Source organism: Glaesserella australis, assembly GCF_003260095.1.
In the GTDB taxonomy this organism is placed as follows: domain Bacteria; phylum Pseudomonadota; class Gammaproteobacteria; order Enterobacterales; family Pasteurellaceae; genus Glaesserella; species Glaesserella australis.
Window position 1 is genome coordinate 1 of the sequence record NZ_PTPX01000002.1, and the last position, 115,343, is coordinate 115,343.

The 115,343-nt window shown below is 40.2% G+C and carries 98 protein-coding genes, 3 tRNA genes and 1 other RNA gene (1 of these 102 running past the window's edge); 68 read left to right on the forward strand and 34 right to left on the reverse strand.

Annotated features, from left to right (window positions below; genetic code table 11):
* Positions 1 to 181: 181 nt before the first annotated feature.
* Positions 182 to 1,927, reverse strand: coding sequence for a 30S ribosomal protein S12 methylthiotransferase accessory factor YcaO (gene ycaO / locus C5N92_RS00845; protein ID WP_111748996.1), 1,746 nt, complete (start codon positions 1,925 to 1,927; stop codon positions 182 to 184).
* 145 nt (positions 1,928 to 2,072) lie between these two features.
* Between ycaO and rng the strand changes: the two genes are divergently transcribed.
* From rng to lptD, 13 genes are all read left to right on the forward strand, one after another.
* On the forward strand, positions 2,073 to 3,548 hold the full coding sequence (gene rng, locus C5N92_RS00850) for a ribonuclease G (RefSeq protein WP_111748997.1): 1,476 nt from the start codon (positions 2,073 to 2,075) through the stop codon (positions 3,546 to 3,548).
* 162 nt (positions 3,549 to 3,710) lie between these two features.
* Positions 3,711 to 4,796, forward strand: coding sequence for an extracellular solute-binding protein (locus tag C5N92_RS00855; protein WP_111748998.1), 1,086 nt, complete (start codon positions 3,711 to 3,713; stop codon positions 4,794 to 4,796).
* 140 nt (positions 4,797 to 4,936) lie between these two features.
* A complete protein-coding gene (gene lptC / locus C5N92_RS00860; protein ID WP_111748999.1) occupies positions 4,937 to 5,533 on the forward strand; it encodes an LPS export ABC transporter periplasmic protein LptC in 597 nt (198 codons plus the stop codon).
* Between the two features lie 14 nt (positions 5,534 to 5,547).
* Positions 5,548 to 6,051: a lipopolysaccharide transport periplasmic protein LptA gene (lptA, locus tag C5N92_RS00865; protein WP_111749000.1), complete on the forward strand. Its 504-nt coding sequence runs from the start codon at positions 5,548 to 5,550 to the stop codon at positions 6,049 to 6,051.
* Positions 6,052 to 6,059: 8 nt separating this feature from the next.
* A complete protein-coding gene (lptB, locus tag C5N92_RS00870; protein ID WP_111749001.1) occupies positions 6,060 to 6,785 on the forward strand; it encodes an LPS export ABC transporter ATP-binding protein in 726 nt (241 codons plus the stop codon).
* A gap of 60 nt (positions 6,786 to 6,845) precedes the next feature.
* Positions 6,846 to 7,352: a PTS sugar transporter subunit IIA gene (locus C5N92_RS00875; protein ID WP_181015863.1), complete on the forward strand. Its 507-nt coding sequence runs from the start codon at positions 6,846 to 6,848 to the stop codon at positions 7,350 to 7,352.
* A gap of 33 nt (positions 7,353 to 7,385) precedes the next feature.
* Positions 7,386 to 8,249: an RNase adapter RapZ gene (gene rapZ, locus C5N92_RS00880; RefSeq protein WP_111749003.1), complete on the forward strand. Its 864-nt coding sequence runs from the start codon at positions 7,386 to 7,388 to the stop codon at positions 8,247 to 8,249.
* Positions 8,250 to 8,251: 2 nt separating this feature from the next.
* Positions 8,252 to 9,433, forward strand: coding sequence for an FAD-dependent monooxygenase (locus C5N92_RS00885; RefSeq protein ID WP_111749004.1), 1,182 nt, complete (start codon positions 8,252 to 8,254; stop codon positions 9,431 to 9,433).
* Between the two features lie 152 nt (positions 9,434 to 9,585).
* A complete protein-coding gene (locus C5N92_RS00890; RefSeq protein ID WP_111749005.1) occupies positions 9,586 to 10,146 on the forward strand; it encodes a lipoprotein HlpB in 561 nt (186 codons plus the stop codon).
* Positions 10,147 to 10,313: 167 nt separating this feature from the next.
* The gene (gene yihI, locus C5N92_RS00895) at positions 10,314 to 10,889 is read left to right on the forward strand and encodes a Der GTPase-activating protein YihI (RefSeq protein ID WP_111749006.1); all 576 of its coding nucleotides are present in this window, start codon (positions 10,314 to 10,316) and stop codon (positions 10,887 to 10,889) included.
* A gap of 5 nt (positions 10,890 to 10,894) precedes the next feature.
* On the forward strand, positions 10,895 to 11,344 hold the full coding sequence (locus tag C5N92_RS00900; protein WP_111749007.1) for a DUF2489 domain-containing protein: 450 nt from the start codon (positions 10,895 to 10,897) through the stop codon (positions 11,342 to 11,344).
* Positions 11,345 to 11,353: 9 nt separating this feature from the next.
* The gene (gene hemN / locus C5N92_RS00905; protein WP_111749008.1) at positions 11,354 to 12,721 is read left to right on the forward strand and encodes an oxygen-independent coproporphyrinogen III oxidase; all 1,368 of its coding nucleotides are present in this window, start codon (positions 11,354 to 11,356) and stop codon (positions 12,719 to 12,721) included.
* Between the two features lie 106 nt (positions 12,722 to 12,827).
* A complete protein-coding gene (lptD, locus tag C5N92_RS00910; RefSeq protein ID WP_111749009.1) occupies positions 12,828 to 15,161 on the forward strand; it encodes an LPS assembly protein LptD in 2,334 nt (777 codons plus the stop codon).
* A 29-nt stretch (positions 15,162 to 15,190) separates the two neighbouring features.
* Here lptD and thrB read toward each other — a convergent pair whose 3' ends face one another.
* Complete coding sequence (gene thrB / locus C5N92_RS00915; RefSeq protein ID WP_111749010.1) at positions 15,191 to 16,138, reverse strand: homoserine kinase; 948 nt, start codon at positions 16,136 to 16,138, stop codon at positions 15,191 to 15,193.
* Between the two features lie 158 nt (positions 16,139 to 16,296).
* Positions 16,297 to 18,741 carry a bifunctional aspartate kinase/homoserine dehydrogenase I gene (thrA, locus tag C5N92_RS00920; RefSeq protein ID WP_111749011.1) on the reverse strand — a complete coding sequence of 815 codons (2,445 nt, stop codon included), beginning with the start codon at positions 18,739 to 18,741 and terminating at the stop codon, positions 16,297 to 16,299.
* 445 nt (positions 18,742 to 19,186) lie between these two features.
* On the opposite strand from thrA, the gene sodA reads away from it, so the two are divergent.
* The gene (gene sodA, locus C5N92_RS00925; RefSeq protein WP_111749012.1) at positions 19,187 to 19,828 is read left to right on the forward strand and encodes a superoxide dismutase [Mn]; all 642 of its coding nucleotides are present in this window, start codon (positions 19,187 to 19,189) and stop codon (positions 19,826 to 19,828) included.
* Positions 19,829 to 19,887: 59 nt separating this feature from the next.
* Here the strand turns inward: sodA and ispC are convergent, their stop codons facing one another.
* From ispC to relA, 4 genes are read right to left on the reverse strand one after another with little or no spacing between them, the layout of a single operon-like run.
* Entirely contained in the window at positions 19,888 to 21,078 is a 1,191-nt protein-coding gene (ispC, locus tag C5N92_RS00930; RefSeq protein ID WP_111749013.1) for a 1-deoxy-D-xylulose-5-phosphate reductoisomerase, read from the reverse strand.
* A 22-nt stretch (positions 21,079 to 21,100) separates the two neighbouring features.
* Positions 21,101 to 21,691, reverse strand: coding sequence for a Fic/DOC family protein (locus C5N92_RS00935; protein WP_111749014.1), 591 nt, complete (start codon positions 21,689 to 21,691; stop codon positions 21,101 to 21,103).
* Positions 21,672 to 21,860: an antitoxin VbhA family protein gene (locus tag C5N92_RS00940; protein WP_111749015.1), complete on the reverse strand. Its 189-nt coding sequence runs from the start codon at positions 21,858 to 21,860 to the stop codon at positions 21,672 to 21,674. Before C5N92_RS00940 ends, C5N92_RS00935 begins: the two co-directional genes overlap by 20 nt.
* A 25-nt stretch (positions 21,861 to 21,885) precedes the next feature.
* On the reverse strand, positions 21,886 to 24,093 hold the full coding sequence (gene relA / locus C5N92_RS00945) for a GTP diphosphokinase (protein WP_111749016.1): 2,208 nt from the start codon (positions 24,091 to 24,093) through the stop codon (positions 21,886 to 21,888).
* Between the two features lie 282 nt (positions 24,094 to 24,375).
* On the opposite strand from relA, the gene hemA reads away from it, so the two are divergent.
* A complete protein-coding gene (gene hemA, locus C5N92_RS00950) occupies positions 24,376 to 25,683 on the forward strand; it encodes a glutamyl-tRNA reductase (RefSeq protein WP_111749017.1) in 1,308 nt (435 codons plus the stop codon).
* Positions 25,684 to 25,751: 68 nt separating this feature from the next.
* Here hemA and prfB read toward each other — a convergent pair.
* Positions 25,752 to 26,850 (reverse strand): peptide chain release factor 2 gene (gene prfB / locus C5N92_RS00955; protein WP_111749018.1). Its coding sequence is split into 2 segments (ribosomal slippage): positions 25,752 to 26,774 and positions 26,776 to 26,850, totalling 1,098 coding nucleotides; the frame shifts between segments, so codons are not numbered across the junction.
* A gap of 113 nt (positions 26,851 to 26,963) precedes the next feature.
* On the opposite strand from prfB, the gene rnpB reads away from it, so the two are divergent.
* The 9 genes from rnpB (at position 26,964) to C5N92_RS01000 (ending at position 36,571) form a co-directional block, all read left to right on the forward strand.
* Positions 26,964 to 27,342: RNase P RNA component class A (gene rnpB / locus C5N92_RS00960), an RNA gene on the forward strand.
* 278 nt (positions 27,343 to 27,620) lie between these two features.
* Entirely contained in the window at positions 27,621 to 28,262 is a 642-nt protein-coding gene (locus tag C5N92_RS00965) for a DUF1007 family protein (RefSeq protein ID WP_111749019.1), read from the forward strand.
* Entirely contained in the window at positions 28,253 to 29,239 is a 987-nt protein-coding gene (locus C5N92_RS00970) for a nickel/cobalt transporter (protein WP_111749020.1), read from the forward strand. The genes C5N92_RS00965 and C5N92_RS00970 overlap by 10 nt, the downstream gene beginning before the upstream one ends.
* Before the next feature lie 99 nt (positions 29,240 to 29,338).
* Positions 29,339 to 30,787, forward strand: a complete 1,449-nt coding sequence (locus C5N92_RS00975) for an alanine/glycine:cation symporter family protein (RefSeq protein WP_111749021.1) — start codon at positions 29,339 to 29,341, stop codon at positions 30,785 to 30,787.
* A gap of 229 nt (positions 30,788 to 31,016) precedes the next feature.
* On the forward strand, positions 31,017 to 32,951 hold the full coding sequence (locus tag C5N92_RS00980) for a TonB-dependent receptor plug domain-containing protein (RefSeq protein ID WP_111749022.1): 1,935 nt from the start codon (positions 31,017 to 31,019) through the stop codon (positions 32,949 to 32,951).
* 152 nt (positions 32,952 to 33,103) lie between these two features.
* Positions 33,104 to 33,895 carry a substrate-binding domain-containing protein gene (locus tag C5N92_RS00985; protein ID WP_111749201.1) on the forward strand — a complete coding sequence of 264 codons (792 nt, stop codon included), beginning with the start codon at positions 33,104 to 33,106 and terminating at the stop codon, positions 33,893 to 33,895.
* A 133-nt stretch (positions 33,896 to 34,028) separates the two neighbouring features.
* Complete coding sequence (locus C5N92_RS00990; RefSeq protein ID WP_111749023.1) at positions 34,029 to 34,895, forward strand: KilA-N domain-containing protein; 867 nt, start codon at positions 34,029 to 34,031, stop codon at positions 34,893 to 34,895.
* Entirely contained in the window at positions 34,876 to 35,853 is a 978-nt protein-coding gene (locus tag C5N92_RS00995) for a FecCD family ABC transporter permease (protein ID WP_111749024.1), read from the forward strand. Before C5N92_RS00990 ends, C5N92_RS00995 begins: the two co-directional genes overlap by 20 nt.
* Complete coding sequence (locus C5N92_RS01000; RefSeq protein ID WP_111749025.1) at positions 35,846 to 36,571, forward strand: ABC transporter ATP-binding protein; 726 nt, start codon at positions 35,846 to 35,848, stop codon at positions 36,569 to 36,571. The genes C5N92_RS00995 and C5N92_RS01000 overlap by 8 nt, the downstream gene beginning before the upstream one ends.
* 5 nt (positions 36,572 to 36,576) lie before the next feature.
* Here the strand turns inward: C5N92_RS01000 and C5N92_RS01005 are convergent, their stop codons facing one another.
* From C5N92_RS01005 to selD, 3 genes are all read right to left on the reverse strand, one after another.
* A complete protein-coding gene (locus C5N92_RS01005) occupies positions 36,577 to 37,983 on the reverse strand; it encodes a YcjX family GTP-binding protein (RefSeq protein ID WP_111749026.1) in 1,407 nt (468 codons plus the stop codon).
* A gap of 16 nt (positions 37,984 to 37,999) precedes the next feature.
* Positions 38,000 to 39,199, reverse strand: coding sequence for a 2-octaprenyl-6-methoxyphenyl hydroxylase (gene ubiH, locus C5N92_RS01010; RefSeq protein ID WP_111749027.1), 1,200 nt, complete (start codon positions 39,197 to 39,199; stop codon positions 38,000 to 38,002).
* Between the two features lie 98 nt (positions 39,200 to 39,297).
* A complete protein-coding gene (selD, locus tag C5N92_RS01015; protein WP_111749028.1) occupies positions 39,298 to 40,341 on the reverse strand; it encodes a selenide, water dikinase SelD in 1,044 nt (347 codons plus the stop codon).
* 135 nt (positions 40,342 to 40,476) lie between these two features.
* On the opposite strand from selD, the gene C5N92_RS01020 reads away from it, so the two are divergent.
* From C5N92_RS01020 to rsmA, 6 genes are all read left to right on the forward strand, one after another.
* The gene (locus C5N92_RS01020; protein WP_111749029.1) at positions 40,477 to 40,911 is read left to right on the forward strand and encodes a type II toxin-antitoxin system RatA family toxin; all 435 of its coding nucleotides are present in this window, start codon (positions 40,477 to 40,479) and stop codon (positions 40,909 to 40,911) included.
* On the forward strand, positions 40,901 to 41,197 hold the full coding sequence (locus C5N92_RS01025) for an RnfH family protein (protein ID WP_111749030.1): 297 nt from the start codon (positions 40,901 to 40,903) through the stop codon (positions 41,195 to 41,197). The genes C5N92_RS01020 and C5N92_RS01025 overlap by 11 nt, the downstream gene beginning before the upstream one ends.
* A gap of 153 nt (positions 41,198 to 41,350) precedes the next feature.
* Positions 41,351 to 42,865, forward strand: coding sequence for a ribosome biogenesis GTPase Der (gene der, locus C5N92_RS01030; protein WP_111749031.1), 1,515 nt, complete (start codon positions 41,351 to 41,353; stop codon positions 42,863 to 42,865).
* Between the two features lie 14 nt (positions 42,866 to 42,879).
* Positions 42,880 to 44,307, forward strand: coding sequence for a bifunctional D-glycero-beta-D-manno-heptose-7-phosphate kinase/D-glycero-beta-D-manno-heptose 1-phosphate adenylyltransferase HldE (gene hldE / locus C5N92_RS01035; RefSeq protein ID WP_111749032.1), 1,428 nt, complete (start codon positions 42,880 to 42,882; stop codon positions 44,305 to 44,307).
* A gap of 62 nt (positions 44,308 to 44,369) precedes the next feature.
* A complete protein-coding gene (locus C5N92_RS01040; RefSeq protein WP_111749033.1) occupies positions 44,370 to 45,308 on the forward strand; it encodes a peptidylprolyl isomerase in 939 nt (312 codons plus the stop codon).
* Between the two features lie 96 nt (positions 45,309 to 45,404).
* Positions 45,405 to 46,271 (forward strand): 16S rRNA (adenine(1518)-N(6)/adenine(1519)-N(6))-dimethyltransferase RsmA, encoded by an 867-nt coding sequence (gene rsmA / locus C5N92_RS01045; RefSeq protein ID WP_111749034.1) that lies wholly within the window; start codon positions 45,405 to 45,407, stop codon positions 46,269 to 46,271.
* A 165-nt stretch (positions 46,272 to 46,436) separates the two neighbouring features.
* Here rsmA and C5N92_RS01050 read toward each other — a convergent pair.
* The 4 genes from C5N92_RS01050 to C5N92_RS01065 all read right to left on the reverse strand — a co-directional run bounded on the left by C5N92_RS01050 (position 46,437) and on the right by C5N92_RS01065 (position 49,332).
* Positions 46,437 to 46,512: transfer RNA gene (locus C5N92_RS01050), tRNA-Asn, on the reverse strand.
* 86 nt (positions 46,513 to 46,598) lie between these two features.
* Entirely contained in the window at positions 46,599 to 47,354 is a 756-nt protein-coding gene (gene moeB, locus C5N92_RS01055) for a molybdopterin-synthase adenylyltransferase MoeB (protein WP_111749035.1), read from the reverse strand.
* 1 nt (position 47,355) lies between these two features.
* A complete protein-coding gene (gene moeA / locus C5N92_RS01060; protein WP_111749036.1) occupies positions 47,356 to 48,588 on the reverse strand; it encodes a molybdopterin molybdotransferase MoeA in 1,233 nt (410 codons plus the stop codon).
* A gap of 120 nt (positions 48,589 to 48,708) precedes the next feature.
* On the reverse strand, positions 48,709 to 49,332 hold the full coding sequence (locus C5N92_RS01065; RefSeq protein ID WP_111749037.1) for a MarC family protein: 624 nt from the start codon (positions 49,330 to 49,332) through the stop codon (positions 48,709 to 48,711).
* Positions 49,333 to 49,412: 80 nt separating this feature from the next.
* Between C5N92_RS01065 and C5N92_RS01070 the strand changes: the two genes are divergently transcribed.
* Positions 49,413 to 51,326, forward strand: coding sequence for an ABC transporter ATP-binding protein (locus C5N92_RS01070; protein ID WP_111749038.1), 1,914 nt, complete (start codon positions 49,413 to 49,415; stop codon positions 51,324 to 51,326).
* A 119-nt stretch (positions 51,327 to 51,445) separates the two neighbouring features.
* On the forward strand, positions 51,446 to 52,420 hold the full coding sequence (gene menC / locus C5N92_RS01075; RefSeq protein ID WP_111749039.1) for an o-succinylbenzoate synthase: 975 nt from the start codon (positions 51,446 to 51,448) through the stop codon (positions 52,418 to 52,420).
* Between the two features lie 29 nt (positions 52,421 to 52,449).
* Here the strand turns inward: menC and pgeF are convergent, their stop codons facing one another.
* Together pgeF and C5N92_RS01085 are read right to left on the reverse strand one after the other, a co-directional pair.
* Positions 52,450 to 53,187, reverse strand: a complete 738-nt coding sequence (gene pgeF / locus C5N92_RS01080) for a peptidoglycan editing factor PgeF (protein ID WP_111749040.1) — start codon at positions 53,185 to 53,187, stop codon at positions 52,450 to 52,452.
* Between the two features lie 3 nt (positions 53,188 to 53,190).
* On the reverse strand, positions 53,191 to 53,580 hold the full coding sequence (locus tag C5N92_RS01085) for a RidA family protein (RefSeq protein WP_111749041.1): 390 nt from the start codon (positions 53,578 to 53,580) through the stop codon (positions 53,191 to 53,193).
* A 246-nt stretch (positions 53,581 to 53,826) separates the two neighbouring features.
* On the opposite strand from C5N92_RS01085, the gene yejK reads away from it, so the two are divergent.
* The 4 genes from yejK (at position 53,827) to wecC (ending at position 57,732) form a co-directional block, all read left to right on the forward strand.
* On the forward strand, positions 53,827 to 54,828 hold the full coding sequence (gene yejK / locus C5N92_RS01090) for a nucleoid-associated protein YejK (RefSeq protein ID WP_111749042.1): 1,002 nt from the start codon (positions 53,827 to 53,829) through the stop codon (positions 54,826 to 54,828).
* 61 nt (positions 54,829 to 54,889) lie between these two features.
* Positions 54,890 to 55,237, forward strand: a complete 348-nt coding sequence (bamE, locus tag C5N92_RS01095; RefSeq protein ID WP_111749043.1) for an outer membrane protein assembly factor BamE — start codon at positions 54,890 to 54,892, stop codon at positions 55,235 to 55,237.
* 93 nt (positions 55,238 to 55,330) lie between these two features.
* Entirely contained in the window at positions 55,331 to 56,461 is a 1,131-nt protein-coding gene (gene wecB, locus C5N92_RS01100; protein WP_111749044.1) for a non-hydrolyzing UDP-N-acetylglucosamine 2-epimerase, read from the forward strand.
* The gene (wecC, locus tag C5N92_RS01105) at positions 56,458 to 57,732 is read left to right on the forward strand and encodes a UDP-N-acetyl-D-mannosamine dehydrogenase (protein WP_111749045.1); all 1,275 of its coding nucleotides are present in this window, start codon (positions 56,458 to 56,460) and stop codon (positions 57,730 to 57,732) included. The genes wecB and wecC overlap by 4 nt, the downstream gene beginning before the upstream one ends.
* A 44-nt stretch (positions 57,733 to 57,776) precedes the next feature.
* Here the strand turns inward: wecC and rplY are convergent, their stop codons facing one another.
* Positions 57,777 to 58,064 carry a 50S ribosomal protein L25 gene (rplY, locus tag C5N92_RS01110; RefSeq protein ID WP_111749046.1) on the reverse strand — a complete coding sequence of 96 codons (288 nt, stop codon included), beginning with the start codon at positions 58,062 to 58,064 and terminating at the stop codon, positions 57,777 to 57,779.
* Between the two features lie 285 nt (positions 58,065 to 58,349).
* Here rplY and C5N92_RS01115 point away from each other — a divergent pair, with 285 nt between their 5' ends.
* On the forward strand, positions 58,350 to 60,863 hold the full coding sequence (locus C5N92_RS01115) for a glycogen/starch/alpha-glucan phosphorylase (RefSeq protein ID WP_111749047.1): 2,514 nt from the start codon (positions 58,350 to 58,352) through the stop codon (positions 60,861 to 60,863).
* Positions 60,864 to 60,970: 107 nt separating this feature from the next.
* Here C5N92_RS01115 and C5N92_RS01120 read toward each other — a convergent pair whose 3' ends face one another.
* From C5N92_RS01120 to C5N92_RS01135, 4 genes are all read right to left on the reverse strand, one after another.
* Positions 60,971 to 63,064: a transglycosylase SLT domain-containing protein gene (locus C5N92_RS01120; RefSeq protein ID WP_181015859.1), complete on the reverse strand. Its 2,094-nt coding sequence runs from the start codon at positions 63,062 to 63,064 to the stop codon at positions 60,971 to 60,973.
* 93 nt (positions 63,065 to 63,157) lie between these two features.
* Entirely contained in the window at positions 63,158 to 63,697 is a 540-nt protein-coding gene (gene hpt / locus C5N92_RS01125; RefSeq protein WP_111749049.1) for a hypoxanthine phosphoribosyltransferase, read from the reverse strand.
* Between the two features lie 17 nt (positions 63,698 to 63,714).
* A tRNA-Arg gene (locus tag C5N92_RS01130) sits at positions 63,715 to 63,791 on the reverse strand.
* 38 nt (positions 63,792 to 63,829) lie between these two features.
* Positions 63,830 to 63,906: transfer RNA gene (locus tag C5N92_RS01135), tRNA-Pro, on the reverse strand.
* A gap of 170 nt (positions 63,907 to 64,076) precedes the next feature.
* On the opposite strand from C5N92_RS01135, the gene folD reads away from it, so the two are divergent.
* The gene (folD, locus tag C5N92_RS01140) at positions 64,077 to 64,931 is read left to right on the forward strand and encodes a bifunctional methylenetetrahydrofolate dehydrogenase/methenyltetrahydrofolate cyclohydrolase FolD (RefSeq protein WP_111749050.1); all 855 of its coding nucleotides are present in this window, start codon (positions 64,077 to 64,079) and stop codon (positions 64,929 to 64,931) included.
* Between the two features lie 38 nt (positions 64,932 to 64,969).
* Here the strand turns inward: folD and gltS are convergent, their stop codons facing one another.
* Entirely contained in the window at positions 64,970 to 66,190 is a 1,221-nt protein-coding gene (gene gltS / locus C5N92_RS01145; RefSeq protein ID WP_111749051.1) for a sodium/glutamate symporter, read from the reverse strand.
* Between the two features lie 205 nt (positions 66,191 to 66,395).
* Between gltS and C5N92_RS01150 the strand changes: the two genes are divergently transcribed.
* Positions 66,396 to 68,054, forward strand: coding sequence for a putative transporter (locus C5N92_RS01150; protein ID WP_111749052.1), 1,659 nt, complete (start codon positions 66,396 to 66,398; stop codon positions 68,052 to 68,054).
* A gap of 64 nt (positions 68,055 to 68,118) precedes the next feature.
* Here the strand turns inward: C5N92_RS01150 and argE are convergent, their stop codons facing one another.
* Genes argE through C5N92_RS01165 form a run of 3 tightly spaced genes read right to left on the reverse strand, consistent with a single transcriptional unit; the run spans position 68,119 to position 71,454 of the window.
* Positions 68,119 to 69,264 (reverse strand): acetylornithine deacetylase, encoded by a 1,146-nt coding sequence (argE, locus tag C5N92_RS01155; protein ID WP_111749053.1) that lies wholly within the window; start codon positions 69,262 to 69,264, stop codon positions 68,119 to 68,121.
* Entirely contained in the window at positions 69,265 to 70,038 is a 774-nt protein-coding gene (locus C5N92_RS01160; RefSeq protein WP_111749054.1) for a hypothetical protein, read from the reverse strand.
* 3 nt (positions 70,039 to 70,041) lie between these two features.
* Complete coding sequence (locus C5N92_RS01165; RefSeq protein ID WP_111749055.1) at positions 70,042 to 71,454, reverse strand: basic amino acid/polyamine antiporter; 1,413 nt, start codon at positions 71,452 to 71,454, stop codon at positions 70,042 to 70,044.
* A gap of 303 nt (positions 71,455 to 71,757) precedes the next feature.
* Between C5N92_RS01165 and metK the strand changes: the two genes are divergently transcribed.
* The gene (gene metK, locus C5N92_RS01170) at positions 71,758 to 72,912 is read left to right on the forward strand and encodes a methionine adenosyltransferase (protein WP_111749056.1); all 1,155 of its coding nucleotides are present in this window, start codon (positions 71,758 to 71,760) and stop codon (positions 72,910 to 72,912) included.
* Between the two features lie 205 nt (positions 72,913 to 73,117).
* Here metK and gapA read toward each other — a convergent pair whose 3' ends face one another.
* Positions 73,118 to 74,122, reverse strand: coding sequence for a glyceraldehyde-3-phosphate dehydrogenase (gene gapA / locus C5N92_RS01175; protein ID WP_111749057.1), 1,005 nt, complete (start codon positions 74,120 to 74,122; stop codon positions 73,118 to 73,120).
* A 229-nt stretch (positions 74,123 to 74,351) separates the two neighbouring features.
* Between gapA and msrB the strand changes: the two genes are divergently transcribed.
* The gene (gene msrB / locus C5N92_RS01180) at positions 74,352 to 74,747 is read left to right on the forward strand and encodes a peptide-methionine (R)-S-oxide reductase MsrB (protein WP_111749058.1); all 396 of its coding nucleotides are present in this window, start codon (positions 74,352 to 74,354) and stop codon (positions 74,745 to 74,747) included.
* 36 nt (positions 74,748 to 74,783) lie between these two features.
* Here the strand turns inward: msrB and C5N92_RS01185 are convergent, their stop codons facing one another.
* The 4 genes from C5N92_RS01185 to yfbV form a co-directional block, all read right to left on the reverse strand.
* Complete coding sequence (locus C5N92_RS01185) at positions 74,784 to 75,080, reverse strand: hypothetical protein (RefSeq protein ID WP_111749059.1); 297 nt, start codon at positions 75,078 to 75,080, stop codon at positions 74,784 to 74,786.
* Between the two features lie 84 nt (positions 75,081 to 75,164).
* Entirely contained in the window at positions 75,165 to 76,496 is a 1,332-nt protein-coding gene (gene argG / locus C5N92_RS01190) for an argininosuccinate synthase (protein WP_111749060.1), read from the reverse strand.
* A gap of 213 nt (positions 76,497 to 76,709) precedes the next feature.
* Positions 76,710 to 77,393, reverse strand: a complete 684-nt coding sequence (locus tag C5N92_RS01195) for a 2,3-diphosphoglycerate-dependent phosphoglycerate mutase (RefSeq protein ID WP_005713360.1) — start codon at positions 77,391 to 77,393, stop codon at positions 76,710 to 76,712.
* A 114-nt stretch (positions 77,394 to 77,507) separates the two neighbouring features.
* Entirely contained in the window at positions 77,508 to 77,942 is a 435-nt protein-coding gene (yfbV, locus tag C5N92_RS01200) for a terminus macrodomain insulation protein YfbV (RefSeq protein ID WP_111749061.1), read from the reverse strand.
* A 127-nt stretch (positions 77,943 to 78,069) separates the two neighbouring features.
* Between yfbV and C5N92_RS01205 the strand changes: the two genes are divergently transcribed.
* The 15 genes from C5N92_RS01205 (at position 78,070) to cydC (ending at position 98,004) form a co-directional block, all read left to right on the forward strand.
* A complete protein-coding gene (locus C5N92_RS01205; protein WP_111749062.1) occupies positions 78,070 to 78,795 on the forward strand; it encodes a hypothetical protein in 726 nt (241 codons plus the stop codon).
* Between the two features lie 9 nt (positions 78,796 to 78,804).
* A complete protein-coding gene (locus C5N92_RS01210) occupies positions 78,805 to 79,371 on the forward strand; it encodes a septation protein A (RefSeq protein ID WP_111749063.1) in 567 nt (188 codons plus the stop codon).
* Positions 79,352 to 79,801, forward strand: coding sequence for an acyl-CoA thioester hydrolase YciA (gene yciA, locus C5N92_RS01215; RefSeq protein WP_111749064.1), 450 nt, complete (start codon positions 79,352 to 79,354; stop codon positions 79,799 to 79,801). Before C5N92_RS01210 ends, yciA begins: the two co-directional genes overlap by 20 nt.
* Before the next feature lie 8 nt (positions 79,802 to 79,809).
* Positions 79,810 to 80,106 (forward strand): YciI family protein, encoded by a 297-nt coding sequence (locus tag C5N92_RS01220; protein ID WP_111749065.1) that lies wholly within the window; start codon positions 79,810 to 79,812, stop codon positions 80,104 to 80,106.
* Between the two features lie 89 nt (positions 80,107 to 80,195).
* Entirely contained in the window at positions 80,196 to 83,048 is a 2,853-nt protein-coding gene (gene glnE, locus C5N92_RS01225) for a bifunctional [glutamate--ammonia ligase]-adenylyl-L-tyrosine phosphorylase/[glutamate--ammonia-ligase] adenylyltransferase (protein ID WP_111749066.1), read from the forward strand.
* Between the two features lie 28 nt (positions 83,049 to 83,076).
* Positions 83,077 to 83,463 (forward strand): hypothetical protein, encoded by a 387-nt coding sequence (locus C5N92_RS01230; protein ID WP_111749067.1) that lies wholly within the window; start codon positions 83,077 to 83,079, stop codon positions 83,461 to 83,463.
* A 78-nt stretch (positions 83,464 to 83,541) separates the two neighbouring features.
* Positions 83,542 to 84,504, forward strand: a complete 963-nt coding sequence (locus tag C5N92_RS01235) for a MucB/RseB C-terminal domain-containing protein (protein WP_111749068.1) — start codon at positions 83,542 to 83,544, stop codon at positions 84,502 to 84,504.
* Positions 84,501 to 84,929 carry a SoxR reducing system RseC family protein gene (locus C5N92_RS01240; RefSeq protein WP_111749069.1) on the forward strand — a complete coding sequence of 143 codons (429 nt, stop codon included), beginning with the start codon at positions 84,501 to 84,503 and terminating at the stop codon, positions 84,927 to 84,929. Before C5N92_RS01235 ends, C5N92_RS01240 begins: the two co-directional genes overlap by 4 nt.
* Before the next feature lie 11 nt (positions 84,930 to 84,940).
* Complete coding sequence (gene fadD / locus C5N92_RS01245) at positions 84,941 to 86,653, forward strand: long-chain-fatty-acid--CoA ligase FadD (RefSeq protein ID WP_111749070.1); 1,713 nt, start codon at positions 84,941 to 84,943, stop codon at positions 86,651 to 86,653.
* A gap of 161 nt (positions 86,654 to 86,814) precedes the next feature.
* Positions 86,815 to 87,981, forward strand: coding sequence for a murein hydrolase activator EnvC (gene envC / locus C5N92_RS01250; RefSeq protein ID WP_238138456.1), 1,167 nt, complete (start codon positions 86,815 to 86,817; stop codon positions 87,979 to 87,981).
* Positions 87,981 to 88,829, forward strand: a complete 849-nt coding sequence (locus tag C5N92_RS01255) for a divergent polysaccharide deacetylase family protein (RefSeq protein WP_111749203.1) — start codon at positions 87,981 to 87,983, stop codon at positions 88,827 to 88,829. Before envC ends, C5N92_RS01255 begins: the two co-directional genes overlap by 1 nt.
* Positions 88,830 to 88,898: 69 nt before the next feature.
* Positions 88,899 to 90,632 (forward strand): autotransporter assembly complex protein TamA, encoded by a 1,734-nt coding sequence (gene tamA / locus C5N92_RS01260; protein ID WP_111749071.1) that lies wholly within the window; start codon positions 88,899 to 88,901, stop codon positions 90,630 to 90,632.
* Positions 90,633 to 90,640: 8 nt separating this feature from the next.
* Positions 90,641 to 94,576, forward strand: coding sequence for an autotransporter assembly complex protein TamB (gene tamB / locus C5N92_RS01265; protein WP_111749072.1), 3,936 nt, complete (start codon positions 90,641 to 90,643; stop codon positions 94,574 to 94,576).
* Between the two features lie 13 nt (positions 94,577 to 94,589).
* Complete coding sequence (gene cydD, locus C5N92_RS01270) at positions 94,590 to 96,332, forward strand: heme ABC transporter permease/ATP-binding protein CydD (RefSeq protein WP_111749204.1); 1,743 nt, start codon at positions 94,590 to 94,592, stop codon at positions 96,330 to 96,332.
* A gap of 4 nt (positions 96,333 to 96,336) precedes the next feature.
* Positions 96,337 to 98,004 (forward strand): heme ABC transporter ATP-binding protein/permease CydC, encoded by a 1,668-nt coding sequence (gene cydC / locus C5N92_RS01275; RefSeq protein WP_111749205.1) that lies wholly within the window; start codon positions 96,337 to 96,339, stop codon positions 98,002 to 98,004.
* 34 nt (positions 98,005 to 98,038) lie between these two features.
* On the opposite strand, the gene leuB is transcribed toward cydC, so the two are convergent.
* Positions 98,039 to 99,115, reverse strand: coding sequence for a 3-isopropylmalate dehydrogenase (gene leuB, locus C5N92_RS01280; RefSeq protein ID WP_111749073.1), 1,077 nt, complete (start codon positions 99,113 to 99,115; stop codon positions 98,039 to 98,041).
* Positions 99,116 to 99,402: 287 nt separating this feature from the next.
* Here leuB and C5N92_RS01285 point away from each other — a divergent pair, with 287 nt between their 5' ends.
* Positions 99,403 to 99,633: a YceK/YidQ family lipoprotein gene (locus tag C5N92_RS01285; RefSeq protein ID WP_111749074.1), complete on the forward strand. Its 231-nt coding sequence runs from the start codon at positions 99,403 to 99,405 to the stop codon at positions 99,631 to 99,633.
* A gap of 37 nt (positions 99,634 to 99,670) precedes the next feature.
* On the opposite strand, the gene ubiG is transcribed toward C5N92_RS01285, so the two are convergent.
* Complete coding sequence (ubiG, locus tag C5N92_RS01290) at positions 99,671 to 100,384, reverse strand: bifunctional 2-polyprenyl-6-hydroxyphenol methylase/3-demethylubiquinol 3-O-methyltransferase UbiG (protein WP_111749075.1); 714 nt, start codon at positions 100,382 to 100,384, stop codon at positions 99,671 to 99,673.
* 244 nt (positions 100,385 to 100,628) lie between these two features.
* On the opposite strand from ubiG, the gene gdhA reads away from it, so the two are divergent.
* Complete coding sequence (gene gdhA / locus C5N92_RS01295) at positions 100,629 to 101,969, forward strand: NADP-specific glutamate dehydrogenase (RefSeq protein ID WP_111749076.1); 1,341 nt, start codon at positions 100,629 to 100,631, stop codon at positions 101,967 to 101,969.
* A 95-nt stretch (positions 101,970 to 102,064) separates the two neighbouring features.
* Here gdhA and C5N92_RS01300 read toward each other — a convergent pair whose 3' ends face one another.
* Positions 102,065 to 102,574: a peptidylprolyl isomerase gene (locus C5N92_RS01300; protein WP_111749077.1), complete on the reverse strand. Its 510-nt coding sequence runs from the start codon at positions 102,572 to 102,574 to the stop codon at positions 102,065 to 102,067.
* Between the two features lie 205 nt (positions 102,575 to 102,779).
* Between C5N92_RS01300 and cysS the strand changes: the two genes are divergently transcribed.
* From cysS to C5N92_RS11195, 10 genes are all read left to right on the forward strand, one after another.
* Positions 102,780 to 104,159: a cysteine--tRNA ligase gene (cysS, locus tag C5N92_RS01305; protein ID WP_111749078.1), complete on the forward strand. Its 1,380-nt coding sequence runs from the start codon at positions 102,780 to 102,782 to the stop codon at positions 104,157 to 104,159.
* A 265-nt stretch (positions 104,160 to 104,424) separates the two neighbouring features.
* Positions 104,425 to 105,675, forward strand: a complete 1,251-nt coding sequence (locus tag C5N92_RS01310; protein WP_369828939.1) for a serine/threonine transporter — start codon at positions 104,425 to 104,427, stop codon at positions 105,673 to 105,675.
* Between the two features lie 77 nt (positions 105,676 to 105,752).
* A complete protein-coding gene (locus C5N92_RS01315; RefSeq protein WP_111749080.1) occupies positions 105,753 to 107,132 on the forward strand; it encodes an L-serine ammonia-lyase in 1,380 nt (459 codons plus the stop codon).
* A gap of 131 nt (positions 107,133 to 107,263) precedes the next feature.
* A complete protein-coding gene (locus tag C5N92_RS01320) occupies positions 107,264 to 107,473 on the forward strand; it encodes a hypothetical protein (RefSeq protein WP_111749081.1) in 210 nt (69 codons plus the stop codon).
* Positions 107,451 to 107,795: a hypothetical protein gene (locus C5N92_RS01325; protein ID WP_111749082.1), complete on the forward strand. Its 345-nt coding sequence runs from the start codon at positions 107,451 to 107,453 to the stop codon at positions 107,793 to 107,795. Before C5N92_RS01320 ends, C5N92_RS01325 begins: the two co-directional genes overlap by 23 nt.
* Positions 107,796 to 107,808: 13 nt before the next feature.
* Complete coding sequence (gene hemW / locus C5N92_RS01330) at positions 107,809 to 108,969, forward strand: radical SAM family heme chaperone HemW (RefSeq protein ID WP_111749083.1); 1,161 nt, start codon at positions 107,809 to 107,811, stop codon at positions 108,967 to 108,969.
* A 251-nt stretch (positions 108,970 to 109,220) separates the two neighbouring features.
* Entirely contained in the window at positions 109,221 to 109,685 is a 465-nt protein-coding gene (gene bcp, locus C5N92_RS01335; RefSeq protein WP_111749084.1) for a thioredoxin-dependent thiol peroxidase, read from the forward strand.
* Positions 109,686 to 109,689: 4 nt separating this feature from the next.
* On the forward strand, positions 109,690 to 110,238 hold the full coding sequence (gmhB, locus tag C5N92_RS01340) for a D-glycero-beta-D-manno-heptose 1,7-bisphosphate 7-phosphatase (protein WP_111749085.1): 549 nt from the start codon (positions 109,690 to 109,692) through the stop codon (positions 110,236 to 110,238).
* A gap of 477 nt (positions 110,239 to 110,715) precedes the next feature.
* Positions 110,716 to 113,307: an ESPR-type extended signal peptide-containing protein gene (locus tag C5N92_RS01345; RefSeq protein WP_111749086.1), complete on the forward strand. Its 2,592-nt coding sequence runs from the start codon at positions 110,716 to 110,718 to the stop codon at positions 113,305 to 113,307.
* A 185-nt stretch (positions 113,308 to 113,492) separates the two neighbouring features.
* Positions 113,493 to 115,343, forward strand: part of the annotated coding region (locus C5N92_RS11195; protein WP_425454605.1) for a beta strand repeat-containing protein (this coding region is incomplete at its 3' end). 705 nt of the annotated region lie beyond the right edge of the window; 1,851 of its 2,556 annotated nt are in view.

Here is a 115,343-nt window from a genome sequence, read left to right on the forward strand (position 1 = left end):
ATTTCAAAAAGTAGGCTTAAAGCCTTGTACTATAAGGCTTTAAGCTACTTTTTAGCAACAATTTTGTCTATTATGCCAAAAACGATCTTAAAGCTTTATAGTACAAGGCTTTAACCCAATTTTTACCAACCTTTTTGTCTACTATGCCCAATTGTTCTAGGCTAAATTATATGAATAGAGTTTATTTTACTTTCTGCAACTTACGATACGCCGCTAACAATTTCTGATGACCTTGCATATTAGATAAGGTTTCATCAGAGCCTGTTAAGTCGTGGAATGGGTTTCCGCCTTGAATTATAGACCACGCAAAATCGACCGCTTCTTTGCCGTACATTTTGTTGAACACCATTCGATATTGCTCTGGTTCACGGTTTTCATCTAAGAATAGCTCAATAGACTGAATTAAACAGCGGTAGTAGTTGTTGCGTTCAGCAGAGAAGACTGACCCATTCATATTTGCTGTCCAGTTCGCCCAATCTAGTGCTTCTTCCAAATTGCCTAAGGCTAAGTGCAACATTGATTTTAACTCGCCGATACGCAAAGTTTGCAACGCAGAACCTTTTTCTGCCACTACACCGATAAACTCACGCACACGAGTCATATCGTCAATGCTTTGCTCGTCTAATTCGTCCAATAACTCTTGATAAGTTTCTTGATCGTGATGGAAATATGGCAGATCAAGCAAGATCTCACGCCATTCCATACCCATATTGTTGTTGGCATAAATCAAGTCGTCTGATGGATAAATGTTCGACATTCCCGGCGCTAAAATACGGCAAGCGTACACGCCCAAATGTTCGTAATCCATAATATAGACTTCTTGCTCGTACTTGTTGAAGATTGCCATTAGGTTGGCAAACTCTTGTTCTGTCGTGCCGGAGAAATCCCAGTGAACGAAATCGTAATCAGCCTCTGATTTGAAAAGATCCCACGAAATCAGACCGCTTGAATCGATAAAATGGGTTTCAAGGTTAGCGTGGTCGGCAACATCATCGTTGTTAAATGATGGCGGTGCGAATACGTCTAAATCTTTTAAGCTACGACCTTGCAAGAGTTCGGTTACGGTACGTTCAAACGCTACTTGGAAATTCGGGTGAGCGCCGAAAGAAGCAAAGCAAGTGCCGTTGTTTGGATTGAGCAAGATCACACAAATCACAGGGAATTCGCCGCCGAGTGAAGCATCGTAGCAAAGGATTGGGAAGCCTTCTTGCTCTAATTTTTCGATAGATGCTTTGATAGTCGGATAGCCGTCAATTACGCTTTGCGGAATTTCAGGTAAGCTGATCGCTTCAGTGATAATGCGGTTTTTGACAAAACGCTCGAACACTTCCGACAAGCCTTGTACACGGGCTTCGTTTTTGGTGTTACCTGCTGACATTCCGTTTGAAACGAATAAGTTTGCAATAATGCTTTGCGGAATGTAAACGGTTTGGTTGTCCGATTGGCGAGTATAAGGCAATGCCACGATACCACGCTCGTAGTTACCCGATTGTAAATCGACCAATAAATCAGGGGTTAAATCGCCATTTGGATCGAAATAATCTAATAAGAATGGATCTAAAATCCCTTCTGGCAAGGTTTCTTCATCTTCAATCTCAAACCATTTTTCGCTTGGATAATGGACAAATTCGCCTTCTGCTAGCTCTTTGCCTAAGTAAAAATCAGACCAAAAATAGTTGGTCGATAAACGCTCAAAGTATTCACCTAACGCCGAAGCTAACGCCGCTTTTTTGCTTGCCCCTTTGCCGTTGGTAAAACATTGCGGGCAATCTACATCACGAATATGAACCGACCACACATTCGGCACAGGGTTGAGCCAGCTTGCTTCTTCAATATTAAAGCCTAAATTTTTCAGTTTGGTTTGGAATTTTTCGATACTCTCTTCAAGGGCGGCATCTTTACCCGTAATAAAGGTTTTTTCAGTCATGGGGTTTCTCTCTTAACAAAATGGCGTGCAGACTATCAAATTCTTGCCGTAAATCAAACAATAGTTCCACTTTCGCAAAAAAATTTCACAATCTGACCGCTTGTTTAGGTAAAATTCGCCAATTTTATTATTGATAGAGATTCAGATGAACTGTGCAGAATTATTAGTGAATGTCACGCCAAGTGAGACGAGGGTTGCCTTGGTAGAAAATGGCATTTTAAAAGAAGTCCATATTGAGCGAGAAGCTAAGCGTGGCATTGTGGGCAATATTTATAAAGGGCGAGTGACCCGTGTGTTGCCAGGCATGCAATCTGCCTTTGTGGATATTGGGCTAGAAAAAGCAGCATTTTTACATGCGTCAGATATTGTTTCTCATACAGAGTGTGTTGATGAAAATGAGAAAAAGCAATTTGTGGTGAAAAATATTAGCGAGCTTGTACGTGAAGGGCAGGACATTGTTGTACAAGTAGTGAAAGATCCGCTCGGTACAAAAGGCGCAAGATTAACCACGGATATAACCTTGCCTTCTCGCTATTTGGTGTTTATGCCTGAAAATAGCCATGTGGGCGTGTCGCAACGGATTGAAAGTGAATCTGAACGGAATCGCCTGAAAACGCTTGTGGAGCCTTATTGCGATGAGCTTGGTGGTTTTATCGTGAGAACGGCGGCAGACAGTGTGAGTGAAGAAAGTCTAGAGCAAGATGCAGCATTTTTGAAACGGTTGTGGCGGAAAGTATTGGAACGCAAAGGAAAATACCCCGCAAAATCATTGCTTTATGGTGAGTTGGCTTTGGCGCAACGGGTATTGCGAGACTTCGTTGGTACTCATATTAATTCGGTGCAAGTTGACTCTAAAATGACCTATGAACAGGTTAAAGAGTTCTTGAGTGAATTTATGCCAGAATTAGCAGAAAATGTGAGCTTATATAGTGGGTCACAGCCGTTATTTGATGTTTATCGTATAGAAGATGGGATTCAAAAAGCCTTAGATAAGCGTGTGGATTTAAAATCAGGTGGCTATCTTATTATTGAGCAAACGGAAGCCATGACAACGATTGATATTAATACAGGTGCATTTGTTGGACATCGTAATTTAGCGCATACCATTTTTAATACCAACATTGAAGCGACACAAGCGATTGCTCATCAATTACAGTTACGTAATTTGGGCGGTATTATCATTATTGACTTTATTGATATGCAAGAAGAAGAGCATCGCCAGCGTGTGTTGGAATCGTTGCAATCTGCGCTTAAAGGCGATCGGGTTAAAACCAATGTCAATGGTTTTACGCAATTAGGATTAGTTGAAATGACTCGGAAACGCACGCGTGAAAGCCTTGAACGTGTACTTTGCTGTGATTGTGCTTCTTGTAAAGGCAGAGGGACAATTAAGTCTGTAGAAACAGTGTGCTATGAAATCATGCGAGAAATTGTAAGAGTTCATCATTTATATTCTTCAGAACGATATGTTGTTTATGCTTCTCGTAGTGTGGCTGAGTATTTAATTAATGAAGAATCTCATGCTTTATTGGCTGAGTTAGAAGTGTTTATTGGTAAGAAAGTCGAAATTAAAATAGAGCCTTACTATCATCAAGATCAGTTTGATGTTGTGGTAATGTAAAGTTAGCTTAAATTTGACTGATAATTTGGAAAAATACGTTAAAAAAACTTGAAAATTATAGGGGGGGCTTTAGAATGCGGGCTTGTTCTTTTGGGACAAAAATGTAAAGCCTTGAAGCATTTATCGCTTCTCTTTTTTATTCATCTCTTGGAGAGTTCTTAAATGAAAAAATTCGTTGGGTTATTTGCAGCTGGTTTAGCAACAGTAGCATTGACAGCTTGTAATGAAGAAAATAAAACTGCAGATGCAGCAAAAGCGCCTCAAGCAGCAGACCAAGGTTCGGTTCACCTTTATACATGGACTGAATATGTACCAGAAGGTTTGTTAGAAGAGTTTACAAAACAAACTGGCATTAAAGTTGTTGTATCGAGCCTTGAATCAAATGAAACAATGTATGCAAAATTAAAAATTCAAGGTAAAGACGGTGGCTATGATGTGATTGCACCAAGTAACTACTTCGTGTCAAAAATGGGCCGTGAAGGGATGTTAATGGAGCTTGATCACAGCAAATTACCTGTGATTGCAGATTTAAACAAAGATTGGTTAAACAAACCTTACGACCAAGGTAACAAATACTCTTTACCACAATTATTAGGTGCGCCAGGTATTGCATTTAATACCAATGACTACCAAGGTGATAAATTTACATCTTGGGGAGATCTATGGAACCCTGAATATAAAGGTAAAGTTCAATTATTAGATGATGCACGTGAAGTATTCAACATTGCATTATTAAAATTAGGTCAAGATCCAAACACGAAAGATCCTGCGGTAATTAAAGCAGCTTACGAAGAGTTATTAAAATTACGTCCAAACGTATTATCATTTAGCTCAGATAACCCAGCTAACTCATTCATTTCAGGTGAAGTGAGTGTGGGTCAATTATGGAACGGTTCTGTGCGTATTGCGAAAAAAGAGCAAGCACCTGTAAATATGGTATTCCCGAAAGAAGGTCCAGTGCTTTGGGTTGATACCCTTGCGATTCCATCTAATGCGAAAAACCCAGATGGTGCACATAAGTTAATTAACTACTTATTAAGCGCACCTGTCGCAGAAAAATTAACGTTAGAGATTGGTTACCCAACATCAAACGTGAAAGCATTAGAAAAATTACCAAAAGAGATTACAGAAGATCCTGCAATTTACCCAACATCTGAAGTGCTACAAAAAAGCCAATGGCAAGATGATGTTGGTGAAGCGATTGAACTCTATGAAAAATATTATCAAGAGTTAAAAGCGGCTAAATAATCAGCGGATATTCAGAAGCCTCAGGGAAAACCTTGGGGCTTTTTTGTTTTTAGAACGAACTTTTATCATCATTTTCGTTCTATATTGCTACTGAAATTTATGCTATGATTTACAGCTAATTTAATTGAGCTAGAGAATTTATGAATATTCGTTTGAATGTGATTTTGCTCTGTATTGTTGCGGTTCTAGGTGGTTGGTATTACAGCCAACAAACGAACGATAATTCAGGGTTAGATCAATTAATTAAAAAAGAAGGGGAGCCTGAATATACGGGAAGCAAAATGAGTACGACCGTTTATGATTTAGAAGGTAAACCACAATATTTTGCAGAGTCTCAAGAAATTAAACGATTTGAAAGCACGGAACGTACAGAATTTTTGAAGCCTTTATTGAATCTTTTCGATAAAGAAACGTCGCTAAAGCAGTGGAAAGTGACGGCAGATTATGCGGAAGTAACAAAAGAAAAAATGCTTAATTTGCGAGGGAATGTCCGCATTGAAAGTTTAGAGCCAACATCACGACTACAAAAAATTGAGACAGATGAGCTTTCTGTAGATCTCAATACACAAGATATTTCAACACAGTCTGTTGTGAAATCTCAAGGTTTAGGATTTACGACAACGGGTACAGGTTTAACAGGGAATTTGAAAAAACAAATTGCCACATTAACAAAAGATGTCAAAACTTATATTGAGCCAACGGTGATTAATCAAACTGGATCATCAACATCTCAATAAGGTAAGGGTAAAGAATGAAATTAATAAAATCGATCTTAGCGACGACCTTATTAAGTGTCGCGTTTTCAGCAAATGCATTAAAAGGTGATACTGATCAACCAATTAATATTGATTCAGGTAGCCAGTCGCTTGATATGGAAAATAATGTTGTCGTGTTTACTGATAATGTTGTGATTACTCAAGGTTCTATTAAGATTAATGCAACTAAAGTCACCATTACTCGTCAAGAAGGTAAAAAAGAGACGATTGATGCATCAGGCTCTCCAGTGACTTTTCAGCAAACTTTAGATAATGGCAAGCCTGTTAATGGAAAAGGAAACAGCGTGCACTATGATTTAGGTTCTGAATTTTTAACATTAATTGGTAATGCTGAACTCAAACAATTAGATAGTTTTATTAAAGCGAATAAAATTACCTATGATGTCAAGAAACAGCAACTTAAAGCAACGAGTGGTGGAAAATCTCGTGTAAAAACAGTATTGATTCCATCACAGTTACAAGATAATAAGAAAAAATAGGATTTTCGATGCCAACGTTATATGCTGAACATCTTGCGAAAAGTTATAAAAATCGACAAGTGGTAAAAGATGTTAGCCTAAATGTCAAAGCGGGTGAAATTGTCGGTTTATTAGGACCTAATGGTGCGGGCAAAACAACGACATTCTACATGGTTGTTGGGCTTGTTCGCCATGATCAAGGTCGAATTTTGATAGATGACCAAGATATTAGTGTTTTACCGATGCATGATCGTGCAAAACAAGGTATCGGCTATCTTCCTCAAGAAGCATCCATTTTCCGTCGTCTAAGCGTCTATGATAATTTAATGGCAGTATTGCAAATCCGTAAGGATTTAAGCGATGCTGAACGTAAAGCTCGGGCAGACGAGCTTATCGCAGAGTTTCATATTGAACATATTCGAGATAGTTTAGGGCAATCTTTATCTGGCGGTGAGCGTCGTCGTGTTGAAATTGCTCGAGCGCTTGCAGCAAACCCCAAATTTATTTTATTAGATGAACCTTTTGCTGGGGTTGATCCTATCTCGGTTATTGATATTAAAAAGATTATCGTCAATCTAAAAGAGCGTGGTTTAGGGGTATTGATTACCGATCATAATGTACGTGAAACCTTAGATGTGTGTGAACGAGCTTATATTGTGGGGAGTGGTCAAATGATTGCAAGTGGTACACCCGAAGATGTATTGAATAACCCAGATGTAAAACGGGTTTATCTTGGCGACCAATTTAAACTTTAATATAACAAGCGGTCAGAACTGTAAAATTTTTTACAAATCTTACCGCTTGAATTTCTTATGATGAAACTAACAACTTTTTTATCCCCTGAAAATATTCATTGTGGGGTAGAACTTTCAAGTAAAAAACGAGCTTTAGAATTTATTGGAAAGCAAGTCGCAGAGAATTTGAATCGTCAATTTCAATGCGATAAAGCACAGGAATTTTGTCCTATTGATTGCTTTGCAACCCTATTTAAACGTGAAAAATTAGGCAGTACAGCCATCAATAATGGGGTTGCGTTGCCTCATGCAAAGTTACCTAAGAATGAGTATATTCAGCTAGATGAACCTATCGCTATTTTTTTACAGTTAGATACGCCGATTGATTATGAAGCACAAGATCATAAAGACGTGGATCTGATTTATGCGATATTATTTCCAGAACAAAATTGTGAGCAATATAAAGGTTGCTTACAGAATATCGCACAACAATTAAGTGATAAAAATGTCTTAAAACATTTGCGTGCAGCTACTTCATCAGAAGAAGTTTGGCAAGTTTTAACCTATGCAGATCAACATACAGATTAATGGTATTGTTGAAAGTAAAGTGAGGATACCAATATGGAATTAGTGATCATTAGCGGTCGTTCTGGCGCAGGAAAATCGGTTGCGTTAAGAGCATTAGAAGATGTGGGATATTACTGTGTTGATAATATGCCACTGCCATTAATTCCACAGCTTGCAGAATATTTAGCAAAAACAGATCGTTCAGCAGTTGTTAGTCTTGATATTCGTAATCTTCCAGATAATCCTGAAACGCTTGAACAAGTTCTGTTAGCGTTGCCTACAGAAATCCCGACTAAATTGGTGTTTCTAGATTGTGGTAGAAAAACATTAATTCGTCGTTATAGTGATTCACGTCGTTTACACCCTCTTTCAACACAAGATTTATCATTAGAAGGGGCGATCGATTTAGAAAATCGCTTACTTGAGCCACTATTTCAGCAAGCAAATTATATTATTGATACGACATATTTATCCTCTCACGAACTTGCAGAGAAGCTGAGAGAATTATTACGTGGCTCCTCCGAAAAAGAGCTCAATATTGTCGTGGAGTCTTTCGGTTTTAAATATGGGGTTCCTGCCGATGCGGATTATGTGTTTGATGTGCGCTTTTTACCGAATCCCCATTGGAATCCAGAGCTTCGCCCAATGACGGGCTTAGAACAGCCTGTGATTGAATTTTTAGAAAAACAATCAGAAGTACATCATTTTATTTACCATACTCGTAACTATCTCGATATGTGGTTACCTGCATTAGAGCAAAACAACCGTAGCTATTTAACAATTGCGATTGGCTGTACGGGCGGTAAACATCGTTCCGTCTATATTGCAGAACAGCTTGCGCAATATTTCAGCGGGAGAGGTAAAAAAGTGCAGGTTCGCCACCGTAGTTTAGAAAAACATCACAATAAGAAAGCCTAAATATGAAAACAGCAGATCTGATCATTGTTGGCGGAGGTATGGTTGGCTTAGCATTAGCAGGATTATTAGCCAATTCGCCTTGCCAAATCAAAATTATTGAAAAACAAGCGCCTGTATTGCCAGAGCAAATCAGTAATCGAGTGAGTGCGATTAATCTTCTGAGCCAGCGAATGTTGGAAAAAATAGGCGCTTGGCAGATGATTCCTGAACACGCACTTTCACCTTATGATCAAATGTATGTTTGGGAAAAGGATAGTTTTGCCAAAATTCATTTTGATAATCAAGATTATGCGATTAAACAGCTAGGTTTGGCGCAGTTAGGCTTTATCATTGAAAATCAGCATATCCAATATGCGTTATGGCAGAAAGTCAGCCAGCAATCAAATGTAGAAATTATCTTAGGTACACCTAAATCATTAGGTGTGAGTGAAAATGGCGCATTTTTAACCTTAGATACTGGCGAGATGCTTTCGGCTAAATTGGTTGTTGGGGCAGATGGCGCAAATTCTTGGGTAAGACAGAAAACAAAAATTCCATTAATTAGCCGAGATTATCAGCATACAGCCTTAGTTTGTAATGTCAAAACCGTCGAACCACATCAAAAAGTCGCAAGACAAATTTTTTCACCTGACAGTATTTTGGCTTTTCTTCCTTTAAGCGATCCTAGATTGTGTTCTATTGTTTGGTCATTACCGCCTGAACAAGCAAAACAGTTTGTGGAGTGTGATGAAAAACAGTTTAATCAGCTGCTGACAATGGCTTTTGATAACCAGCTTGGCTTATGTGAATTGCAAAGTATTCGTCATATCTACCCGCTTACAGCAAGATATGCCCGTGACTTTGCTCAGCTACGTATTGCTTTGGTTGGCGATGCGGCACACACGATTCATCCTTTGGCTGGACTTGGGGTTAATTTAGGTTTTGCCGATGTGATTACATTAGCATCAGAAATTGAAAAATTAGCCATGGTAGGAAAAGATATTGGTGAATATCGTCATTTACGTCAGTTTGAACGCCTACGCAAGTTAGAAGCCGTAAAACTATTGGCGGCAATGGAAGGGCTGAAACAGCTATTTTCTGGAGATAATCCATTGAAAAAATTAGTCCGAGGCGTTGGCTTAAGCTTAACGAATCAAAATGGCTTATTGAAGAAATTTATTATTGAACAGGCAATAGGTGTTTAGGTTGTTTGTTTTTTGTTCGTTTAGTTGTTTTTTATTTGACTTTATGGAACCAATTGATCCAGCTTAAGTCGAATGGCAGTACAATAGCGAATCTTACAGTACGGCATTGTAAGATTTATTTTCTTAGTTTTTAGTATATTGAGGATTGTTCAATGAACAAATTTACCAAAATTAGCGCAGCTGCATTATTAACCCTTTTCTTAGCAGCATGTGATAAACCGGCACCAGCAAAACCAGCGGATGCACCAAAACCAGAAGCAGCTCCGGCAGCACCTGCACCAACAGCAGAAGCACCAAAAGCAGATGTTGTACAAGTTCAAGGTATTGAAGATTTCAAAAAATTAGTAGATTGGAACCAATCTCAAGAGAAAGCGTTAGCGGGTTTCCAAGCTGAATTACAACAAACGTTAGCAACTCAAGATAAAGCAAAAATTGAAGAAGCATTAAAAGCATTTACTCTAAAAGTAGGAGATGTTTTAAAAAGCTTAGATTCTCTTGATATTAAAAATGCAGATGTAGCAGCATTTAAAGCAAAAACGAAAGAAACATTAGAATTATCTAATGATCTTATTTCTGAATCTGTAAAAGTAATGGCAAATCCAACGGAAGATGCTCAAAAATTAATTCAAGAAAAATCTCAGAAGTTAATGCAATCAGGTGCTGATTTACAAAAACTTCAACTAGAGTTACAGCAAAAATTTGGTGGAAAATAATTTTTTCACTCAATGTTTTGGTAAAGCCAGCGATATTTGCTGGCTTTTTCTTTTGCAAAATAAAGAAAAGATCTTACCGCTTATTGTATTTTATCATTCCTGATTTTCTATTCATCCTAGTTAGTGATACAATCCACCATTAATTTTTTATTTATCAAAAACAGATTATGAGTCGTCAAAAGAAAACACGTCGAATTACCGATATTATGCCTGCGAGAAAAGTGGATAAACCCTTTGAGCAACCGAAAGCAAGACCATCTAAAAATCGTAAACCTACTCGTTATGAGCTAGATTTAGCTGCACGTGAAGAAAAGAAAAAGCGCAAGCACAAAGGCTTGCCTTCAGGTTCTCGCTTGAATGAAGGCAATGAACAGAAGAAAATCCAGGAAAAAGAGTTTAAAGATCCACGTATTGGTAGCCGTAAGAAAGTGCCATTAATGGTCGAGTTTGTAAATCAGCCAGAAAAAGGCAGAGTTATTAAACCTGTACCTGTGGAAGTAGAAAAACCAAAACTTTCTCCAGAGATGGAATTAGAACAGTTAGAGAATAACGAATGTTTGAATCAGTTATTAGATGATTTAGAAGCAGGTAAAACATTATCTGCCGAAGATCAGAAATTTGTGGATGAATGTTTAGATCGTGTTCACGAATTAATGACTGAATTAGGTATCGAAGATGAAGAAGATGATGCGGAAGCATTGTTACGTCAGTTTGAAACAATGGATATCAATAAATTCCGTTAAACGCTATGTTACGATTTTTCTTACTTATTTTAGCGATTCTTGTCTTGCTTTCTATGGCTGGCTATGCTTTTTCACTTTATTGGAAATTGCATCAACAAAAAAAGCAGATGAAACAAGCTCAGGTAGCACGTTATCAATCTATTATTGAAAGTATTGAAATTATTGCAAAAGCAATGCTTTCAGAACAATGCGATCTTTCAGAAGGCGTGCTACGTTTAAAACCCTTGTTAGATGTGTTAGGAAAGAAATTAAGTACCTTTCCTGCAATGTGGGCGCTCTATCAAGTGGTAGAAAATATGCCGATTTTGGATGCACGTAAAAATTTAAAACGTAATGAACGTATGAAATTAGATTTAGAACGTGAATTAAAAGAAGCGGAATTAACGGAACAAATCAAGGTGGAACTTCAGCAGTTATTGGATGAAGTTAAACAATTTAAGCAAGAGTTGAAGTAGGTTTTCTTAATGTCAGAAATTATTTGGGATATCAATCTTATCCAAAAATATAACCAATCAGGGCCACGCTATACATCTTATCCAACGGCGTTGGAATTTAATGAATCATATAATGATGATGATTTTAAGGCTGCCGCAGCACGTTATCCAAATAAACCGTTATCATTGTATGTGCATATCCCATTTTGCCATAAATTATGTTATTTCTGTGCGTGTAATAAAATTATTACACGCCATCAGCATAAGGTTGATATTTACTTAGATTATTTAGAAAAAGAAATTAAATATCGAGCGGCTCTTTTCAAAGATCGTACTGTAACCCAAATTCACTGGGGTGGTGGTACACCAACCTATTTAGATGAAGATCAATCATTACGCCTAATGGCAATGCTGAGAAAGCACTTTAATGTCAGTGAAGAAGCAGAAATCAGCATTGAGATGGATCCCCGTGAGATCGAGCTTCAAATGCTTGATCACTTACGTGCGATTGGCTTTAACCGTATCAGTATGGGGATCCAAGATTTCAATAAGGAAGTGCAGAAGTTAGTGAATCGTGAGCAAGATGAAGAATTTATCTTTGCATTGATGAAAAGGGCAAGAGAATTAGGCTTTACATCAACCAATATCGATTTAATCTATGGTTTGCCAAAACAGACGGTAGAAAGCTTTATGTTTACCTTAGAGCGTGTGATTGAATTAAATCCAGATCGTATGAGTGTCTTTAATTATGCTCATTTACCGAGCCGTTTTGCAGCTCAAATTAAGATCAAAGATGAGATGTTACCTGCACCCGAAACCAAGTTACAAATTCTACAAAAAACGATCGAAACATTAAGCAATGCAGGTTACAAATTTATCGGTATGGATCACTTTGCAAAACCAAATGATGAACTGGCTATTGCTCAAGAAAAAGGTGAACTACATCGTAATTTCCAAGGTTATACGACACAAGAAGATGCGGATCTATTAGGATTAGGGGTCTCTGCAATTAGCCTTTTAGGCGATAGTTATGCACAAAACCATAAAGAATTAAAACAATATTATGCAGAAGTGGAAACACGCGGTATCGCATTACATAAAGGTTTGAGCATGACAAAAGATGATTGCTTGCGTCGAGATGTGATTAAAGCATTAATTTGTAATTTCAAATTAGCTTATCAGGTATTTGAGCAAGCATATCATATTGATTTTAAAACCTATTTTGCAGAAGATTTAGAATTATTAGCTCCACTAGCAAAAGATGGATTACTTGAAATTGGAGAAGAAGGTATTTCCGTTTCGCCAAGAGGGCGTTTATTAATACGCAACATTTGTATGTGTTTTGATGTCTATTCAAGACAGCAAGCGAGAAGACAACAATTCTCCCGTATTATTTAATTGGTAAAAATAATGAAGAACTGACCGCTTGTATTTTAATAGGATATGAGTAATCGAGAGTTCATTAACTGGCGCAATTTAACGCCATTTGTAAATGGAAAAGAGTATGAAACAACATCATTATAGTCTTATTTCCCTTGCCGTGATGAGTGCTTGTTACAGCCAATACGCCATTGCTGATTTAAAATCACAATGTCTATTAGGTGTACCACAGTTTCACGGTGAAGTTGTTCAAGGCGATCAAACACAATTACCTGTTTATATTGAAGCAGATAATGCATTAATTAATCAGCCAACAGATGCAACTTATACAGGTGATGTCAGTATCAAACAAGGTAATCGCTCGCTTTTGGCGGATGAAGTCTATGTTGAACAACAAAATGATCAGGCAAAAAATGCATATCTGAGAGGTAAATTTGATTACCGTGATAATCTGATTAACGCGACAGGTCGTGATGCAAAAGTCAATCTAACGAATAACGACGCACAATTAACTAATGCGGATTATCAGCTAGTTGGAAGACAAGGTAGAGGAACGGCAGAAGATGTATCTGTGACAAATGACACTCGTGTGATGAAAAATGCGAGCTTCACAGCTTGTTTACCAAACGATGAGTCATGGTCAATTGAAGCCAATGAAATGGTTCAGCATGTGAAAGAAGAATATGCGGAATTATGGCACGCACGTTTTAAAGTGTTAGGTGTACCTGTTTTTTATTCACCTTACCTACAGTTCCCTATTGGTGATCGCCGTCGTTCAGGGCTATTAATGCCAAGTGCGGGTCATTCAAGTCGTGATGGTTATACCTATTCTCAGCCTTTTTATTGGAATATTGCACCCAATATGGATGCAACGATTACGCCTACTTATTATTCCAAACGTGGTTGGCAAATTAGCCCTGAGTTCCGTTATTTAACCGTACTAGGAGAAGGAAAGGTTGCGGGAGAATATATTGGTAAAGATCGTCTATCAGATTGGACTGAAAGAAGTAAATCTAGACATCTTTTCTTCTGGCAACATAATATGAGCTTTTTAAGCGATTGGCGTTTGTCCGTAGACTATACCCGTGTGAGTGATAAACGTTATTTCTCTGATTTTGACTCTGAATATGGAAATAGTACCGATGGCTATGCAACTCAACAATTTAAGTTAGGTTATTATCAGCCAAACTATAATATTTCTATTTCAGGAAAGAAATTCCAAACGTTTGATGATGCGGATATTGGACCTTATCGTGTACTGCCAAAAATTGACTTTAATTACTATAAAGATCACTTAGTAAAAAATGGTGATTTTAAATTCTTTGCTCAGGTGGCGCATTTTGATAATGATAGCAAACTCATGCCAACGGCATGGCGTTTCCATGCCGAGCCAAGCTTGAATTTCCCATTAGCAAATCGCTTTGGTAGCTTAAATTTAGAAACAAAACTTTATGCAACCCACTATTTACAGAAAAAGGGTAGCGGAGATAATGCGGAAGATATTCAACGTAATGTCACCCGTGTATTACCGCAGATTAAGCTTGATTTTAAAACAGTATTAGAAGCGGATAAGCAAATTTTTAGTGGTTTTACTCAAACCTTAGAGCCACGAATGCAATATCTTTATCGTCCTTATAAAAATCAGGCGAATATCGGTTCTCAGCGACAGTCTAGCCTTGGTTTAGGGTATGATTCCGCGTTGTTACAGCAAGATTATTATTCTCTATTTAATGATCGCCGTTACAGTGGCTTAGACCGAATTGCATCAGCTAACCAAATTACTGTTGGTGGTACAACACGTTTCTTTAATGACAATACGGGGGATGAAGTCTTCAACTTTAGTGCAGGGCAGATTTATTATCTTTCACCGTCTAAAATTGATGATAATTCATTAAACAGTACAGCAAAACGCTCATCTTCATGGTCATTAGAGTCAAACTGGAAATTCCATCCCAAATGGAATTGGCATGGAAGCTATCAATATGATACGCGCTTGAATGAAACGTCATTGGCAAATATGTCATTGCAATTTAAGCCTAAAGAAAATCATGTGGTTCAGCTTAACTATCGTTATGCAAGTAAAAACTATATTGACCAAAACTTAAGTACTAACCGTTATGGCCAAGATATTAAGCAAATTGGTGGTGTTGTTGGCTGGGAATTGACAGATAATGTTTCTATGATGGTAAGCCACTATCATGATATGGCATTGAAAAAGCCAGTAGAAAGTCAGCTTGGTATTACTTATAACACTTGTTGTTGGAGTGCTAATGTTTATACGGCTCGTCGTTTAACTGCAACACCAACAGGTCAAAGTGATACGATTAATGACTTCTATTATGAAAATAAATTCGGTGTAAACTTTGAACTTCGTTTTGGTACAAACTACAGCAGTGGCGTATCAAGAATGTTGAAAAAAGGGAATATTCCGTATACAGAAGCATTCAATATCAACTAATAAAAAAACGGGCATTGCCCGTTTTTTTATTATCTAAGTTCTCTTGCCCCTTGATTATCTACTTTACAAATATGAATAAAGCCTTCGTTGTTTTGTAGATAGTCTTTCTCTAAATAAGCCACCAGTTTGTGGGCGTGTTCTAAATCAGGTGCAATGGCGAACATTGTCGGACCTGAACCTGAAATACCAACAGCTAATGCGCCCAAATCTTTACAGCCTTGGCGTACTTCAGCGAAGTTTGGCAAAAGTTGTTCACGATAAGGTTCTGCAATCAAATCTTTCATCATAATTGCCGCCAATACATCTTGACGAGTATGGCAAGCGTGGATGAATGAGCCTAAGTAGCGAGCCTGTGCAATCATATCTTGACGAGTATAGCTTTTGGGCAAAATAGCACGGGCTTCTGCAGTGGAAACTTCAATGCCTGGGTATGCCAACACCCAATACCATTCGTCAAAAAACGGAATTGGTTGGCAAATGTTCCCTAAAGATTGGGTCATTAGTTGTAAACCGCCCAAATAGCACGGTGCAACGTTATCGTAGTGGATTGAACCTGAAATTCTGCCTTCCAATTCGCCCATCATTTCAAGTAATTCCATTTTTGAGAAAGGCTCATCGTGGAATTTGTTAAGGGCAACTAATGCCGCCACGATTGAGCAAGCACTTGAGCCTAAGCCTGAGCCAATAGGCATATTTTTCTCAAGGGTCAAGCGTAGGTTTTTCACAACGCAGCCACGCAATTTTAGGCGTTCGCTAAATAATACATAGGCTTGATAAACAATGTTTTTTTGCGGTTCTTTCGGCAGTTTACGCACAAAATAACCGACACTTTCTAGCTCAAAAGGTGTATCGCACTCTTCAATTTGAACCACATCACCGAGTAATGAGCCATCAATCGGCGAAATCGCTGTACCAAGCGAGTCAAAGCCTACGCTTAAATTCGCACTAGAGGCTGGGGCATAAATTCGTAATGTCATAGTAAGAATCCTTTTTTCGATTTATGTAAAAGTTATACAAAACTTAACATTGATCGTAGGGGCAGGGTTTATCCCTGTCCATAAATATATTGATATGGTTTCGGGCGGGGATAAACCCCGCCCCTACCATAGCTTATGCAGATGTGACCTAATGTCACTTAGTTTAATGTGCGTAAAATATCAGCAAAAATACCCGCAGCTGTTACATCATTACCTGCCCCGTAACCACGCAATAAGAGCGGAATTGGGCTGTAATAACGGGTGTAGAACGCCAATGCGTTTTCGCCATTTTTCACTTTATAGAGCGGGTCATCGCCATTTACTTCTTTGATGGCGACACGGCATTTTCCGTTTTCAATCGCTCCCACATAGCGTAACACATTGCCACAAGCGGTCGCTTTCTCGATACGTTTTGCAAATTCAGCATCAAGTTCAGGGAGCATCGCTAGAAATTCATCAGCAGTTTTTCCTTCAGAGAAACCTTTTGGTAACACACCTTCGACTTCAATATCGTCAAGTTCTAACGCATAACCACACTCACGAGCCAAAATTAACAGCTTACGAGCTACGTCTTGACCTGATAAATCATCACGCGGATCAGGTTCAGTAAAGCCTTTCTCTTTGGCGATTAAAGTCGCTTGTGAAAGGGTTAATCCTTCTTCTAGTTTTCCGAAAATAAAGGAAAGTGAGCCGGATAAAATCCCTTCAAATTTTTCTACTTCGTCCCCTGCTGCGAGTAAGTTTTGTAAGTTCTCAATCACTGGCAAACCTGCACCTACATTGGTTTCATACAGGAATTTATGCTGACTTTGCCGGGCATTGTCACGCATCTCTTGATAGTAAGCGTAGCTCGAAGTATTTGCTTTTTTGTTTGGCGTAATCACGTGGAAACCTTCTTTTAACGCTCGAGCATAAAGATTTGCTACCGATTGAGCGGTTGTGCAATCGACAAACACAGGGTTTACTACGTGGTGTAATTTGATGAATGAAAGTAACACATCAAAATCAGAAGGCTGAGTTGCGGACTCTAAATCAGTACGCCAGTTTTCCAAACTTAATCCGTTTTGATCTAACAGCATCTTATTTGAGTTTGCTAATGCACAAACTCGGATTTCAATGTCCTTTTTTGCGAGATACTCCTTTTGGCTTTTGATTTGCTCGATTAACTCACCACCAACACCACCAACGCCGACTAAAAAGACATCAACCACTTTTTTATTATTAAACAACGCTTTATGTGTTGCTTTTACCGCTTCAATCGCTTTGTTTAACGGCACAACCGCTGAAATAGAACGCTCCGAAGAACCTTGAGCAATCGCCACAATACTGATATTCGCTTGAGCTAATGCCGAGAAGAAACGAGCTGCAATCCCTTTGGCAGTACGCATTCCATCGCCCACCACCGACACGATAGAGAGATCTTTAATCACTTCAACAGGATCGAGCGAACCTTCTTTTAACTCTTGTGCAAAGGTATTGTTTAACGCACAAAGGGCTTTCTCTACCGCTTTGACTGGCACACAGAAACTAATGCTATATTCAGATGATGATTGTGTAATTAAATTGACGGAAATACCCGCTTGCGACATTGCGGTAAACACTCGAGCCGCCATACCGACCATACCTTGCATACCCGAACCCGATACGTTAAACATCGCCACGTTATCAAGGTTAGTGATTCCTTTCACTTTGAGATTGTCATTGACTACATTGCCATCAATGATCGTGCCTTTTGCGTCAGGATTGTGCGTATTTTTAATTAAACACGGAATATTTAACGGCACTAACGGACCGATAGTACGAGGGTGGATCACTTTCGCACCAAAGTAAGAAAGCTCCATCGCTTCTTGGTAACTCATTGATTCTAAACAAATTGCATCTGGTACTAAACGAGGGTCGCAAGTATAAACGCCGTCCACATCCGTCCAAATTTCACACACATCTGCTTTTAAGCACGCTGCCAAACACGCAGCGGAATAGTCTGAACCGTTACGACCGAGTAACACTAATTCGCCTTGTTCATTCCCTGCGGTAAAACCTGCCATTAACACCACATTTTTCTTCGGAATAGAAAGAGCTTCTACACGTTTGGTTGATTCCGCAATATCCACAGAAGATTCTAAATAGCTACCATGCGCTAATAATTTTTCCACAGGATCGATGCGAGTTACTTCATAACCTTTGGCTTCAAACCAGGCTTTCATCATTGCAATTGAGAGCTTTTCGCCACGGCTATGCACCGTTGCGCCCACATTATCAGGGCAGAATTTGTTTTGAGCCGCTTCAGCTGCAATGCGACAAATATCGTCTAATTCTGCTTTGATAAAGGCACTTAACCCTTCACGGTCGAAGTTCTGATTGACGGCATAAAGTCCGTTGATGATGTTGTTGAAAATATCGGTGGCTTCGGTGAGATGAGATTCGTAAGATTCGCCGGCTTGGGCTTTATCGACAATGGCGACGAGATGGTTAGTGATTTTGGCTGGGGCGGATAATACGCCAGCGGCTTGATCTGCCAAATGTGCCTTTTCGATGATGTCGGCCGCCTGTAAAAAACGCTCTGGATTGGCTAAAGAAGTACCGCCAAATTTTAGAACTCGCATAGGTTTCTCCTGAAGAAAGTTAAATGTTTGCAAATTTGATATTGAAAATTTTCATACAAAAAAACCCGCTTGTATAAGCGGGTTTCTGTGAATCTTGTTCTTTCCGTTTTCTAGCCACGAATACCCGCACTATGTTTGCACATAATGGTCATAATCGTAGTAATGGTTGTCATAGAAAAACGGTTCATAGTTAATCTCTAAAATTAGTGTGAAAAACAGGTGGAAGAATCGTCTAAAACGATAGATTTGTCAAATAGTTTTTGTTGAAAAATTGGATTTATTTATATTAAAAAGAAAGGTGATTTTAAAAAAAGAAAAAATTTTTTTGATAAAGAGATAATTTTTGCGTTAGATCAAAAAAATCTATATTCCGAATAGAGTTTTTGATACTATAAGCGGTGAGTTTATACTCAAATTTTACCAATTATTTTTTGAGGAACAGAAAATGGCATACACATTACCAGAATTAGGCTACGCTTATGATGCGTTAGAGCCGCATTTCGATGCAAAAACAATGGAAATCCACCACTCTAAACACCACCAAGCGTATATCAATAATGCAAATGCTGCATTAGAAGCATATCCTGAATTACTTGAACAATGCCCAGGTAAATTAATTGCAAACCTTGAGCAAGTTCCAGCAGAAAAACGTGTTGCAGTACGTAACAACGTCGGCGGTCACGTAAACCATACATTATTCTGGAAAGGTTTAAAAACAGGTACAACGTTACAAGGCGCATTAAAAGATGCGATCGTTCGTGACTTTGGCTCTGTTGAAGCATTCCAAGCACAATTTGAACAAGCGGCAGCAACCCGTTTTGGCTCTGGTTGGGCATGGTTAGTGTTAGAAGACGGCAAATTAGCGGTTGTTTCAACGGCTAACCAAGATTCTCCATTAATGGGCAAAGATGTAGCGGGTGTTTCTGGCTATCCAATTTTAGGTTTAGATGTGTGGGAACATGCTTACTACTTAAACTATCAAAATCGCCGTCCAGACTATATTAAAACATTCTGGAATGTAGTGAACTGGGACGAAGCTGCTCGTCGTTTTGAAGACAAAGTAAATACTTGCGGCTGTGCAAAATAATTTGTATCCAAACTAATTCAAAAATCCCCGTTATATGATGAATATAATGGGGATTTTTGTTATAGCGTAATAATATGTTGTGTGGCTATCTCTCTGGCAAGTTTGTCGATATGCAATACATCAGCAATTTCTTTTACTTGAATTGGTGCTATATTTTCTACTACGGCACGATTGACTTCTACAATATCAGTAAAGCGAATTTGCTCATTTAAAAAGGCTTCTACTGCCACTTCATTTGCCGCATTCATCGCTGTTGTGGCGTATTGCCCTTCGGCAAAAGCGTCAATCGCTAATTTTAAGTTAGGATAGCGAGCAAAGTCAGGTTCAATAAAGGTAAGTTCTTTAAGTTTGAAGAAATCCAACGGGGCAACACCAGCGTTAATCCGTTCAGGATACGCCATTGTGTGAGCAATCGGTGTTCGCATATCAGGATTCCCCATTTGAGCGATCACACTGCCGTCAATATAACGCACCATGGAGTGAATAATTGATTGCGGGTGAATGATAATCTCCATTTCGTCCGCTGATGCGTTAAATAGCCAACGAGCTTCGATATATTCCAAGCCTTTATTCATCATTGTGGCGGAATCAACGGAAATCTTTTTACCCATTGACCAGTTCGGGTGAGCCACCGCTTGAGCAGGGGTAATCGCACTAAATTCGTCTAACGGCTTAGTGCGGAAAGGGCCGCCCGAACCTGTTAGAATAATTTTGCTCACCCCAAGCTCTGCAAGCGGGCAGAAACCGACTTTTTGTTGCGCTTCAGGTGGCAACGACTGAAAAATTGCATTATGTTCGCTATCGACAGGCAACAGTTTCGCCCCTGATTTACGGGCTTCATCAATAAAAATCTGTCCGCAAGTCACAAGGGATTCTTTATTTGCTAGCAACACTTTTTTGCCCGCTTGCACCGCCGAAAGTGTTGGCAATAAACCAGCCGCCCCAACAATCGCCGCCATGACCATATCCACTTCAGAGTGTGAAGCCAATTCACAAATCGCTTTTTGCCCTGAAAGGACTTCAATATTTAACTGACAAGCGGTGAGATTTGCCCTTAATTTTGTAGCTGCTTGTTCATCGTCTAACGCAACAAAACGGGGGTGGTATTGTTGGCATTGTTCTGTCATTAATTCGACATTTTTTCCGCCGACTAGAGCGAATACTTGATATTTTTCAGGGTTATGATCGACCACAGAAAGCGTGCTTTTGCCGATAGAACCTGTAGAGCCTAAAATCACTAATTTTTGCATTGAAGTAGGTTGTCCTTATTTTTTAATTTATAGGGGTGATTGAACGTGAAATAATATCTTCTAATTGTGTGTAATTCATTTTTGTTAAAACAAGAATGGATGCTGAAATCATCTCATCTTGAGAAACAAACGAAAAATCTAATTTATATCCAGCCTTTTGAGCAAGTTCAGCAATAAATAAACGCTGAACTCGTCCGTTTCCCTCTCGAAATGGGTGATGTACATTGATTTCACCTAAATAAAATGCAAGGCGTTTAATTATATTTTCTTTATCTAAACCAATAAGATAATTTTCATTTTTAAGCTGATTAAATAACTTATTTAATTCTGGCTCAATCCGATGTGGAAAGGTGAATACAGAATTGCCTTTTGATAGAGAACCATCTCGTATTTCACCCGCCCATTCATAAATGGGGGAAAATATATATTTATGAATTGCTTGTAAATGTGCTAAATCAAAATGAGCATTTATCGGATACCGTTGCAAATAAGCAATGCGAAAAGCGGTAAGATCTTTTTCAATATTCTCAAGTTCGTCTGCTGTTTTCGCTCCGAGCTTGTTTTTAAGCACACCATTTTCATCAAGATAATGATCATTTCCGCCATAACGCATATATTTCTTTCTCAGCTTGCTCTAATGTAATTTCCCCGTCAATCCAACGAGAAAAGAGAGATTTAGCTTGTTCACTGACGATTAAACCCTCAAGGGCATTATTATTTATCGCAAAGTGCATTGCATCTTGGCGAAGCTGTTTTTCTTGTGAAGAAAGAGAAGAAAGCATTTTTATTCCTATTCATTTGTAAAGGTTAATTCGACAATCTTTTCGCATCAATTACATCATCAATTTGTGCTATGCGATTGAGTAATTTGTCTAACATTTCCACGTTATTTAACTCAATTTGAATATCGATTGTTGCGATTGAGCGTTTGGTATCAGTACGGCTTGAAACGCCAAGTACATTCACTTTTTCATTTGCCATAATACCGCTTACATCTCGTAATAAGCCATTACGGTCATTGGCGATTACCCGGATCGTTAGGTTAAATTTACCCATCGCATAATTATTGCCCCATTCTGCTTCTACCACACGTTCAGGGCTACTGCTTTGTAGATCAAAGAGTTGTTCGCAATCGGCTCGGTGAATGGAAATGCCTCGCCCTTGCGTAATATAGCCGACAATTTCATCGCCCGGTATCGGTTGGCAACAACGGGCGATATGGTGCATCAGATTTCCAACCCCCTCGACCACCACAAAACCGCTACGGCTTTTTTGTGGCTGTTGGACTTTATTCGCCACGTGTTTAAGAATCGCTTCATCGGCTTGCTCCGCCGTTGTTTTAATCAGCTTACTTTGCAAATAATGCATTAATTGATGTAATCGGATATCACCGCCACCAATCCCAGCATAAAGATCATCTACTTGTTTTAAGTTATAACGTGGTAAGGCAAGCTCTTCAATTTGCTTCTGCGTAAAATTGAATTTCGCCATCTCCGCTTCTAGCATCTCTTTACCGAGAGGGATGTTTTTTTCACGGTCGAGCTTTTTAAACCAGGCAATAATTTTCGATCTTGCTCTTGGTGTATTCACAAAGCCTTGACTTGGTATGAGCCAATCTCGGCTTGGATTAGGATTTTTTTGTGTAATAATCTCAACCTGATCACCCATTTGTAAAATATAGGTGAACGGCACAATTCTCCCTGCAACTTTCGCACCAATACAACGATGCCCCACTTCACTATGAATCGAGTAGGCAAAATCAAGCGGTGTGGCGTTTTTAGGGAGATCTACCACTTCTCCTTTAGGCGTAAAGACATAAACACGATCATCAAAAATTTGACTACGCATCTCTTCAACCACATCACCAGAATCCGCAATATCTTTTTGCCAATCAAGAAGTTTACGTAGCCACACGATTTTTTCTTCATAGCCAGAACGCCCTGCTGCAGCATCTTCTTTATATTTCCAGTGTGCTGCTACACCAAGCTCGGCATCATCATGCATTTTTTGTGTACGAATCTGTACTTCAATGGTTTTATCGCCTTCTCCTAATACCACAGTATGAATGGACTGATACCCATTTGGTTTCGGGTTAGCAATATAGTCATCAAAATGTTCTGGGAGATGTTTGTAGTTTGTATGCACAATACCAAGAGCGGTATAGCAATCTTGTAAATTCTGAACAATCACTCGTACAGCACGTACATCAAAGAGTTGATTAAAACGCAGTTTTTTCTTCTGCATTTTTTTCCAGATGCTATAGATGTGTTTTGGTCGTCCATACACCTGAACATCTTCGACTTCTTCTTGAATACAAGCGGTAAGATCTTCAACAAAATTTGTAATATATTTTTCACGATCTAAACGGCGTTCTGCGAGATCGTATTTGGCAATTTGACGATATTCTTGTGGGTGTAAGGCTCTGAAGCAGTAATCTTCAAGCTCCCATTTTAACTGACCAATACCTAAACGATTGGCAAGAGGAGCATAAATATGCGAGCACTCTTTTGCTGCCAAGACAAGATCTTCTTCGCTTAAACGCTCGGTATCTCTTAGATAAACAATGCGTTCAGCCAATTTAATTACAACGCAACGGAAATCATCGACCATTGCCAACAGCATACGGCGGATATTGTCGATCTGTAAATCAGAAGCATGGCTGGCATTGAGCTGGCGAACGTTATCCATTTCCCAAACGCCTTTGACGAGATTTTTTACATCGTTGCCAAAATGTTCTTTAACTTGCACTAAATCGATAATATTTTGTTTGACAAGCGGGAAGAGCAGTGCAGCCACAAGGCTATCATCATCCATATTCAAACCATGTAAAATCTCGACCATTTCAATGCCAAACCAGAGTAGGTGAGTTTGTTCAAGTTCGAGTTTTTCTTGTGAATAGCGCCAAGCGATTAATAGTTGCTCAAAGGTTATGGGCGACATTTGTAACCCTGCACTCCAACTGGCGAGCTCGAAATTATTTAGATCGAGTTGGTGTGAATGACGAATCGCAACCATAAGTCCTCCATAACGCTTAATATAGAAAGGATTCTTGACAGATTTTGACAATCTTAAATGAATGTAAAGCATTATAGCTTAATTCATTCCAAAATATTGCTTATTTTATGAATTTGCAAAAATTTACAGAAATCTCACCGCTTGTTATCACAATAATTTGTTACGGTTTTGTTATAAATCAAACCTATCAAGACAATTATTTGCACGAGCTAAGCCGATTTATTAGAATAGCCCCCGTTTTTTAAGTGACGGATTTCACTTCATTTTATTTTGTGGGTAGCAATGACAATTCTAGCATTAGGTATTAATCATAAAACAGCATCAGTTGGTTTGAGAGAAAAGGTGGCGTTTGTAGAAGAAAAACGTCAACGAGCCCTTGAAGAAGTTCGTGATCAGAACATTGCTGAAAGTGTTGTTATCCTATCTACCTGTAACCGTACTGAACTCTATTTTCATCAGCCTGATGTGCCGCCACAAGAAGATCACCCTGATAACATTGCTTGGCGTGAGCAATGTTTCAATTGGTTTGCGGATATTCACCAGTTAGATAAAGATGAATTAAGCAAAGCTTATTACTTTAAGCAAAACCTAGAAGCAGCGAATCATTTAATGAGTGTCGCCAGTGGTTTGGATTCATTAATTTTGGGTGAGCCGCAAATTTTAGGGCAGGTTAAACAAGCCTATCAGGACAGTGAAACCTTTTACCATGCACATGGCGGTGCAGTTTCAACTAATCTTTCTCGTTTATTCCAAAAAACCTTTGCCACAGCAAAACGGGTACGTTCTGAAACGGAAATTGGTAGTAGTGCTGTGTCTGTTGCCTATGCTGCTTGTGGATTGGCTCGCCAAATTTTTGATGATTTCAAAAAACTTCGCTTTTTACTTGTAGGCGCAGGCGAAACCATTGAATTGGTTGCTCGTTATTTGATCCAAAATGGCGCTCAAAATATCATGATTGCTAACCGTACTCATATTCGTGCGGAAATGTTAGCTGAAAAACTTGATATGCCAATGCAGATTTTATCGCTTAGTGCATTGCAAGTTGGCTTAAACCAAGCGGATGTTGTGATTAGCTCGACAGGTAGCCCTGATATGTTAATCAGCAAAGAGATGGTTGAAATAGCGCAGAAACAGCGTCGTTTTGACCCGATGTTGTTGATTGATATTGCTGTCCCGCGTGATATTGATGAAAAAGCAGGGGAGCTTGATAGTGTTTATGCTTATAGCGTTGATGATTTACAAAATATCATTCAGCAAAATTTAGCACAACGTGAACAAGCCGCTGAGCAAGCCAAAGAAATTGTTGCAGAAGAAGCAAAAGATTTCTTTGCTTGGTTGAAGCAACAACAATCTACCAATTTGATTAAACATTATCGCCAAAATGCAGAGCAAATTCGTGTAGACTTGCTAGAAAAAGCACTTCATGCCTTAGCACAGGGGCAAGAAAGTGAAAAAGTGTTGAATGAATTGAGCTATAAACTCACCAACCAATTACTCCACGTACCAACACAAGCATTACAGGTGATGGCAAAGACAGGTAATGTGAAAGGCTTACAGAGCTTCTCATCAGCGTTGAAGATTGAAGAGTAGTGGATAACTTCTACTAAAAACCGATGCTGATAATCAGCATCGGTATGGTTTGATATAAAGGAAAGAAATTACAATCCTGCCTTCAAACTCGCTTCAATAAACTTATCTAAATCGCCGTCTAACACCGCTTGGGTATTGCGGTTTTCAACGCCTGTGCGTAAGTCTTTGATACGAGAATCGTCTAATACATAAGAACGGATTTGACTGCCCCAGCCAATGTCGGATTTGCTCTCTTCCAACGCCTGTTTTTCAGCATTCTTTTTCATCAATTCCATTTCATACAATTTGGCTTTGAGTTGTTTCATCGCCTGATCTTTGTTTTGATGTTGCGAACGTCCGTTTTGACATTGCACCACAATCCCCGACGGTATATGGGTAATTCGCACCGCTGATTCGGTTTTATTGACGTGCTGACCGCCCGCTCCTGACGCACGATAAACGTCAATACGCAGATCCGCAGGGTTGATTTCAATATCGAAATCATCATCGACTTCAGGGTAAACGAATGCTGCCGCAAAAGAGGTATGGCGGCGGTTATTTGAGTCAAACGGGCTTTTACGTACTAAACGGTGAATACCTGTTTCGGTTCTTAACCAACCAAACGCATATTCGCCTGAAACTCGAATAGTCGCTGATTTTAAGCCTGCCACATCGCCGTCCGAAACTTCGATAAGCTCGGTTTTGAACCCTTTGCTTTCCGCCCAACGTAAATACATACGTAGCAACATTTCCGTCCAGTCTTGAGCTTCTGTGCCACCCGAACCTGCCTGTAAATCCACATAACAATCTGCCGCATCGTGCGGGCCGCTAAACATTCGGCGAAACTCTAACAATGCCAGTTTTTCTTCTAATTGATTGGCTTCTTGTTGGGCTTCGTTAAAGGTTTCTTCGTCTTCGGCTTCGACCGCCAGTTCAATCAAGCCTTCAACATCTTCAATGCCTTGATCTAACTCTTTAATCGTATTGACGATTGCTTCTAAGGTAACACGCTCTTTGCCTAAAGCTTGGGCTTTTTCAGCGTTATTCCACACATCAGGTTGTTCTAATTCGGCATTGACTTCTTCTAAACGCTCGACTTTCAGATCAAAGTCAAAGATACCCCCGAAGTGTATTTGTGCGTTCAGCAAGATCGGTAAGTTGGTTTTTTATAGGGTTGAGTTCAAACATGGTTATTCCTTTTGATATTAAAAAATTGGTGCATTATAGCTGAATATAGTATTAAGATAAAACAAGCGGTCACTTCTTGGCAAAAGTTTGTAAATCCGCTATACTCGCCGCCCTGAGTTGGTTAGACAATCGCTGGTTTATTGAAGCCCTTAACCGTTGCAAAACGACCTAGTGGGACAAGTAAACGAGAGGAAAGTCCGAGCTACAAAGGGCAGAGTGCCAGATAACGTCTGGGAGGCGTGAGCCTACGACTAGTGCAACAGAGAGCAGACCGCCAGTTTCGGCTGGTAAGGGTGAAAGGGTGCGGTAAGAGCGCACCGCGTGAGTGGTAACATTTCACGGCACGGTAAACTCCACTCGTAGCAAGACCAAATAGGAATCCAACGAGTTGCCCGCTTGGGATTCGGGTAGGTTGCTTGAGCGTATGTGTGAATGTACGCCTAGAGGAATGATTGTCCACGACAGAACTCGGCTTATCGACCGACTCAGCCTTATTTTATAGCGAACAGATTTTTGTCTGTTCGCTTTTTTGTAGGAACAAAACGGCAGGTTTTTTGTCGATATATAGTGTTTCTCTTTTTTAAAGATAAGTTATTAGGTTTAATTTCTTCTTTTTTCCAATGCAAGGGTAGGGACACACTGCGTGTGTCCGTTTATGCGTTCGTCCGATTTTATTTGTTGATTATTGATTGCAGACACACGCAGTGTGTCCCTACAATAGGAAATTCTACCCCTTCAAAGGGGGAAACTATTTTCAATAAGGATCCCAAATGCTCCACCGTTTTTTTACTGTTCTCTTTTCAATATTGTTATCTACATCGATCTTTGCTCACCCCCATTCCTTTCTCGATATGAAAAATAAGGTCTTAATTAACCAAGACAAATTAGACGGCTTTGAGCTAAGCTGGATGCTTGATGAAATTACATCCGCCGAACTAATTTATGAAATCAACAGTAGCCAAGATAAAAAGCAAGCAACGGCAAAAATTCTTAAAGAGTTGGACGACAGTGCGGTGGGGACACACTATTTCAGTGAGCTATATAATCAGCAAAATCAAGCGGTTAAATTTAAGGGCAGACCGCACAAATCTTCCGTTGAGATTAAACACAATCGTATTATTTACCATTTCACGTTGCTACTTGCTGAACCACAAGCAGTGAAAGGGCAGTCTTTCCGCTTTTTTACCTTTGAACCGAGTTACTATTTGGCGATGAATTATGAAAAAGCCAGCGATGTGAGCAGTACTGAACAGTCGCTTTGCAAGGTGGAAATGATTGAGCCGACCGTCAATCAATCCTTGCGTTTATATGCTTCTAAGTTGGATAAAAATGAAACGCCAGATATGCCTGATAATAAAGGGCTGTCGCTGGGGGCTCAATTTGCTCAAAAAGTGAGTATTGTATGTCAATAAAGCGAACATATTTGCTTTGGCTAGCGGTTGGATTGGTAGCGATTTTTGCAATCTATCAGGCGTACCCTTTGATTTTGTTTAAGGTAAGCGAATGGCAACGTGAATTTAATGTAGCTCTGTCAGGGTCGCTTAATCAATTGAAAGAAAATCAACAGCAAGCAGGGCTAACCTTAATGGCGGTGAGCTTTATTTATGGGGTGTTTCACGCAGTTGGTCCGGGACATGGAAAATTTATTCTAAGCAGTTATCTCTCTTTTGAGCAAACCAAGCTGCCACAAGCGGTTAAAATCACCTTACTTTCTGCATTGGTTCAAGGTTTTGTGGCGATTGCGTTAGTCACCGTGATTGTGGTGATTTTTACCCTATCTCGTAGCTATTTTAACCTTACGCTAAAATGGGTTGAACGGGGCAGTTTTGTTGTTATGGCTCTATTTGGGCTTTATTTTTGTTATCAAGCCTTGAGCGGTTTACGGACAAAATCCCAAGTGAAAGGTTTTAAAATCAAGCAGTTGCAACAGACTTCTCAAAAGTTACCGCTTGTTACCTTGCCACATCATCAACATTCGGCACATTGTGGCTGTGGGCATAAGCACTTACCGAGTTCAACAGAAATAGAGAAGGCAACGGACTGGAAAAGTACTACAATGTTGATTTTCAGTATCGGGTTACGCCCTTGTTCTGGGGCGATTTTGGTGCTGTTTTTAGCCTATACCCTTGATCTTTATTGGTGGGGTGTTTTTTCCGCCTTGTTAATGGCAGTCGGCACAGGCTTAATGCTTTCAGCTTTCGCTTGGATTGTTTTATTTGCCCGAGACAAAGCGGTAAAAGCGGGTCGATGGTATCTCTCTTTTGCAACGCATAAACAATTTGCTCGCTATGGAAAGTTACTGGTCGGAGTAGTCCTGATTATCTTTGGTATTACTTTATTTCATAGCAGTTTGCTTGATACAAGTAGTAATTTATTATTTAAACGTTAATGAATCATTAACTTTTTTTATTAAATAAATTAAAAAATCTTTTCAAAAAACAAAAAATCATTAAAATGCAGACTTTATTTTTAAAATGAGGTCTGAATAATGGAAAGCATCGTTTCATTGTTTGAAGGTATGCTAAAGTGGATCGTTAACACAGTTGATGGTCCACTTTGGGATATTACGGTTCTAACCCTTTTAGGTGTCGGTCTATTTTTTACTATTACCACTGGTTTAGTTCAATTACGTTTATTACCACGTAGTATTCGTGAAATGTGGTTTGGTCGTGCTGCAGATGGTGATTCTCTAACGCCATTCCAAGCATTCGCTACGGGATTAGCAAGTCGTGTAGGCGTAGGTAACGTTGGCGGTGTGGCAACCGCAATCGCTCTTGGCGGTCCTGGGGCTGTGTTCTGGATGTGGATTACGGCATTAGTAGGTATGAGTAGTGCTTTCGCTGAATCCTCTTTAGCTCAAGCTTTCAAAGTTCGTGATCCGAACGGTATGTTTCGTGGCGGTCCGGCATACTATATTGCAAAAGGCCTAAAAGCGCCTTGGCTTGCTATTGCCTTTGCAATCACACTTATCTTTACTTTTGGTTTTGCCTTTAATGCTGTTCAAGCAAACTCTATTGTAGAAGCAACTCGCAATGCATGGGAGTGGGATCCGCATTATGTTGGTGTTATTCTTGTTGTGATCACTGCAGCGATTATTTTTGGTGGAGTAAAACGCATTGGTCAAGTCTCTTCAAAAATCGTTCCTATGATGGCATTGTTCTATTTAATTATGGCAGTGATTATTTTAGGTATGAACATTGAACGTGTACCTGAAGTGTTAAGCAATATTATTACCAGTGCTTTTGATTTCTCTGCAATGGCAGGCGGTATGTTTGGTGCATTGTTCTCACAAGCGATGTTACAAGGGATTAAACGTGGTTTATTCTCAAATGAAGCAGGTATGGGTTCTGCACCAAATACAGCTGCAACCTCTGATGCGAAACACCCTGCAAGCCAAGGTTTAATCCAAATGCTAGGTGTATTTGTCGATACCATCGTGGTTTGTACTTGTACAGCGATTATCATCTTAATGTCTAACGATTACGGCAATGAATCTTTACGTGGCGTGTCGTTAACCCAAAAAGCGTTGGAATTCCATGTAGGCGAATTTGGATTACACTTCTTAGCATTCACATTATTGTTGTTCTGCTATACCTCAATTATCGGTAACTATGCTTATGCAGAAAATAATATTCGCTATATTCGTAACAAACCAAGCGTTGTTTTGGCATTCCGTTTAATCGTCCTATTCTTTGTTTACTTTGGTGCAGTGCGTGATGGCGGTATCGTTTGGGCATTTGCTGATACGGTTATGGCATCTATGGCAATGATTAACTTGGTTTCTATCGTATTACTTGCACCGATTGTTTGGGTGATTTTAAAAGATTACCAAAAACAAGTGAAAGCAGGTATTGAGCAACCTATCTTCAAAATTGAAGATCACCCAGAGCTTATTCGCCGTGGTGTAGATCCACTTATTTGGAAATCAAAAGAGTAATTTCTTCTTGCTAAGATAAGCGGTCAGATTCAGGCAAATTTTTACAAATTTTTCTCCTGAACTGACCGCTTGTTTTTTCGTCTTTTCATATTCTAAATATGAATATGTTTCATGTTGAATAACAAAAATATTCAGCGTAATTTATGCCATCTTTTATGGAGTAATGAGCTTTATAAATGAACTTTTGTGTATAATATTTACGTTTAAGGTCTTTATTTAGGAATCCAATATGAAAAAAAATCTTATCACAACATCAATTCTATTCTCACTATCTACATTAGCCTTCGCTCAAGTGGAATTAGAAACAGTAAATGTCTATTCCGCTTATGCAACGCCAGTCAATCAAGATAAAACTGCATCAGCCGTCACGGTATTAACCGAAAAAGATTTTGCTGAACGCAACGCCACTTATGTGAGCGATGTGTTGAAAACTGTGCCAGGTGTGGCGATTGGGGCAAATGGTGGACGTGGTGCTGTGACGAGCTTATTCTTACGAGGTGCCGAATCAAATCACGTAGCGGTTGTTATTGATGGGGTTAAAATGAATCCTGTAAGTGATGCGTTTGATTTTGGTGGATTAAGTTTAAGCAATATTGAGCGTATTGAAATATTGCGTGGAGAACAATCGGCTCTTTGGGGAAGCGATGCGATTGGTGGTGTAATTTACATCACAACGAAGAGCGGACTGTATAAAGATAAACCATTTAATGTTGATTTTGACTTCGGCACTGGCTCACACGGTACTTATGATGCTTCTGCAACGGTATCAGGACATCATAATAATTTCTATTATGCCCTACACGGCGATAGTCATCGTACGCGTGGCATTTCAGTGATGAGTAAAGATAAATTTAACTACACTGCTCAAGATGGCACATCAATTACAACGGGCGGAGCAGTGGAACGAGATAAATTTCACCGTGATAATACATCATTACGCTTAGGTTTTGATGATAGTCATAAAGGTGTTGAAGTATTTGCTTCTCATCGTTCTCAAACTACACAAAATGATACGTCTTTATATTCAGAAGCAACCGATAAAGATTATTTCCGTGAGAGAGAAACGACTTTTAAATTAAGTGGTTATGTGGGTAATGATCAAGATTTGCTGAAACATAAAGCGAATGTTAGCCACATCAAAAATGATTATAACTATTTTAGTGCTTATCCTTATTCAAAAGATTGGAAAAAACTGGCTACTCAATATCAATTAGATATTAACTTTGATCGTGATGGTGCGGTGACACAGGGTGTGAGTCTTTTAGGTGAATATCAAAAATCACATTATGAATCAGCTTCTGTATATTCGACATTCAAAGAGCAAAAACTGACTGAAAAAAGCCTAGCAGCAGAATATCGCTTATTTACAGAGACAGATCATAGTCTTTCATTAAGCGGGCGTGTTACCGATAGCTCAAAATTTAACAGCAGTATTACAGGACGTTTGGCGGGAGCTTATCGTTTGTCTGACAACTTAAAAGCTCACGCAAGTGTTGGGACCGCAGTACATAATCCAACATTTACCGAGTACTACGGTTATTCGGCAACTTACTTAGGCAACCCAGATTTGAAACCTGAGAAAAGTCGTGGTGGTGAAATCGGTTTATTACTTGAAACAACAAATAAATGGCATAGTTTAGATACCACCTATTTTTCACGCATTGTAGATAATTTTATTACCAGTGAAGCGGTATCCCCCAATGTAAGTCGTGCAATCAATGCAGATGGCAAAACTAAGGTGAAAGGGGTGGAAGTTGTTTATAAAGGGAAATTAACAGAAACATTGACCGCCTATGCTAATTACACTTACACACAAAGTAAAAATGGCAATCATAAGAAAGGGGTTGTGGGTACAGAGTTAGATCGCCGCCCTAAACATACTGCAAATGCAGGTATCGTTTATCAAGTCACGGATAAACTTGGTGCGAGTGCAAATATAGCGTATGTTGGAAAACGCCTTGATACTTATTGGGGAAGTTATCCATCAAAACGTGTTAAATTGCCATCTTACACATTAGTAAATTTAGGTGTTAATTATCAAGTAATGCCACATATTCAAGTATATGCAAATGTTAATAACCTATTTAATAAAAAGTATGAAAATGCAGTTGAATACGGTCAAGACGGTCGCAACCTTTATGTCGGCTTAAAAGGCAGTTTCTAATTTAAACGCTATATAAATAAGGGGCAAATGAACGTTTGCCCTTTTTTATCGAAGGAATGAGATAAATGAAATTGTGCGAAAAACCGTATCACTGAAATGTAATCGATAACAGTATAAAATCAATGCAACGCAAAAATAAGCTCACTCCATTCATGCTGACAAGCGGTCTGTTTTTTTCCATTATTTACCCACAAAACGCTCAAAGCCAGCAATTTGTCTCGCTAACCCTGTGTAGCGACCGCTTGCTAATGGAACTGGCTCGCCCTGAGCAAGTTGCGGCGATGTCGCCTTATTCCAAAAATCCGTTGATGATGTTGGATAAAGTCAATCTGAACAAACCAACCCTTGAACCGCAATTAAGCCAGCTTTTACCTTATTTGGATAAAACAATGCTGATTAATGAGCAGTTTTATCCGCAGCTTGTTGCAGACTTAAAACAACTGGGTGTAAACATTTTACCTATAAACGACAATCCCCAAACGCCAGAGCAACTGTTTGATTTAATTAGTGATTTAGGTAAAGCAATACAAAATGAAGCTAAAGCGGAACAGCTTATCACGCAATTAAAATTGCAAAATTTCCACCTAAACCGACCGCTTACTGATACGTTGATATTGTCAGATACTGGTGTGGTAGATACTCAACAGCCGAACTACAAAACCTTGCTGACTTTGCTCGGCTTAACGCCTTTAAAAACCACGCTTACGCCGCAAAATTTTTCCCTTGAAAAAGTGGTGTTAAGCCAGCCTAATGTGTTGATTTCTTTAACGGATAAACAAAGCTACAATGAACAAGCAGAATTGCTTTCTCATCCGTTATTGCAGAATTTCTTTAAAAATCAACCGCTTGTTTCTATACCACTGAAATATACTTACTGCTTTGATCACGGTATTTGGCAAGGGGCAGAGAAGATTTATCGACAGTTTGAAAACAACAAGCGGTAAGACATTGGTAATTTTTTGCAAGTGATAAATTTTAATTTTTCGATCAAGATCGCAAAATTCGTTATTGACGCTTTTCTATTTCAATGTGCTGTATATAATTTCAAGTGTGTTTTTATATAGAAAGGAAACTTTGATGAACGCTAAACTTGTTAAAGAAACCATCTCCGCACAGGGTATTGACATCAATATCTACACATCTGATTTTGTGAATGATTACATCAGTTTGACGGATATTGCAAAATACAAAAATGCAGACGATCCTAGATTTGTCATTCAAAACTGGTTACGCAACCGCAATACTATTGAATTTGTTGGACTATGGGAAATTTTAAATAATCCCTATTTTAACCGTGTGCAATTCGACACCTTTAGAAGTGATTCGGGCTTAAATCGGTTTACAATGACACCACAAAAGTGGATTGAAAATACTAATGCTATAGGCATTGTGTCAAAGTCGGGGAGATATGGCGGTACTTTTGCTCATAGCGAAATTGCTCTTGAATTTGCATCTTGGATTTCACCTGAGTTTAAGTTGTATATTATTCAGGATTATAAACGGTTGAAAAACAATGAAAATTCGAGTTTCTCAAGAAAATGGAACTTACACCGTGAAATCGCCAAAATGAATTACAAACTTCATACCGATGCAATAAAAAACTATCTCTTAGCAGATTTAACCGCCGATCAACTTAGTTATCAATATGCCAGTGAAGCAGATTTGTTGAATGTGGCTTTATTTAACAAAAGGGCGAAGCAGTGGCGAGATGAAAATCCGAATTTAACGGGCAATATCCGTGATTATGCAAATTTGACGGAATTATTAGTGCTTGCAAATATGGAGAGCTATAATGCGATTTTAATTAGCAAAGGCGTTGAGCAAAAAGCACGAATGATTGAGCTGCGTAACCTTGCCCGTTCGCAACTGACCGCTTTAGCACAGTTAGAGCAAATGCCGTTACAAAAATTAGAATATCAAGAGAATGAATATAATCCGACTTAATTTGATCCTGTTTATCCTGCTGGTTAGCTTGGTGAGCCTTGCTAGCTGGTACGATCTTGGCAGTTTTTCCGCACTTAAAAACGCTGAGGGAATCATCACCGATATGCGTCCGTTGGTACTATGGGATATTCGTCTGCCACGAATTTTATTGGCGGTTCTAACTGGGGCAAGTTTAGCGGTAGCAGGCAATGCAATGCAGGGGATTTTTCAAAATCCGTTGGCAAGTCCAGGTTTGTTGGGCAGTGCGAACGGAGCAACTACGGCGAGCGTGTTTATGCTCTACTATTTTTCTGTACCGTTTACGCTGTTATTGATTGGCGGCGTGTTGGGAGCGTTGGCGAGCTTTCTGTTGGTTTACCTAATCGCTAAAAATCACGGCTCCACGATGATGATTTTAAGTGGCGTAGCGGTCAATATGTTGCTCGGTTCGGCAATCGCGTTATTGCTTTCTAACGCCGAAAGCCCTTGGGCATTGGCGGAGTTATATCGCTGGTTGCAAGGTTCACTGGTTTGGGCGAAATTGGATACCTTGTTGATTTCCTTACCGATTGTACTACTCGGGTTATTCTGCCTTTATCAACAACGCCGTTATCTCGATTTGTTGACTTTTGGCGAAGAAACCGCCAGCACAATGGGCGTTGATCCGAAGCGTAGCTTTTTTATCACCACACTGGGCGTAGCGTTATTAGTCGGGGCAACCATTCCACAAACTGGCACGATTGGCTTTATCGGCTTAATCGCACCACATTTGGCTCGAGTTATGCTGAAAAAACGTCCGTCTCAACTTTATCTCACCAGCGGTCTGATCGGGGCATTGATTTTACTGATTGCCGATCTCTGTATTTTGTATATCCCGTTTTTCTCACAAATCTATATCGGCACGCTGACCGCCATTATCGGCGCTCCGTTTTTGATTTGGATTTTGCTCACCCAACAACGGAGAATTGCCCATGATTAGACTTGAAAATGTATCCCTTGCCTACGGCTTATCCCATATCAACGGCAAAATTCCGCAGGGGAAACTGGTCGGTATTATGGGGGCGAATGGGGCTGGAAAGTCCACATTATTGAAAAGTATTGCAGGGATCTTACCGCTTACAAGCGGTGAAATTTGGCTAGGAAATTGCAAATTGTCCACAATGACGGCAAAGCAGAAAAGCGAGCAACTTGCTTATCTTGCACAAAATACGCAAATTTATTGGGATCTCTCGGTTTATGATGTGATCGCTCTCGGCTTGCCGACACCGACCAAAGATGAACAAGAAAAAGTGAGATCGGTTTCCGCTCAATTTTCCATTGAAACCTTGCTAGATAAACCCTTCCGCCAACTTTCAGGGGGCGAAAAGGCACGAGTTCAACTGGCTCGTTGTTGTATTAAAGATACACCCTTATTGCTTGCTGATGAACCCATCGCACCGCTCGATCCTTATTATCAGCTTGATATTATGGAACAGTTTAAATCACTCACACCACAAAAAACCTGCGTGGTGGCTATTCATCATTTGGATTTAGCTTATCGTTTTTGCGATGAAATTATTCTACTGAATAAAGGGAAATTGCTGGCAAGTGGGGCTGTTCGTGCTGTATTGAACCAAGAAAATTTAATGACCGCCTTTGGTATTCAAGCGGTCATTGATGAGCAAAATGGAGAGATTCGTCAAATCCAAAAAGCGTAGTGTCGTTAATCAAACCGATCCGTTAAGATAAACTGCAACACAGCATCCATTCGCAAATGGGGGATCGGTTGACTGAAGTCGATCCTTTTCGGCTCAAATTGATCGAACTCGAAGCGGTTGTTTTGCCAATAATTTGCGTCAGGCAAGCGACTTGGCACACTGCCCGGGTAAAGTGTCACGACTTTGTGATCGCTTGAACGCACGCCTCGAATCGCTTTAAAGCTCTGTCCGTTTTGGGTGGCGATCACAGGTTCGGTGGCTCGAATGGCGGAAATGGCTTGATAGCCCGTTTCAATTCCCTCAAATTCGGCGTGTCGTCCGCCCTCTTGTACCAGCTGTCGCATTAGGCTCTCCAAATTCGGCAGTTGCTCGCTAGTGATATGATCCGCTTTGGTGGCGATAAACAGTAGTTTGTCGATATTGGACGAAAACAGGCGACTAAACAGCGAACGGTTGCCGTAATGGAAATGTTTAAACAGCTGTTGCAAGCCTGTTTTCATCTCGATAAAGGCTTGGTGGCTATGGTTGAGCGGTGTCAGGCAGTCCGCTAAAATCACTTGGCGGTCAAACTGTGAGAAGTAATCTTCATAAAACGGCTTGACGATTTTCTGCTGATAGTGGCGATAACGTTTTTTCAAGGTGTGAAAAATGCTCTGTTCAGGGCTTTTTTCAAGCTGTTCCCAGTCGTGTTCGCTGAGATCAAGCAAAGGGAAAAACTGATAGACTGGCGCACCACGCTCTGCATTAGGCAACACAAACCGCCCTGGCTGAATATATTGCATTCCGACTTCTTTACATTTGAGCAAGTAAGAGGTGTAATCTTCACTTAATTTTGCTAACAAATTTTCATCGGTTTTTGCCGTAAGATCCAACTGTTTCACCTGTTCAAGCCAGCCTTGAGCCAATTCTGCTCGTTCGCCTTTATGTACAAGTTGTTGATTTTGCGACCATTCTTTGAAATCTTGCGAGAGTAACGGTAGGTCTAACAGCCATTCGCCCGGATAGTCAAAAATATCAAGGTAGAGCGTGTTAGTCTCTTTGATGTGGCGAAGTAAGCTATCACGGCGTTGATAGCGGATCGCAAGGCGGATTTCACTAATACCCGTTGTGGACGGCGACCAACTAGGCGGATCCTTTTCAAAACATTGGCGATTTTTATCGTACTCAAAACGGGGAATGGTGAGATCGTGCTGCTCCACCCGTTTGACCGAGATAATTTGCCCGTTACGAGCAGGGGCAAACAGGTTCAAATGGGCATTATCGCCCGTGCCGATATGCAAAAGTTGATCGACAAGACTGGTGATAAACGCCGTTTTTCCACTACGGCTCAAGCCTGTTACCGCAAGGCGTAGATGATTATCCAACCCACGTTGGACGAATTTGTGTAGTTGATGTTGGAGTTGTGTAAACATATTTAAAAATGAAAAATTACCACCCCAAAGCCCGATGAGCCACCGCATTGCGAGCCAGTGAGCAGTGAGATAAGCCTAAAAGGGCTAGATTGCGAGCGACTTGCATTGGTAAAAATTCGCAACTAAAGAGCGAAATCAGTCCGCTTGTGCTTTGCATAATACGAGTTTGGTCGGCTTGGCGTTGTTGTGCAAAGGCTTGCAAGATGTCGTGATCGCCTAAATCTTTTCCTTGTGCAAAGACTTTGCCAAGTTGTGTAGCTAACTCAAACAGATCTCGCATACCTAGATTAAACCCTTGCCCTGCCACAGGGTGCAACAGTTGTGATGCATTGCCGACAATAGCTAGGCGGTGATGCATATGGCTTTCGCTTTTTTGCGAAGAAAGGGGATAAACAAACCGCTTGCTAACCTGTAAAAACTTGCCGAGTTTCCAGCCAAATTGTTGCTGTAAAGCGTGTAAAAATTCGCTGTCGGACATTGCCATTGGCTCTGTCGGATCGGCAACGCACCAAACCAGCGACATCATTTTTTCGTTTAATGGCAACAGGGCAAAAGGACCTTGATGAGTAAAGCGTTCAAAAGCGTGGTTGCGGTGCGGTTCGGCTAACATAACATTGGCAATAATCGCCGATTGTTGATAATCCTTGATGAATTGGGTGTTTACGCCACATTGTTGTGCCACTTGAGATTGAATTCCGTCACACGCCACCAGTAGTTGAGCGGTCAAGGCTTTGCCACTGTGCAAGGTGATTTCGCACTGCTCTGTTGTACGTTCGATATTCGCCACAGTATCAGGGCAAAAGAGTTCAATGTTCGGCTGTTGGGAAATCAAGTTAGAGAGCTTTTCCCCCAGTTTTGCCAGCTCCACCACTACGCCCAATTCAGATAAGCGTAGTTCATCAGCTTTTAAGGTAGTTTTGCCAAAATGCCCTTGATCTGATACTTGAATTTGCTTGATCGGCGTGGCCATCGCATAAACCAACTGAGCCAAATCACCGTTTAATGCAAGCGGTCGAATTTGGGCTAATTTTTGCAAACTACCATACGCCAAAGCGATAGAACGAGCATCAAAACCGCCTTGTTCGGCGTAGTTCGGCACATTTTTTTCGACAATCGCAATCTGCATTTGGTGTTGGCAGACAGAACTTAATGCTAACGCCAACACAGAGCCAGTAATGGCTCCGCCGATAATTACCACATCAAGATTTTGTTTCATCACAAGTACCAATTTGTAGGGGCGGACCGATGTGTCCGCCCATTTATATCTCAGGTGTTTCGGGCGGACACATCGGTCCGCCCCTACCATTTGGACATCTATTTCACTTCAATCAACGCTTTTTCACTATCCGCTTCAAGCAATCTGCCCACAGGATAAAGTGCAACATTTGCTGCTTTTGCAATTTCTTTAACAGTTTCGACCGCTTGTGGTTTCACCGCAATCAGTAAACCGCCTGACGTTTGTGGATCGCACAAGATCGCTTTTTGTTCATCGCTTAATGGCGAAATTAAATGTCCGTAGCTGTCGAAATTGCGATTTGTGCCGCCCGGTACAGCCCCTTGTACGATATAGGCTTTTACGCCGTCAAGGGTTTGGATTTGGTCGAAATAGACTTCCGCTCGCAAGTTTGAGCCTTGACAGATTTCCGCCAAATGCCCGAGTAAGCCAAAGCCTGTCACATCGGTCATCGCCGTGATTTCTTCCACTTTGGCAAATTCCGCCCCGATTAAGTTCATTTGACACATCACATCACGAGCTAAATTTTTATGTTCAGGCTGTAATTTGCCCTGTTTTTCTGCGGTGGTCAGCACGCCGATACCTAAAGGTTTGGTGAGATACAGCTCACAATCTGCCTGTGCGGACGCATTTTTCTTCACCTGTTCCGTTGAAATAATGCCCGTGACCGCCAAACCAAAAATCGGCTCAGGTGAATCGATAGAGTGTCCGCCCGCTAAAGCAATGCCCGCCTGTTGGCAAGCAAAACGACCGCCTTCGACAATTTGTTGAGCAACTTCGGCAGGTAACTTATTGATTGGAAAGCCTAAAATCGCTATCGCCATAATCGGCTTGCCGCCCATTGCAAAAATATCGCTAATCGCATTGGTGGCGGCAATTCGCCCAAAGTCGAAAGGATCATCGACAATCGGCATAAAGAAATCGGTGGTACTGACGATTCCAACACCATTGCCAATATCGTACACCGCCGCATCATCTTTGGTTTCGTTACCGACTAATAAATTCGGATCGATAAATTTGGCTTGTTCTGTATGCAGAATTTGCTCAAGCACTTTTGGGGAAATTTTACAACCGCAGCCAGCACCGTGACTATATTGGGTTAAGCGAATAGGTTCATTTTGCATTGTTACCTCTTTGTGTCTCTTATTTAACCTAAATAAAGAATGACGAGATTGTACTCTCATTTGCAAAAAATTGACAGTAACCGACCGCTTGTAATGTGGTAAACTATCGCCATTTTTTAGCAAACTCAATTCATTATGCCAACAGTCAATCAATCCGCCCTTGTGCCGTATAGTGCCGAACAGATGTATCGGCTCGTCAATGATTATGAAAAATACCCACAGTTTTTATCAGGCTGTGTTGGTGCAACAACGTTAAGTTTGGGTGATAACGAACTAAACGCCGAATTGGTGATCCAAAAACTCGGCATCAGCCAGCGTTTTAGTACCCATAACACCATGATTCCAAACGAAAAAATCACAATGAAACTGATAAATGGTCCATTTCGCTATTTACACGGAGCTTGGACATTTCAACCTTTTGATGAACAGAGTTGTAAAATCAGCTTGCAGTTGGAATTTGAATTTTCAAGTCCAATGATTAGTATGGTATTTGGTAAAATTTTTAATGAATTAACGCTCAAAATGGTCAATGCCTTTAAACAGCGTGCAAAAGAGGTGTATGGTGTCTGAAAACGGAAAAATCGTGGTGGAAGTAGTTTATGCTCACCCAAATAAATACTTTTTGAAGAAATTAGAATTAGATAGCCCGCTCTCTATTCAAAATGTAATTTTGCAATCGGGCGTGCTACAAAAATATACCGAAATTGATTTGCGTGAAAATAAAGTCGGGATTTTTAGTCGTCCTGCGAAATTGACGGATTTGGTCGAAAATGGCGATCGCATTGAAATCTACCGCCCTTTAATTGCTGATCCGAAAGAGATTCGACGCAAAAGGGCAGAAGAGCAAAAAAAATAGATGTTGTTGCAAATTTGCAAAATTTTCATGAAATCTCACCGCTTGTGGTGGGATTTTTCATTTTCTCTTTCCCGCTATTTTAGAATTTACGCTATAATAGTGCCATTTTGCGTCCATTTAACTTAACGCAAACTAATTTTTAATGAGGTTTATATGACTCCTGTTGTTGCCCTTGTGGGCAGACCAAACGTAGGAAAATCTACGTTATTTAACCGCTTGACCCGTACCCGTGATGCGTTGGTGGCGGATTTTCCCGGCTTAACCCGTGACCGAAAATATGGTCACGCAAACATTGCTGGACACGACTTTATTGTGATTGACACGGGCGGTATTGACGGCACTGAAGAGGGCGTAGAAGAAAAAATGGCAGAGCAGTCGCTGCTTGCTATTGAAGAAGCGGATGTGGTGCTGTTTTTGGTGGACGCTCGTGCTGGCTTGTTGCCTGCGGATGTGGGGATTGCACAATATCTTCGCCAACGTGATAAAACCACAGTGGTGGTGGCGAACAAAACCGATGGGATTGATGCCGACTCGCATATTGCGGAATTTTATCAATTAGGCTTAGGCGAAGTTGAGCCGATTGCGGCGGCACAAGGGCGTGGCGTTACACAGCTTATCGAGCAAGTGTTGGCTCCCCTTGCAGAAAAATTAGAAGAACAAGCGGTTGATTCTGACGAAAATATTGCAAATGATGAGCAAGATGAATGGGATAGCGACTTTGATTTTGATAACGAAGAAGATACGGCGTTATTAGATGAAGCGTTGGAAGAAGATCAGGAAGAAGCAGACGATAAAAACATCAAAATCGCCATTGTTGGTCGCCCAAATGTAGGTAAATCAACCCTTACCAACCGTATTTTAGGCGAAGAGCGTGTGGTGGTTTTCGATATGCCTGGTACAACCCGTGACTCGATTTATATTCCGATGGAACGTGATGGTCAGCAATATACTATCATTGATACCGCTGGGGTGCGTAAGCGTGGTAAGGTGCATTTAGCCGTTGAAAAATTCTCAGTTATTAAAACCTTGCAAGCTATTCAAGATGCGAATGTGGTGTTGCTCACCATTGACGCTCGTGATGGCGTGTCCGATCAAGATTTATCGCTCTTGGGCTTTATTCTCAATGCTGGGAAATCCCTTGTGATTGTGGTGAATAAATGGGACGGCTTGTCGCAAGATGTGAAAGATAATGTGAAATCAGAGCTAGATCGCCGTTTAGATTTTATTGATTTTGCTCGAGTGCATTTTATTTCAGCCTTGCACGGCAGTGGCGTGGGTAACTTGTTTAGCTCAATTCAAGAAGCCTATCAATGTGCCACCAAGAAGATGACCACTTCGATGCTCACTCGTATTTTACAATTAGCTACAGACGATCACCAACCGCCGTTGGTAAACGGTCGCCGTGTGAAATTAAAATATGCTCACCCAGGAGGCTATAATCCGCCGATCATTGTGATTCACGGTAATCAGATCGAAAAATTGCCTGATTCTTATAAGCGTTATTTGTCGAACTATTTCCGTAAGAGCTTGAAAATTATCGGTTCGCCGATTCGTGTCTTGTTCCAAGAAGGAAATAACCCATTTGCGGGCAAGAAAAATAAATTAACCCCAAGCCAGTTACGTAAACGTAAGCGTTTGATGAAATTTATTAAGAAAAGCAAAAAATAATTGAGATTAACATTATGATGATGCAATATTCTCCACAATTTAACCATGCCAAAGTGCTTGTACTCGGTGATGTGATGTTAGACCGTTACTGGTTTGGTTCGACCAATCGAATTTCGCCCGAAGCTCCAGTGCCTGTGGTCAAAGTGCAAGAGAATGAAGATAGAGCAGGTGGTGCGGCAAACGTGGCAATGAACATTGCAAGCCTGAATGTGCCTGTCACTTTACACGGTTTAATTGGACAAGATGACGCTGGGCGTGCGTTGGATAAGCTACTTAGCGAACATCACATTCAAAATCAATGTGTAGCGGTCAGTTCACACCCAACCATTACCAAATTGCGTATTCTCTCTCGTCACCAACAGTTGCTCCGTTTGGATTTTGAAGAAGGTTTTCACAATTTAGATTGCCAAGAACTTCTTGCAAAATTATCGGCGGAAGTAACCGCTTACGGTGCTTTAGTGCTGTCAGATTATGGCAAAGGGACGTTAGATGCGGTGCAACAGATGATCCAAATTGCTCGCCAAGCGAATGTCCCTGTGCTTATCGATCCGAAAGGTACGGATTTTGAGCGTTATCGTGGGGCGACTTTATTAACGCCAAATATGGCTGAATTTGAAGCGGTGGCAGGGCATTGTAAAGATGAAGATGAGATTGTGGCGAAAGGCTTAAAAATGATTGCTGATTTCGATCTTACAGCGTTGTTAATCACCCGTTCAGAAAAGGGAATGACGCTACTTCGTCCAAATCAAGAGCCGTTCCATTTACCAACCCAAGCGAAAGAAGTTTATGATGTCACAGGGGCAGGTGATACGGTGATCAGCGTGTTGGCGACAGCAATTGCAGATGGTCGTCCTTTAGAAGAAGCTTGCTATCTAGCCAATGCTGCTGCTGGTGTTGTGGTTGGCAAATTAGGTACATCAACCGTCAGCCCAAGCGAATTAGAACAAGCCATTCACCAACGTGCAGAAACAGGTTTTGGCGTGGTCTCAGAATCGGAATTAAAAGCCATTGTGCAACAATCAAAAGCCCGTGGTGAGAAAATTGTGATGACCAACGGCTGTTTCGATATTCTTCACCCAGGACACGTTTCTTACCTTGAAAATGCTCGTAAATTAGGCGACCGATTAATTGTAGCGGTAAATACTGATGCGTCGGTAAAACGCTTAAAAGGCGAAACTCGCCCGATCAACGAGTTAGATGCTCGTATGGCGGTATTGGCAGGTCTAGCGTCAGTGGACTGGGTTGTGCCTTTTGGTGAAGATACCCCACAGCGTTTAATCGGCGAAATTTTGCCAGATTTATTGGTAAAAGGCGGAGATTACAAGCCTGAAGAGATTGCAGGTAGCGAAGAAGTTTGGGCAAATGGTGGCGAAGTACGAGTGTTGAACTTTGAAAATGGTTGTTCGACCAGTAATGTTATTAAGAAGATTCAATCTTTGTGAACCTTTTAGTAAAATAGGCTTCTAAATAAGAGTTATTAGTTTAATCACCTAAGGAAATAGACATGAAGTTTTCTCAAGTAAGATCGTTATTTATTGCAGGTTTTGCTTTATTAGCGTTTTCAACCGTGAGTGCAGAAGAAAGGGTTGTTGCAACAGTGGATGGTTATCCTATTATGCAAAGCCAAGTAAAACAGGCACTAGGTAAGAAAGCGAATACGGATGCGAATCGTAAGGCTGCACTAGAGAGCGTTATTGATGATTTTGTTGTTCAACGTGCTATTCAAGAATCTGGTATTAAAATAAATTATGCGTATGTTGATCAGGTTATTGAAAATATTGCTATCCAAAATGGGATTACTTATGGTCAGTTACTTGACTATTTGGATTCTCAACGTATTACATTAAATCAATATCGCCAACAAATTGCTCACCAAATGCTAATGGAACAAGTTCGTCAGCAGAGTATTGGTAAAACAATACAAGTAGAGCCACAACAAGTTCAATCCCTAGCTAAAGAGTTGTTAGAAAAGGCAAAATCTTCTGGTAAGTTACAGACAGTAACAGGAACGGAACATCGTGTAAGTCATATTTTGATTAAGACCACACCAGTTTTAAATGATGCTCAAGCAAAAGCAAAATTAGTTTCTCTTGTTGCAGATATTAAAGCAGGTAAAACAACTTTTGAAGATGCAGCAAAAGCAAACTCTGTAGATTATGCTTCTGGAGCAGATGGTGGAGATTTAGGCTTTAATTTCTTAGATGTTTATGATCCTGCCTTTGCTAAAGTTGCACAAAAAAGTAAAATAGGGGTGATTTCTGCTCCATTTAAATCACAATTTGGTTGGCATGTTTTAAAAGTCACAGATACTCGTCAGGGTGACCGTACAGAAGATGCTTATTTACAGAAAGCTTATGAGCAACTTGTAGATAAGCAAGCTCAAGCGGCATCAAAAGATTGGGTTAAAGTATTAAAAAGTAAATCTGAAATTAAATATTTCTAAATTGAATTTATTTGATGAACCTCGCACTTGCGGGGTTCTTTATTTTATTAAATGTGTAAAAAATAGCGGGAAAGTCACCGCTTATTAGGATATTCAATGAGTTCAAATTCAAAAAAACATCTTGGGCATACTGCTCGTAAACGTTTTGGTCAAAACTTTTTACATGATCAGAATGTAATTCATAATATTGTGGCGGCAATTAATCCGCAAAAAGATCAGTTTTTACTGGAAATCGGCCCTGGTTTAGGAGCTTTGACGGAACCTGTGGCGGATTTGGTTGATCATTTAACAGTAGTTGAACTTGACCGTGATCTTGCAGAACGTTTACGTCATCACCCATTTTTACATCAAAAATTAACGGTAATTGAGCAAGATGCGTTGCGTTTTAATTTCCGTGACTATTTTGACAGCCTTGCTTTAAATGGTAAGCCGGTTAAAGTATTTGGTAACTTACCTTACAACATCTCAACGCCATTGATGTTCCATTTGTTTAAGTTTCATGACTTAATTCAAGATATGCATTTTATGCTGCAAAAAGAGGTCGTTAAGCGGTTATGTGCCGGGCCAAACAGCAAGGCATACGGGCGTTTAACCATTATGGCACAATATTATTGTCAAGTGATGCCTGTGTTAGAAGTACCTCCGTCAGCCTTTAAGCCAGCCCCGAAAGTAGATTCTGCTGTGGTGCGCTTAGTACCTTACAAAACTTTACCGCACCCCGTGAAAGATATTTACTGGCTAAATCGCGTGACGACACAGGCTTTCAACCAACGTCGTAAAACTTTACGTAATGCCCTTTCAACACTATTTAGTGTAGAACAGTTAGATGCATTAGGGATAGATCTCAATTCTAGAGCTGAAAATCTTTCTCTTGCCGATTATGCCCGTTTAGCAAATTGGTTATGTGATAATGCTTTAGAACAACCAGAGAAGGATATAGATTTTACAGATTTAGATGAGTAGAAGAAAAGGCATATAAAACAAGTTTTATATGCCTTTTTTCAAAAAAAAAGCACTCAAACTGAGTGCTAATTCTTTTGATCTAATTCGAGAATGTGTGAATTACTGTTTTATAAAAGGAGACAAATAAAACAAGACCAAAAGCAAAAACTAAAGGAGGAAATCGTTTGGCTCCTCCTGCTGGACTTGAACCAGCGACATACGGATTAACAGTCCGCCGTTCTACCGACTGAACTAAGGAGGAACATAACGATGTGAATAGTAGGGAAATTCAGCCATCTCGTCAAATGGCTAGACTCAACTTTTCAATTCTTGAATAATGGGTGAATTTTAATCTTGTTCTTTACTACAAACCACACAATTTGACTGTTTCGGCAGTTTCATTTCACGTATAGAAAAATGTAATCCATCGATCATCAATAATTTTCCTGATAAGGTTTTGCCGATATTTAAAAGCACTTTGATTGTCTCTAAGGCTTGCAAACTACCGACCACCCCAACAATCGGAGCAATCACACCTGCTTCCACACAGCTCAATACATTTTGCCCGAAAAGCTGGCTTAAACATTGGTAGCAAGGCTCATCTTGGTGATAACTGAATACACTCACTTGCCCTTCAAACCGAATGGCAGAGCCTGACACAAGCGGTCGCTTTGCCTGAAAACAGAGCAAATTAAGCGTATTACGAATATCGACATTGTCGGTACAATCTAACACCACATCAAAAGTCGGAATAAGCTCCACCCATTCACTTTCGGTGAGATGAGCATTAATGGTTTCAATCTCAATATGTGGATTAAGTGCCGACAAACGTTGCTTCGCTGAAAGTACTTTTGGCATATTAAGGGTTGCATCAGTATGCAAAATTTGGCGTTGTAGGTTGGAAAGAGAAACTGTATCAAAATCCACCAACGTCAAATGCCCTACGCCGCCACTGGCAAGATATTGACTTGCCGCACAGCCCAAACCGCCCAAACCAACAATCAACACTCGACTGGCTTTGAGCTTTTCCTGACCGTCAAAATCCACGCTTTTGAGCATAATTTGACGGTTGTAACGTAACATTTCGTGATCGGTGAGTTCCATATTATCTCAATAAATAATTAAACGGCTGAATAACCACTTGCTCGCCCACAGCCACATTGCCACGCTCTTGTTCAAGCACGATAAAACAGTTGCTTTCATTAAAGGCACTGAAAATGTGTGAGCCTTGTGTGCCAACACTTTTCACGTCAAGTTGCCCTTGTTCGTTGGCATAGAAAAAGCCCCGTTGGAAGTCTTGGCGACCGACCGCTTTTTTCAACGGAACAGCGGCACAAGCGGTCAGTTTCGGCGAGAAATTTGCAATTTTTTCATCGGAACTGCCCGCTAGCTTTAACAACGCAGGTTGCACCAGTTGGTAGAAGGTTGCTAATGCAGACACAGGATTACCTGGCAAACCGAAGAACCACGCTTTTTCCAATTTACCAAAGGCAAACGGCTTGCCTGGTTTCATCGCAATTTTCCAAAAGCCGATCTGCCCCAGTTTTTCTAGTACGTCTTTGGTGAAATCCGCTTCGCCCACCGAAACACCGCCGCTGGTAATCAGCACATCGGCTGCTTGTTGAGCTTCTGTAAAGGCTTTTTCAAACAGCACAGGATCGTCAGGCAAAATGCCGTAGTCGAGAATGTCGCAATTCATCTTCTCAAGTAGCAGACGTAACGTAAAGCGATTGGTGTCGTAAATTTGCCCGTCTTGCAATGGGTTGCCGACCGAAACGAGTTCATCGCCTGTAGAAAGAATCGCCACTTTCAAGCGTGGGTAAACCGCCACTTTGTCAATCCCCAACGAAGCCAACAACGGCAGACTTGCCACATTCAGCAAACTGCCTTTTGCCAACACTAAATCCCCTTGTTTCACATCTTCACCAACACAACGCACGTTGTCGCCCTGTTTTTTCGGCGAACGGTTGAAAGTCACAGTGCCGTCAGCATTTAAGGTGGTATCTTCTTGCATTACCACCGTATCCGCTTCGGCTGGCACTTTCGCCCCCGTCATAATCCGCACACAACAACCCTGTGGCATTTCGGCTAAAAATGGGCTACCTGCAAAGGCTTTACCAACAACTTTAAACGTTTGGTATTGTTCAAGATCCGCCATTCGCACCGCATAGCCGTCCATTGCAGAATTATCAAAATTCGGCACGTTAATCGGTGAGAAAATATCTTCCGCACAAAGGCGATTAACCGCTTGATTTAACGGCAGAATTTCTTGAGACGCAGGGCGTGGAAGTTGGTTGAGCATTGTGTCTAATGCTTGAGAAAGAGGGAGTAGAGACATTTTGTGTACCTATAAATGATTTGTAGGGGCGGGGTTTATCCCCGCCCATTAAATGTAAATTCGGGCAGGGATAAACCCCGCCCCTACAAAATATGTAACCTATTCCATTTAGGAAATGGATTACCCCATCTGTGCCTGTGTAATAAAATCTTTCAGCCCAAGCAAGATGTTGTTAATTGCGACCGCAGAGAGAATTAACCCCATTACACGACTGATAATCGCCGCCCCTGCGTGTCCGATAAAGTGTTGGATACGGTTTGCAATTAAAAATAACAGATAGGTGATCAACAAGACGGATAACATAATCCCTGTAGTGACAACCTGATCACCAAAACTATAACGATGGTTATCGGTCAGCAACACCACCGCCATCATCGCGCCAGGTGATGCAATGGACGGCACTGCAAGGGGATAAACGGCTAATTCATGCAAGTTACTTTTCATTTTGATTTCTTGATCGGGCTTGCTTTCCCCAAAAATCATCGTTAAGGCAAACAGCAACAAGACTAAGCCCCCTGCAATTTGGAATGCCGAGAGCGGAATTTGCATTGCGTCAAGTAACCACTGTCCTAAAACTAAGAAAAAGAGTAAAATCCCCGCCGCAATTAAAATCGCATTACGGGCAATCTTACGGCGATCATCGGGAGATAAACCGACGGTTTTGGCTAAGTAAACGGGAATTGAGCCTATCGGGTCAATTACCGCCCAAAGTACAACAAACTGGACAACTAACGAGTCAAACATTTACTTTCCTTGATTAAAAAAACGATGTCGTTATTGTGCAACAAATTCCCCCTAAAACCAAATAACTTATTCAAATTTCAATGATTTTTTTTACAGATTTAACCTTAAAACGTGGTCAAACGATCTTACTTGAACAAGCAAACGCCGTTATTCACACAGGGCAAAAAGTCGGCTTAATCGGCAAAAATGGTTGTGGCAAATCATCTTTGTTTGCCTTGCTAAAAAATGAGCTGTCTGCCGAAGGTGGTGAAGCCAGTTATCCGAAAAATTGGTCAATGGCGTGGGTGAACCAAGAAACGCCCGCCCTTGATATACCTGCGATTGACTATGTGATTCAAGGCGACCGAGAATATACCCAACTCACCGCTCAACTGGAGCAAGCGAATCTTGATAACAACGGCAATTTGATTGCGACACTCCACGCTCAACTTGACACCATTGATGCGTGGAGCATTCAATCCCGAGCCGCCACCTTGTTAAACGGCTTAGGCTTTAGCACGGAACAGCTACAACTGCCTGTCAAGTCTTTCTCGGGCGGTTGGCGTATGCGGTTGAATTTGGCTCAAGCCCTGATCTGCCGTTCCGATCTGCTATTGCTGGACGAACCGACCAACCACTTGGATTTAGATGCGGTGATTTGGTTGGAGCGTTGGCTGAGCAACTATCGTGGTACTTTGCTACTGATTTCCCACGACCGAGATTTTCTCGATCCGATTATCGACCGAGTGTTGCACATTGAACAGCAAAAACTGTTCGACTACACGGGCAATTATAGTGCTTTTGAAATTCAACGAGCGGTCAAATTGGCTCAACAAAATGCAGCTTATCAGCAACAACAGCTGAAAATGGCACATTTGCAGAAATTTATTGACCGCTTCAAAGCCAAAGCCAGCAAAGCAAAACAGGCTCAAAGCCGAGTTAAAGCCCTTGAGAAAATGGAGCTGATCGCCCCTGCCTATGCGGACAGCCCATTCTCTTTTGAATTTAGACAACCGCTTTCATTACCTAACCCTTTGTTAATGATGGAAAAAGTGAGTGCAGGCTATGGCGACAAAACCGTGTTGCAATCAGTCAAACTCAATCTAGTTCCTGGTTCTCGTATCGGCTTACTTGGGCGAAATGGGGCGGGTAAATCAACGCTGATCAAACTGTTAGCAGGGGAAATTCAGGCTCAATCGGGGCATACCCAACTGGCAAAAGGCGTTCAGCTTGGCTATTTCGCTCAACATCAGCTGGACACTTTAAGAGCCGATGAAAATGCCTTGTGGCATTTGGCTCGCCTTGCCCCTGAAAAGACCGAACAGGAACTTCGTAACTATTTGGGCGGCTTTGCCTTTCACGGCGACAAAGTCAAACAAGCGGTCAGTTCGTTCTCGGGCGGTGAAAAAGCTCGGCTGGTGTTGGCTCTGATTGTGTGGCAACGCCCGAATTTATTGCTATTGGACGAACCGACCAACCATTTAGATCTCGATATGCGTCAAGCCTTAACGGAAGCCTTAACCCAGTACGAAGGATCGCTTGTGATCGTTTCCCACGACCGCCATTTGTTGCGTAGTACCGTGAACGAATTTTATCTGGTTCACGACAGCAAAGTGGAAGAATTTAACGGCGATTTGGACGATTACCAAAAATGGCTCAACGAGCTAAATGCTCAACTTGAACTTGCAAAAAAAGCCGACAATCCCACCGCTTCCACAAATGAAAACAGTGCGGTAAACCGCAAAGAGCAAAAGCGTCAAGAAGCCGAGTTACGCCAACAAACCGCCCCACTTCGCAAGAAATTGACGCAGTTGGAAAAAGATCTCGAAAAACTGACCGCTTGTTTAGCCACATTGGAAGAAACGCTTGCTTCCCCTGATATTTACGAAGCCGAAAATAAAGCGAAACTCACCGACACACTGGCAAAACAAGTCGCTACGAAAAAAGCGTTGGAAGATGTGGAGATGGAATGGTTGGACGTGCAGGGGGAGTTGGAAGAGCTGTTGAACAGCTAATTTCATCACTTTGAATTTATTTTTATAGAGTATTGAACAGTGTTGTTACAATCAACATTTTGACTAAATTTAATGATTAACAGATCTTAACTTAAACATTTTCTACTGTAAGGATTCATATGAAAACCGCCCAACTTTACCTCTACGCTATTCCTGTTGAAACAGGGGTTATTTTACGCAATCGCCGTTTAAAACAGCGAGAAGGTTTGATTATTCATTTGCAACAAGATGATAAAGAAGGTTGGGGTGAAATTGCGCCTTTGCCTGAATTTAGCCTTGAAACTTTGGCTCAAGCGGAAATGGCGACTCGTGAATGGATTGAAAAATGGCTTGCGAATCAAGATGAATCACTCGATGATTATCCCCCTTCCGTTGCCTTTGGTATCAGCTGTGCATTGGCAGAACTGGACGGTACTTTAGGCGAACAGGCTAATTTTCACACCGTGCCACTTTGCTATGGCGATCCTGATGAGCTTTATGTGGAGCTTGAACAGATGCAAGGGGAAAAAATCGCCAAAATCAAAGTGGGGCTTTATGAAGCAAACCGTGATGGGTTAATCGCTGATATGTTTTTGGAAGCCATTCCCGATTTGAAATTACGCTTAGATGCTAACCGCTCGTGGAGCTTGGAGAAAGCGTTGCTCTTTGCAAGCAAAATTGCTCCAGAGCGTAAACATCGTATTCAATTTTTGGAAGAGCCGTGCAGAACTCCTGAAATGTCTCGTCAGTTTGCGATGCAATCGGGCATTGCAATAGCGTGGGATGAAACGGTGCGAGAAAAAGATTTTTTGGTAAAAAAAGAGCCGAATCTTACCGCTATCATCATCAAACCAACTCTTGTTGGCTCTATTGACAAATGTGTGGCTTTGATTGAACAAGCACATCATCAAGGCTTGATCGCCGTCATCAGTTCAAGTATTGAGTCAAGTTTGGGCTTGAGCCAATTAGCTCGTTTGGCGTATCAATATACGCCTAATACCTTAGCAGGATTGGATACGTTAGATTTAATGAAAGTCCAATTATTAAGACAATGGGGAGATTCGGCGTTGCCATTGGTGGATTTGAAAAGTGAATTTGTGACCAAAATCATCTAAAAACTGGCACGAATGGTCGTGCCAACTTTCTATTCACTACGCCAAATCAGTGTTGCCATTCGCCCTGTGACGTTGTCTCTACGATACGAGAAAAATTGTTCTGCATCACAGTAGGTACAGTAATCGCCCCCTGAAATATCGGTAATACCAAGTTTGTTTAAACGCTGGCGAGCAATTTGGTAAAGATCGCCGAGAAACTTACCGTTTATCAATTCATCAGGCACAAAGGCTTCTCGTGCTTGGGGATCAACCGCTGCAAACTGCTCAATCACATCTTCACCCACTTGAAACGCCGTTGGTCCAATCGCCGGTCCGAGCCAAACGCTAATGTCTGCAGGATCGCATTCAAATTCGGCAACGGTTGCTTCTAACACGCCATCGCACAAACCACGCCAACCTGCGTGAGCCGCAGCAACTTCTCGCCCATCTTTACTGCAAAACAATGCTGGCAGACAGTCGGCGGTCATCACCAAACAGACTTGATTCGCTTGATTGGTGTAAACTGCATCGGCTTCAAGGTTATCTCCTGCGTAAGGCAAGCGAATAACTCTTGTGCTGTGAGTTTGGGTCAAATAGATGGGAAAATGCGGTAAATTGCCCTGTTCGTGCAAGATCTCACGGTTAGCTTGCACCGATTTAGGATCATCGCTAACGTGATCGCCAAGATTGAAACTATCAAAAGGGGCTTGACTTACCCCACCCTCACGGGTTGTCGTGAAAGCGTGAACAAAATCAGGCACAGACCAATTTGGCAGAATTTTGTTCATTGCTTATTTTCTCACCGCAATCGCTTCAATCTCAATGCCAACATCTTTCGGCAAACGAGCGACTTCAACGCAAGAACGAGCAGGGAAATTTGGGTGATTATTTTCACGGAAAAAGGCTTCATATTCCGCATTCACCGTTGCAAAATCGTTCAAATCTTTAACAAATACGGTGGTTTTTACAATATCCGCCACAGATAAACCCGCTTGTTCGATGATCGCTTTCACATTTTCAAGGGATTGACGAGCTTGAGCCTTAATTTCCGCCGGCACTTCGCCCGTATGTGGATTAACAGGAATTTGCCCTGAAGTCAGCACTAAATTCCCCAAATCGACTGCTTGTACATAAGGTCCAATCGCTTTTGGGGCATTTTCTGTATGAATAACGGTTGTCATAGAATCTCCTTGTGAAGTAAAAAAGAGTGTAGGGACACACTGCGTGTGTCCGTTTTATTGTTAAATATATCATTTTGTTGATACATTGCTTGCGGACACACTCAGTGTGTCCCTACTTTTCATTACCTTTTGCTGAATTATCAACAGCCCCTAGAGTTTGAAAGTTTTTTTATGGTTTGTAAATAGTTATAATAGCGAAATTCAAATTTATCTGTTTTCAATCAAAACAACCCCAGTGAGAATATAATGAGCATCAACGTCACCGAAATTGTTTTACACCAACTTCATCAAACAGCAAGTGAAACGCCTGAACTAAACACTATATTGCGAGAAGATCTTTTAACGATTACCCCTGAAGCTGAACAGATGATGTTGCAACTTCATCAAGCCTACCAAAATAAAGCGAAAGCCTATGGCGTGTTTCAGTCGGAATCCATTTTTGCCCAGCAATTAAACCGCTTGTTAGAAGCGGAAACCGAGTTTTTGCCGTTTAGTCATAGCTGTGCCAAAATGTTGGCGACTGAGTTGGTGAAATATCCTTTTGCATCGGGCGGTACTTTTATTCTCTGCCGTTATACCTTTTTAGCCACAGAGTATCTGTTTATTGCCTTGATTGATAGCCGTGCATCAATGTTGGTTGATGAAAAATTGGAAGTCAAACGCACTGAATATCTCGACATTACCCAATACGATATCGCCTGTCGTATTAATCTCACGGAACTCAAACATAATGCACAATCAAACCGCTATCTCACCTTTATCAAAGGGCGAGTGGGCAGAAAAGTGGCTGATTTCTTTATGGATTTTTTAGGGGCAGAAGAAGGCTTAAATCCGCAGTTGCAAAATCAAACCTTGTTGCAAGCGGTGAGCGATTATTGCGAACAGGGCGAGTTAGACAGCAACCAAACACAAGCGGTGAAAAAGCAGGTATTTGATTACTGCAAAGGGCAAATTAACAGTGGCGAAGAAATTGCGATCAGCGAACTTTCCGCTTCGTTGCCAACACTCAATGAAATTGAATTTGCGGACTTCACCCAACAGCAAGAATATGGCTTAGAAGAAAGCATTCCCCCTGTGCGTAACGCCTTGAAAACCTTAACCAAATACTCAGGTTCAGGCAAAGGGGTAACGATTAGCTTTGATGCAGAATTATTGTCTCAACGTATTATTTGGGATGAACTAAATGATACTTTAACTATCAAAGGATTGCCAGCTAATCTGCGTGATCAGCTAGAACGTAATAAATAATGACATTTAATCGGCGATTTCGGTATAATCGCCAAAGTTTTTGAAAAGAAGGTTATCTACTATGAAAATGAAATCACTGATTGCTGTTTTATTACTTGCTTTGGGTGTAACTGCTTGTTCTACAGTAAAAAAAGTCGTTTATCGCATTGATGTGCCACAAGGTAACTATTTAGAGCAAGATAAGATTGATCAGCTCCAAGTTGGAATGAATAAAGAGCAAGTACAATATTTACTTGGCACACCAATGTTAAGAGATTCATTTGCTCAAAATCGTTGGACTTATGTATTTATTTTACGTAAAGGACATGATGAGCCTATTCAACGCACCTTATTTGTTCATTTTGATAATAAAGGTTTAGTGAGTAATATTCAATTAGATAAGTCTCTTGCTGAATCTGAAGCTCAATAAATATATTGTTAAGATTAATATGGGTATATCCTCATTTCGTATTAAATATAAATGAAATGGGGATTTTTTATTAGAAGTATTAGGTGGTTTTCTATGAAATTTCTTATTGTTTTTGGTACTCGCCCAGAAGCCATAAAAATGGCACCATTAATTAAAGAATTTCAGCATAGAGCTCTCGATTTTAAAGTTTGTGTGACAGGTCAGCATCGTCAAGTTCTTGATCAAGTATTAGATTTTTTTGAGATAAAACCTGATTATGATCTTAATATCATGGGGAGTCAGCAGACATTATCGGAATTAACCTCTCATATATTAATAAAAATTGAGTCCGTTTTAGAAAGTTATCAACCTGACATTATTTTAGTTCATGGAGATACAGCGACAACTTTTGCTATATCATTAGCAGGCTATTATCATAAAATTAATATTGCCCATATTGAAGCAGGTTTAAGAACAGGTAATCTTTATTCTCCTTGGCCTGAAGAAGGCAATCGGAAACTCACGGCAGTATTAGCCAATTATCATTTCGCCCCGACAGAATATGCTAAACAAAATCTATTGAAAGAGAATATAGAATCATCGCATATTTATGTGACCGGTAATACAGTCATTGATGCTTTATCAATGACGATAAGGAAATTAAATAGTAATACTAATATTGGAAAACAATTAAATAGGAAGTTTCATTATTTAAATCAAAAGCAATTTATCCTTATTACTTCACATCGTAGAGAAAATTTAGGTGAATCCTTTGAACATATTTGCCAAGCAATTTTATGTTTAGCTGAAAAGTATTCTGACGTTCAATTTGTTTTTCCTGTACATTTAAATCCTAATGTATTTGAACCTGTGCATCGTTTGCTTTCAAATAAGCCTAATATTCATTTAATCGAACCTCAAGATTATTTGTCTTTTATTTATTTAATGGATAAATCTTATTTTATTTTAACAGATTCAGGTGGTGTCCAGGAAGAAGCTCCGTATCTAGGTAAACCTGTATTAGTTATTCGTGATGTGACAGAAAGAAATGAAGCAGTAGAAAATAAGAATATTAAATTGATTGGTACATCACAAGCAGAAATTATTAAACATGTTTCTTTATTATTAGAAAATATAGAAGAATTTTCTTCTATGGCAAAGATAAGTCATTTTTATGGTAATGGTCAGGCAGCTAAAGCTATTTTAGATATTCTACAGAATTTAAATAAAGGGGATATGCTATGACTCAATTTAATCATATTTCTGTCATCGGATTAGGCTATGTGGGATTGCCTACGGCGGTTGCGTTTGCTCAATCTGGCATAAAAGTCAGTGGCGTTGATATAAACTCACATATTATTAATATGGTTAATCGAGGTCAAATTCATTTTGTTGAGCCAGAATTAGAGATTGCCTTAAAAACGTGTATAAAGCAAAACACATTTTTTGCACGTACAACGCCAGAAGCAAGTGATGCTTTTTTGATTGCAGTTCCTACGCCTGTAGATCATAAAACACATGAAGTTGATTTAAGTTATATTCAATCTGCTATTCAGTCTCTTGCCCCTGTATTGCAGAAAGGGAATATTATTATTTTAGAGTCGACTGTCCCTGTAGGAACGACAGCACTTTTAGCTGATTGGTTAGCGACATCTCGCCCCGATTTGACTTTTCCACAGCAGTTAGGGGAGTATTCAGATATTCGTATTGCTTATTGTCCTGAAAGGGTGTTGCCAGGGAAAATCATGCATGAATTAATGGAAAATGATCGCATTATTGGTGGTATGACTCAAGCCTGTTCAGAACAAGCGGTCAGATTATATCAATATTTTGTTAAAGGTAAGTGTTTGATAACAAATAGTCGTACAGCGGAAATGTGTAAATTGACCGAAAATGCTTTCCGTGATGTTAATATTGCTTTTGCAAATGAGATATCAATGATTTGTGATAAATTAAATATCAATGTTTGGGAATTGATTTCCTTAGCAAACCATCACCCAAGAGTAAATATTTTACAGCCAGGCTGTGGTGTTGGTGGGCATTGTATTGCCGTTGATCCTTGGTTTATTGTAAATAAATCTCCAGAATTGGCTAAATTAATTAAAACAGCCAGAGACGTTAATGATAGTAAACCTAATTGGGTGATTGATAAAGTCAATGAAGCGGTAGTTACTATTTTAAAAGGGCAGCCGACAAAGTCTATCCATGATTTAAGAATTGCTTGTTTAGGCTTGACATTTAAAGCAAATATTGATGATTTAAGAGAAAGTCCCGCGTTATATATTACAGAAAAATTAGCTCACGATTATCCTAATCAGGTTTTGGTGGTAGAACCACATATTCAAGTATTACCGAATAATTTGCTCAGTCAGGGAGTTATTCTGACCGATCTTAAATGTGCAATAGAACAAGTGGATATTCTTGTGATATTAGTTGATCACGATCTTTTTAAAAGCTTGAATTATAACGAGATAAATGAGACAGTTTTAATAGATACAAAGGGGATCTTTCATTAGGATAGGAATAAAAAAACCCACTGCATTCAGTGGGTTTTTGTTCATTAAACGCGTTTAAAGTCTAAGTGAACGAGTTTTGGTTTAGTTGGGTGGCGTTGAATCGCTTGTACTTTTACTTGCTCTTCTTTACCAGCAACAACGATAGTTAAAACTTCGTTGTAGAACGCATCGTGTACTTGTGCGTTGTTTACTTTGTCGTGGTCTAAGATGATTGATACAGCTTCTGCTTTACCACCGTAGATGATTGCAGGCACTTGACCATTGTGACGCAGGCGGCGGCTCGCACCCTTACCTTGCGCCGAACGAACTTCAGCTTCAAATTTGAATGACATAATTAAATTCTCATAAATAAAAAGGGAACCTCAGGTTCCATTAAGATAAAAATAGCAGGCGACCCAGCTATTTCCCTAAAATTTTACGGCAAAAAGCCGAGCGCACATTCTACTAGAATCTCAGTATAAATCAATCGACTTTTTTCTTATCTTCGATGTACATTAGTATAATTTAGTAAGTCAGCGTAATTTTTCGTAATGAAGTAAGCAAAACGAGCAATTTATTGTAGAATATGGCGGTTTTATATACTTTATATTTTGTCTTATTTACTAGGAGTAAAACGAATGGCAAATACACAGCCAACCACACATCTAAGTCCAGAAAATATCCAAAATGTCAAAAATGCCATTTTGCATAAACTTGTTTTTGCTTTAGGCGTAGAACCTCGTGAAGCGAGCAAACGGAATTGGTTAAACGCATCACTTCGTGTTGTACGTGATCTTTCTACGGAATCTTGGTTACAAACTCGTCGTAGCCAAGCGGCAAATACCAGTCGCCGTGTTTATTATCTTTCAATGGAATTTTTAATGGGAAGAACCTTTAGTAATGCAATGATTGCTGAAGGTGTTTACGATTTAATCCGTGCAGCATTGGATGAGCTAGGCCAAGACATCGAAGAAATCATCAATGAAGAAGGCGATCCAGGTTTAGGTAACGGTGGTTTAGGTCGTTTAGCTGCCTGTTATATGGATAGTTTAGCAGCGATGAAAATTCCTGCGATTGGCTATGGTATTCGTTATGAATACGGTATGTTCCGCCAAGAGATCAAAAATGGCGAACAAGTGGAAAATCCTGATTACTGGTTAGAAAAGGAATTTGCATGGCCTTATTTGCGTTCAAGTAAAAAATTCCCTGTGCGTTTTGGTGGCAGAACTTGGCAAGAGGGCAAAAAAACCGTATGGCAACCAGATGAAGAAATTATCGCTCAAGCCCACGACCAACTTGTTCCAGGCTTTGAAACCACTGCAACCAACAGCTTACGCTTATGGTCTGCTCACGCTGGTGAAAAATTATTCGGCTTAGCAGACTTCAACCGTGGCGACTATTTCGCTGCAATGAGCCAACAAAACAGCTCTGAAAACGTGTCTCGTGTGCTTTACCCTGATGATTCAACCTACAACGGTCGTGAATTGCGTTTACGTCAAGAGTATTTCCTTTGCTCTGCGTCTGTGCAAGACATCGTGCGTCGTCACGAAGTGGAATCAGGTTCTTGCTTGAACTTGGCTGAAAAAGTGGCAATCCATTTAAATGATACCCACCCAACCCTTGCAATTCCAGAGTTAATGCGTATTTTAATTGATGAAAAAGGTTACAGCTGGGAACAAGCGTGGAACACTACTCGCAAAGTATTCTTCTACACTAACCACACTTTAATGAGTGAAGCGTTAGAAACCTGGCCAGTGGAAATGGTAGCACGTATTTTACCACGCCACTTACAGATCATTTTTGAGATCAACGATTGGTTCTTACAAGAAGTACGTGAAAAATTCCCAGGTGATGAAGCGTTAGTTCGTCGAGTATCTATTATTGATGAACATGGCGATCGCCGTGTCAGAATGGCTTGGTTAGCGGTTATTGCATCAGGCAAAGTCAATGGTGTAGCGAAAATTCACTCTGACTTAATGGTTGAATCTATTTTTGCCGACTTTGCGAAAATCTACCCAAATCGTTTCACGAACGTCACAAACGGTGTAACACCTCGTCGTTGGATCCATATCGCAAACCCAGGTTTAGCGTCTATTTTAGATAAACATATTGGCAAAAACTGGCGTACCGATTTAACCGAATTAGATAAATTCAACGCATTTGTTGATGATGCTGACGTACAAGCGGAAGTGGCTGCGGTGAAAGTAGAAAACAAACGCAAACTCGCCGCTTACGTTGAACAAACGCAAGGGATCAAACTCAACCCTGAAGCGATTTTTGACGTACAAATTAAACGTATCCACAAATACAAACGCCAACAGTTGAATGTGTTGCATATCATTGCACACTACAACCGCATTTTAAGAAACCCAACGGCAGATTGGCAGCCTCGCGTCTTTATCTTCGCAGGTAAAGCGGCAAGTGCTTATTATGCAGCGAAAAAAGTGATCCGTTTAATCAACGATGTGGCGAACGTAATCAACAACGACAGCCGTATTCGTGATTTAATCAAAGTGGTCTTTATCCCGAACTACAGCGTCAGCCTTGCACAGTTAATCATTCCAGCAGCAGACGTATCGGAGCAAATTTCTCTTGCAGGTACAGAAGCGTCAGGGACATCGAATATGAAATTCGCCCTAAACGGCGCATTGACGATTGGTACGTTAGACGGTGCAAACGTAGAAATTTTAGACCGTGTTGGCAACGACAACATCTTTATTTTTGGTAACACCGTAGAGCAAGTAGAAGAATTACGTCGTAATGGCTACTCACCATATCACTACTACGAAAAAGACGGCGAATTAAACGAAGCGATCTCACAAATCTTAAACGGCAAATTCTCGCCAGAAGATCCGTATCGCTATCAAGATTTAATTCTGTCATCAGGCGACTACTACCAAGCTTGTGCCGATTTCCGTAGCTATGTTGATGCACAAGAGAAAGTGGCTGAATACTTCCGTAATAAGAAGGCGTGGACACGTTCGGCGATCATCAACATTGCGAATATGGGCTACTTCTCTTCAGACCGCTCTGTGTTAGATTATGCGAGAGACATTTGGAAAATTGAACCAATGAACGAAACGCAATTGTCTTCACAACCGAAAGTAGCAGAGATGATGAGTGATACAAGTAAGTTGCTGATTATCAAGTAATGGTAACGCTACAAGCGGTATGTTTTGCTGAGAATTTTGCAAATTTTAGACGGAATCTAACCGCTTGTTAGCTATAAAAAATGGACGCTTATGCGTCCATTTTCGTTTTAATATTTCCGTGTTAACTCTTCCTTGGTAAACATCATCAACGTTGGGTGACCTTGAAGGAACTGGTTATAGTAATCATAGGCTAACACATTTTGTACATAACCACGGGTTTCTAGGAAAGGAATAGATGCAATAAATTCGTCCATTGCAAGTGTGCCATTCGCTCTTTCTAACCAACGTGTCACACGATGTGGCCCTGCATTATAAGCCGCTGCAATTAAAATACGATTATTTGGATATTTTTCATTGAGTTCGGCAAGGTGTGCTGTGCCTAGCATAATATTCTTAAAGGGATCAAGGAGATCTCTTTCTGCGCTATAAACTAACTGACTATTTTTTGCTGTTTGGCTGGCGGTTGATGGTAACATTTGCATTAATCCCAACGCATTTGCATGTGAGCGAGCTTGGAAATTCCAAGCGCTTTCTTGGCGAGCGATTGCCATCGCAAAGGTTTTTGTCACTGACTTACTTTGTAGATTGAGATCAAACCAATCAGAGTAGGCATTTGGTAAACGAAGTGACAAATAGTCCCACGCTTTTGCTTGAATGGTTCCTTCAACGGCTAAGTCGTACCAATCTTGCTGTAGCGCAAATTCACTGAATGCAATTTTTTCTTCAAAACTGACCGCTTGTAAAAGATCTACCCAAGCTAATTTAGCCTGGCTAAAACGTTTTAAGTGTCTTAGTTCAGTGATGCGATCAAGTTCAGGTTTAAATTTTGCAAGTTGCTCATCGCTTAATGGCGTGACTTGAGGTAACGTTGGTTGGTAGGGCTTGCCTAATTGCTGAGCGGCAAGCATTGGGTAAAATCCCCGCTCTTTTGCAAGCTCAGTCAGTAAATTTTGTTGCAGAGCAGGGTAGGCTTTCGCCAGCCAGTAGCGCCATTCCACTTTGGATTTTCCTTCATCGCTTAAAATTTCTAACCACTCTTTGAGATCACTTTTTTGCCAAATTGCCATGCGTAAACGGCGTTCGGTTAAATGATCTGCTTTTAACGTTTTTAGTTGCTCATCTCGCCAAAGTTGAAAAATCGGATCGCTATTATCAAAAATTTGGTTAATAAAACTGATTTTCCAAGAGCGTAATTCGTCTGCGGTAAGTTGCCATTTTTCAGCCCAAGCTTGATAAGGTGAAAAATCGGGTTTATCGGTCTGTTCCGAAAGCGTTTTGACAAATTTTGGAAACGCATTTATGACGATTTGTTTGTTTTGTTCTGCAAGCGGTTGGTTTTCAACAAAATTTTGCAATTGGTTTGGGGAATTAACCAGTTGTTGTAAAGCGGTTAGCCATTGAGCTAATTCACTCTCTTTTGTATTCAATGCTAAATCAGCAATGCCATTTTTACTATTTTGGGTAAAGAGATTAAGGGCTTTCTGTTTGATTTTTTCGGCAGTTTTCAAACCTTGATCTCGCCAATAACTTTCAATGCTTGCACAACTTGATGGTAGCGTTTCATTGGTGAGCCATAGTGTCTCAAATTGAGCAAGCAGTTGATTCATCTCTGTAGATGAATGCATTGGCTGATTTCCTGCTTGTTCTGCTTCTGGATTTGGTTGGAGTTTTTCTGCCACTAATTGATATTGCGCACCAAGCACTTGGCATTGGCTATCAATGCCTTCAGCCATAACTTGTTTACTGTAATCAAGCAAGGCTGCAAATTGTTGCTGCTGATAGAGCATCTCTATTGGGCGTTGATTTAGCTTGTTTCTTTTGGCAGTGTTGGGATACTGATTTGAAAATTGAATAATATCTTCGGTTGTCGCTTGATTGGCTTTCATCTTCGCTTTCAGCAATGCCCAAGCGATCTCTTCTTGAAGGGGATAGCCGTTTAATGTGGATTGTAATTGATTGATGATCTGCAAGAGCGGCACAGAGAGTTCCCCTGTTCGTTCTGCCGCTTGGAGCAACGATTCTAGCTGAAGAAAATTCTCCCGTTGTTGCTGACGTTTTTTTTCATCAAGCTGAATTTGTTGCGTCCAGGATTGTTTAAGTTGCTGTACTTCCGCATCACTCCATACTTTAGTTGTAGGCGTTTGATTTGCCCATACATAAGTTGTTGTGATACATAATGCTAACAGTGTTTTTTTCCACATAATGATTATCCTATTTTATCCGTGCTACTTAGAATACAAAAACCGCTTGAAGTTTCACACAACAAGCGGTTTGTTTTGATATATATTTTGCAATTATTCTTCGATCACAACTTTAGCAATATAGTCTAAGTTACGGTAGCGTTGTGCATAGTCAATGCCATAGCCGACAACAAATTCATCTGGAATCGCAAAGCCAACCCATTCGACTGGCACATCAATTTCACGGCGAGATGGCTTGTCTAAGAGTGTGCAAATCGCCAAAGAAGACGGCGCTCTGAGATTAAGAATGTCACGGACTTTGCTTAAGGTAAAGCCAGTGTCAATAATATCTTCAACGATTAACACATCTTTCCCTTGAATTTCGCTATCCAAATCTTTAAGGATTTTCACATCTCGGCTAGACTCTGTGCTTAATCCGTAACTTGAAGCGGTTAAAAAATCAATTTCAACAGGAAGATCAAGATGGCGAACGAGATCAGCCATAAACATAAAAGAACCACGTAGTAGCCCAACAACAACAAGACCTTGGCTATTATTGTGCTGATAGTAGTGATTAATCTCTTTAGCAAGTTCTACGATACGTTGTTGAACTTCTTGGGTAGAAATGAGCGTTTCAATGTGATGCTTTTTCATAAACAAGCCTAAATAAATGGCACGCCCTAAAGGATTCGAACCTTTGACCCACGCCTTAGAAGGGCGTTGCTCTATCCAGCTGAGCTAAGGGCGCAAATAAAAAGTTAACAGGGAAGTTTAATATGAAAGGAGTGGTCGGCGAGATAGGATTTGAACCTACGACCCACTGGTCCCAAACCAGTTGCGCTACCAAGCTGCGCTACTCGCCGCCGTAAATATGGTGAGCATTATAGGTGATTTCTTTGTCTCGTCAATAAGTTTTTGATTCATCTAAATTAAATGCATGTTCTTTAAACATTATGCATAATTAATACTTACTTAAAGGGATTTTTTTTGAGAAAATAACAAATAATTCCGCATTTTATCTTTAGGAGAATTTATGTCCGCACAAGTGATTTCTGGTAATACATTGGCGAGTAAAATTAAAGAAGAGATTTCAACACACATTTCATTACATATCGCTCAAGGTAAACGTGCGCCTGGGTTAGCGGTCATTTTAGTTGGAGCTGATCCCGCATCTCAAGTGTATGTTGGTAGCAAGCGTAAAAGTTGTGCAGAATTAGGGATTATATCCAAATCTTATGATTTACCAGAAACAACCACGGAACAGGAATTACTCAATTTAATTGAAACATTGAACCAAGACGAAACTGTCGATGGTATTTTGGTTCAATTACCACTCCCCAAACAGATAGATTCTACAAAAGTCATTGATGCAATTCGTCCAGATAAAGACGTAGATGGCTTTCATCCTTACAATGTAGGGCGATTATGCCAGCGTATTCCCACTCTAAGGGCTTGTACACCTTACGGCGTGATGAAATTACTTGAAACGACGGGCGTCAATTTATATGGTAAACATGCAGTTATTGTTGGTGCATCAAATATTGTTGGTCGCCCTATGGCATTAGAGTTGTTATTAGGTGGTTGTACAGTAACTGTTACTCATCGTTTTACACAAGATCTTGAAAGCCACGTTCGCCAAGCTGATATTCTGGTTGTTGCAGTAGGTAAGCCGCGATTTATTCCGGGTGAATGGATTAAAGAAGGGGCTATTGTGATTGATGTGGGGATTAATCGTGTGGATGGTAAGTTAGTGGGAGACGTGGAATATGATGTTGCGTCACAAAAAGCGAGTTTTATTACGCCAGTCCCTGGAGGTGTTGGACCGATGACCGTGGCGATGTTGATGCAAAATACTTTACAGGCTTATCGCCAACACTTAGGTTTATAGCAAGAAAAAGCTAAGTCTTAGACTTAGCTTTTTGTTTTTTATTTTGTTAGAAAATTCATAAAGCCCGTGATCATGCCTAAATTGATAATATCAACAAAGAATGCTCCAACAAGCGGTACGATCAAGAACGCTTTATGCGAAGGACCAAAGGTTTCTGTAACTGATTGCATATTAGCGACAGCCGTTGGTGTTGCACCTAAGCCGAAACCACAATGACCCGCTGAGAGTATTGCCGCATCATAATTACTTCCCATTACTTTAAATGTCAAAAAATATGCATAGATAATCATTACTGCTGTTTGTACTAGAAGAATGATAAGCATAGAACCAGCTAATCCTGTCAATTCCCATAATTTGATGCTCATTAGTGCAATCGCTAAGAATAAGCTAAGTGATGCGTTACCAAAGACATCAATTGCACGGTCGAACATATCAAATTTAAACACGAGAGTTAATACATTACGCAAAAGAACACCAAAACCTAATGCCCAGACAAATTGTGGAAGTCCTGAATCAGGCAGAATTTTCACCATAATAGATGAGAAAGCTAAGCATGCGGCAAAGAGTGCCATTGTTTCAATTGTTGATGTTGCAGTAATGAGACGCACATTATCGACATCTTCAAAGGTATCACCAGCATATTTATTCTCTGCAGTTTCTACTTTGGTATTGTGTTTGGTTGGGGAAATTTTCATTTTATTGACTAGACGACGTGCAACTGGTCCGCCAATTAACCCACCCGCAACAAGACCGAAAGTTGCAGAAGCCATAGCCATTTCTATTGCACCTACAACACCATATTTTTCAGCAAAAATAGCAGCCCATGTTGCACCGGTGCCATGTCCTCCTGTGAGAGTAATAGAACCCGTAATTAATCCTACAAGAGGATCTAATCCTAAAAATGTAGCTAATGCTACACCAACACTATTTTGAATAAAAATAAATGTACTCACTACGACTAAAAATAGAACTAAAGGAATGCCACCCTGTTTTAAGCGAGAAAAGTCTGCGGAGAGTCCAATAGATGAGAAAAAGATCAACATAAAGGCTGTTTGCAGGGATGCTTCAAATTTAAAAGTAATACCAGAGAATTTATAGAGACAAAAAATAATGGTTGCTGCAAATAGGCCACCAGCAACAGCTTCTGGGATATTAAAATCTTGTAATAATTTGATTTTATTGACAAAAACTCGACCAATTAACAATACTAATGTTGCGGCAATAAGTGTGTGATAACCATTTAATATGATTGGCTCCATTTCATTACTCCTTTTAGTTATAAAAAATGAAGGGCGAATACTAGTATAAATAACTAAATGTGTCAAAAAAGGAGAAAAATAGGATGAAATGTTATTAAAATGAAATAATACTCCTAAAACACCTCTATTTTTTGAGTTAGATCTCATTTTTTCCAGATTAGCTTTGATACAATCGATCCTAGTTCTATTTTTATGAGAGGCTTATATGAGCGAAATTGCGTTAACAGTTAGCCTATTATCTCTGGTCGCTGTCATTGGCTTGTGGATAGGGCATATAAAGGTACGAGGCGTAAGTCTTGGGATCGGTGGGGTTTTATTTGGAGGTATTTTAGTTTCCCATTTTATGACTCAATATGGTGTGACTTTAGATGCACACACGCTACATTTTATCCAAGAATTTGGATTAATTCTTTTCGTTTATACCATTGGTATTCAAGTTGGACCTGGTTTCTTTGCATCTCTTCGGCAGTCAGGCTTAAAGCTCAATGCTTTTGCTCTAATGATTGTAGGTTTAAGCGGTGTGTTAGTCATCTTATTACACAAATTTTTTAACGTGCCATTACCTGTTATTCTCGGTATCTTTTCAGGTGCTGTAACAAATACCCCATCTTTAGGTGCAGGTCAGCAAATTTTAGCTGAATTAGGGGGGGATACATCTACTGCTGTAATGGGAATGGCGTATGCGATTGCCTACCCATTTGGTATTGTCGGTATTTTATTGGCGATGTGGCTAGTCCGCATTATATTTAAAGTGAATGTAGATAAAGAAGCGGATGAATTTGATTCTGTCTCAAATAGTAAAAAAGAAGGTTTAAGTACATTGAATGTACGAGTAACGAATCCGAATATTAATGGATTAATGTTAAAGGAGCTTCCTGATTTTGATTTACATGACGTAGTTTATTCTCGTTTAAAGCGAGATGAAGAGCTTTTCGTCCCTAAAGTTGAAACAAAAATTCAAGTCGGAGATGTACTGCATATCGTAGGTGAAAAAGCAACCTTGCATAAAATGCAGCTTATTTTAGGAGAAGAAGTTAATGTCTCTGTTTCTACAAAAGGTACGATGTATAAAAATGAGAGAGCGGTTGTTACCAATGAAAAAGTATTTGGAAAACAAATTCGCCAATTAATGCTAAAAGGGAAATATGATGTCGTGATTTCTCGCTTAAATCGTGCGGGTGTTGAACTTGTACCAAATGGACAAATGACCTTACAGTTTGGTGATGTCCTAAATCTCGTTGGTCGTCAGGAAGATATTGATGCAGTGATGGCAATTATTGGTAATGCACAACAAAAATTACAACAAGTGCAGATGCTACCGATTTTTATTGGGGTTGGGCTTGGTGTTCTATTAGGTTCTATTCCAATTTATATTCCTGGTTTCCCTGTTGCTTTAAAGTTAGGCTTAGCGGGAGGTCCTTTAGTGGTGGCATTAATTTTGGCAAGAGTAGGGAGTTTAGGAAAACTCTATTGGTTTATGCCACCAAGTGCAAACTTAGCGCTACGAGAAATTGGTATTGTTCTTTTTCTTGCCGTTGTTGGTTGGAAAGCGGGTGGAAACTTTGTGAACACCTTACTCAGTAATGAAGGTTTATCATGGATTTTCTATGGTGCATTGATTACGTTTATTCCGTTGATTATTACCGCTGTTGTTGCACGTATTTATGGAAAAGTGAACTATTTAAGCTTGTGTGGTTTACTTGCAGGTTCTATGACAGATCCGCCAGCCCTTGCTTTTGCCAATGCAATCAAAGAAAACAATGGCGCCGCAGCACTTTCTTATGCAACGGTATATCCTTTAGCCATGTTCTGTCGCATTATTCTGCCACAAATTCTTGCGATACTCTTATGGGTTGCTAGTTAATGTGGTGAGTTTAATCCATATTTGATATTGCGGGCGGACACATCGGTCCGCCCCTACAGTGTGCTTACTCACAAAAATGACGAATGAGTTTAGTTAATAACTCACGCGTTGGTTCGATAAATTTAGCCTCTAAATATTCATCAGGCTGATGTGCTTGCTCAATAGAACCAGGGCCAAGAACTAATGTTGGGCAAAGCTGTTGAATAAAAGGTGCTTCCGTGCAGTAATTTACCGCATCACATTTTTCCCCTAATAATTTTTCCACGACTTGTACAATTTGAGCAGAGTGTTCACATTCATAACCAGGAATACCTGCATGCAATGCTCGAATTTGAATTCGCTCTCCCCATTGTTCAATTAAAGGCGCTAAGTGTTCACGAAGTAATGCTTCTGCATCTTGAATTGCAAGCGATGGTAAAGGGCGAATTTCAAGTTGAAGTTCACAACAGGCACAGATACGATTTAGTGCATCACCCCCGTGAATATTGCCAAAATTCATCGTTGGATGTGAAACCCTAAAAAGTGGATTGTGATATTTCGCTTGGAAATCTCGACGTAAATTCAGTAATTTTCCTGTTACATCGTGCATAATCTCTATAGCATTAATGCCATTGGCAGGATCACTAGAATGCCCTGATTTCCCAATCACTTGAACAGCTTGAGCAATGTGACCTTTATGCGCCCGAATAGGCTTAAGGGACGTTGGCTCACCAATGATTGCACAATCAGGACGAATATGCGCATGCTGTGAAAATGTTCTTGCGCCTAACATCGTCGTTTCTTCATCGGCAGTGGCTAAAATACGCAATGGCTTTTTGAGTTGCTTGAGATCAATTTGGCTTATGGCATCAACAACAAAGGCGAAAAATCCTTTCATATCTGCTGTGCCTAGACCATAGAATTTACCGTCTTTTTCAGTCAATTGAAAAGGATTGAAATTCCAGCGCCCTTCATCATAAGGTACCGTATCAGAATGTCCTGCAAGCAATAATCCGCCTTCCCCTTCACCATAAGTGGCAAGTAAATTATACTTTTTTCGACTGCCTTCAACGGCAATTATCTCTGTCTTAAAGCCAAAATCACTTAGCCAATAGGCGAGTAGTTCAATTAATGCTTTATTGGAAATATCGTATTTTTCATCAAGACTACTGATGGTCGGAATTTGAATAAGCTGACGATAACGATCGACAAAAGATAAGTTCGTTTTCATCTATTTTCCTTTGTTTAAAATTGCAAAACCAATGGCAACTTCCCAAACGAATAAACTGTAAAGACTAAGGCGCTCAAGTAAAGCAAGATAAGGAAGTTCTATAAATAAAGTGGCGGAAATAGCGATAATGCCGAAGCTTCCTGCAATCAGACTATATCTTTTTAGTTTTTTCAAATGGGGTTGAATAATCCCTAACCCTGAGGCAATCATCGTTAAATTTCCGCATAGATAAGTTAAAGACGCTCCCGTGTTTTGTAATCCACCTACCGTATATTTCCCACCTTGCGAGTTAAAAATAAGCATAGCTCCGCAGCTGAATAACAATGAAAAGAGCATACCTAATAAGCGAAAACGGCGAGAGGTAATCTGTGTTACGCCAATGCAATAGATAAAGAATAGTAAGCAACCTTGGAGTAAGAAGGCAACTTTCATGGAGAAATAGAGCGGTGAAAGATGAATTTCTTTGCCATCAATAATGGTGCCTGCGGGCTGTAATAATTCTAATACCGTATGGCGAGTATAGGCAGATAAAGAAATATCACTAAATAAAATCGTGATAAATTCGGCAAAGAAGTAATAAAGTGCGATAAAAACAGACAATATTGAGATAAGTCTGACGATACCATTGACAGAATGGCGTACGCATGGATACATCAAAAAGGGGTAAAAACGCACCCCAAAAGAACCGCTTGTGAAATAATCTTCAATTCTTTGATATTGAGACAGAAGCCACGAACCTGTGGCTTTGAGTGCATCTAACGTTATCTTTGCCATATCTTATCCCCAATTCATGACCGTTAAACTATGATATACCGCCCAAATAAACAATGACAAGATAATTAAGATTAATATTTTTTCAAATCGACTTAAATCTATATTTCCTTGATATTGATAACGTGAGTATAAAAAGACAGCAATCCCAGGTACGTATAAAATGACGGAAAGAAGCAAATAATCAAGCCCCGCAGCATAGACTATCCATAAGCCATAAAGAGATGCAAGGAAGCCAGTAAGTTTAATATACCAAACAGCTTTTTGTTGTACGGCGACTTTGAATAAATAGCTTCCAACTAAAAAGTAAGGAACTAAGATCATTGCGGTTGAAATTTGGATAAGAACGCTATAGCCTTTTCCAGTAAACAGTACAAGCAATAGACTGAGTTGAATTGTTATATTGGTTAGCCACAATCCACCAATAGGCGTACCATTTTGGTTACTTTTATTTAGTATTCGTGGAAAAGTATGGTATTTGGCTGCTTGATAAGGGATCTCTGATGAAAACATCGTCCAACTCATATAAGAAGCTAATACAGAAACAATTAAGCAAAATGTAATCAAGATCTTACCGCTTGTACCAATAAGGTGTTCTAAAATACCTGCCATAGACGGATTAGGCATCTCTGCAATTATTTCTCTAGGAAGAATACCTAGGGAAAATACCGTAATTGCAACATAAAGAACTAAACTAATCAAAATACCTAGTATTGTTGCAATGCCAACATCACTTTTTTTCTTCGCATGGGCAGACAGAATTGAAGCGCCTTCAACCCCAACAAACACCCAAAGCGTAATAAGCATTGTACCTTTTACTTGGTCTAATAATGGCGTATTTAAACTTTTTCCATTGAAATCTTGCATGAATTTTTCAGGAGAAAAGTAATAAACAGCTAAACCGATAAATAAAAATAAAGGGAGTGTTTTAACAATAGTTGCAATTAAATTGACTGAAGCTGCTTCTTTGATTCCTTTGGCAATTAATAAATGGATTAGCCAGACAATAAGGGATGCGCCTAAAATAGATGCAAAGGTATTTCCTTGACCAAAAAGAATAAAATCATCGTGATCAATGAAAGTCCCAACACCTTCGAATGCGACCACTAAGTAGCCCACACTACCAATAGCAGTACAAAGCCAATATCCCCAAGCGGATAAACTTCCTACAAAATCGCCAAACCCTTCTCTTGCATAGGTATAGATTCCACCATCTAATTCAGGTTTTAAACGAGAGAGAAAAAAGAAGGATAAACCAAGAAAGATAATACCAACGCCCGTAATTAACCAGCCTAACAACAGAGCATGAGCGCCAGCCACACTTGCCATATTCTGTGGTAAGCTAAAAATTCCAGAGCCAATCATAGAGCTTAAAACAAGCGCTGTCAGTGAAAACAGCCCAATTTTACCTTTCGACATATACATCCTATTAGTGAATAAAAATGCGTAAATTTAGCATAAAAATAGGAAAAGAAGTGTATTAATATAGTGATATTTAAAAAATTATTATACCACTTCGTCTCTTTATTGATTTTTCAGGCTATTGAGAATTGATTTTGAGAAAAATAATTTGTCATTATAGCCTAAAGAAAGTATTATAGACGTCTAGATGGAAAAACTTCTAAACCATATTTTTACAAGCGGCGGCTTTTTACAAAGTTTTTGCGAAATCTAACCGCTTATTACTACAAAAGAATTTATATAAATCAACAGGATACAACAATGGCTATCAATTTATTTACTTCAGAATCTGTGTCAGAAGGGCACCCGGATAAAATCGCAGACCAAATTTCAGATGCGGTGTTAGATGAAATTTTAAAACAAGATCCAAAAGCACGCGTAGCGTGTGAAACCTATGTGAAAACAGGTATGGCGTTAGTGGGCGGAGAAATCACCACTTCAGCTTGGGTTGATATTGAAAACCTTACTCGCCAAGTGATTTGTGACATTGGCTATACTCACTCTGATATGGGCTTTGACGCACACTCTTGTGCGGTGTTAAATGCGATCGGTAAACAGTCGCCAGACATCAATCAAGGCGTGGATCGTGCTAACCCATTAGAGCAAGGGGCAGGCGACCAAGGCATTATGTTCGGCTATGCGACTAACGAAACGGAAGTCTTGATGCCAGCACCGATCACTTACGCTCATCGTTTAATGGAACAGCAAGCGAAAGTGCGTAAATCAGGCAAATTAGATTGGTTACGCCCTGATGCGAAAAGCCAATTAACCTTTATCTATGAAGATAACAAAATCAAAGGCATTGACGCAGTAGTGCTTTCAACCCAACACGCTGAACACGTGGATCAAAAAACCGTGTTTGAAGGCGTGATGGAAGAGATCATCAAGCCAGTCTTACCAAGCGAATGGTTAAGCCAAAATACCAAATACTTCATCAACCCAACTGGTCGTTTCGTGATTGGCGGACCAATGGGTGACTGCGGTTTAACGGGTCGTAAAATTATTGTCGATACCTACGGCGGTGCAGCTCGTCACGGCGGCGGTGCATTCTCAGGTAAAGACCCGTCAAAAGTGGACCGTTCAGCGGCTTATGCAGCTCGTTATGTGGCAAAAAATATCGTGGCGGCAGGCTTGGCAGATCGTTGTGAAATCCAACTTTCTTATGCAATCGGTATCGCAGAGCCAACCTCTATTATGGTGGAAACCTTCGGCACAGGCAAAGTGAGCAACGAAGTCTTAGTGCGTTTAATTCGTGAATATTTCGACTTACGTCCATACGGTTTAATTAAAATGTTAGATTTAATCCGCCCAATCTACCGTGAAACTGCCGCTTACGGACACTTCGGTCGTGAGCATTTCCCTTGGGAAAAAACAGATAAAGCAGCACTATTACGTGACGCATCAGGGTTAAAATAACCAAGATTATTGTATCAGTTGCACAAAACTCAAAAAAGCTTGTAAGGGCTAGGTCAAACCAGTCCTTACACTGTATTTATGTAAGTGCTACATAAAACCGAAAATAATTCTAAGTAGGCGATAAGATTAATTCTTATCGCTTTGTTTATATGAAAGAAAAAAGCGAGATATTATTCATATCTCGCTTTTTATTATCTATTGAAAATTAGCCTTTGTAGTTGTGTACTAATGCAACTAAGTCTAATACTTTGTTTGAGTAACCAGTTTCGTTATCGTACCAAGATACTAATTTAACGAAAGTATCTGTTAATGCGATACCCGCAGCAGCATCAAATACTGAAGTTTCTACAGCACCGTTGAAGTCTGTTGAAACAACAGCATCTTCTGTATAACCTAAAACGCCTTTCATCTCATTTTCTGAAGCACGTTTGATTTCTGCACAGATTTCTTCGTAAGTTGCTGGTTTTTCTAAGTTAACAGTTAAGTCAACAACAGAAACGTTTGCAGTAGGAACGCGGAATGCCATACCAGTTAATTTACCATTTAATGCTGGTAATACTTTACCAACTGCTTTTGCTGCACCTGTTGAAGATGGGATGATGTTTTGTGATGCACCACGACCACCGCGCCAGTCTTTAGCTGATGGACCGTCAACAGTTTTTTGAGTTGCTGTTGTTGCGTGAACAGTTGTCATTAAGCCTTCTTTAATACCAAATTTTTCGTGAATTACTTTGGCTAATGGTGCTAAACAGTTAGTTGTACAAGATGCGTTAGATACAATATCTTGTCCTGCGTATTTATCAAAGTTTACGCCGTTTACGAACATTGGCGTATTGTCTTTAGATGGACCAGTTAAAACAACTTTTTTCGCACCTGCTGTGATGTGTTTACGCGCTGTTGCATCATCTAAGAATAAGCCTGTTGCTTCAACTGCGATATCAACACCGATTTCATCCCATTTTAAGTTAGCAGGATCACGTTCAGCAGTTACACGGATTGCTTTACCGTTTACTACTAATTGACCATCTTTAACTTCAACAGTACCATCGAAACGACCGTGAGTTGAATCGTATTTTAACATGTAAGCCATGTAATCAACATCGATTAAGTCGTTGATACCAACTACTTCGATGTCATCACGTTTTTGTGCTGCACGGAATACGATACGACCGATACGGCCAAAGCCGTTAATACCAATTTTAATTGCCATAGATTTCTACCTATATTTAAAGTTAAAAGAAAACTTGTTCCTTCCAATAAACTGGAAAGGCAAAGCCATTATAGCACAATCTTGCCTATTTCTGACAACTGAAAGAACGATGCCAAATATAACAGATAAATTTTGTGTGATCTATGTCAAATTTTTAAAAAATCATTCTAGTTAGATAAAAAAAGAGATAAAATATAATCCAAAAGGATTGGAATATTAAGGTATATGTATGATTAAAGATGTGAACGAGCTAACAGAAGAACAAATTGAAATTTGTTTAAATAGTGGGACGGAAAAACCTTTTACAGGAAAGTTCTTAAATGAAGATAGAGTTGGGACTTATCGTTGTGTTCGTTGTCATAACGCATTATTTCGCTCTGATACAAAATTTGATGCAGGGTGTGGATGGCCTAGCTTTTATGAAACGATTTCAGAAACATCATTGCGTTATTTAGATGATTATAGTCTAGGTCGCCACCGTATTGAAATTCGTTGTGGAAATTGTGATGCCCATATGGGACATGTATTTAAAGACGGTCCACCACCAACAGGGCTTCGGTTCTGTTTAAACTCTATTGCCTTGAATTTTAAGTGGGATGAAACAGGCGAAGAGATTGATGGTTAGTAATATGCCCCTTATTAAAAAATAAGGGGCATATTTTTAGGGTAAAATTTCTATCTGACAGTAATGAATTTTGTGTCTCTTAGAAAGAATAGGATCGCCAACAATAATGATAAGACGATGCTTACCATTAGGAAGTTGTTTGAAATGGAGTGCATTTCGTTTTATTTTTCCATAGTCTTGTTGACCATTCTCGAGTTTTAGTTCCCAAACTATTTGTCGTTTTATCGTTGGATCAGCGAAAAAAAGCGGGATAAAGATAGATTGAGATTGAGTAAAGGTAAGACTCTCAGGGATCAGTTTACGTCCTGTTGTCCGGTGTTGACATTTCTTCATATCTATTCTCCATGCAACATCAAAATGAAAAATCGCATCTAAGCTGAATTGTCGGGCAAAGATGCGATTTTCATTTTAAATGAATTATTTATTTTCTAACTGCGGTAGTACACTATTTTGTACTGAAAGCAAGCCAGTTTGTGTGTAAATACCTAATTTACCACGGGTATCAACAATGTCTAAATTACGCATTGTTAATTGACCGATACGATCTGCAGGGGTAAATGGTGCATCTTCGACTTTTTCCATACTTAAACGTTCTGGCTCATAAGTTAAATTTGGCGATTCAGTATTTAAGATAGAATAGTCGTTACCACGGCGTAATTCAAGTGTTACTGTACCTGTGATTGCTTTAGCTACCCAACGTTGCGCTGTTTCGCGTAACATGAGTGCTTGTGGATCGAACCAACGACCTTGATATAATAAGCGACCTAAACGCAAACCGTTAATACGATATTGTTCGATCGTATCTTCATTGTGAATACCTGTGACTAAACGCTCGTAGGCAATGTGAAGTAATGCCATTCCCGGTGCCTCATAGATACCACGGCTTTTTGCTTCAATGATACGGTTTTCGATTTGGTCTGTCATACCTAAACCATGGCGCCCACCGATACGATTCGCTTCTAAAATCAACTCAACAGGATCTTCAAAACGTTTACCATTTAGCGCAACAGGCACACCTTCTTCAAAGGTAACAGAAACAGTTTCTGCTTTGATCTCGACAGACTCGTCCCAGAAAGCGACACCCATGATAGGTTTTACAATTTTAATGCCTGTACTGAGTAGCTCTAAGTCTTTCGCTTCGTGTGTAGCACCTAACATATTTGAGTCAGTAGAGTAGGCTTTTTCCACAGACATTTTATATTGGAAGCCGTTCGCGATTAAGAACTCAGACATTTCATGACGACCACCTAATTCATCAATAAAGGTTTGGTCTAACCACGGTTTATAGATTTTTAACTGTGGGTTAGTTAATAAGCCATAACGATAGAAACGCTCAATATCGTTACCTTTAAAGGTTGAACCATCACCCCAAATATGTACATCATCTTCTTTCATTGCCGCGACAAGCATAGTACCTGTTACTGCACGACCAAGTGGGGTTGTATTAAAGTAAGGCATACCGCCCGTTGAAATATGGAATGCGCCACATTGAATTGCCGCAATACCTTCGTGAGCTAATTGGGTTCTACAATCAATTAAACGTGCATTTTCTGCACCGTATTCCATTGCTTTTCTTGGAATCGCATTGTAGTCATCTTCATCTGGTTGACCAAGATTCGCTGTATAAGCATAAGGTACAGCACCTTTCTGACGCATCCAAAGTAGAGCAGCACTGGTGTCTAAGCCACCTGAAAATGCAATACCAACTTTTTGGCTCTTAGGGAGAGATTCTAAAATTGTTGCTGACATGAGACTTCCTAATATTTTGAATCGTATTTACAGAAATGTTCTCGCAATTTGTTATTGCGTTCAGGAAAACTATTCTATCTTAAAAATATTTTGTAATCTATGCTTTCGTATACTACATATGAAAAATAAGATTACATTTCTCCCACAATATTAAAATGAAAGCGGTAAGATTTTGGTTAAATCTTACCGCTTGTCATCATTATGATTTAGAAATTACAGATAGAATTTTTCAACAAAGTTTAATTTATCATCCAGTTTCAACACTAACGGCTGACCTGTTGGGATTTCAAAATCCATGATTTCTTCATCAGAAATACCGATGATATGTTTTGCAAGCGCACGAAGTGAGTTACCGTGAGCAGTAACAAGTACACGTTTACCTGATAATAACGCTGGAGCGATTTGATCTTCCCAGAAAGGTAAAACACGCTCTAAAGTGATTTTTAAGTTTTCTGCATTTGGCACAACATCTTTTGGAAGATGTGCATAACGACGGTCGTTATGTGCAGAATTTGGATCTTGCGGATCTAAATCTGGTGGAGAAATGTCATAAGAACGACGCCAGATGTGAACTTGTTCATCACCATACTGTTCAGCCGTTGCTTTTTTATCTAAGCCTTGTAACGCACCGTAGTGACGTTCGTTTAAACGCCAGTTTTTCACTTGTGGAATCCATAATTGGTTAGATTCTTCTAACACGATGTTACAGGTTTTGATTGCACGAGTTAATACAGAGGTAAATGCGATATCAAATTCATAGCCTGCATCTAATAATTTCTTACCAGCTGCTTTCGCTTCTTCGATACCACGTTCTGTTAAGTTAACATCACGCCAACCTGTAAATAAGTTTTTAGCATTCCACTCACTGAAACCGTGACGGATAAATACTAATTCCATAAGTTCTCCTATTGATTTGAGTTGATTTGAAAACCTTTCTTTTATAGCAAAAAATCACTGATTTTTAAAGTAAAATACAAGAGAGTTTCTTGAAAAGCTGATCTGTAACAAAATTTATAGCTCATCAAAATAACTTTGCCCCCATGTTTTTTCAGCCAGTTGCAATAAATTTGCAAAATCTTGATAAGAAGGTACCGCTTGATCGGCAATGTTATGTCTTTCGCTAATGAGTTTTTGGCGCAGTTCTTCATACCATTGTAATAAACTTAACGGCAAGGGCGATTTTGCTCTACGTCCTAGCCAAAACAGTCCTTGAAAAGGAATGCTTAAGGCAAAAAGTGCAGTAATAAGGGCATTGGCGAAGATGGATTGTTCAGGATCATAAAAGAAATATTGCCAAACTAATGCAAAGCACGCAAAAGCAGGCATAAAACGAGAAGCAAATTTTACTAAGCGAATTAAACGGTAATCAGGCATAAATAAGCCTAACTTCTTTTGATTTGGAAACGTATTGAGATAACGTTGTCCTGCTTGTAATGTGTTATACATAATTTGCCCTATCATCAGTCGATTCAATATAATATTCTACTTAACTCCATAAAATCTACAATAGCGAAGTGATACAACAGTTGTTATACTTTGCAACATTTTCATGACATTCATTTAAGGATTTACCATGCCAATTAAATTTTCTAATTTATTGCAAGATAGTTGGAATTTTATGCGTAACCAAGCCAATTTTACGGTAACGGGCGTTGCATTGCTCGTGTTGTTACAGCTTGGAACTTTTTATCTTGTTCCAAGACCTGTTGTCTCTCTATCAAATCAAGATATTGTCGCACTGTTAGCACTACAAATGGCTCCGACGATTGTTTCAGCGTTAGTCAGTGTGTTTATCAATATTCTGCTTATTTTGAACATTAAATCGATCAATAACGGCAACTATCAACACTTTGCGCAAAATGTAGGAGAGACTTTCAAAGTCTTTCTTCCAATTGTCGGCTTAACCATTTTTATGGTGTTACCGATGTCAATTGGTATCTCTTTTGGGGGAACAGTGGGGCAATCTGGTAGTTTAGCGATTATGATTTTACCGTTAATGGCAACAGGTATTTATGTTTTCGTGAAACTTTGCTTAGTGGTTTATGCTTACTTACTAGAAGAGCCAAGAAAATCCTTTATGGAAACCTTAAAATTCACTTGGGGTTTAAGTCGTGGCAGAATGGTTCCACTCTTTTTATTCTGTGTGTTAAGTTATATGTTCCCAAGTTTATTAGGTAGCGTAATTAGCAATATGAGCGGTGAATTAGGCGTGATCGTTTCACAAGTAGTAGGTGCTTTTATTAGCTTGTTTGTCATTATCTTTAGCTTCCGTTTTTATCAAGTGTATCGCCAAGCATAAGGAATATAAATGAAACAGTTACTAGAATTTATTCCGCTGATTCTCTTTTTTATCGTCTATAAAACCTATGGCGTACAAGAAGCGGCGCTTGTCTTGGTTGTCGCAACCGTTATCCAGTTAGTTGTTTTAAAAGTACTTTATAAAAAGATTGAAAAGAACCAATGGATTATGGGCGTAGCAGTTGTGTTCTTTGGTTTGCTCACAGCCTATTTTAATGATTTAGCTTTCTTAAAATGGAAAGTGACGATTGTGAATGCTATTTTTGCTGCAGCACTATTAATTAGCCAATATGCTTTCAAAAAGCCACTGATTCAGATGTTACTGGGCAAAGAATTAAAGTTAGCACAACCTGTTTGGGAAAAATTAAATCTCGGTTGGGCAGGCTTTTTTATTCTTTGTATGATCATCAATATCATCATCAGCGAATTTTTCTCTGATGATGCCTGGGCAAACTTTAAGGTCTTTGGCTTAACAGGTTTAAGCCTTGCTGCTGTTGTCGCAACAGGGATTTATCTCTATCCACATTTAAAACAATTAGAACAAAACGAGGAAAAATATGGAAACGAATCAAAATAAACGAGAGCCAGAAGGATCACTGATTTTACGTACCCTTGCTATGCCATCAGACACTAACGCCAATGGCGATATTTTCGGCGGTTGGATTATGTCACAAATGGACATGGGAGGTGCAATTCTAGCCAAAGAGTTAGTCAAAGGCAGAGTAGTAACCGTCTCAGTAGATAAAATGTCTTTTTTATTGCCTGTTTCTGTAGGCGATGTCGTTTGTTGTTATGGTAAATGTACCAAAGTTGGTAGGACATCATTACAAATTAAAGTCGAAGTGTGGATTAAAAAAGTCTATGAGGGTATGCGTGATCGCCACTGTGTGACCGAAGCGGAATTTACTTTCGTTGCGGTAGATAACAATGGTAGACCACGAGTCATTCCACGGGATGATAATCCAGAACTCGATCAAGCACTAGCGTTACTTCAAACTCAATCCTAGGAGAAATTATGTACTACGTTATTTTCGCTCAAGATATCCCAAATACCCTTGAAAAACGTTTAGCGGTGCGTGAAAAACACCTTGAACGTTTAAAACAACTTCAAGCGGAAGATCGTCTTTTAACCGCAGGTCCAAACCCTGCGATTGATGATGAAAACCCGGGCGAAGCTGGTTTTACAGGCTCAACGGTAATTGCGAAATTCGATTCTTTAGAAGCCGCAAAACAGTGGGCAAGCCAAGATCCTTATGTTGAAGCAGGGGTTTATGGCGATGTGATTATCAAGCCGTTTAAGAAAGTGTTTTAAGTGGTTATACCGTGGGTTACGCTCACGGTTAAGCATAGTAGCATCCCTTTGGGATGCTTTTCTTTACACAACTCCAAATAACTTATCCTATGTTAAAACATCTTTTCGCCCAATCCCAAACTAAACTCAATGAGTTGCTTTCTCTCCATGCTATCCCTTTGCAAAATTCTGCGCAGATCCAACCGCTTGTCACGGCAATGGCGATGTCTGAATTTGTGGTTCAGCAGTTACAAAAACAGCCTGAATTGTTAAAGGCGTGGTTGGAAAAAAGCCCGACGATAGACGACTGCGATTACTATGCCGAGCGGATACAAGCGGTCATTTCCGAGATAAAAAATGAAGATGAACTACATCGTGAATTACGCCGTTTTCGCCATCGTGAAATGGTAATGTTGAGTTTTGTGCAATCAAACCGTTTAGGCACGACGCAACAGGTATTTGAGCGCTTGTCCGATCTGGCGGAATCTTTGATTTTAGGGGCAAGAGATTGGCTGTTTGACAAACTGTGTGAAGAGTATGGCACGCCAATGAATGAATTGGGAGAAAAGCAAGAGTTACTCATTTTAGGTATGGGTAAATTGGGTGGGCGAGAGCTGAATTTTTCTTCAGATATTGACCTGATTTTTACCTATCCTGATATTGGCGAAACCGTTGGCGGTAGAAAGCCGTTAGAAAATAGCAAATTTTTTACTCGCTTAGGGCAACGCTTAATTCGGGCTTTAGATGAAATTACCTTAGATGGCTTTGTGTATCGTACCGATATGCGCCTTCGTCCTTTTGGTGATAGCGGAGCCTTGGTTTTGAGCTTTGCAGCAATGGAAGACTATTACCAAGAACAAGGGCGAGATTGGGAGCGTTATGCGATGATCAAAGCGAAAATTTTAGGTGAAGATCTCAATAACATTAACCATAAATATCTCAAACAGCTTTTACGTCCTTTTGTTTATCGTCGTTATTTAGATTTTAGTGCGATTCAATCGTTGCGTGAAATGAAGTCTAAAATCAGCCGAGAAGTGATTCGCCGTGGCTTGACCGACAATATTAAACTCGGCGCAGGCGGGATTCGAGAAGTGGAATTTATCGTTCAAACCTTTCAAATGATGCGAGGCGGGCGAGATAAAATTCTGCAACAACGTAGTCTATTAGCTGTCTTGCCACAACTGGCGCAACTGAATTTATTAAGTGAAGCACAGGTCGCTCAACTTAAGGAAGCCTATCTTTTTTTACGCCATACCGAAAATGTGTTACAAGCAATTAACGATCAGCAGACACAAACTTTGCCAACAGATGAAGATGATCGCTTACGCCTTGCCTTTGCCAATCAGCAAGCTGACTGGGAAGCGTTTTTAGCAACATTAGCTTTTCACCAACAAAATATCAGATCGGTATTTAATGAATTAATCGGCGAAGAAGATTCGCCAGATGAAAATGAAGATGAAACACTCTCTGCATGGAAAGATTTGATGCAACCACAAATCACCTTGGCTGATTTAGAGAGTGTATTGAAAGATTATGCCGTGCGAGTAGAAGATCATGCGGACATTCACCAAGTTCTAAATAACTATTTTGAAGATTGGGGAAAACGTTCGATTGGTCTACGCGGGCGAGAAGTGCTACGTAAACTAATGCCGAAGGTACTTGATGGGATTTTCCGTCAGACAGACTATTTAGTCTTATTACCACGTCTGCTTAATATTATTGATAAGATCACCACAAGAACCACTTACCTTGAATTGCTGTATGAGAAAGAGCAAATTTTGCCACAGTTATTCACCTTATGCGCTCAGTCGATTATGGTGGCAGAACAGATTGCTCGCCATCCAATGTTGCTTGATGAATTGATTGCCCAGCAAAGTTTAAGCACAGTGATTGCCCTTGAAGATTATCCAAGAGCCTTACAAGAATATTTGTTACGCATTCCTGAAGAAGATGAAGAGACGTTAATTGATGCTTTACGACAATTTAAGCAGAGTCAGTTGCTACGCATTGCATCGGCAGATATTTTGGGTGTATTGCCCGTGATGAAAATTAGCGATCATCTAACTTATTTAGCGGAAGCGATCATTGGTGCGGTAGTGAATATCGCTTGGCGACAAGTGTCCCAACGTTTTGGCACACCTGAACATTTAACCGATGGCGAAAAAGATTTCGTGGTCATTGGTTATGGCAAATTAGGCGGGATCGAATTGGGCTATAATTCAGATTTAGATTTGGTCTTTTTGCATAATGCGCCTGAGCAGAGCGAAACCGTTGGCGGTAAAAAATCCATTTCAAGCCATCAGTTTTATCTCAAGCTGGCACAAAAAATTAACGGTATTTTTAACCTAAACACCAGCGCAGGCGTACTTTATGAAGTCGATATGCGCTTACGTCCGTCGGGCGAAGCGGGGTTATTGGTCAGTACCTTTAATGCTTATGATGACTACCAAAAAAATGAAGCATGGACTTGGGAGTCGCAAGCGTTGGTGCGAACTCGAGCAGTGTATGGCACATTGCCACTACGAGAAAAGTTTGAAAAAATTCGCCGAGAGACTTTAAGCCAAGCCCGTACAAGCGGTCAGTTGCGAGAAGAAATTTGCAATATGCGTGAAAAAATGTATCAGCATTTAAGTAAAAATTCAGCGAATCAATTTCATCTCAAAACAGATAAGGGTGGCATTACCGATATTGAATTTATTGCGCAATATTTGGTCTTAAATTACGCTCATGACTATCCACAAATGGCGGTTTGGTCAGATAATGTACGCATTTTTGAGAGTGCCATTGAGTGTGGTATTCTTAGTCAAACGCAAGGTGAACAGCTCAAAACGTGCTACACCACATTACGCAATCAGATTCACCATTTGAATTTATTAAACAAAGAGAGTGTTGTCGATGGCAGTTTGTTTACCCAAGAGCGAGCTTTTGTGAACCAAATGTGGACAATGCTGTTTAATCAATAAGTTATTCCTTGATGGAAAAGGACATTTTATGAAACTGTTAAAATCAACTATCGCTTTATCTTTAACACTTTTATTAGCTTCTTGTGCAATCACGCCTGAACAAAAAGCAGAACGTGAAGCAAAACGTGTTCGAGCAGAACAAGCTTTACAAGTAAAATTAGCTAAACAATGCGATCTTGAAACGGCAGAATTAATTCACGAACAATTTAATCCTCCGCTAAGCCGTACGCCAAAAGAGCAAGCCGATTTTGAAAAACGTTATGCGGAGAAAGTGAATAATCCTGTCTTCCAAGCCTGTTATAAATTGGCATTAGAAAACTATAAAGCGCAAGAAGAACTTGAATATATGCGTATGCATTATGACGATATGCGTTTTGGCTTTGGTTTCGGTCGTTTTTGCTACGCTTGTTGGTAAGTTAACGCATTGATAGTATCGGAGATTTTGTAAAAATTTGTTACAATCCGACCGCTTGTCATATTAAAGTAGGTATAAATGAAAAAGTTTTCTCGTTTGATTGTGTTATTCAGCTTGTTTTGGGCATTGCCTGTTTGGGCAGAGCTAAGTTCTCCCCTTGATTATTTAAAAGCAATGACGAATGCACATAAAACCCGCAATTATGAACAGCTGTATATCTTACAGTCTGGGGAAAATGTACTCTCTTTTCGTTATCGCCATGCCTACCATGATAATAAAGAATATGCGCAGCTACTGCATTTAGATGAAACTCGAGAAGAGATGATTTTACGAGATAATACCGTCGGTTATTTTGGCGATTATCAGCCATTTAGCTTACAGGCTTCTCGTATCTTAGATAATTTACCGAGTGTGATTCATACCAATTTTGAGCAGTTGTCAGGTTATAGTTTTGTGGATGCAGGTAAATCGCGGGTTGCCGATCATGTGGCTCGAGTGATTCGTGTTGTGCCAAGAGATGATTTCCGCTATCAATATATTTTATGGATAGATGAAGATAGTCATTTATTACTTCAAAGCCAGTTACTTGACCGTGACCAAAACGTGTTAGAGTTATTTAGAGCTATTCAATCCGTGGAAGATGAACAGCTACTCTATATTGTTGAACCTATTAGAACCTTAATACTTCCAACCTTAATTCAAGCGAAAGATGAAGAGCATCAGTCGTTAGATTGGAATGCAAAATGGGTTCCAGCTGGTTTTAAACCGCTTTCTGTCGGTCGTCAACGTTTATCAGAAGTTCTGCTTGATGAGCAAGTTGAGAGCCAACTATATAGCGATGGGTTATTCTCCTTTACGGTTTATGTTTTGCAAAATAAAGGGGTTATATTTGATGGTCAGTTTTGGCGTGAAGGGAAAACGGGGATTTATAGTCAAACCGTTGGAGAGCGTGATGTTGTTATTGTCGGTGAAATTCCTGCTGCTTCAGCTCGACATATTGTCCAGCAAATTCAATTAGATGCGAAGGTAGAAAACAAATGATGGTTGAACAAGCCACAGTGATTGGCTATCAAAATGGTATCGCAAAGATACAATGCCAAGCAAAGTCAGGTTGCGGTGGTTGTAGTGCGAATTACAGTTGTGGAACAAAGGCTCTCTCTGCATTGGCAGGTGAAAAATTTGCACCACAATTTGAGCTGTCTGTCGATGTGCCATTAAATATCGGTGATCGCATTGAAATTGGGATGGCAGAGCAGAGTTTGTTATTAAGTGTGTTTTGGTTATATGTGATTCCTTTACTCGTAGTCATTGTTTCTACTTTAGTGTTATCACAGTGGATTCACAATGAATTATGGGTTGCATTAGGTATTTTGCTTTCAATAGTAATCACATTTTTTTGGGTAAAGAAAAAAATTGCTCAAAAAGCACAGGCTCAATTTATCCCTGTGTTTTTACGTAAAATTTAAAGGAGATATAAATGGAAAAAATTTGGTTTGAGAATTATCCGCCAAATGCAGAAAGAACCTTAGATATCGAGCCATATAGTTCATTGGTGGAAATGTTTGAAAAGGCGGTTCAACGCCACCCTGATATTCCAGCCTATATCAATATGGGGCAAATTCTTACCTTTCGTAAATTAGAAGAGCGTAGTCGATCTTTTGCGGCTTATTTGCAAAATGAATTACGCTTGGAAAAAGGTGATCGTATCGCATTAATGATGCCAAATTTATTGCAATATCCTATCGCTTTATTTGGTGCACTTCGTGCAGGTTTAGTCGTGGTGAATGTCAATCCACTTTATACGCCAAGGGAGTTAGAACATCAACTGAATGATAGTGGGGCAAAAGCGATTGTGGTGGTATCCAATTTTGCGGCAACCCTTGAAAAAGTGGTCTTTAATACGGATGTTAAACACGTGATTTTAACCCGTATGGGCGATCAGCTCTCTTTTGGTAAACGTACCTTAGTGAATTTCGTGGTGAAATACATTAAGAAATTAGTACCAAAATATAAACTACCTAATGCAGTCAGTTTCCGAGAAGCACTAAGTATTGGTAAACAGCGCCAATATGTTAAGCCAACTATTTCGCAAGATGATTTAGCCTTTTTGCAATACACAGGCGGTACAACTGGCGTGGCAAAAGGCGCAATGTTAAGCCACCGAAATATTGTGGCGAATATTGTTCAAGCAAAATGGGTGGCTTATCCATTGACAAGCCAAGCGAAAGAGCCGATCGCCGTTATTGCATTACCGCTTTATCATGTTTTTGCACTCACAGTAAACTGTTTACTCTTTATTGAATTAGGCGTAACAGCCTTGCTTATTACCAATCCACGGGATATTCCAGGATTCGTTAAAGAATTGAAAAAATATCCTGTAATGGCAATTACAGGGGTAAATACTTTATTCAATGCATTATTGAATAATTCTCAGCTTAAAGAAGTGGATTTTTCTAATTTGAAACTGTCTGTTGGTGGTGGTGCGGCGATTCAGCGAGCTGTCGCAGAGCGTTGGCATAAAACTACGGGATGCCATATTATTGAAGGTTACGGCATGACAGAATGTTCTCCGTTAATCGCTGCAACACGTAATGATTCCGTAGAATATTCAGGTTCTATTGGTGTGCCTGTTCCAAATACGGATATTCGTATTGTAGATGATGCGGGTAATGATTTACCAATGGGAGAGCGTGGCGAACTTTGGGTTAAAGGTCCGCAGGTGATGCAAGGCTATTGGCAACGCCCCGAAGACAGTGCAGAAGTGTTAAAAGATGGTTGGATGGCAACAGGTGATATTGTAGAAATGGGACAAGATCTTAATTTACGCATTGTTGACCGTAAAAAAGATATGATCATCGTGTCAGGATTTAATGTCTACCCGAATGAAATTGAAGATGTCGTTGCGTTACATCCAAAAGTGAATGAAGTGGTTGTGGTTGGGATCCCAAGTGAGATTTCAGGCGAAAGCATTAAAGTGTTTGTCACGAAAAAAGATGAAAGCCTTACCCGTGAAGAGCTACGAAACCATTGTCGCCAGCATCTGACAGGCTACAAAATTCCAAGAGATATTGAGTTTAGGGATGAATTACCGAAAAGTAATATCGGTAAAATTTTACGCCGTGTTTTAAGAGATGAAGAAATGGCTCGTGTTAAAGAGCAAATGAAGCATACACCGAAAGTAGAAGATTAATTTCTCTTTTAAACAAAGAAAGGCTGTTGATATGATCAACAGCCTTTTATTTTGGAAAAACATGGTTATTTATGTCATTACAGATTAAAATACAAAGTTTATAAATAACTTACTGATTTGGATAAGGAACTTTCGTGAAAGCTATTAAACAATTTGCTCTTATTGTGGCATGTTATGGCACGACTACGTTTATTGCTGACGTAGTGGCTAATGATTTATCCCAAATTCAGCAAAAAATTCAGCAACAGCAGACAAAGATTAATGAACAGAAGAAAAAACGGGATTCATTACAATCGACCCTTAAAAATCAAGAAATTGAAATGGGAAAAGTGCTGAATAATTTAAAACAGACAGAAATGACCTTGGCGGAAACACGTCAAGCGATTAAGCGCACAGAGCAAGAGATCAAGCGGTTAGAAAAGCAAGAAAAAGAGCAAAAAGAGAAATTAAAAGAACAACTTGATTCGGCTTATCGTTCGGGGATTCATCCTTCAGTATTAGAACGTTTACTTTCAGAAGATGCAAAAAATGCCGATCGAATGAGTGCTTATTACGAGCATATTAATCAGGTACGTATTGATGCCATTTATGAATTACGTCGTACTCAAGAAGAATTAAAAGCCCGCCGAGATGAGTTACAAGGGCAGCAAAAAGGACAACAGACCCAATTATCTGAACAGAAAAAACAGGAAAAAGATCTTCAGAAAGTGAAAAATGAGCGTGAAAGTACCATTCGCTCTATTGATAAAACCCTTGAACAAGATCAAAGCCGTTTAGATGCATTAAAAACGAATGAAAATGCCTTACGCAGCCAGTTAAATAAAGCAACGGATGAAGCGGCTCAGCAAGAGAAGCAAGAAATTGCAAAATTAGAACAAAAAACCAATACCCAAGAGAAACGTAAAGCAACAGAGCAAGAAAAACAACAGGTACGTGCAGGACGGGGGTTAGGTTCGGGCAAATATAGCATGCCGGTATCAGGAAAAATTGTGAATCGCTTTGGTTCTACACAAATGGGTGAGTTGAAATGGAATGGCATTGTGATTCAAGCGGGCGCTGGAACACCAGTGAAAGCGATTGCGGCGGGGCGTGTCATTTTAGCCGATTGGCTACAAGGCTATGGGCAAGTGGTGGTGATTGATCACGGTAATGGTGATATGTCGTTATATGGATATAATCAATCTGTGTCGGTGAAAAAGGGGACGCGAGTACAAGGTGGGCAAACCATTGCGAGTGTGGGTAATTCAGGGGGGCAAAGCCGCTCTGCACTTTATTTTGAAATTCGCCGTAAAGGTGTGGCAGTTAATCCATTGAAATGGGTGCAGTAATGATGAACAAATGGCGTAACAAGCGGTCTATTCCTTGGATTATTTTGCAAATATTATGGTTGATTTCACCGCTTGCAGAAGCAGGGAAATTGGCGATAGTGATTGATGATATTGGCTATCGAGCAAAAGAAGATAGTGCGATTTATGCTTTGCCTAAAGAAGTCACGGTGGCGATTATTCCTGTCGCGCCTTATGCAACGGCGAGAGCGAATAAGGCTTTTGAGCAAAAACGGGATATTTTGATCCATCTACCGATGGAGCCACAGGTGCGTCAATCTATTGAAGCTGGCGCTTTAATGGTTGGAATGAATGCATCTCAAATTGCCAATTTAATTAAAAATGCCCAAATGCAAGTACCGAATGCCATTGGTTTAAATAACCATATGGGAAGCAAAGCGACGACAGATAAAACCACGATGCAATATTTGATGCAGTCCCTTGCTCAACAGAATTTGTCCTTTTTAGATAGTAAAACGGCAGGGAATAGCGTTGCCTATAAAACGGCAAAGGAGTATGGCATTAAGGCGTTAGAACGCCATCTCTTTTTAGATGATAGCGATGAATTCAGCGATGTACAAAAACAATTTAATGCTGCGATACAGTATGCCAGAAAGCATGGTGTGGCAATCATCATTGGGCATCCACGAAAAAATAGTGTGGCAGTGCTTGAGAAAGGATTAGAAAATTTACCGAGCGATATTGAGTTGGTTAGTTTAAGTCATTTGTGGAAAGGTGATGATGTTGAGCCAGCCAAGCCATTTATTATGTTGTTCAATATAGAACCCGCATTAACGTCTAAAGCACCTTATCAAGTGGTGCCTTTATTACGTGGTATTCCAAAAGATTAATTGCGGTTTAGTACCTAGTACGCCATAGCGTACTAGGCATATAAGAATATTGCTTAAAAGAGTTAAACAATGAAAACAAAATTATCTTATCTCTCTCTCTGTTTATTTGCTACGGTTGCCTATGCAGAGCAAACGGTTGAATTAAAAGTAGAAGGCATTAAAGAGTCTTCTCTTGAAGAAAATGTGCGTATTTACCTTTCTCAATTAAGCAGTGATGATGCAGATGGCTCAGAACGTTATCAATATCTTGTCAAAGAAACCGTTGATAAAGCGTTAAGAGCGAAAGGCTATTACAATAGCCAATATCATTTCCAGTTAACTCCAAGAAAAGCGCCTGCCAAAGATTTATTAACCTTGTCTGTGGTTTTAGATCATCCTGTCAAATTAGATGAACGAGATGTACAAATCACAGGGCAGGCAGCGGATGATGATGACATTAAAAAGTTGCTCGCAAAAGAGCTACCGCCAAAAGAGACAGTGCTTAATCATGAAACCTACGATAATTTCAAAAGTAGCATTGAAAAAATTGCGCAAGCGAAAGGGTATTTTGATGGAGAATGGCTCTACCATCGTTTAGAAGTTTACCCGAAAGAACATGTTGCTGATTGGCGCTTAGGTTATAGCAGTGGCGAACGTTATCGTTATGGCAAGATTGGTTTTACAGGAAGCCAAATTCGAGAAGATTATCTTGAAAATATCTTGAGAATTAAGCAAGGGGATTATTATTACATTAATGATCTTTCTAAGTTATCTAGTGATTTCTCATCAAGTAATTGGTTTTCGTCTGTACTTGTTGAGCCAGAGATGCATGAAGAGAGTAAAACCGTTGATCTTAATGTGTTAGTTATGCCTAAAAAGAAAAATGATGTGGAAATTGGTATTGGCTATGCAACAGATGTTGGTCCCCGTTTACAGTTAAACTGGATAAAACCATGGATTAACAGCCGTGGGCATAGTTTAGAAATGAACAGCTATTTTTCTCAGCCTGAGCAGAGTATTGAGTTAGGCTATAAAATACCTGTAAAAGCACATCCATTAAATTATTACTATCAAGTCTCAGGTGGTATCGAACGAGAAGATCTTAATGATATCAAATTTACCGGTGCACATTTTGGTTTCCAACGTTTTTGGAACCATGAAACAGGTTGGGCATTCTCGTTAGGATTGAAATCTCGTTATGATGCCTTTGAGCAAGGTGATGATAAGTTTAAAACTTTCTTATTTTACCCAACGGCATCTTTGAACCGCAGTCGTACTGATGGAAAGCGTTTTCCACTATGGGGAGATTCACAGAAAATTACGATCAACTGGGGAACTAAAGCGCTTCTCTCTGATGTAAATTTTTATAGTATTAAAGCATCAACGGCTTGGGTAAGAACCTATTTTGACAACCATCGTTTTGTTGCACGAGCTGAAGTCGGCTACCTTAAAGCCAATGAATTTGATCTTATTCCGCCTGCATTGCGTTATTTTGCAGGGGGAGATATGAGTGTACGTGGTTTTGGTTATAAAGATATTTCGCCACAAGATGAAGATGGAATACTTGTTGGTGGTTCACATTTAGCCACAGGTAGTTTGGAGTATCAATATCAAGTCTATCCTAATTGGTGGGGTGCTATCTTTTATGATGTAGGGCTTGCATCTACTCGTTTCAGTAGTAAAGACCTTCATTCTGGCGCAGGAATCGGTGTGCGTTGGGCATCGCCAATTGGGGCAATTAAGTTTGATTTAGCCGTACCAGTAAAATCACCTAATAATAAAAGCGGTGTGCAATTTTACATTGGTTTAGGTACTGAACTGTAAGTAGGTTCATGATGGAAACAGAACAAGAACAAATTCAAGAACAGCAAGCGACACAAACTTCGCAATCTTCATTACCGAAAAAATCGGCATGGCGTTGGTTATGGCGTGGATTATTTGTGCTACTTTTCGTTTTGCTTGCTCCAGTCCTTTTTCTTGCCACAAGTGTTGGGCAACGAACAGCATTAGAACTCGCCGATAAATTGATCGATCAATTAACGATAGGACAAGTTACAGGGAGTTTGCAAGATGGTTTAACCTTAACGGATACCCGCTATCAAATGGATGGCGTTGATGTGAATGTAGGGCAAGCAGATCTTCATTTAGGCTTTGCTTGTTTGCTAGATCGAGCTGTTTGTGTGGAAAACATTGCCGTGAAAGATACTACTGTGATGGTGGACACTAGCAAGCTTCCCCCTTCTACAGAAGAGAAAGAACAAACGCAAGGTGAGTTTAACCTCCCTCTTTCCGTCAGTCTTAAACAGCTCTCCTTAGATAATATTAAGGTCAGTGTAGATGAGATGGATATTGCCTTAACGCATTTTCATTCTGGCATCAGCGGTAAAGAAAAAGATCTCAATTTATCTCCAACGCTATTGCAAGGATTAACACTCTCTTTAGCACCACAAGCGGTCACTTCCGATGAAAAAAATGCAAAAAAGAGCGAAGAAAAAGCGCAGCCTGTTGATTGGAATGCCCTTAAGCAGACCTTATCCAAACCGCTGTTAACGAAGCTAGATCAGATTAAACTGCCTGTAAATATCGATATTTCTGAGTTTAAGGCAGAACAGATCAACATTACTCAGAAAGTCAAAAATAGTGAAGGGGAATGGCTTGAGCCTAAATCTTTTATTAATGTCTCCACACTCTCTTTACAAGCAAAATCCGATGCATCATCGGTTGATTTACAACAGCTTGATTTAGAGAGTGATAAAGGCTCTTTACATGGCGTAGGGAAATTAACACTTTCTGACAATTATCCGTTAGATTGGCAAGTAAGTGCGAAATCAGCAGCGCTAGCTGAATTTGATATTCCAGAAAGTGAAGTCAAGGCGACGTTATCTGGCGCACTGTTTGATAACACAACACTCAATATTGAAACAGCAGGTGCAGTAAAAGCACAGATTCAAGGCGATGTTCAGTTAGCCAAAGAAAAAACGCCGTTCCAATTGACCTTAAAAAGTGATCAGGCTCGCTATCCGTTTGTCGATAAAAAAGGCGTAGATCCCCTTGTTTTAGAAAAGGTAAACCTTGCTTTAACAGGTGATTTACTCAATTATCAATTAGAGACTTCCTTGTCAGCTAAAGGAATGCAACTGCCTGAAAGTAAACTTCATTTAAAAGGAAAAGGCGAGCTGACGCAGTTTGATGTGCAAGATTTATCACTTAATGCTCTTCAAGGTAAGGCGAATTTAACGGGTAAAGTAGATTGGTCTAATGGGGTTGAGTGGCAATCGGCATTAGCTTTAGATGGCATTAATACAAAATCACTCTTACCTGAATGGAGCGCATTGCTTTCAGGTAAATTGAATACATCGGGTTTTGCGGGGCGTGGAAAGCAGGCAGATGAATGGTCTGTTAATGTGTCTGAAATGGATTTGCACGGAAATTTATTGCAGAGAAATTTAGCATTAAAAGGCGCATTAACGGCAGATTCGAAAACCTTGTTAAATGTATCAGACACGACCTTAATTTATGGTGAAAACCGTATTGAAATGAAAGGTATTATTGGCGATAAGTCGAATTTTAACGCCGATATAAAAGCACCTAATTTACAAGGCTTAGTGCCAAATTTAAAGGCAAGCATTCAAGGTAAAGTGGGCTTACAAGGTAAAGTCACCGAGCCTAGTTTAGATATTGATTTAACTGCAAACAATGTCTCTTACGATCAACTTAAACTACAGCATTTAACTGCAAAAGGTAAAGTGTCGAGCGAAAAGCAGATCCAAGGCGATCTTGCGTTAGATTTACGTCAATTAAATTATGGTGATGTGCGTATTGATAACGCCAATCTTATTGCTTCTGGCAGTGAAGCAAATCATACGTTGAAATTGACATCAAAAGGTGAGCCTGTGGCAGCGAATTTACAGCTGGCGGGCAAGTTTGACCGTACTCAACAAGCGTGGCAAGGGCAATTAAGCCAAGTAACCGTCGATTCCCCAGTGGGTGAATGGAAAAATGATAAAAATGTGCAAGTGACTTATCAAAATAAATTGATTAAGGCAGATATCTCCGCACATTGTTGGCGTAATCCAAAGGTGACTATCTGTTTACCACAAAACTTTAGTGCAGGAAAAGAAGGGAAAGTCCCTTTTGAAATTAAGCAATTTGATTTAGCGATGGTTCAAGAATATTTAGATCCAAATAGCCAAATCACAGGCTTGATCAATGCGAAAGGCGATGCGGCTTGGTTTAGCAACAAAGCACCGCAAGTCAATGTGGTTTTGGATAGTAATCGTTTGACCTTTACGCAAAAAATGGAAGGCAAAACTTTCCCGATTACCCTAACACCTGTCAAAGTAACCGCGAATATGGCGGATAATAATTTGAAGCTCAATACCAATATCAGCATTGAAAATAATGGTCGATTGACGAGTGATTTAGTGATGAAAGATATTGCTAAACAGCGTCAGTTGTCGGGAAACATCAATATCGAACGGCTAAATTTAGCACTCATCAAACCGCTATTAAGTGCGGGGGAGCGGGTCAATGGTGATATTAATGCTCGCCTAACTTTAGGTGGTACAGCACTCTCACCATTATTATATGGGAATCTGAATTTGGCAGGGTTGACAGTTCGTTCGAATGCGATGCCATTTGATGTGACAGGGGGAAATCTGGCGTTAAACTTTAACGGAGCAAGTTCAACCTTAAAAGGTAATGTGCAAACAACGGAAAGTAACTTACTCCTTGAAGGTGATGCGAATTGGCAAAAATTAGATGCATGGCATACACGAGTTAAAGCACAGGCAAACCGTTTCCGAGTCAATATACCTAATATGGCAAAAGTGGATGTGAGTCCAAATATTGAAGTCAAAGCAACGCCAAAAGAGCTTATTTTAGGTGGAAACATTGATATTCCATGGGCAAGAATTGCGGTGGAAGAGTTGCCAGAGAGTGCGGTAGCGGTGAGTGGTGATGAAGTGATTATGGACGGATCTGCAAAAAATAAGACAAATCGTACCGCTTTACTGAATAAGAATTTACCGCAAAATGGCGCAGGTATGGCGATTAAAGCCGATGTCTCAATCAATATTGGTGATGATGTCAAATTAGACGCTTACGGACTCAAAACCGATTTAGTCGGTACAGTGAAAGTTAAACAGGGCAGTAAAGGGCTTGGCTTATATGGGCAAGTGAATCTGAAAAATGGGACTTTTGCTTCTTTTGGTCAAGACTTATTGATTCGTAAAGGGCTTATCTCTTTCACGGGATCGCCATCACAGCCAACGTTAGATATCGAAGCGATTCGTAATCCTGAAGCGATGGAAGACAGTAGCGTGACTGCGGGGGTAAAAGTGACGGGGATTGCGGATGCCCCTGAAGTGAAAGTCTTCTCGAATCCATCAATGTCGCAAGATCAGGCGCTTTCCTATATTTTAACAGGACGAGGGCTTGAAAATAGTGGTGATGCAGGATCGAGCAATTCCATTGCTGCAGCTTTAATTGGTATGAGCTTATCAAAAAGCAGTAAAACTGTTGGTGCGGTGGGTAGTGCTTTTGGTATCAGTGATTTGAATGTCAGCACCGCAGGGATTGGCGATAATACAAAAGTGGTCGTCAGCGGCAGTTTAACCCCTAAATTTAAAGTGAAGTATGGCGTAGGTATTTTTGCACCATTAACGGAATTAACATTACGTTATCGTTTAGCACCAAGCTTATATTTACAATGGGTTTCAAGTGTTAATCAAGCGGTTGATTTAATGTATCGTTTTGAATTTGATTAAAAATGGATTAAACGTGGAAAAACAGAGACAAAAACAATTACAGAAATGGTTGCGTCAACAACAAAAAACCATCAAAAAATGGATGTATCTTAATGTCTTACTTGGCTCGGTCAGTGCTATTTTATTGGTTGCACAAATGGGCTTATTAGCCACCATACTGCACAGTATGATTGTAGAAAAGCGTTCACCTAGCGAGTTTATCGCACACTTGGGGTTATTGTTGCTCTGCTTTATTGGCAGAGCGATTTTGCTTTGGCTAAGAGAGCGGACAGGGTTTAAAGCGGGGCAAATGCTACGTTTACATCTGCGTGAGCAGGTTATGCATAAATTGGCACAAATTGGCCCGATGACGATTCAACAACGCCCAGCAGGAAGTTGGGCGACGTTAATGTTGGAACAAGTTGAAAATCTCCACAATTTCTATGCACGTTATTTGCCACAGCAATATTTGTCCTTAATCGTACCGCTTGTCATTTTATGTGCGGTATTTCCGCTGAATTGGGCGGCAGGGTTAATTTTGTTTGCCACATTGCCGCTATTGCCAATTTTTATGGCGCTTGCTGGGATGAAAGCAGCTGAAGCGAATCAAAAAAATATCGGCGTACTTTCACGTTTAAGTGGGCAGTTTCTTGATAGTTTAAAAGGCTTAGAAACGATCCGTTTATTTGGGCAAGCACAAAAACAGACAGAGCAAATTTACCAACGAACTGAAGAGTTTCGCCACAGTACCATGGACGTGTTGAAAATGGCGTTCCTTTCATCTGCGGTACTGGAGTTTTTCACGGCAATTTCCATTGCGGTGATGGCGGTCTATTTTGGCTTTACCTATTTAGGTGATATTAGCTTTGGATCTTATGATCTGCCTGTTACACTCTTTATCGGCTTCTTTTGCTTAATGCTAGCCCCAGAGTTCTACCAACCTTTAAGAGAGCTAGGGGTTTATTATCATGATAAAGCGGCAGCCATTGGCGCGGCGGATAGCCTTGAAAATTTCTTAAGCGAAGATGTGCTTGCTCAAGCAAAAGGCACACAATCTTTACCGCAGCAGGCGCTTGAAATTAGCGCTAAAGATTGTGTGATCTTATCGCCACAGGGTAAACCTTTAACAGAAGCATTAAATTTTGAAATTAAACCGAATCAACATATCGCATTAGTCGGGCAAAGTGGCGCAGGCAAAAGTTCTTTAATGAATATGTTGTTGGGCTTTTTATCTTATCAAGGTAGCGTAACGGTGAATGGCGTTGAGTTACGAGAGCTAGATATGGCGCAGTGGCGAGCTAAGTTAGCTTGGGTGGGGCAAAATCCACAGCTGATGCGTGGGACCTTGCGTGAAAATATTTTATTAGGCAACCCACAAGCCTCTGACAGTGCATTAAAAGAAGCTTTAGCTGTCTCAAAAGCCGATGAATTTGTCTATCGACTTGGGTTAGACAGTGAAGTTCAAGATGGCAATATGGGGCTTTCGGGCGGTCAAGCGCAACGTATTGCTATTGCTCGTGCCTTATTGCGTCAATATCAGTTGTTATTACTTGATGAGCCGACGGCAAGTCTCGATTTACAATCCGAAAATCAAGTATTAAACGCATTACATCATTTAAGCCACGAACAAACGACATTAATGATTACCCATCGTGTCGAAGATCTAAAAGCCTGCGATGAAATTTGGGTGATGAAACAAGGACAGATTATTCAACGTGGTACTTTTACTGAACTCGCATTACAAGGCTTTTTTGCAGAATTATTAGGAAATCAATAACATGATGCGTACGCTTTTTCCTTTTCTCTCTTTATATCGTCATCATTTAGGGCGATTAACGCTCGGCATTATTTTAGCGATTACCAGCCTTGCCGCCAGCATTGGTTTATTAAGTCTATCAGGTTGGTTTTTAGCCGCTTCAGCCTTGGTTGGCTCAAGCTTGCTCTTTAACTTCTTTTACCCATCTTCAGGGGTGCGTGGTTTAGCGATCGGTCGGACGATCTCTCGTTATTTTGAACGCTTAGTAACGCATGATGCGACTTTCCGAGTTCTCGCGAATTTAAGAGTCGCTGTATTTAGCAAACTGATTCCCCTTAGCCCTGCGGGATTAAGTCGTTATCGTCATAGTGAACTGCTCAATCGCTTAGTGGCAGATGTGGATACCCTTGATACGCTTTATCTCAACTTACTTTCACCTTTTATCAGTGCGGTGATGATCATTCTCTTTATGGGAATCGGTCTGTCGTTTATTTCTCCATTACTTGCGTTGATTATTTGTGGTACTTTAGTGGCATTATTGCTTATTTTCCCTACACTATTCTATCATTTAGGACGAAAATTGGGTAAAACAGCGGTGTTGTCCCGAGCTAATTATCGCAGTCAATTTATCGAATGGATTCAGCTCAATGCAGAGTTTCTACTCTTTGGCGTACAGGAAAAAGCAACGAGTCGATTAAAGCAGACAGAACAACAATGGCTAAATGCACAAAGCCAAGAAAGTCAATTAGGCGGCTTATCCAATGCACTATTAATTATTGCAAATGGTCTGTTAGTTTGTGTGGTTATCTATCTCTCGGCGACGGCAATTCATGTACCTAGCGCAGAGAATCCTGAAGCATTAATCGCCTTGGTGGTATTTTGTGTTTTGGCGTCTTTAGAAATTTTATCGCCTATTGGTATGGCATTTTTGCATTTAGGGCAAGTGATTGCATCGGCAGAGCGAATCAGTGACATCATTGAACAGCAACCTACAGTCCAATTTCAAGGTTCAGCCACATGGAAAAATATTGCGCCAAACCAACCGCTTGTTCGCTTTCAAAATGTGCATTTCAGCTATCCACAACGTGATGAACAAGTGCTAAAAGGCATCTCTTTTGAGATTCAAGCGGGGCAACGAGTCGCTTTACTGGGTAAAACGGGCAGTGGAAAATCGACGATTTTTCAGCTTTTGACACGTAATTACGACGCAACAAGCGGTGAGATTTGGCTAAATTCTTGCAAAATCAGTGATTACCCTGAAATGACTTTACGTAATCATATTGCGACCTTAACGCAACGTGTGCATATTTTCAGCAATAGTTTGCGTGAAAACTTGTTATTCGGCAATCCGCAAGCAACCGATGAAGCATTAATGACAGTGTTACATCAAGTGAATTTAGGTTATTTGTTGGAAGAAAACGGGCTAGATCTTTGGTTAGGCGATGGTGGGCGACCTTTATCTGGCGGGGAACAGCGCCGTTTGGGATTGGCTCGCTTGCTACTGAGCGATGCGGAAATTATCTTACTTGATGAACCGACAGAAGCGCTTGACCGCGAGACAGAACAGCAGATGCTAAATCTTATTTTGGAGCATACTGAAGGCAAAACCTTATTGATGATTACCCATAGATTAAATGGATTGACGAAGTTTGATCAGGTGTATCGGATTGATAATGGCAATATGGTGATGTAAAACAAGCGGTCAAAGTGACCGCTTGTTTGTTAAATTAGATATTTTTGGTAATCAAATCACCCATTTCAGACGTTGAAAGTGGTGTTGATTTATCAGCAAGGTCGGCTGTGCGATAGCCATCAGCTAACACTTTTTGAACAGCATTTTCAATAGATTTTGCTGCATCTTCTAAACCGAAGCTATAACGTAACATCATTGCGGCCGACAGAATTTGAGCGATCGGGTTGGCAATATTTTTCCCTGCAATATCTGGTGCAGATCCACCCGCTGGTTCATACAAGCCAAAGCCTTTTTCGTTAAGACTTGCCGACGGTAACATACCCATTGAGCCTGTGATCATCGCACATTCGTCAGAAATAATATCGCCAAAGATATTTGAGCAAAGCAACACATCAAAGAAATCAGGCTGTTTAATCAACTGCATTGTTGCGTTGTCGATGTAGATATGATCCAGTTTCACTTCAGGATACTGTTTTGCGACTTCGTTTACCGTTTCACGCCATAAAATTGAACTCATCAATACGTTAGCTTTATCGACTGAAGTTACGTGCTTGGTGCGTTTCATTGCGGTTTCAAAGGCGACTTTGGCGATACGTTCGATTTCATAACGGTGATACACTTCTGTATCAAAGGCTTTTTCATTTGCGCCTTCACCTTCACGACCTTTTGGCTGACCGAAATAGATACCGCCCGTTAATTCACGGACTGTCACCATATCAAAACCTTTTGCTGCAATATCTGCTCGTAATGGACAGAACTGCTCTAAGCCTTTATAAAGGGTGGCAGGACGAAGGTTACAGAAAAGGGCAAAGTGTTTACGTAACGGTAACAATGCACCACGCTCTGGCTGGCCGTTTGGTGGCAAATGCTCCCATTTTGGACCACCGACAGAGCCAAATAAAATCGCATCGGCGGCTTCACAACCTTTTAAGGTACTTTCAGGTAACGCTTTGCCGTGATTGTCAATGGCAATACCGCCAATATCGTAGTAGTTGTAATTAAGTTTAAAACCATGTTTTTGCTGAACAGCATCAAGCACTTTGATCGCTTGCGCCATAATTTCAGGACCAATCCCGTCACCGCTTAATACGGCAATATTATAAGTTTGCATATCGTTTCCTCAATTTTTGAAATAGTTAAGGCGGTAATATAATGCATTTTGCAAAGAAATGGATCGGTTTTTGTCAATTATTCGGTATGATATACGTTAATTACGTATTATTGACATCTGGCGTGTAAAAAACAATCAAAGCTCAGATGTTTAATCTCCTAACACGGCATAGTCGTACTAGGTTACTTATAAGTTAGCTCTTCCAGAGCTATATTAGAAGAGTAGCAGAGCTACTCACTTATGCTTAACCTAGTATGCGACAGCGTGCTAGGCATTTGGGAAGAAAAATGAAAAAACAGATAGGAAGATCCCTTTTTATTGCATTTTTTACACTCAATCTGACCGCTTGTGGCACAATCACAAGCCTTGCAGAGAGCGATTATTCTGTTTATGCTGGTGTCAGTAAGGATTTCCGAGCGATTCAAGAGGGTGGTGTATTCAGTGTACTGGCAGTGATTGATTTGCCATTAAGTTTTGTATTGGATACTTTAATGTTGCCAGTGACACTAAGTCGATAAAATTTGCAGGGACACACAGCGTGTGTCCGCAAACCATTTATTTTGAATGTTGTAATGCCGCAATATAGTTACAACTGACATCTTTATTTAACCAAAACTTTTCTGTGATGGGATTAAAGTGATAGCCAACCATTTCATGACAGCTTAAATGAGCTTGATCACACCACGCTAACAACTCCGCAGGTTTGATAAATTTCTCAAATTCATGTGTGCCTTTTGGCAACATTTTTAACACATATTCCGCCCCGATAATGACCAACATATAAGCCTTTAAGGTGCGGTTAATGGTTGAGAAAAAGAGAATGCCATCAGGTTTGAGCAAGGCTTGGCAACTTTGAATAATAGAAAGCGGGTCTGGAACGTGTTCTAACATTTCCATACAGGTAATGACGTCAAATTTTTCTGCGTTACAAGCGGTCTGATTTTGCAAAAAATTTTCAATTGTGGTCTGTTGGTAATTAATGTCTAAACCGCTTTGTTCGGCGTGTTGTTTGGCTATGTGCAAGGGTTCTGTTGTCATATCAATCCCCGTGACTTTTGCACCACAACGAGCCATTGACTCACTTAAAATGCCACCGCCACAGCCAACGTCTAACACCTTTTTACCAAATAAACCGCCCGCTTTTTCATTGATATAAGCTAATCTTAATGGGTTTAGTAGATGAATCGGTTTGAAATCCCCATTTGGATCCCACCAGGTTTTTGCCATTTTTTCAAATTTTGCAATTTCTTGTTGATCAACGTTACTCATAGCTTGCCTTTATGATGAATCATTTCGATAACCTATTTTAGCCCAAAATTGTGCTTTATAGCGAAAGAATGCCTGTATTTCTCTTGATAAATCGAGAAAAAGAACAACATTTCATCTGTGGATTAGTTTTTTTTATTGTTGTAATAAAATTTTTTATATTTTCTCTTTGCAAATTGAAATTTGCCTGTTAGACTCCGAACCATTCAAACACAACATCTACTTTTAATTTATAACGGAGCTAACTATGAGCGATTTAAACGCCCTTTTCCAAAAAATCAAACAACGTGATCCTAACCAAGCGCCATTCCACCAAGCTGTTGAAGAAGTGTTTGGCAGCCTTGCGCCTTTCCTTGCTAAAAATCCAAAATATACCCAACAAGGTCTGTTAGAGCGTATTGTAGAGCCTGAACGTGTGATTACTTTCCGTGTGACTTGGGTTGATGATAAAGGTCAAGTACAAGTAAACCGTGGTTATCGTGTGCAAATGAACTCGGCGATTGGTCCTTACAAAGGCGGCATCCGTTTTCACCCAACGGTTGATTTAGGCGTATTAAAATTCTTAGCCTTTGAACAAGTGTTCAAAAATGCGTTAACCACATTACCAATGGGCGGCGGTAAAGGCGGTTCAGACTTCGATCCAAAAGGTAAATCTGACGCTGAAGTGATGCGTTTTTGCCAAGCCTTTATGAGCGAATTATTCCGCCATATCGGTGCAGATACTGACGTGCCAGCAGGCGACATCGGCGTAGGCGGTCGTGAAATCGGCTATATGTTTGGTCAATACAAAAAATTACGCAACGAATTTACTTCTGTCTTAACGGGTAAAAGTTTAACTTGGGGCGGTAGCTTAATTCGTCCAGAAGCAACAGGTTACGGCACGGTTTACTTTGCAGAATCAATGTTAAATACCCGTGGTCAATCTATCGAAGGTAAAGGCGTGGTAATTTCAGGATCAGGTAACGTAGCACAATATGCTGCCGAAAAAGTGATCCAAAAAGGCGGTCGTGTATTAACGGTTTCAGACTCAAACGGCTATGTATTGTTCCCTGCAAGCGGTATGACTGAAGAGCAATTGGCTGCCTTATTAGAATTAAAAAATGAACGTCGTGAACGTTTATCTGTATATGCCAAAGAACAAGGTTTAGAATATTTTGAAGGTCAAAAACCTTGGGGTGTGGTGTGCCACGTTGCATTACCTTGTGCAACCCAAAACGAATTAGACACTGAAGATGCGAAAACCTTACTTAAAAACGGTTGTGTATGTGTGGCAGAAGGCGCAAATATGCCATCTACATTAGGTGCAGTGGAAGTATTTACAGATGCAAAAATTCTTTATGCTCCAGGCAAAGCATCAAACGCAGGTGGTGTAGCAACTTCAGGCTTAGAGATGAGCCAAAACTCAATCCGCTTATCTTGGAGCCGTGAAGAAGTAGATCAACGCTTATTCGGCATTATGGAAAATATCCACCAAAACTGTGTAGAAAATGGTTCAGAAGGCAATGGCTATGTGAACTATGTAAACGGTGCGAACATTGCAGGCTTCAAAAAAGTGGCAACAGCAATGTTGGAGCAAGGTGTAATCTAATTAAGAGCCGCCAGATAAAAAATCCCCGAATCGTTAAGCTTCGGGGATTTTGCTTTTACAAGCGGTAGGATTGTCGTTAAATTTTACAATCTTACTTATTCAACTGTCACAGATGTAATTACCACATCTTCTTTCGGCACATCTTGGTGGAAGCCTTTGTTGCCCGTTTTAACTACTTTGATTTTATCTACTACGTCCATACCTTCAACTACTTCGCCAAATACTGCATAGCCCCATTCTTGAACGACGGTTTTACCAAACATCTCTTTTGAACGGTAATCTAAGAATGTATTGTCAGCGACATTGATAAAGAATTGTGCAGAAGCAGAGTGTGGATCAGAAGTACGAGCCATAGCAATGGTGCCACGTTTATTGCTTAAACCATTGCTTGCTTCATTTTGAATAGGCGCACGGGTATTTTTTTCAATCATACCCACTTCCATGCCACCACCTTGAATCATAAAGCCATCAATCACACGGTGGAAAATCGTGTTGTTATAGAAACCATCTTTGCAATAGGTCTCAAAATTTTCAGCGGTAATAGGTGCTTTTTCAAAGTTTAGAGCGATTTTAATATCGCCAAAGTTGGTGTGTAATGTAACCATTTGTTGTTCCTTATTGGGATTGTGGGAAATTTGGTGAGCTATTATTAAAAAGTTTGACAGAAATTGCAAAATTTTTCCCAAAACCGACCGCTTGTTTGTTAGAATTTTGTCTGCCTAGCACGGCATAGCCGTACTAGGTTAAGCATAAGTCAGCTCCTTTGGAGCTGTGTAAAATAAGACAAAATACCTAAAACAAGAGGACCCTATGCTCAAAATTTATAACACCCTAAAACGTGAAAAAGAAGAATTTAAACCTATCAATCCAGACCATGTTGGAATGTATGTCTGTGGTGTCACGGTTTACGATCTCTGTCACTTTGGGCACGGGCGGACTTTTGTTTCTTTTGATGTGATCGCCCGTTATCTTCGCTATCTTGGCTACAATTTGCGTTATGTGCGGAACATCACCGATGTGGACGATAAAATTATCAAACGTTCACTGGAAAATAACGAAACTTGCGATCAGTTGGTCGAGCGTATGATTGCCGAAATGCACAAAGATTTTGATGCCCTAAACATTCTTCGCCCTGATGTTGAACCACGTGCGACCCAACATATCCCTGAAATCATTGCGATTGTGGAAAAATTGTTGGCAAAAGGACACGCTTATGTGGCGGAGGACGGCGATGTGATGTTTAACGTGGAGTCGTTCCAAAAATATGGGGCTTTATCTCGCCAAAACCTTGAGCAGTTGCAAGCAGGGGCAAGGGTTGAGATTAAATCGGTTAAACGCAACCCGATGGACTTTGTGCTATGGAAGATGTCAAAAGAGAACGAACCAATCTGGGAAAGCCCGTGGGGTAAAGGTCGCCCAGGTTGGCATATCGAATGTTCAGCGATGAACAGCAAAGAGTTAGGCAACCATTTTGATATTCACGGCGGTGGCTCTGACTTGATGTTCCCCCACCACGAAAACGAAATCGCTCAATCTTGTTGCGCCCACGGCGATGACTATGTCAATTATTGGCTACACACGGGAATGCTCACGATTAACGAAGAGAAGATGTCAAAATCATTAAATAACTTCTTCACCATTCGTGATATTTTGAACAAATACGATTGCGAAAGCGTGCGTTACTTCTTCCTAACCGCACAATATCGCAGTTTGTTGGATTACAGCGAAGAGAATATCGGCTTGGCTCGCAAGGCGTTAGAGCGTTTATATACCGCATTGCGTGGTTGCGATTGGACGGTTGAAATTGCAGAAAACGACCAATATGTCACCGCTTTCAAAGAGGCAATGGATGATGATTTCAACACACCAGGAGCGTTAGCGGTGTTGTTTGAGTTAGCTCGTGAAATCAACAAACTCAAAGCTGAAAATCAGTCGGAAGCCAATAAATTGGCAGCTCGTTTAAAACAGCTGGCTGGTGTATTAGGCTTGTTAGAGCAAGATCCTGAAACTTTCTTACAAGGCGATGCCGACAATGATGAAGTGGCAGAAATTGAAGCATTGATTAAACAACGCAACGAAGCTAGAGCCAGTAAAAATTGGGCAGCCGCCGATGAAGCACGCAATAAGCTTACCGCAATGGGTATTGTGTTAGAAGACGGAGCGAATGGCACGACGTGGCGTAGGGCTTAGTTATAAAGCGGGCAGATTTGCAACGAAATAATATCGTAAATCTGCCAGTTTTATTTTACTGACTATCTTCTTTTCCGAACATTAAACCTTGTTTTTAGTCAACATTTGCTCATATTACCTATTTTTATTTTTCATTTCTTTACATAGATCACAATTTTGACATTTCTTTATTGTATTTCTCAACAAAAGAGCTAAGATCGCGCGCGATTTGATGGCTTAGAGTTTATGTTTGCATTGTTTGGTCTTCAAATCTTCAAATATCATAATGAATAATTCAGGAGAATCTATGGATCTTAAATCTTCAAAACGTTTTTCACTCACTTGGGTACTCAATTTATTTGGTACTGCAGTAGGTGCAGGCGTACTTTTCTTACCAATTAATGCAGGTATGGGTGGCTTTTTACCACTCGTGGTGATGACCATTTTAGTCGGTCCAATGACTTATTTAGCACACCGAGGGCTTGCCCGTTTTGTGCTATCATCAAAAACACCAGGCAGCGATATCACTAATGTGGTGCGTGAACATTTTGGTGACGGCGCTGGCAAATTAATTACCTTACTTTACTTTTTAGCGATTTTTCCTATTTTATTAATTTATGGTGTGGGTATTACCAATACAGTAACGTCGTTCTTAGAAAATCAATTACAAATAGCAGCACCACCAAGAGTGATCCTTTCATTCATTCTTATTGCGATTATGATTGGCGTTATGTTATTGAATGAAGAGATGATGCTAAAAATCACGACTTATTTAGTTTATCCACTCGTGGCGATTTTATTCGGTTTATCTATCTATTTAATTCCAGAGTGGAATGGTGCAGCGCTTAGCCAAGTACCACAAGCGAGCGATTTCTTAGCCACATTATGGTTGACTATTCCTGTGTTAGTCTTTGCGTTTAACCATTCGCCAGCGATTTCGTCTTTTGCACTTTCACAACAAAAATTCTACCAAGATCCTGAAATAACAGATAAACAGTCAAGTAGCGTATTACGCTCTACGGCGATGATTTTAGTCTTATTTGTAATGTTCTTTGTCTTTAGCTGCGTATTGACTTTAACACCTGAAGAATTACTCCAAGCTAAAGCACAAAATATCTCTATTTTGTCTTACCTTGCGAACAAATTTGATAACCCAATTATCTCTTACTTTGGTCCATTAGTTGCATTCTTCGCGATTGCAAGTTCATTCTTTGGTCACTACCTTGGCGCACGTGAAGGCTTAGAGGGCTTAATTAACCAAATGCGTAAAGAACCTATTGAACCTGCGAAATTCAGAAAAATCACCGCTGTGGTATTTTTAATCACCTTATGGATTGTAGCGACATTAAATCCAAGTATCTTAGGCTTTATTGAAAGTCTTGGTGGACCAGTCATTGCGATGATTTTGTTTATCATGCCAATGTATGCGATTCATACTGTACCAGCATTACAAAAATTCAAAGGCAAGTTTAGTAATATTTTTGTGGTAGTGATGGGGCTAATTGCCATTTCAGCAATAGTGTACGGATTATTCTAAAAACGTTACAATAGCCGAACTTTTTCTTCCCCCTACCACTGTGGTTAGGGGGAATTTGTTTAATAAGTGTGGATATAATGATTAGTGTATTTGATATGTTTAAAGTGGGAATCGGTCCGTCGAGCTCCCACACTGTAGGCCCGATGAAAGCGGGTAAAGAATTTATTGACCATTTAATTGCTTGCAAAAAATTGGCAGAAACTGACCGCTTACAAGTCGATGTCTATGGCTCGTTAGCTTTAACAGGGCGTGGACATAGCACAGATATTGCCATTGTCATGGGATTAATGGGTTACTTGCCAGATAATGTGGATATTGAACGCATTGAATCAGTGGTTGCGGATGTAAAACAACATCAACAACTTGTTGTAGCAGAAGCACAGCCAGAGCATAGCAAAACCATCATTTTTGATTTTTTTGCAGATATGCCATTCCATTACGATTTCTTGCCACGTCATGAAAATGGGGTGACATTTAATGCTTTCTCGCAAGGTCAATTAATCTTGAGCAAAACCTACTATTCTATTGGTGGTGGTTTTATCGTTGATGATGAAAATTTTGACAATGTAAAAAACAGCCAAGTGGAAGTACCTTTCCCTTATAAGAATGCAGAAGACATTTTACGTCATTGCAAAGCGCAAGGATTACCGATTTCTAGCCTTGTTTGGAAAAATGAATTGGCACTGCGCTCAAAACAAGAGATTAGCGACTACCTTGCTAAAATTTGGCAAACCATGGATGAGTGTATTGAACACGGGCTACATACCGAAGGGTTATTGCCTGGTCCGTTAAAAGTCGTACGCCGAGCGCCTTCACTACGTCGAACGCTTGAAGCGACTAATAAACTGAACAATGACCCAATGCAAATTATTGATTGGATCAACATGTATGCTTTAGCGGTAAACGAAGAAAATGCCGCAGGAGGTAGAGTGGTTACTGCGCCGACAAACGGCGCTTGTGGAATCGTCCCTGCCGTATTAGCCTATTACCGTCAATTTGTCGGCGAATTAACCCAAGAAACCACGGAACGTTATTTATTAGCGGCAAGTGTGATTGGTTCACTTTACAAAATGAATGCCTCTATTTCAGGTGCGGAAGTGGGCTGCCAAGGTGAAGTGGGTGTCGCTTGTTCTATGGCGGCGGCAGGGCTTGCGGAAATCATGGGTGGCACGCCAGATCAAGTCTGTATGGCAGCTGAAATTGCCATGGAGCATAACTTAGGCCTCACCTGTGACCCTGTTGGCGGACAAGTGCAAGTGCCTTGTATTGAACGCAACGCCATCGCATCGGTTAAAGCAATCAACGCCAGCCGCATGGCATTACGTCGAACCACCCAACCACGCGTCACCCTAGACAAAGTGATCGAAACCATGTACGAAACAGGCAAAGACATGAATGCGAAATACCGTGAAACATCAACAGGCGGATTAGCAATCAAGATTGTGCCTTGTGATTAAGTAGAGCAGCGGAGCTGCTCACTTATGCTTAACCTAGTACGCGCAAGCGTGCTAGGGATAGAAATTAGTAGATAGACAATATGAATAAAACAGTGGATAATAAATTGATTATCCACTGTTTGGGAGTATATATGCCAAGAGTTATTGTTGATACTGATTTTATTATCCATAAAGAAGATGAACAATGGAGTGATGATGAAATCCAAATGATTGAGCAGTTTCAACCGAACGCTTATCAAGGAAATATCTCTAATGAGACTTTTCATCAGATGGCAGAACGTTTAGCACAAGGTGATCAACGTGCTTGGGAACTCTTAGATGATCAACATTCAATTCAATAATTCGCTATTGCACTTTATTTTTATTGGATTATTGTCATCTCATTCTCAATCCAATATACAAAGTAGTTTGCTTGGTTTTCCTTTAGCTGGCGTTGTCTATGCTAAAAATAAGTTATTTCGTAAACGTGGTGTCTATAACAGACAGATTATCGTTTACTATAAATTAGATAGCTACGTAAACCCTAAAATAGCGACTATTATTGGCTTCCGTTTTGGGAAAATGAATGCCATTATTAGCCGAAATACTCACCAAAATCGTCAACTAATTTCTGAGATTTTTAAAACATATCCAGATAAAAGTATCCGAGATAAAATTTACTAACCCAAAAACCACCGTGAACCTAACTCTTCCCCCACTTAGCCTTTACATCCATATTCCATGGTGTGTACAAAAATGCCCTTATTGCGATTTCAACTCTCACGCCCAAAAAGGCGAGATTCCTGAACATGACTATATCCAACATCTCTTAAAAGATTTAGAACAGGATCTACAACGCTACAAAACAGCCATTATAGATCGCAAAATCCACTCCATTTTTATTGGAGGCGGCACACCGAGCCTATTTTCAGCAGAAGGCATTGGCTATTTACTGGCTGAAATTCGCAAACGAATTGATTTCATACCACATTGTGAAATTACCCTTGAAGCCAACCCCGGCACTGCGGAAGCAGAACGCTTTATTGGCTATGCACAAGGCGGAGTGAACCGCATATCAATGGGCATACAAAGTTTTGAGCCTGAAAAACTGCTCAAACTTGGGCGTATTCACGACAACCTAGAAGCAATTCAAGCGGTCAGATTTGCCCAAAATTCTGCAGATTTCGGGCTAAATAGTTTCAATATCGATCTCATGCATGGGCTGCCGAATCAATCGGTTTCACAAGCCTTAGACGATTTACGCCAAGGAATTGCGTTAAATCCGCCACATTTATCGTGGTATCAGCTCACCATTGAGCCAAATACCATGTTCTACTATCGCCAGCCGACCTTGCCCGATGATGACGAACTCTGGGACATCTTTGAGCAAGGGCATCAGCTTTTAACCCAAGCAGGCTACGAACAGTACGAAACATCAGCCTATGCGAAAAAAGGTTATCAATGTCAGCATAACTTAAACTACTGGCGATTTGGCGACTATTTAGCCATTGGCTGTGGCGCACACGGCAAAATCAGCTACCCAACGGGCGACATTTATCGCTTTAGCAAAACCAAACACCCGAAAGGCTATATGCGTGGCGAATATCTTTATCAACAAGAGTTGATTGAGCTTGTGGACAGACCTTTTGAATTTTTTATGAACCGCTTCCGCCTGCTCGAAGCCACACCGAAAGCCGAATTTGAAGCCTATACGGGTTTAGACAGAAAGGTGGTTCAGCCAACGATGGAATGGGCATTAAGCAAAAATTTCATCACCGAAACACAAACAAATTGGCAAATTACCCAACACGGCAAATTATTCCTAAATGAGCTGTTAGAAGGATTTTTAACCGAGTAGGGCGGGCATTACAAAACAAAACTCCCCCAGCGCCAGCGGCGCTGACTTATGTGTAACCCCGTACGGCTTGCCGTGCGGGGCGCATGCGGAAGCACACAAAAATCCCCCAGCGCCAGCGGCGCTGACTTATGAGTAACCCCGTACGGCTTGCCGTGCGGGGCATATCTCGCTGTACGGGGCATATCTCGCCGTGCGGGGCATAATGAAATATGGTAATATACAAGCGGTCTATTTTTATAGGAATTTTGCAAATGAATTATTTAAAAGTCGGGGAGCAAGCCCCGCAATTTACCCTTTTAGATCAGAATGAAAATCCCGTCTCATTATCTCAATTTCAAGGAAAAAAAGTACTGGTCTATTTTTACCCCAAAGCCTTAACCCCAGGTTGTACTACACAGGCTTGTGGCTTAAGAGATAGCAAAAGTGAGCTAGATGAACTCAATGTTGTTGTATTAGGTATCAGCCCTGATCAACCAAAAAAATTAGCGCAGTTTATCGAGAAAAAAGCCCTTAACTTCACCTTACTTTCCGATCCCGATCACCAAATTGCCATTGCCTTTGGCGTATGGGGAGAGAAAAAATTCTTAGGCAAAACCTACGACGGCATTCATCGCATCAGTTTTTTAATTAATGAAAGAGGTGTGATTGAAGCCGTTTTTGACAAATTCAAAACATCTCAACATCATCAACTGATTGTCGATTATCTAAAAGGGTAAAGATATGGCAAACAAAGCGATTTTTTTAGACCGAGACGGCACAATCAATATCGACCACGGCTATGTGCATCAAATTGACGATTTCCAATTTATCGACGGCGTGGGCAAAGCGTTAAAACAACTACAGGATAAAGGCTATTTACTTGTATTAGTCACCAATCAGTCAGGCATTGCCCGAGGTTATTTTACCGAAGCACAGTTTCATCAGCTTACCGAATGGATGGATTGGTCATTAGATGAAGATTATGGCGTCGTATTAGACGGCATTTATTACTGCCCGCACCACCCCGAAGGCAAAGGTGAGTTTAAAGAAGAATGCGATTGTCGCAAGCCAAAAGCAGGTATGTTTTTGCAGGCGATCAAAGATTTAAACATCGATCCTGCTCAATCGATTATGGTTGGTGATAAATTAGAAGATCTGCTTGCGGCAGAAAATGCTGGAGTCAAAACCAAAATTTTAGTGCGAACTGGCAAAGCCGTTACGCCTGAAGCCGAAGCCAAAGCCGATAAAGTGATAGATAGTTTGGCGGATTTGCCTAAACATCTTATTTAGATATTAGACAGCGTAGGGGATGGGATAACCCTCTCCCCTACAAGTTTTATTGAGTTTTGTGCAACTGCTACATAAATAGCAAAATATCGTGTAATTTTTAGCATTGACAATTTTGTTTAAATGGCTATACTGCGGAGCCTTTTTTGTTATAGATCAAATTTTCATTGCTAAAGTAATAATTCAGTTTAATGTAATAATTTGTAAATTTTATCTTTATTAAACATATCACATTCCCCTTTCATCATATTTTTTGCTTAATAATCATACATTTTGTATAAAAATGTAATCTCTTGTATTTCTCTTTGCTATTTTTAAGGTTCTCTTATATAGTTTTATGGGGCTATTCTATTTGTATTGCAGATAGATTGAGTTTCTAGACAAGCAATATAAGGATTTGCCTTGTCTTTCTAAATTTTTCTAGTCCCTAGAAAAAATGATTAATACAAATTTCTTTCTTATCGAAAATAGGAAACATGAATGAATAAAATCTTTAAAGTAATTTGGAGCCATACGACACAAAGCTTTGTGGTGGTATCAGAATTAACGAAATCACATGGTAAATCATCATCAAGCACAGATAATCGTATTGAACCAAGTAAAGCACTTTTAGCATTAAGTGTTGCGGGTGCGGCATTGCTTGGTGGCGGGGCACAGGCTGTCACGCTTGGTACATCAGTAAGTGATGGCGGATATGTAACAACCACATGCGGTAGTGTGGCGATTGGTCATAACGCAATTACTCGTGATCACTCAAGTGTGGCGATTGGTACTAACGTAGCGGCAGCATTGGATTCGAGTGTTGCTATCGGTTTAAACTCTAGAACCTTTCAAGAGAATGGTGTAGCTGTTGGTGCAGATACAAAGGCACATAGCCAATCATCAACAGCAATTGGTATGCTTGCCGAAGCTTATGGTAATAATACTGTTGCTCTTGGTTTCTATGCTTATGCTAATACAACGGAAAACGGTTTAAATCCAAAAGAAGTCGCAAGTGATGGCGTGTTAACGACCGATGGAGTTGAACTTTGGTATGACGCTCAAGGTGTTCAACGTAGGTCAAATGTACCAGCATTAGCATTAGGTTCTGAAGCTACGGCAACTAACCGTAATGCGATTGCAATTGGTTCGGTATCTAGTGCATCAGGTAACCGTGCGATGGCAGTGGGTGCGGGTGCGAATGCAAGTGGTTCCCGTGCTATTGCAAACGGCTGGCGTTCAAATGCAGGTGGCGAGAGATCGCTTGCAATTGGTCCAGAGTCAACATCTTCAGCAAAAGATGCGATTGCTATTGGTAATAAGACCACTGTATCAGGTGATTACTCTGTTGCTTTAGGTGCGAATGCGAATGTGGCAAACAAAAATACATTTGTATTTGGTAGTAACTTAACCACAACACAAGATAACAGTGTGGTATTAGGTCAAGGTTCAACAGACCGTGCTGCAACAACTGAAACTTCAACAACATTATTAGGCGTAACTTATGGCACATTTGCAGGGCCGGGTTCTGTTGCAAATGGTATTGTTTCTGTTGGTGCAAAAGGTGCTGAGCGTCAAATTATTAATGTTGCAGCAGGTAATATTTCTGCAACTTCTACAGATGCAATTAACGGTTCACAGCTTTATTTAGTTGCAGTTGAAGCTGCGAAGAAAGCTGTTGTAACTTCAAATGACAAAACTGTAAATGTTACAGTGACTACTAATGCAGCAACAGGCATTACAACTTATGATTTAAGCGTGCCTGCAAGTACAGCAACAGGCGGTACTACAGATACTTCAACGTATTTCCATGTGAATAATGGAAGTGCTAGTCAAGCAGCCGGTGATGCTACAACAAACTTAGGTAACATTACTGATAAAGCAGGTGCAACAGCAACTTATTCTACAACGGCTGGGGTAAATGCAACTTCATCATCACAAAATGGTATTGCAGTAGGCCATAATGCAACTAGTTCTAACTCTATAGCAAATACAGGCGGTGCTATTGCTATTGGTTATAACACAAAAGCAATGGATGGTTCTATTGCTTTAGGTCTTAATACTTCTGTTATCGGCAATGCTTTAACTGGTGCAGAAGGAGCTATTGCGATTGGTCATAATGCAATAGCTAACGTATCGGCGGGGTCTGCAAATGGTGCAATCGCTATTGGTAATCAAGCATATGCAGAAGGTTCTCGTCAGGGATACCATACATCCCATAACGGTGATAATGTTCCAGTTGGTGTTGCGACAGCCGTGGGGGACCATGCTTATGCAACAATTAGTTCAGTTGCATTTGGTAATTTAGCAGAGGCAACAGCACTATATACTGCCGCTATCGGTATGCAAGCAAATGCAACGGAACGCTTTAGTTCAGCAGTGGGTTATGATGCTCAAGCAACCGGAAATCAATCTACAGCAGTGGGAGCCAATGCTACATCTTCAGATATTAACTCGGTAGCTTTTGGTTATAGTGCAAATGCATCGCGTTCTGGCGCGAGCGCAATGGGGGTAAGTTCAGTATCATCTGGTAATCGTGCAACAGCTGTTGGTTTCCAATCTGAAGCAACAGGGGACTTTGGTGTCGCTTTAGGTGCTCAGTCTGATGCTGCATATTTAGCTACGGCAACAGGTACAGGAGCACAAGCAACAGCAGAAGGCGCAACAGCTAATGGTTATCGTGCTCAAGCAACGGGAGTGAACTCTCTTGCAGCAGCTCGTGGAGCTCAAGCAACTGCAACTAATGCGACAGCATTGGGACGTTTAGCCGTAGCATCTCATGAGAATTCTGTTGCTTTAGGTAGTGGTTCAACAACTGCTGCAGCTAACCCAACAACTCAAGGTAAAGTTGGCGGTATAACCTATGGTACATTTGCTGGTACAACTCCGACTTCAGTTGTTTCTGTTGGATCAGCAGGCGCTGAGCGTCAAATTATTAATGTTGCAGCGGGGCGTATTAGTGAAACATCAACCGATGCAATTAACGGTTCACAACTTTATTTAGTTGCGGCTGAAATTGCGAAAGGCTATAACGTAACCTCTAATGGTGGCAAAACGTTACTTTATTACCAGGTGCGCAAACAAACTTCTTAGCAGGTGGTTTAGCAACAGTTTCTCATAAAGCAAATGGCACAACAGGCGGCGTAGATGTAACTTACAATGTTACTCAAGGTACTTTCAATACAACAACTGACGGTACTGTTGTTGCAAATACAACTAACCCTGGTGCGGTAACAGCAGAAGATGTTGCAAAAGCTGTAAATTCAGGTTACTGGAAAGTGGGTAATAACACTTCTGTTGTGAATAATGTAAGCTTTGGTAATGAAGTACATTTCACAAATGGTACAAATACGACTGTTGAAGTGAAAAAAGAAAGTGATACTAAAACAGTAATTACCGTTGATGTTGATTTATCTAAGATCAGCACACCTGATGTTTCTAACACAACATTAAGCATTGAGCCTAATGGCACTGTGGCTACACCAACAGATGGCGATAAATTAGTTAACGCAACAACGGTAGCAAATGCAATCAACAATGCGGCGTTTAACGTAACTATCGCAAGCGATACAACAGAGTTCACAGACCAAGATGGTAAAGCTAATGCACAAGTGAAAGCAGGTAGCGAGCTTGTATTAAAATCAGGTAAAAACTTGATTGCAAAACAAGATGGCTCGAATATCACTTTCGCAACTAAAGAAGAAGTTGATTTTAATAAAGTTACATTATCAAATGGTACAACAGGTGGTGTAAACTTAGTTAATGAAGCTGCTAAACCTGCAACAAATAATAACAATGCGCCAACAAGTGCATTAAATATTACAAGTACAGATGGCAAACCAACACAAATTACGGGTGTTGGCTCAACATTAAATACAACCACAATTGGTACAGCACCAAATGGTTCAGTAGATGGTACAAAACCAAGTACAGTAACTTTAGTTGATTTAGCGAATGCAACAAACCCAAATTCAGCAGCAACAGTTGGTGATTTACAAAATATGGGTTGGGTTGTTTCTGCAGCAGGTAACAACTATACAGACGCAGTGAAAAATGCGAATGAAGTTAAATTCATTGGCAATAATGTTGCTGTAACGGGCGTAACCAAAGATGGTGTACGTGAAATTACAATCGAAGTTAATGCAACAACAGTAAATAACTTAGTTAATACAACAACATTATCAACCACAGATGGTAAAGTTGATACGCCAGCTACAACTGACGGCAATAAGCTAGTTAATGCTACAACAGTGTCAAATGCAATCAATAACTCAGGTTGGACAACAACCCCAACTAAAGTGATTGGTACAGATGGTAAAGAAGTTGCAAATCCAACAGCTGAAGTGATTAACCCAGGCGATACTGTAAATTATGTGAGCGGTAACGGTACTACAGCAAATGTTACTGTAGTGAAAGGTGCAGATGGTAAAGATACCTTCAACGTAAGCTATGATGTGAACACCACCACATTAGGTGATGACACAACACCAAATGGCGTACACGCAAATGGTACAGTAGCAGCACCAGTAGATGGCGACAGCTTCTTAAATGCAACTACAGTGGTAAATGCAATCAACAATGCAGCATTTAATGTAACGATTGGTAGCAACGCGACTACGTTCACAGACCAAGTTGGTAAAGCTAATGCACAAGTGAAAGCAGGTAGTGAGCTTGTATTCATTTCAGGTAAAAACTTGATTGCGAAACAAGAAGGTACCAACATTACGTTTGCAACAGCAGAAAACGTAAGCTTCACAAGCGTAACTTCAAACAATGTGACGTTAAACAACGGTGGAAACAATGCTGTAAACTTAGTGAACGAGAAAGGTATCGCAGCGAACAATACAGCAAGCGGTAACCCGATTGATAACCAATCAGCGTTAAATATCACAGATACAGCAGGTAACCCAACGCAAATTACGGGTGTTGGCTCAACATTAAATACAACCACAATTGGTACAGCACCAAATGGTTCAGCTGATGGCACAACCACAAATACAACAACGTTAGTTGATTTAGTGAATGCAACAAAACCAGACTCAGCGGCAACCGTTCGTGATTTACAAAATATGGGTTGGATCGTTTCTGCAGCAGGTAACAACTATTCAGATGCTGTGAGAAATGCAAAT

Coding starts and splice junctions, on each gene's coding strand:
- ispC (WP_111749013.1), bottom strand. CDS start 21,078: ATGCAAAAATTAGTGATTTTAGGCTCTACAGGTTCTATCGGCAAAAGC.
- C5N92_RS01255 (WP_111749203.1), top strand. CDS start 87,981: ATGATGAACAAATGGCGTAACAAGCGGTCTATTCCTTGGATTATTTTG.
- lptA (WP_111749000.1), top strand. CDS start 5,548: ATGAAATTAATAAAATCGATCTTAGCGACGACCTTATTAAGTGTCGCG.
- C5N92_RS01285 (WP_111749074.1), top strand. CDS start 99,403: ATGAAAAAACAGATAGGAAGATCCCTTTTTATTGCATTTTTTACACTC.
- gapA (WP_111749057.1), bottom strand. CDS start 74,122: ATGGCAATTAAAATTGGTATTAACGGCTTTGGCCGTATCGGTCGTATC.
- C5N92_RS00935 (WP_111749014.1), bottom strand. CDS start 21,691: ATGCGTTATGGCGGAAATGATCATTATCTTGATGAAAATGGTGTGCTT.
- leuB (WP_111749073.1), bottom strand. CDS start 99,115: ATGCAAACTTATAATATTGCCGTATTAAGCGGTGACGGGATTGGTCCT.
- C5N92_RS00890 (WP_111749005.1), top strand. CDS start 9,586: ATGAACAAATTTACCAAAATTAGCGCAGCTGCATTATTAACCCTTTTC.
- rapZ (WP_111749003.1), top strand. CDS start 7,386: ATGGAATTAGTGATCATTAGCGGTCGTTCTGGCGCAGGAAAATCGGTT.
- pgeF (WP_111749040.1), bottom strand. CDS start 53,187: ATGAACAAAATTCTGCCAAATTGGTCTGTGCCTGATTTTGTTCACGCT.
- C5N92_RS01070 (WP_111749038.1), top strand. CDS start 49,413: ATGATTTTTTTTACAGATTTAACCTTAAAACGTGGTCAAACGATCTTA.
- ycaO (WP_111748996.1), bottom strand. CDS start 1,927: ATGACTGAAAAAACCTTTATTACGGGTAAAGATGCCGCCCTTGAAGAG.
- C5N92_RS01085 (WP_111749041.1), bottom strand. CDS start 53,580: ATGACAACCGTTATTCATACAGAAAATGCCCCAAAAGCGATTGGACCT.
- C5N92_RS01220 (WP_111749065.1), top strand. CDS start 79,810: ATGTACTACGTTATTTTCGCTCAAGATATCCCAAATACCCTTGAAAAA.
- C5N92_RS00995 (WP_111749024.1), top strand. CDS start 34,876: ATGAATATAATCCGACTTAATTTGATCCTGTTTATCCTGCTGGTTAGC.
- gmhB (WP_111749085.1), top strand. CDS start 109,690: ATGGCAAACAAAGCGATTTTTTTAGACCGAGACGGCACAATCAATATC.
- C5N92_RS00975 (WP_111749021.1), top strand. CDS start 29,339: ATGGAAAGCATCGTTTCATTGTTTGAAGGTATGCTAAAGTGGATCGTT.
- hemA (WP_111749017.1), top strand. CDS start 24,376: ATGACAATTCTAGCATTAGGTATTAATCATAAAACAGCATCAGTTGGT.
- C5N92_RS01210 (WP_111749063.1), top strand. CDS start 78,805: ATGAAACAGTTACTAGAATTTATTCCGCTGATTCTCTTTTTTATCGTC.
- moeB (WP_111749035.1), bottom strand. CDS start 47,354: ATGGAACTCACCGATCACGAAATGTTACGTTACAACCGTCAAATTATG.
- cydC (WP_111749205.1), top strand. CDS start 96,337: ATGCGTACGCTTTTTCCTTTTCTCTCTTTATATCGTCATCATTTAGGG.
- C5N92_RS01160 (WP_111749054.1), bottom strand. CDS start 70,038: ATGGCAAAGATAACGTTAGATGCACTCAAAGCCACAGGTTCGTGGCTT.
- C5N92_RS00875 (WP_181015863.1), top strand. CDS start 6,846: ATGAAACTAACAACTTTTTTATCCCCTGAAAATATTCATTGTGGGGTA.
- argE (WP_111749053.1), bottom strand. CDS start 69,264: ATGAAAACGAACTTATCTTTTGTCGATCGTTATCGTCAGCTTATTCAA.
- gdhA (WP_111749076.1), top strand. CDS start 100,629: ATGAGCGATTTAAACGCCCTTTTCCAAAAAATCAAACAACGTGATCCT.
- yciA (WP_111749064.1), top strand. CDS start 79,352: ATGGAAACGAATCAAAATAAACGAGAGCCAGAAGGATCACTGATTTTA.
- wecC (WP_111749045.1), top strand. CDS start 56,458: ATGACTCAATTTAATCATATTTCTGTCATCGGATTAGGCTATGTGGGA.
- C5N92_RS00965 (WP_111749019.1), top strand. CDS start 27,621: ATGCTCCACCGTTTTTTTACTGTTCTCTTTTCAATATTGTTATCTACA.
- C5N92_RS01310 (WP_369828939.1), top strand. CDS start 104,425: ATGAATAATTCAGGAGAATCTATGGATCTTAAATCTTCAAAACGTTTT.
- C5N92_RS01320 (WP_111749081.1), top strand. CDS start 107,264: ATGCCAAGAGTTATTGTTGATACTGATTTTATTATCCATAAAGAAGAT.
- C5N92_RS00855 (WP_111748998.1), top strand. CDS start 3,711: ATGAAAAAATTCGTTGGGTTATTTGCAGCTGGTTTAGCAACAGTAGCA.
- C5N92_RS01235 (WP_111749068.1), top strand. CDS start 83,542: ATGAAAAAGTTTTCTCGTTTGATTGTGTTATTCAGCTTGTTTTGGGCA.
- cysS (WP_111749078.1), top strand. CDS start 102,780: ATGCTCAAAATTTATAACACCCTAAAACGTGAAAAAGAAGAATTTAAA.
- C5N92_RS01240 (WP_111749069.1), top strand. CDS start 84,501: ATGATGGTTGAACAAGCCACAGTGATTGGCTATCAAAATGGTATCGCA.
- C5N92_RS01000 (WP_111749025.1), top strand. CDS start 35,846: ATGATTAGACTTGAAAATGTATCCCTTGCCTACGGCTTATCCCATATC.
- C5N92_RS01025 (WP_111749030.1), top strand. CDS start 40,901: ATGGTGTCTGAAAACGGAAAAATCGTGGTGGAAGTAGTTTATGCTCAC.
- C5N92_RS01040 (WP_111749033.1), top strand. CDS start 44,370: ATGAAGTTTTCTCAAGTAAGATCGTTATTTATTGCAGGTTTTGCTTTA.
- C5N92_RS01325 (WP_111749082.1), top strand. CDS start 107,451: ATGATCAACATTCAATTCAATAATTCGCTATTGCACTTTATTTTTATT.
- C5N92_RS00970 (WP_111749020.1), top strand. CDS start 28,253: ATGTCAATAAAGCGAACATATTTGCTTTGGCTAGCGGTTGGATTGGTA.
- menC (WP_111749039.1), top strand. CDS start 51,446: ATGAAAACCGCCCAACTTTACCTCTACGCTATTCCTGTTGAAACAGGG.
- C5N92_RS01315 (WP_111749080.1), top strand. CDS start 105,753: ATGATTAGTGTATTTGATATGTTTAAAGTGGGAATCGGTCCGTCGAGC.
- msrB (WP_111749058.1), top strand. CDS start 74,352: ATGATTAAAGATGTGAACGAGCTAACAGAAGAACAAATTGAAATTTGT.
- C5N92_RS01150 (WP_111749052.1), top strand. CDS start 66,396: ATGAGCGAAATTGCGTTAACAGTTAGCCTATTATCTCTGGTCGCTGTC.
- fadD (WP_111749070.1), top strand. CDS start 84,941: ATGGAAAAAATTTGGTTTGAGAATTATCCGCCAAATGCAGAAAGAACC.
- glnE (WP_111749066.1), top strand. CDS start 80,196: ATGTTAAAACATCTTTTCGCCCAATCCCAAACTAAACTCAATGAGTTG.
- C5N92_RS00990 (WP_111749023.1), top strand. CDS start 34,029: ATGAACGCTAAACTTGTTAAAGAAACCATCTCCGCACAGGGTATTGAC.
- argG (WP_111749060.1), bottom strand. CDS start 76,496: ATGTCAGCAACAATTTTAGAATCTCTCCCTAAGAGCCAAAAAGTTGGT.
- ubiG (WP_111749075.1), bottom strand. CDS start 100,384: ATGAGTAACGTTGATCAACAAGAAATTGCAAAATTTGAAAAAATGGCA.
- C5N92_RS01230 (WP_111749067.1), top strand. CDS start 83,077: ATGAAACTGTTAAAATCAACTATCGCTTTATCTTTAACACTTTTATTA.
- C5N92_RS01195 (WP_005713360.1), bottom strand. CDS start 77,393: ATGGAATTAGTATTTATCCGTCACGGTTTCAGTGAGTGGAATGCTAAA.
- C5N92_RS00980 (WP_111749022.1), top strand. CDS start 31,017: ATGAAAAAAAATCTTATCACAACATCAATTCTATTCTCACTATCTACA.
- C5N92_RS01345 (WP_111749086.1), top strand. CDS start 110,716: ATGAATAAAATCTTTAAAGTAATTTGGAGCCATACGACACAAAGCTTT.
- metK (WP_111749056.1), top strand. CDS start 71,758: ATGGCTATCAATTTATTTACTTCAGAATCTGTGTCAGAAGGGCACCCG.
- thrB (WP_111749010.1), bottom strand. CDS start 16,138: ATGACATTACGAATTTATGCCCCAGCCTCTAGTGCGAATTTAAGCGTA.
- hldE (WP_111749032.1), top strand. CDS start 42,880: ATGATGATGCAATATTCTCCACAATTTAACCATGCCAAAGTGCTTGTA.
- der (WP_111749031.1), top strand. CDS start 41,351: ATGACTCCTGTTGTTGCCCTTGTGGGCAGACCAAACGTAGGAAAATCT.
- C5N92_RS01005 (WP_111749026.1), bottom strand. CDS start 37,983: ATGTTTACACAACTCCAACATCAACTACACAAATTCGTCCAACGTGGG.
- C5N92_RS01205 (WP_111749062.1), top strand. CDS start 78,070: ATGCCAATTAAATTTTCTAATTTATTGCAAGATAGTTGGAATTTTATG.
- rng (WP_111748997.1), top strand. CDS start 2,073: ATGAACTGTGCAGAATTATTAGTGAATGTCACGCCAAGTGAGACGAGG.
- tamA (WP_111749071.1), top strand. CDS start 88,899: ATGAAAACAAAATTATCTTATCTCTCTCTCTGTTTATTTGCTACGGTT.
- wecB (WP_111749044.1), top strand. CDS start 55,331: ATGAAATTTCTTATTGTTTTTGGTACTCGCCCAGAAGCCATAAAAATG.
- yejK (WP_111749042.1), top strand. CDS start 53,827: ATGAGCATCAACGTCACCGAAATTGTTTTACACCAACTTCATCAAACA.
- C5N92_RS00885 (WP_111749004.1), top strand. CDS start 8,252: ATGAAAACAGCAGATCTGATCATTGTTGGCGGAGGTATGGTTGGCTTA.
- selD (WP_111749028.1), bottom strand. CDS start 40,341: ATGCAAAATGAACCTATTCGCTTAACCCAATATAGTCACGGTGCTGGC.
- bamE (WP_111749043.1), top strand. CDS start 54,890: ATGAAAATGAAATCACTGATTGCTGTTTTATTACTTGCTTTGGGTGTA.
- rplY (WP_111749046.1), bottom strand. CDS start 58,064: ATGTCATTCAAATTTGAAGCTGAAGTTCGTTCGGCGCAAGGTAAGGGT.
- gltS (WP_111749051.1), bottom strand. CDS start 66,190: ATGGAGCCAATCATATTAAATGGTTATCACACACTTATTGCCGCAACA.
- tamB (WP_111749072.1), top strand. CDS start 90,641: ATGATGGAAACAGAACAAGAACAAATTCAAGAACAGCAAGCGACACAA.
- C5N92_RS00900 (WP_111749007.1), top strand. CDS start 10,895: ATGTTACGATTTTTCTTACTTATTTTAGCGATTCTTGTCTTGCTTTCT.
- C5N92_RS01165 (WP_111749055.1), bottom strand. CDS start 71,454: ATGTCGAAAGGTAAAATTGGGCTGTTTTCACTGACAGCGCTTGTTTTA.
- C5N92_RS01020 (WP_111749029.1), top strand. CDS start 40,477: ATGCCAACAGTCAATCAATCCGCCCTTGTGCCGTATAGTGCCGAACAG.
- C5N92_RS00940 (WP_111749015.1), bottom strand. CDS start 21,860: ATGCTTTCTTCTCTTTCTTCACAAGAAAAACAGCTTCGCCAAGATGCA.
- C5N92_RS01120 (WP_181015859.1), bottom strand. CDS start 63,064: ATGTGGAAAAAAACACTGTTAGCATTATGTATCACAACAACTTATGTA.
- rsmA (WP_111749034.1), top strand. CDS start 45,405: ATGAGTTCAAATTCAAAAAAACATCTTGGGCATACTGCTCGTAAACGT.
- thrA (WP_111749011.1), bottom strand. CDS start 18,741: ATGCGAGTTCTAAAATTTGGCGGTACTTCTTTAGCCAATCCAGAGCGT.
- C5N92_RS01185 (WP_111749059.1), bottom strand. CDS start 75,080: ATGAAGAAATGTCAACACCGGACAACAGGACGTAAACTGATCCCTGAG.
- C5N92_RS01115 (WP_111749047.1), top strand. CDS start 58,350: ATGGCAAATACACAGCCAACCACACATCTAAGTCCAGAAAATATCCAA.
- lptD (WP_111749009.1), top strand. CDS start 12,828: ATGAAACAACATCATTATAGTCTTATTTCCCTTGCCGTGATGAGTGCT.
- C5N92_RS01065 (WP_111749037.1), bottom strand. CDS start 49,332: ATGTTTGACTCGTTAGTTGTCCAGTTTGTTGTACTTTGGGCGGTAATT.
- lptC (WP_111748999.1), top strand. CDS start 4,937: ATGAATATTCGTTTGAATGTGATTTTGCTCTGTATTGTTGCGGTTCTA.
- lptB (WP_111749001.1), top strand. CDS start 6,060: ATGCCAACGTTATATGCTGAACATCTTGCGAAAAGTTATAAAAATCGA.
- C5N92_RS00985 (WP_111749201.1), top strand. CDS start 33,104: ATGCTGACAAGCGGTCTGTTTTTTTCCATTATTTACCCACAAAACGCT.
- folD (WP_111749050.1), top strand. CDS start 64,077: ATGTCCGCACAAGTGATTTCTGGTAATACATTGGCGAGTAAAATTAAA.
- sodA (WP_111749012.1), top strand. CDS start 19,187: ATGGCATACACATTACCAGAATTAGGCTACGCTTATGATGCGTTAGAG.
- yihI (WP_111749006.1), top strand. CDS start 10,314: ATGAGTCGTCAAAAGAAAACACGTCGAATTACCGATATTATGCCTGCG.
- hemN (WP_111749008.1), top strand. CDS start 11,354: ATGTCAGAAATTATTTGGGATATCAATCTTATCCAAAAATATAACCAA.
- hpt (WP_111749049.1), bottom strand. CDS start 63,697: ATGAAAAAGCATCACATTGAAACGCTCATTTCTACCCAAGAAGTTCAA.
- relA (WP_111749016.1), bottom strand. CDS start 24,093: ATGGTTGCGATTCGTCATTCACACCAACTCGATCTAAATAATTTCGAG.
- bcp (WP_111749084.1), top strand. CDS start 109,221: ATGAATTATTTAAAAGTCGGGGAGCAAGCCCCGCAATTTACCCTTTTA.
- C5N92_RS01300 (WP_111749077.1), bottom strand. CDS start 102,574: ATGGTTACATTACACACCAACTTTGGCGATATTAAAATCGCTCTAAAC.
- moeA (WP_111749036.1), bottom strand. CDS start 48,588: ATGTCTCTACTCCCTCTTTCTCAAGCATTAGACACAATGCTCAACCAA.
- yfbV (WP_111749061.1), bottom strand. CDS start 77,942: ATGTATAACACATTACAAGCAGGACAACGTTATCTCAATACGTTTCCA.
- ubiH (WP_111749027.1), bottom strand. CDS start 39,199: ATGAAACAAAATCTTGATGTGGTAATTATCGGCGGAGCCATTACTGGC.